At 73.4% G+C, this 113,895-nt stretch carries 100 protein-coding genes and 2 pseudogenes (1 of these 102 only partly in view); 47 read left to right on the top strand and 55 right to left on the bottom strand.

Going from position 1 to position 113,895, the window contains the following annotated elements:
- Positions 1-184 carry the final stretch of an aconitate hydratase gene (locus tag ADL08_RS11625; RefSeq protein WP_053642018.1) on the top strand. The gene continues 2,612 nt to the left of window position 1, outside the view, so the window shows 184 of its 2,796 coding nt (coding positions 2,613-2,796); its start codon lies beyond the left edge, outside the window; it ends in the stop codon at positions 182-184.
- 86 nt (positions 185-270) lie between these two features.
- Here the strand turns inward: ADL08_RS11625 and ADL08_RS11620 are convergent, their stop codons facing one another.
- Complete coding sequence (locus ADL08_RS11620) at positions 271-1,182, bottom strand: FG-GAP repeat domain-containing protein (protein WP_053642017.1); 912 nt, start codon at positions 1,180-1,182, stop codon at positions 271-273.
- Positions 1,183-1,725: 543 nt separating this feature from the next.
- Here ADL08_RS11620 and ngcE point away from each other — a divergent pair.
- The 10 genes from ngcE (at position 1,726) to ADL08_RS11570 (ending at position 15,416) form a co-directional block, all read left to right on the top strand.
- Complete coding sequence (ngcE, locus tag ADL08_RS11615) at positions 1,726-3,168, top strand: N-acetylglucosamine/diacetylchitobiose ABC transporter substrate-binding protein (protein WP_053642016.1); 1,443 nt, start codon at positions 1,726-1,728, stop codon at positions 3,166-3,168.
- A gap of 106 nt (positions 3,169-3,274) precedes the next feature.
- Positions 3,275-4,204 carry a carbohydrate ABC transporter permease gene (locus ADL08_RS11610; RefSeq protein WP_053642015.1) on the top strand — a complete coding sequence of 310 codons (930 nt, stop codon included), beginning with the start codon at positions 3,275-3,277 and terminating at the stop codon, positions 4,202-4,204.
- A gap of 65 nt (positions 4,205-4,269) precedes the next feature.
- Complete coding sequence (locus tag ADL08_RS11605) at positions 4,270-5,142, top strand: carbohydrate ABC transporter permease (protein WP_234352106.1); 873 nt, start codon at positions 4,270-4,272, stop codon at positions 5,140-5,142.
- A 224-nt stretch (positions 5,143-5,366) separates the two neighbouring features.
- Positions 5,367-6,578: an ROK family transcriptional regulator gene (locus ADL08_RS11600; RefSeq protein WP_053642013.1), complete on the top strand. Its 1,212-nt coding sequence runs from the start codon at positions 5,367-5,369 to the stop codon at positions 6,576-6,578.
- 122 nt (positions 6,579-6,700) lie between these two features.
- Complete coding sequence (locus tag ADL08_RS11595; protein WP_053642012.1) at positions 6,701-7,765, top strand: sugar ABC transporter substrate-binding protein; 1,065 nt, start codon at positions 6,701-6,703, stop codon at positions 7,763-7,765.
- 322 nt (positions 7,766-8,087) lie between these two features.
- Entirely contained in the window at positions 8,088-8,867 is a 780-nt protein-coding gene (locus ADL08_RS11590; RefSeq protein ID WP_053642011.1) for an ATP-binding cassette domain-containing protein, read from the top strand.
- Complete coding sequence (locus ADL08_RS11585; RefSeq protein WP_078968616.1) at positions 8,864-10,195, top strand: ABC transporter permease subunit; 1,332 nt, start codon at positions 8,864-8,866, stop codon at positions 10,193-10,195. The genes ADL08_RS11590 and ADL08_RS11585 overlap by 4 nt, the downstream gene beginning before the upstream one ends.
- Positions 10,196-10,615: 420 nt before the next feature.
- Entirely contained in the window at positions 10,616-12,538 is a 1,923-nt protein-coding gene (dxs, locus tag ADL08_RS11580) for a 1-deoxy-D-xylulose-5-phosphate synthase (RefSeq protein ID WP_053642010.1), read from the top strand.
- 200 nt (positions 12,539-12,738) lie between these two features.
- Positions 12,739-14,217 carry an amino acid permease gene (locus tag ADL08_RS11575; RefSeq protein ID WP_053642009.1) on the top strand — a complete coding sequence of 493 codons (1,479 nt, stop codon included), beginning with the start codon at positions 12,739-12,741 and terminating at the stop codon, positions 14,215-14,217.
- 110 nt (positions 14,218-14,327) lie between these two features.
- Complete coding sequence (locus tag ADL08_RS11570; RefSeq protein ID WP_053642008.1) at positions 14,328-15,416, top strand: hypothetical protein; 1,089 nt, start codon at positions 14,328-14,330, stop codon at positions 15,414-15,416.
- A gap of 83 nt (positions 15,417-15,499) precedes the next feature.
- Here ADL08_RS11570 and ADL08_RS11565 read toward each other — a convergent pair whose 3' ends face one another.
- The 5 genes from ADL08_RS11565 to ADL08_RS11545 all read right to left on the bottom strand — a co-directional run bounded on the left by ADL08_RS11565 (position 15,500) and on the right by ADL08_RS11545 (position 22,146).
- On the bottom strand, positions 15,500-17,629 hold the full coding sequence (locus ADL08_RS11565) for a 3-hydroxyacyl-CoA dehydrogenase NAD-binding domain-containing protein (protein ID WP_053642007.1): 2,130 nt from the start codon (positions 17,627-17,629) through the stop codon (positions 15,500-15,502).
- On the bottom strand, positions 17,626-18,840 hold the full coding sequence (locus ADL08_RS11560) for a thiolase family protein (RefSeq protein WP_053642006.1): 1,215 nt from the start codon (positions 18,838-18,840) through the stop codon (positions 17,626-17,628). The genes ADL08_RS11565 and ADL08_RS11560 overlap by 4 nt, the downstream gene beginning before the upstream one ends.
- 268 nt (positions 18,841-19,108) lie before the next feature.
- On the bottom strand, positions 19,109-20,392 hold the full coding sequence (locus tag ADL08_RS11555; protein WP_053642005.1) for an HRDC domain-containing protein: 1,284 nt from the start codon (positions 20,390-20,392) through the stop codon (positions 19,109-19,111).
- An 82-nt stretch (positions 20,393-20,474) separates the two neighbouring features.
- The gene (locus ADL08_RS11550; RefSeq protein WP_015037008.1) at positions 20,475-21,140 is read right to left on the bottom strand and encodes a response regulator transcription factor; all 666 of its coding nucleotides are present in this window, start codon (positions 21,138-21,140) and stop codon (positions 20,475-20,477) included.
- A gap of 313 nt (positions 21,141-21,453) precedes the next feature.
- Complete coding sequence (locus ADL08_RS11545) at positions 21,454-22,146, bottom strand: DUF3000 domain-containing protein (RefSeq protein WP_053642004.1); 693 nt, start codon at positions 22,144-22,146, stop codon at positions 21,454-21,456.
- A 91-nt stretch (positions 22,147-22,237) separates the two neighbouring features.
- Here ADL08_RS11545 and hemE point away from each other — a divergent pair, with 91 nt between their 5' ends.
- Entirely contained in the window at positions 22,238-23,314 is a 1,077-nt protein-coding gene (gene hemE / locus ADL08_RS11540) for a uroporphyrinogen decarboxylase (RefSeq protein ID WP_053642003.1), read from the top strand.
- A gap of 70 nt (positions 23,315-23,384) precedes the next feature.
- Here hemE and ADL08_RS11535 read toward each other — a convergent pair whose 3' ends face one another.
- Both ADL08_RS11535 and ADL08_RS11530 read right to left on the bottom strand, forming a co-directional pair.
- On the bottom strand, positions 23,385-24,758 hold the full coding sequence (locus ADL08_RS11535; RefSeq protein ID WP_053642002.1) for an FAD-dependent oxidoreductase: 1,374 nt from the start codon (positions 24,756-24,758) through the stop codon (positions 23,385-23,387).
- A 24-nt stretch (positions 24,759-24,782) separates the two neighbouring features.
- Entirely contained in the window at positions 24,783-25,790 is a 1,008-nt protein-coding gene (locus ADL08_RS11530) for a DUF4349 domain-containing protein (RefSeq protein WP_053642001.1), read from the bottom strand.
- Positions 25,791-25,928: 138 nt separating this feature from the next.
- Here ADL08_RS11530 and hemG point away from each other — a divergent pair, with 138 nt between their 5' ends.
- Positions 25,929-27,380 carry a protoporphyrinogen oxidase gene (gene hemG, locus ADL08_RS11525; protein WP_053642000.1) on the top strand — a complete coding sequence of 484 codons (1,452 nt, stop codon included), beginning with the start codon at positions 25,929-25,931 and terminating at the stop codon, positions 27,378-27,380.
- Positions 27,381-27,397: 17 nt separating this feature from the next.
- Positions 27,398-28,111, top strand: a complete 714-nt coding sequence (gene hemQ, locus ADL08_RS11520) for a hydrogen peroxide-dependent heme synthase (RefSeq protein ID WP_053641999.1) — start codon at positions 27,398-27,400, stop codon at positions 28,109-28,111.
- 236 nt (positions 28,112-28,347) lie between these two features.
- Here hemQ and ADL08_RS11515 read toward each other — a convergent pair whose 3' ends face one another.
- The 3 genes from ADL08_RS11515 to ADL08_RS11505 form a co-directional block, all read right to left on the bottom strand.
- Positions 28,348-29,412: a TIGR04222 domain-containing membrane protein gene (locus ADL08_RS11515; protein WP_053641998.1), complete on the bottom strand. Its 1,065-nt coding sequence runs from the start codon at positions 29,410-29,412 to the stop codon at positions 28,348-28,350.
- 2 nt (positions 29,413-29,414) lie between these two features.
- Entirely contained in the window at positions 29,415-30,815 is a 1,401-nt protein-coding gene (locus tag ADL08_RS11510) for a DUF692 domain-containing protein (protein WP_053641997.1), read from the bottom strand.
- A gap of 114 nt (positions 30,816-30,929) precedes the next feature.
- Entirely contained in the window at positions 30,930-31,613 is a 684-nt protein-coding gene (locus tag ADL08_RS11505) for a peptidyl-tRNA hydrolase (RefSeq protein WP_053641996.1), read from the bottom strand.
- A gap of 153 nt (positions 31,614-31,766) precedes the next feature.
- On the opposite strand from ADL08_RS11505, the gene ADL08_RS11500 reads away from it, so the two are divergent.
- Genes ADL08_RS11500 through ADL08_RS11490 form a run of 3 tightly spaced genes read left to right on the top strand, consistent with a single transcriptional unit; the run spans position 31,767 to position 33,506 of the window.
- On the top strand, positions 31,767-32,624 hold the full coding sequence (locus tag ADL08_RS11500) for an ABC transporter ATP-binding protein (protein ID WP_053641995.1): 858 nt from the start codon (positions 31,767-31,769) through the stop codon (positions 32,622-32,624).
- Positions 32,621-33,271: a hypothetical protein gene (locus ADL08_RS11495; protein WP_053641994.1), complete on the top strand. Its 651-nt coding sequence runs from the start codon at positions 32,621-32,623 to the stop codon at positions 33,269-33,271. Before ADL08_RS11500 ends, ADL08_RS11495 begins: the two co-directional genes overlap by 4 nt.
- A gap of 55 nt (positions 33,272-33,326) precedes the next feature.
- Complete coding sequence (locus ADL08_RS11490) at positions 33,327-33,506, top strand: hypothetical protein (protein ID WP_053642030.1); 180 nt, start codon at positions 33,327-33,329, stop codon at positions 33,504-33,506.
- A 6-nt stretch (positions 33,507-33,512) separates the two neighbouring features.
- On the opposite strand, the gene ADL08_RS11485 is transcribed toward ADL08_RS11490, so the two are convergent.
- Positions 33,513-34,379 (bottom strand): polysaccharide deacetylase family protein, encoded by an 867-nt coding sequence (locus tag ADL08_RS11485; protein ID WP_053641993.1) that lies wholly within the window; start codon positions 34,377-34,379, stop codon positions 33,513-33,515.
- Between the two features lie 47 nt (positions 34,380-34,426).
- Positions 34,427-34,624 carry a hypothetical protein gene (locus ADL08_RS11480; protein ID WP_053641992.1) on the bottom strand — a complete coding sequence of 66 codons (198 nt, stop codon included), beginning with the start codon at positions 34,622-34,624 and terminating at the stop codon, positions 34,427-34,429.
- A gap of 2 nt (positions 34,625-34,626) precedes the next feature.
- Here ADL08_RS11480 and ADL08_RS11475 point away from each other — a divergent pair, with 2 nt between their 5' ends.
- Positions 34,627-34,857 carry a hypothetical protein gene (locus ADL08_RS11475; RefSeq protein ID WP_053641991.1) on the top strand — a complete coding sequence of 77 codons (231 nt, stop codon included), beginning with the start codon at positions 34,627-34,629 and terminating at the stop codon, positions 34,855-34,857.
- Here the strand turns inward: ADL08_RS11475 and ADL08_RS11470 are convergent.
- The 4 genes from ADL08_RS11470 to zapE all read right to left on the bottom strand — a co-directional run bounded on the left by ADL08_RS11470 (position 34,843) and on the right by zapE (position 38,903).
- On the bottom strand, positions 34,843-35,724 hold the full coding sequence (locus tag ADL08_RS11470) for a polyphosphate kinase 2 family protein (RefSeq protein ID WP_053641990.1): 882 nt from the start codon (positions 35,722-35,724) through the stop codon (positions 34,843-34,845). The two genes, ADL08_RS11475 and ADL08_RS11470, sit on opposite strands and share 15 nt — an antisense overlap.
- An 80-nt stretch (positions 35,725-35,804) precedes the next feature.
- Positions 35,805-37,181 (bottom strand): alkaline phosphatase PhoX, encoded by a 1,377-nt coding sequence (locus ADL08_RS11465; RefSeq protein ID WP_053641989.1) that lies wholly within the window; start codon positions 37,179-37,181, stop codon positions 35,805-35,807.
- Between the two features lie 172 nt (positions 37,182-37,353).
- Positions 37,354-37,779 (bottom strand): OsmC family protein, encoded by a 426-nt coding sequence (locus ADL08_RS11460; RefSeq protein ID WP_053641988.1) that lies wholly within the window; start codon positions 37,777-37,779, stop codon positions 37,354-37,356.
- Positions 37,780-37,817: 38 nt separating this feature from the next.
- Positions 37,818-38,903, bottom strand: coding sequence for a cell division protein ZapE (gene zapE / locus ADL08_RS11455; RefSeq protein ID WP_053641987.1), 1,086 nt, complete (start codon positions 38,901-38,903; stop codon positions 37,818-37,820).
- 63 nt (positions 38,904-38,966) lie between these two features.
- Between zapE and ADL08_RS11450 the strand changes: the two genes are divergently transcribed.
- From ADL08_RS11450 to msrB, 4 genes are all read left to right on the top strand, one after another.
- Positions 38,967-39,890 carry a pyrimidine reductase family protein gene (locus tag ADL08_RS11450; protein WP_234352101.1) on the top strand — a complete coding sequence of 308 codons (924 nt, stop codon included), beginning with the start codon at positions 38,967-38,969 and terminating at the stop codon, positions 39,888-39,890.
- 105 nt (positions 39,891-39,995) lie between these two features.
- The gene (locus ADL08_RS11445; RefSeq protein ID WP_053641986.1) at positions 39,996-40,466 is read left to right on the top strand and encodes a hypothetical protein; all 471 of its coding nucleotides are present in this window, start codon (positions 39,996-39,998) and stop codon (positions 40,464-40,466) included.
- Between the two features lie 163 nt (positions 40,467-40,629).
- On the top strand, positions 40,630-42,021 hold the full coding sequence (gene murC / locus ADL08_RS11440; RefSeq protein ID WP_053641985.1) for a UDP-N-acetylmuramate--L-alanine ligase: 1,392 nt from the start codon (positions 40,630-40,632) through the stop codon (positions 42,019-42,021).
- A gap of 23 nt (positions 42,022-42,044) precedes the next feature.
- The gene (gene msrB, locus ADL08_RS11435; protein ID WP_053641984.1) at positions 42,045-42,452 is read left to right on the top strand and encodes a peptide-methionine (R)-S-oxide reductase MsrB; all 408 of its coding nucleotides are present in this window, start codon (positions 42,045-42,047) and stop codon (positions 42,450-42,452) included.
- A 59-nt stretch (positions 42,453-42,511) separates the two neighbouring features.
- Here the strand turns inward: msrB and ADL08_RS11430 are convergent, their stop codons facing one another.
- A complete protein-coding gene (locus ADL08_RS11430) occupies positions 42,512-42,874 on the bottom strand; it encodes a winged helix-turn-helix transcriptional regulator (protein ID WP_053641983.1) in 363 nt (120 codons plus the stop codon).
- Between the two features lie 137 nt (positions 42,875-43,011).
- On the opposite strand from ADL08_RS11430, the gene ADL08_RS11425 reads away from it, so the two are divergent.
- The 3 genes from ADL08_RS11425 to ADL08_RS11415 all read left to right on the top strand — a co-directional run bounded on the left by ADL08_RS11425 (position 43,012) and on the right by ADL08_RS11415 (position 45,828).
- Entirely contained in the window at positions 43,012-43,917 is a 906-nt protein-coding gene (locus ADL08_RS11425; protein ID WP_053641982.1) for an NAD(P)-dependent oxidoreductase, read from the top strand.
- Between the two features lie 256 nt (positions 43,918-44,173).
- Positions 44,174-45,115 (top strand): endonuclease/exonuclease/phosphatase family protein, encoded by a 942-nt coding sequence (locus tag ADL08_RS11420; RefSeq protein ID WP_053641981.1) that lies wholly within the window; start codon positions 44,174-44,176, stop codon positions 45,113-45,115.
- Between the two features lie 56 nt (positions 45,116-45,171).
- The gene (locus ADL08_RS11415) at positions 45,172-45,828 is read left to right on the top strand and encodes a DUF5701 family protein (RefSeq protein WP_053641980.1); all 657 of its coding nucleotides are present in this window, start codon (positions 45,172-45,174) and stop codon (positions 45,826-45,828) included.
- Between the two features lie 56 nt (positions 45,829-45,884).
- Here ADL08_RS11415 and ADL08_RS11410 read toward each other — a convergent pair whose 3' ends face one another.
- The 15 genes from ADL08_RS11410 to ADL08_RS11340 form a co-directional block, all read right to left on the bottom strand.
- On the bottom strand, positions 45,885-47,579 hold the full coding sequence (locus ADL08_RS11410; protein ID WP_053641979.1) for an alpha-amylase family protein: 1,695 nt from the start codon (positions 47,577-47,579) through the stop codon (positions 45,885-45,887).
- On the bottom strand, positions 47,576-48,574 hold the full coding sequence (locus tag ADL08_RS11405; RefSeq protein WP_053641978.1) for a TIGR03885 family FMN-dependent LLM class oxidoreductase: 999 nt from the start codon (positions 48,572-48,574) through the stop codon (positions 47,576-47,578). Before ADL08_RS11405 ends, ADL08_RS11410 begins: the two co-directional genes overlap by 4 nt.
- Positions 48,575-48,583: 9 nt before the next feature.
- Positions 48,584-50,344, bottom strand: coding sequence for a glycoside hydrolase family 13 protein (locus tag ADL08_RS11400; RefSeq protein ID WP_053641977.1), 1,761 nt, complete (start codon positions 50,342-50,344; stop codon positions 48,584-48,586).
- Between the two features lie 158 nt (positions 50,345-50,502).
- Positions 50,503-51,066 (bottom strand): hypothetical protein, encoded by a 564-nt coding sequence (locus tag ADL08_RS11395; RefSeq protein ID WP_053641976.1) that lies wholly within the window; start codon positions 51,064-51,066, stop codon positions 50,503-50,505.
- Positions 51,067-51,243: 177 nt separating this feature from the next.
- A complete protein-coding gene (locus tag ADL08_RS11390) occupies positions 51,244-52,302 on the bottom strand; it encodes a zinc finger Ran-binding domain-containing protein (RefSeq protein ID WP_053641975.1) in 1,059 nt (352 codons plus the stop codon).
- A 13-nt stretch (positions 52,303-52,315) separates the two neighbouring features.
- Positions 52,316-52,897, bottom strand: a complete 582-nt coding sequence (locus tag ADL08_RS11385; protein ID WP_053641974.1) for a hypothetical protein — start codon at positions 52,895-52,897, stop codon at positions 52,316-52,318.
- On the bottom strand, positions 52,894-53,604 hold the full coding sequence (locus ADL08_RS11380) for a vWA domain-containing protein (RefSeq protein WP_053641973.1): 711 nt from the start codon (positions 53,602-53,604) through the stop codon (positions 52,894-52,896). The genes ADL08_RS11385 and ADL08_RS11380 overlap by 4 nt, the downstream gene beginning before the upstream one ends.
- A 15-nt stretch (positions 53,605-53,619) precedes the next feature.
- Positions 53,620-54,822, bottom strand: coding sequence for a protein kinase domain-containing protein (locus tag ADL08_RS11375; RefSeq protein WP_053641972.1), 1,203 nt, complete (start codon positions 54,820-54,822; stop codon positions 53,620-53,622).
- Positions 54,819-55,958, bottom strand: a complete 1,140-nt coding sequence (locus ADL08_RS11370) for a serine/threonine protein phosphatase (RefSeq protein WP_234352100.1) — start codon at positions 55,956-55,958, stop codon at positions 54,819-54,821. The genes ADL08_RS11375 and ADL08_RS11370 overlap by 4 nt, the downstream gene beginning before the upstream one ends.
- A gap of 101 nt (positions 55,959-56,059) precedes the next feature.
- A complete protein-coding gene (locus ADL08_RS11365) occupies positions 56,060-57,346 on the bottom strand; it encodes a hypothetical protein (protein ID WP_053641971.1) in 1,287 nt (428 codons plus the stop codon).
- A gap of 110 nt (positions 57,347-57,456) precedes the next feature.
- Positions 57,457-59,721, bottom strand: coding sequence for a hypothetical protein (locus tag ADL08_RS11360; RefSeq protein ID WP_053641970.1), 2,265 nt, complete (start codon positions 59,719-59,721; stop codon positions 57,457-57,459).
- Between the two features lie 141 nt (positions 59,722-59,862).
- Positions 59,863-60,261 carry a hypothetical protein gene (locus ADL08_RS11355; protein ID WP_053641969.1) on the bottom strand — a complete coding sequence of 133 codons (399 nt, stop codon included), beginning with the start codon at positions 60,259-60,261 and terminating at the stop codon, positions 59,863-59,865.
- A 161-nt stretch (positions 60,262-60,422) separates the two neighbouring features.
- Positions 60,423-61,208 (bottom strand): SDR family NAD(P)-dependent oxidoreductase, encoded by a 786-nt coding sequence (locus ADL08_RS11350; RefSeq protein ID WP_053641968.1) that lies wholly within the window; start codon positions 61,206-61,208, stop codon positions 60,423-60,425.
- A gap of 11 nt (positions 61,209-61,219) precedes the next feature.
- Positions 61,220-61,459, bottom strand: a complete 240-nt coding sequence (locus ADL08_RS11345) for a DUF397 domain-containing protein (RefSeq protein ID WP_053641967.1) — start codon at positions 61,457-61,459, stop codon at positions 61,220-61,222.
- Positions 61,456-62,301, bottom strand: coding sequence for a helix-turn-helix domain-containing protein (locus tag ADL08_RS11340; protein ID WP_078968114.1), 846 nt, complete (start codon positions 62,299-62,301; stop codon positions 61,456-61,458). The genes ADL08_RS11345 and ADL08_RS11340 overlap by 4 nt, the downstream gene beginning before the upstream one ends.
- 150 nt (positions 62,302-62,451) lie before the next feature.
- Between ADL08_RS11340 and ADL08_RS11335 the strand changes: the two genes are divergently transcribed.
- A complete protein-coding gene (locus tag ADL08_RS11335; protein WP_053641965.1) occupies positions 62,452-62,919 on the top strand; it encodes an ATP-binding protein in 468 nt (155 codons plus the stop codon).
- Here ADL08_RS11335 and fusA read toward each other — a convergent pair.
- From fusA to ADL08_RS11315, 4 genes are all read right to left on the bottom strand, one after another.
- Positions 62,879-64,885, bottom strand: a complete 2,007-nt coding sequence (gene fusA, locus ADL08_RS11330) for an elongation factor G (RefSeq protein WP_053641964.1) — start codon at positions 64,883-64,885, stop codon at positions 62,879-62,881. The two genes, ADL08_RS11335 and fusA, sit on opposite strands and share 41 nt — an antisense overlap.
- Before the next feature lie 421 nt (positions 64,886-65,306).
- Positions 65,307-65,648, bottom strand: a complete 342-nt coding sequence (locus ADL08_RS11325; RefSeq protein WP_053642027.1) for a VOC family protein — start codon at positions 65,646-65,648, stop codon at positions 65,307-65,309.
- 36 nt (positions 65,649-65,684) lie between these two features.
- Positions 65,685-67,064, bottom strand: coding sequence for a PQQ-binding-like beta-propeller repeat protein (locus ADL08_RS11320; RefSeq protein ID WP_078968107.1), 1,380 nt, complete (start codon positions 67,062-67,064; stop codon positions 65,685-65,687).
- A 152-nt stretch (positions 67,065-67,216) separates the two neighbouring features.
- On the bottom strand, positions 67,217-67,657 hold the full coding sequence (locus ADL08_RS11315; RefSeq protein ID WP_053641962.1) for a VOC family protein: 441 nt from the start codon (positions 67,655-67,657) through the stop codon (positions 67,217-67,219).
- A gap of 59 nt (positions 67,658-67,716) precedes the next feature.
- Between ADL08_RS11315 and ADL08_RS11310 the strand changes: the two genes are divergently transcribed.
- From ADL08_RS11310 to ADL08_RS11280, 7 genes are all read left to right on the top strand, one after another.
- Complete coding sequence (locus tag ADL08_RS11310; RefSeq protein WP_053641961.1) at positions 67,717-68,361, top strand: nucleoside/nucleotide kinase family protein; 645 nt, start codon at positions 67,717-67,719, stop codon at positions 68,359-68,361.
- Between the two features lie 139 nt (positions 68,362-68,500).
- Complete coding sequence (locus ADL08_RS11305) at positions 68,501-71,458, top strand: sigma-70 family RNA polymerase sigma factor (protein ID WP_053641960.1); 2,958 nt, start codon at positions 68,501-68,503, stop codon at positions 71,456-71,458.
- 256 nt (positions 71,459-71,714) lie between these two features.
- On the top strand, positions 71,715-72,944 hold the full coding sequence (locus ADL08_RS11300; RefSeq protein WP_053641959.1) for a hypothetical protein: 1,230 nt from the start codon (positions 71,715-71,717) through the stop codon (positions 72,942-72,944).
- Entirely contained in the window at positions 72,928-73,698 is a 771-nt protein-coding gene (locus ADL08_RS11295) for a hypothetical protein (protein WP_053641958.1), read from the top strand. The genes ADL08_RS11300 and ADL08_RS11295 overlap by 17 nt, the downstream gene beginning before the upstream one ends.
- 183 nt (positions 73,699-73,881) lie before the next feature.
- Positions 73,882-74,406 (top strand): tetratricopeptide repeat protein, encoded by a 525-nt coding sequence (locus ADL08_RS11290; protein ID WP_053641957.1) that lies wholly within the window; start codon positions 73,882-73,884, stop codon positions 74,404-74,406.
- 110 nt (positions 74,407-74,516) lie between these two features.
- Positions 74,517-75,476: a hypothetical protein gene (locus ADL08_RS11285; protein WP_053641956.1), complete on the top strand. Its 960-nt coding sequence runs from the start codon at positions 74,517-74,519 to the stop codon at positions 75,474-75,476.
- A 74-nt stretch (positions 75,477-75,550) separates the two neighbouring features.
- Positions 75,551-76,711 carry an aminopeptidase P family protein gene (locus tag ADL08_RS11280; protein WP_053641955.1) on the top strand — a complete coding sequence of 387 codons (1,161 nt, stop codon included), beginning with the start codon at positions 75,551-75,553 and terminating at the stop codon, positions 76,709-76,711.
- A gap of 17 nt (positions 76,712-76,728) precedes the next feature.
- Here the strand turns inward: ADL08_RS11280 and treZ are convergent, their stop codons facing one another.
- Entirely contained in the window at positions 76,729-78,480 is a 1,752-nt protein-coding gene (gene treZ, locus ADL08_RS11275; RefSeq protein ID WP_053642026.1) for a malto-oligosyltrehalose trehalohydrolase, read from the bottom strand.
- 72 nt (positions 78,481-78,552) lie between these two features.
- Positions 78,553-79,512 carry a GNAT family N-acetyltransferase gene (locus ADL08_RS11270; protein ID WP_053641954.1) on the bottom strand — a complete coding sequence of 320 codons (960 nt, stop codon included), beginning with the start codon at positions 79,510-79,512 and terminating at the stop codon, positions 78,553-78,555.
- Positions 79,513-79,727: 215 nt separating this feature from the next.
- Between ADL08_RS11270 and ADL08_RS11265 the strand changes: the two genes are divergently transcribed.
- The 3 genes from ADL08_RS11265 (at position 79,728) to ADL08_RS11255 (ending at position 82,298) form a co-directional block, all read left to right on the top strand.
- A complete protein-coding gene (locus ADL08_RS11265) occupies positions 79,728-80,276 on the top strand; it encodes a DUF1707 and FHA domain-containing protein (protein ID WP_053641953.1) in 549 nt (182 codons plus the stop codon).
- Positions 80,277-80,651: 375 nt separating this feature from the next.
- A complete protein-coding gene (locus ADL08_RS11260; RefSeq protein WP_078968109.1) occupies positions 80,652-81,719 on the top strand; it encodes a cytochrome P450 in 1,068 nt (355 codons plus the stop codon).
- 84 nt (positions 81,720-81,803) lie between these two features.
- Positions 81,804-82,298 (top strand): hypothetical protein, encoded by a 495-nt coding sequence (locus ADL08_RS11255; RefSeq protein WP_053641952.1) that lies wholly within the window; start codon positions 81,804-81,806, stop codon positions 82,296-82,298.
- A 36-nt stretch (positions 82,299-82,334) separates the two neighbouring features.
- On the opposite strand, the gene treY is transcribed toward ADL08_RS11255, so the two are convergent.
- Both treY and glgX read right to left on the bottom strand, forming a co-directional pair.
- Positions 82,335-84,707, bottom strand: coding sequence for a malto-oligosyltrehalose synthase (gene treY / locus ADL08_RS11250; RefSeq protein WP_053641951.1), 2,373 nt, complete (start codon positions 84,705-84,707; stop codon positions 82,335-82,337).
- A 141-nt stretch (positions 84,708-84,848) separates the two neighbouring features.
- Positions 84,849-86,972 carry a glycogen debranching protein GlgX gene (glgX, locus tag ADL08_RS11245; protein WP_053641950.1) on the bottom strand — a complete coding sequence of 708 codons (2,124 nt, stop codon included), beginning with the start codon at positions 86,970-86,972 and terminating at the stop codon, positions 84,849-84,851.
- A gap of 588 nt (positions 86,973-87,560) precedes the next feature.
- On the opposite strand from glgX, the gene ADL08_RS11240 reads away from it, so the two are divergent.
- Together ADL08_RS11240 and ADL08_RS11235 are read left to right on the top strand one after the other, a co-directional pair.
- A complete protein-coding gene (locus tag ADL08_RS11240; RefSeq protein ID WP_053641949.1) occupies positions 87,561-88,757 on the top strand; it encodes an SAV2148 family HEPN domain-containing protein in 1,197 nt (398 codons plus the stop codon).
- A gap of 86 nt (positions 88,758-88,843) precedes the next feature.
- Entirely contained in the window at positions 88,844-89,569 is a 726-nt protein-coding gene (locus ADL08_RS11235) for a 3'-5' exonuclease (protein ID WP_053641948.1), read from the top strand.
- A gap of 483 nt (positions 89,570-90,052) precedes the next feature.
- Here ADL08_RS11235 and ADL08_RS38980 read toward each other — a convergent pair.
- Together ADL08_RS38980 and ADL08_RS11225 are read right to left on the bottom strand one after the other, a co-directional pair.
- A pseudogene (locus ADL08_RS38980) lies at positions 90,053-90,307 on the bottom strand (alpha/beta fold hydrolase); the annotation flags it as partial.
- Positions 90,308-90,569: 262 nt separating this feature from the next.
- On the bottom strand, positions 90,570-91,427 hold the full coding sequence (locus ADL08_RS11225; protein ID WP_053641947.1) for an aminoglycoside phosphotransferase family protein: 858 nt from the start codon (positions 91,425-91,427) through the stop codon (positions 90,570-90,572).
- Positions 91,428-91,768: 341 nt separating this feature from the next.
- Here ADL08_RS11225 and ADL08_RS11220 point away from each other — a divergent pair, with 341 nt between their 5' ends.
- The 4 genes from ADL08_RS11220 to ADL08_RS11205 all read left to right on the top strand — a co-directional run bounded on the left by ADL08_RS11220 (position 91,769) and on the right by ADL08_RS11205 (position 95,580).
- Positions 91,769-92,713 carry a carbohydrate ABC transporter permease gene (locus tag ADL08_RS11220; protein ID WP_420709592.1) on the top strand — a complete coding sequence of 315 codons (945 nt, stop codon included), beginning with the start codon at positions 91,769-91,771 and terminating at the stop codon, positions 92,711-92,713.
- Positions 92,710-93,552 carry a carbohydrate ABC transporter permease gene (locus tag ADL08_RS11215; RefSeq protein ID WP_053641945.1) on the top strand — a complete coding sequence of 281 codons (843 nt, stop codon included), beginning with the start codon at positions 92,710-92,712 and terminating at the stop codon, positions 93,550-93,552. Before ADL08_RS11220 ends, ADL08_RS11215 begins: the two co-directional genes overlap by 4 nt.
- A complete protein-coding gene (locus tag ADL08_RS11210) occupies positions 93,549-94,841 on the top strand; it encodes an ABC transporter substrate-binding protein (RefSeq protein WP_053641944.1) in 1,293 nt (430 codons plus the stop codon). The genes ADL08_RS11215 and ADL08_RS11210 overlap by 4 nt, the downstream gene beginning before the upstream one ends.
- Before the next feature lie 184 nt (positions 94,842-95,025).
- Positions 95,026-95,580, top strand: a complete 555-nt coding sequence (locus tag ADL08_RS11205; protein WP_053641943.1) for a DUF1697 domain-containing protein — start codon at positions 95,026-95,028, stop codon at positions 95,578-95,580.
- A gap of 61 nt (positions 95,581-95,641) precedes the next feature.
- Here the strand turns inward: ADL08_RS11205 and ADL08_RS11200 are convergent, their stop codons facing one another.
- Positions 95,642-97,270: an FAD-binding oxidoreductase gene (locus ADL08_RS11200; protein ID WP_053641942.1), complete on the bottom strand. Its 1,629-nt coding sequence runs from the start codon at positions 97,268-97,270 to the stop codon at positions 95,642-95,644.
- A 260-nt stretch (positions 97,271-97,530) separates the two neighbouring features.
- Here ADL08_RS11200 and ADL08_RS39170 point away from each other — a divergent pair, with 260 nt between their 5' ends.
- Positions 97,531-98,043, top strand: a complete 513-nt coding sequence (locus ADL08_RS39170; RefSeq protein WP_078970564.1) for a transposase — start codon at positions 97,531-97,533, stop codon at positions 98,041-98,043.
- A gap of 15 nt (positions 98,044-98,058) precedes the next feature.
- Here the strand turns inward: ADL08_RS39170 and ADL08_RS11190 are convergent, their stop codons facing one another.
- Complete coding sequence (locus ADL08_RS11190; RefSeq protein WP_053642024.1) at positions 98,059-98,766, bottom strand: methyltransferase domain-containing protein; 708 nt, start codon at positions 98,764-98,766, stop codon at positions 98,059-98,061.
- 218 nt (positions 98,767-98,984) lie between these two features.
- On the opposite strand from ADL08_RS11190, the gene ADL08_RS11185 reads away from it, so the two are divergent.
- Genes ADL08_RS11185 through ADL08_RS11170 form a run of 4 tightly spaced genes read left to right on the top strand, consistent with a single transcriptional unit; the run spans position 98,985 to position 103,760 of the window.
- Positions 98,985-100,163, top strand: a complete 1,179-nt coding sequence (locus ADL08_RS11185) for a polyprenyl synthetase family protein (RefSeq protein ID WP_234352099.1) — start codon at positions 98,985-98,987, stop codon at positions 100,161-100,163.
- Positions 100,160-101,716: a phytoene desaturase family protein gene (gene crtI / locus ADL08_RS11180; protein ID WP_053641940.1), complete on the top strand. Its 1,557-nt coding sequence runs from the start codon at positions 100,160-100,162 to the stop codon at positions 101,714-101,716. The genes ADL08_RS11185 and crtI overlap by 4 nt, the downstream gene beginning before the upstream one ends.
- Positions 101,713-102,768, top strand: coding sequence for a phytoene/squalene synthase family protein (locus ADL08_RS11175; protein WP_078968112.1), 1,056 nt, complete (start codon positions 101,713-101,715; stop codon positions 102,766-102,768). Before crtI ends, ADL08_RS11175 begins: the two co-directional genes overlap by 4 nt.
- Positions 102,769-102,773: 5 nt before the next feature.
- Positions 102,774-103,760: a DUF5914 domain-containing protein gene (locus tag ADL08_RS11170; RefSeq protein ID WP_053642023.1), complete on the top strand. Its 987-nt coding sequence runs from the start codon at positions 102,774-102,776 to the stop codon at positions 103,758-103,760.
- A 14-nt stretch (positions 103,761-103,774) separates the two neighbouring features.
- On the opposite strand, the gene ADL08_RS11165 is transcribed toward ADL08_RS11170, so the two are convergent.
- The 10 genes and pseudogenes from ADL08_RS11165 to ADL08_RS36555 all read right to left on the bottom strand — a co-directional run.
- Positions 103,775-105,352 carry an FAD-dependent oxidoreductase gene (locus ADL08_RS11165; protein ID WP_053641939.1) on the bottom strand — a complete coding sequence of 526 codons (1,578 nt, stop codon included), beginning with the start codon at positions 105,350-105,352 and terminating at the stop codon, positions 103,775-103,777.
- Positions 105,339-106,553, bottom strand: coding sequence for a lycopene cyclase family protein (locus ADL08_RS11160; protein WP_053641938.1), 1,215 nt, complete (start codon positions 106,551-106,553; stop codon positions 105,339-105,341). Before ADL08_RS11160 ends, ADL08_RS11165 begins: the two co-directional genes overlap by 14 nt.
- A 222-nt stretch (positions 106,554-106,775) precedes the next feature.
- A complete protein-coding gene (locus ADL08_RS11155; RefSeq protein WP_053641937.1) occupies positions 106,776-107,543 on the bottom strand; it encodes a hypothetical protein in 768 nt (255 codons plus the stop codon).
- A gap of 410 nt (positions 107,544-107,953) precedes the next feature.
- Positions 107,954-108,433, bottom strand: a complete 480-nt coding sequence (locus ADL08_RS11150) for a hypothetical protein (protein ID WP_053641936.1) — start codon at positions 108,431-108,433, stop codon at positions 107,954-107,956.
- 202 nt (positions 108,434-108,635) lie between these two features.
- On the bottom strand, positions 108,636-109,391 hold the full coding sequence (locus ADL08_RS11145) for a sirohydrochlorin chelatase (RefSeq protein WP_053641935.1): 756 nt from the start codon (positions 109,389-109,391) through the stop codon (positions 108,636-108,638).
- 8 nt (positions 109,392-109,399) lie between these two features.
- Positions 109,400-110,293 (bottom strand): ABC transporter permease, encoded by an 894-nt coding sequence (locus ADL08_RS11140; RefSeq protein WP_053641934.1) that lies wholly within the window; start codon positions 110,291-110,293, stop codon positions 109,400-109,402.
- Positions 110,280-111,074, bottom strand: a complete 795-nt coding sequence (locus tag ADL08_RS11135; protein ID WP_053641933.1) for an ABC transporter ATP-binding protein — start codon at positions 111,072-111,074, stop codon at positions 110,280-110,282. Before ADL08_RS11135 ends, ADL08_RS11140 begins: the two co-directional genes overlap by 14 nt.
- 58 nt (positions 111,075-111,132) lie before the next feature.
- Complete coding sequence (locus tag ADL08_RS11130; RefSeq protein WP_053641932.1) at positions 111,133-112,242, bottom strand: aliphatic sulfonate ABC transporter substrate-binding protein; 1,110 nt, start codon at positions 112,240-112,242, stop codon at positions 111,133-111,135.
- A 209-nt stretch (positions 112,243-112,451) separates the two neighbouring features.
- Positions 112,452-113,795 carry a sulfate adenylyltransferase subunit 1 gene (locus ADL08_RS11125; RefSeq protein ID WP_053641931.1) on the bottom strand — a complete coding sequence of 448 codons (1,344 nt, stop codon included), beginning with the start codon at positions 113,793-113,795 and terminating at the stop codon, positions 112,452-112,454.
- Positions 113,795-113,895 (bottom strand): annotated as a pseudogene (locus tag ADL08_RS36555) (sulfate adenylyltransferase small subunit); the annotation flags it as partial. The pseudogene ADL08_RS36555 and the gene ADL08_RS11125, both read right to left, overlap by 1 nt.

The raw sequence follows: 113,895 nt of genomic DNA, 5'->3' as shown, positions 1-113,895 counted from the left end.
GACCTTCTCCTTCACCGGCATCGAGGAGCTCAACGACGGCACCACGCCGCGCACGGTGAAGGTCACCACCGACACCGGCGTCGAGTTCGACGCGGTCGTCCGCATCGACACCCCCGGCGAGGCGGACTACTACCGCAACGGCGGCATCATGCAGTACGTGCTCCGCAACCTGATCCGTGGCTGACGCCTGATCCGGTAGCGCACGAAGCGGGCCCCGCTCCTCGGAAGAGGAGCGGGGCCCTTTCGTGTCGCCGTTCACCGGCGGGACGATCAGAACAGCTCGCGGAAGCTGTTCCAGCCGTTGGTGCCGATCTGCACACGGCCGCTGTACGGGGCCGAGGCCTTGCCGGTGCCCTTGTACAGCCACAGGGCGCCGGACTTGTCGCGGGCGACGAGGTCCGCGACGCCGTCGAAGGTGAGGTCGCCCGTGGACACGAGGGCGTTGTAGGCGTTCCAGCCGCTGCCGATGCGGGTGCGGGAGGTGAAGGGCACCTTGTAGTTGCCGGTGCCCTTGTACAGCCACAGGGCGCCGGACTTGTCGCGGGCGACGAGGTCGGCCTTGCCGTCGCGCGTCAGGTCGCCCTTGCCGGCGATCTGGGTGTAGGCGTTCCAGCCGCTGCCGACCCGGTAGCGCGGGGCCAGGTTGCCGTTGCCGTAGCCCAGGTAGTGCCACAGCACGCCGGAGCCGTCGCGGGCGATCAGGTCGTCGGACGTGGCGCCGCCGGTGTTGCCGGCGGAGATGATCTCGTTGTAGACCTGCCAGCCGCCGCCGAGGTCGCGCGGCGCGCCCACGTCGGTGTAGTGCAGGCGCCCGCTGCGGACGGCGTAGAAGCCGTTGGAGCCGCCGTTGCCGTCCAGGTCGACCTGGGTGAAGTGCTTGTGGGAGGTCCAGCCGGTGCCGGAGTTGTCCGCGAGGCGCTGAAGGGTGCCCCCGCCGACCGGCTTGTAGCCCCAGATGGTGCCCGCGCTGTTGACGCCGTAGAGGTAGTTCCGCGGCGTCGGGACGGCGGCGGCGGCCGCGAAGGCGGTCGCGTTCGAGGCCTGCTCGGCGCCGGGGGTGAAGGACGGCGGCGCGTCGGCCGCGACGGCGGCGGTGGTGGTGCCGACGAGGGCGGCCGTGATCGCGGCGACGGTGATGCGGGACAGGGTGCCCGTGCGGTTCAGGCCGGAAGTCTTGGCCACGTAGTGCTCCAGATCCGTAAGGAGTGAGGAAGGCGCCGCCGCGTCCGTCGTGCGGACGCGCCGCGGCGAGACCCCCATGATTGCGGATCGTTCTCATCGGATCTTCATCGGACCGGGGGTCTGTGACACAACTGTTTCGGTCCGTACACAACCGTTTCGGTCCGGCGGTACGCCCCCTTTGCGCCCGGCGGGTCCGGACCGCGCCGCCGGGGCCGTGCCGCGGCCCCCGTACGGGTAGTTCCGGACCCCTGTCAAGGGTGTCGGCGGACGGATGGTTGGACGAAACGCCGCAGATCCAGCGTGCTTATCCCGCAGGTCTCAACTCGGGAAAGATGGTTGCCGAAACCTGCTTTCGATCTTGCTCAGGCGAAGGGAAGTGGACTATACCTGTCGCGTCCAGCCCGTCGTGTCCATCGACGACGGCCCGACGCGTGCACGACCCGGCTGCAAATGACCGCGGTGGCGGGGCCCTTCGCCTGAGGCGAGTTGAGAACGGGCGACCGGTACACCGCCTGAGTCCTGAATGAAGGCGAGGACTTGAGCATGGGATCCACCTCCGCACAGACCAACGGGGGCCTCGGCCGTCGCGATCTGATCAAGCGTTCCGCCGCTATCGGTCTGATCTCCGTACCGACCATGGGGTTCCTGTCCGCCTGTGCGAGCAGTGACAGCGGTGGCAACGGAAAGGTCGAGAAGGGGACGAAGTCCGACAAGAACCCGCTCGGGGTGAACGAGTCGGCACCGCTCGACTTCGTCCTCTTCGACGGCGGATTCGGACAGCAGTACGCCAAGGACGCGATCAAGGTCTACGAGACCAATTACCCGAAGGCCAGCGTCAAGTTCACCCCGACCCAGAAGATCACCACCACGCTGCAGCCGCGCTTCAACGGCGGCACCCCGCCGGACCTCATCGACAACTCCGGCGCCGAGCAGATGGACATGGGCGTCCTGGTCGGCCAGAAGCAGCTCGCCGACCTCACCCCGCTGCTCGACGCGCCGTCCGTCGACGACCCGAGCAAGAAGGTCCGCGACACCCTGCGCCCCGGCATCGTCGAGATGGGCCAGTTCGACGGCGAGCAGTGTTGGATCCTCAACTACGCCTACACCGTCTACGGCGTCTGGTACTCGCAGAAGCTCCTCGACTCGCTCGACGCGAAGTACCCGGAGACCTGGGACGAGATGCTGGCCGTCTGCGAGAAGGCCAAGAAGAAGGGCATCGCCGCCTGGACGTACGCGGGCAAGCACCCGTACTACGTCCCCTTCTCGCTCTACCCGATGATCGGCAAGGTCGGCGGCCGCGAGGTCCTGGACGCCATCGACAACCTGGAGCCCAAGGCCTGGGAGCACCCGGCCGTCAAGGCGTCCTTCGAGGCGTACTACGAGCTGGTCCAGAAGGGTTACATCCTCAAGGGCACGCCCGGCCTCGACCACATCCAGTCGCAGACCGCCTGGACCGAGGGCAAGGCGCTGTTCATCCCGAACGGCTCCTGGGTCGAGAACGAGGCCGCGAAGACCATGCCGGCCGACTTCGCGCTGGCCGTCTCCGGCCCGACCGGCCTCGACTCCTCCGACAAGATGCCGTTCGGCACCATCTGGGCCGCCGGCGGCGAGCCCTTCGTCGTCCCGGCCAAGGCGAAGAACGCCGAGGGCGGCATGGAGCAGCTGCGCATCATGCTCAGCGAGGCCTCCTCCAAGAACTTCACGCAGTCCGTGAAGTCCCTGACCGCCCTCAACGGCGGCACCGACGGCATCGAGCTCTCCCCGGGCCTGAAGTCCGGCGTCGCCGCCCTGGAGAAGGCCGGCCAGAACGTCGTCAACCCGCGCCTCCAGGACTGGTACGTCGCCCTCCAGAAGGAGAAGATCGGTGTCGCCGGCATCGGCGAGATGATGGCCGGCCGCGCCACCCCGGCCGAGACGATCAAGAAGATCCAGAAGTACGCCGACGAGGCGGCCCAGGACTCCTCGATCAAGCACTACAAGCACTGATGAGCAGTGCCGGGGCCCCTTCCCGCCGACCGGGAGCGGGCCCCGGCCCCTTGGCGCGCGGCACGAGCGGCGTGCCCGGCGCGGGAAAGATCGGGGTCGGTAGGAAATGCAACACGGCAAGTACCGTTTCATCGTGGGGTTCCTGGCGGCCCCCCTCGCGCTCTACGCGCTGTTCGTCATCTGGCCGTTCATCCAGTCCATCTACTACTCCTTCACGGACTGGACCGGACTGAGCCCCGAATTCGGAATGATCGGATTCGGCAACTACAGCAGGATGCTGGACGACGAGATCTTCTGGAAATCGCTCCAGCACAGTCTGACCTTCGCGGTGGTGCTGCCGCTGGTGACCGTCGGCCTCGCGCTCTTCTTCGCCTTCATGCTCAATGTCGGCGGTCGGCGCCGCAAGGGCGCGGCCATCGCCGGTGTGCGCGGGTCGTCCTTCTACAAGATCGTGTATTTCTTCCCGCAGGTGCTGTCGATCGCGATCGTCGCGCTGCTCTTCCAGTTCGCGTACAACCCGAACAGCGGAGCCATCAACTCCGTGTTGAAGGGCGTCGGTCTCGGCAGCGTCCAGCCGGACTGGCTCGGAGACCCGGACCTCGCCCTCATCTGCGTGATGATCGTCCTCGTCTGGTCCACCGTCGGATTCTTCGTCGTCCTCTTCTCGGCCGGCATGGCGTCCATTCCGAAGGACTTCTACGAGGCGGCCCTCCTCGACGGCGCGAACCGCTTCACCACCTTCTTCCGGATCACCCTGCCGCTGCTCTGGGACACCGTGCAGTCCGGGTGGATCTACATGGGCATCCTCGCCCTCGGCGCCGAGTCCTTCGCCGTCGTCCAGATCATGACCGTCGGTCCCAGCGGCGGCGGGCCCGACTACTCGACCATCGTCCTGCCGCTGTACGTGTACCAGAAGGCGTTCCGGGACGGTCAGGCCGCCTACGCCACGACCATCGGTGTCGCCCTGCTCCTCGTGACGCTGGCCTTCGCGGCCGTCGTGATGAAGCTGGGCCGGCGCGAGCGGCTGGAGTTCTGATGAAGATCACCGACACGACCCCCGCCGGAGTGGAGAACCCCGGCCCCCCGTCGGGCCCGGACCCCATGGTCACCAAGACGACCGCCCCCGCGCCCCGCAAGGAGCCGAAGGGCGAGGGCTCCACCCTCAACGTCTTCTCCCATGGCATCCTGATCCTCTGGGCGGTCATGGTCGTCATGCCGCTGCTCTGGGCGGTCATGACCTCCTTCAAGACCGACCGGGCGATCTTCACCTCCCCGTGGGCGCTGCCCGACAGGCTGCACTTCGAGAACTGGTCGCGCGCCTGGACCGAGGCGCACATGAGCGACTACTTCCTGAACACCATCCTGGTGGTCGGCGGCTCGCTGTTCGGCACGCTCCTCCTCGGCTCGATGGCGGCCTACGTCCTGGCCCGCTTCGAGTTCCCGGGCAACCGCTTCCTCTACTTCCTCTTCATCGGGGGGATGAGCTTCCCGATCATCCTGGCGCTCGTGCCGCTGTTCTACGTGATGCAGAACATGGCCCTGCTCAACACGCTGCACGGCCTGATCCTCGTGTACATCGCGTACTCGCTGCCGTTCACCGTCTTCTTCCTCACGGCCTTCTTCCGCACCCTGCCGACCTCGGTGGCGGAGGCGGCCTGCGTGGACGGCGCCTCGCACACCCGGACCTTCTTCCAGGTGATGCTGCCGATGGCCAAGCCGGGCCTCATCAGCGTCGGCATCTTCAACTTCCTCGGGCAGTGGAACCAGTACCTGCTGCCGACCGTGCTCAACACCGAGCCGGAGCGGAAGGTGCTCTCCCAGGGGCTCGTCCAGCTCGCGGTCAGCCAGGGCTACAAGGGCGACTGGTCCGGTCTCTTCGCCGGCCTGGTGATGGCCATGCTCCCGGTCCTCGCCGCGTACGTCGTCTTCCAGCGGCAGGTGGTGGCCGGTCTGACCGCCGGCGCCGTGAAGTGATCCCCGGGGCCGCCCCGGCCCCGCCACCACTCCCGAAGGGCCCCCGGCGCACCGCGCGCCGGGGGCCCTTCCGGCGGTACGGGGCCGGGGGCGAACGGCCCGGGAAGCCGGCGCGACGACCGTGTGACCCTCACCTCCGTCACTCAAGGTCTTGACGGGGACCAAGCCGAAAGCGTCCCCTTAGAGTTCACATGTTGGAGAAAACGGTGGGAGTGAGTGAGTCGATGGAGACTCCGGGTTCGCAGACTTCTCTGCACAGGGCCAACCTCGAACGGGTCGTCCGGGCGGTGCGCATGGCCGGCTCGCTCACCCAGGCGGAGATCGCCCGGGCGACGGGCCTCTCCGCCGCCACGGTCTCCAACATCGTGCGGGAGCTGAAAGAGGGCGGCACCGTCGAGGTCACGCCCACCTCGGCCGGGGGGCGCCGGGCCCGCAGCGTCTCGCTCTCCGGCGACGCCGGCATCGTGATCGGGGTCGACTTCGGCCACACCCACCTCCGGGTCGCCGTCGGCAACCTCGCCCACCAGGTGCTCGCCGAGGAGGCCGAGCCGCTCGACGTCGACGCCTCCGCCGCCGAGGGCTTCGACCGGGCGGAACAGCTGGTCAAGCGGCTCGTCCTGACCACCGGGATCGGCCCCGACAAGGTGATCGGCGTCGGCCTCGGCGTGCCGGGCCCGATCGACGTCTCCTCCGGCACCCTCGGCTCGACGTCGATCCTGCCGGGGTGGAGCGGCATCAACCCCGCCGAGGAGCTCTCGGGCCGCCTCGGGGTGCCCGTGCACGTCGACAACGACGCCAACCTCGGCGCGCTCGGCGAGCTGGTCTGGGGCGGTGGCCGGGGCGTCAAGGACCTGGCGTACATCAAGGTGGCCAGCGGCGTCGGCGCCGGCCTGGTCATAGACGGACGGGTCTACCGGGGCCCCGGCGGCACCGCGGGGGAGATCGGGCACATCACCCTGGACGAGTCGGGGCCGGTCTGCCGCTGCGGCAACCGGGGCTGCCTGGAGACCTTCACCGCCGCCCGCTACGTCCTGCCGCTGCTCCAGCCGAGCCACGGGCCCGACCTGACCATGGAGCGGGTCGTCCAGCTGGCCCGCGAGGGCGATCCCGGCTGCCGCCGGGTGATCGCGGACGTCGGGCGGTACATCGGCAGCGGCATCGCCAACCTCTGCAACCTCCTCAACCCCAGCCGGGTGGTGCTCGGCGGCGACCTCGCGGAGGCCGGCGAGCTGGTCCTGGCGCCCATCAGGGACTCCGTCTCGCGGTACGCGATCCCCAGTGCCGCCCGGCAGCTCTCGCTGGCCCAGGGGGCCCTCGGAGGGCGCGCCGAGGTGCTGGGCGCGCTCGCCCTCGTGCTGAGTGAAATGGGCGATTCGACCCTGTTGGAGAGTGCGCTGCCCGCCGCCGCTCCGGCCTCACGGCTTGCCTTCACTTAGATAACGAACACCACCGTTGTCATCTCGTTAAGAATTTACTTCTTGACGTCAACGTTGTGGCCGAGTTGACTTCGTGCCACCTCGGCCGCAACGTCGCGGCCTCGTCAGGGAGGCAACCCCAAATGAACGCAGTGACGCGTCGCGCCGTCATAGCCACGGCCGCGGTGTCGATGGCCCTCTCGCTCGCGGCCTGTGGCCAGGCCGGCGGCGACGACAGCGGCGACAAGGGCAGCTCGACCAAGATCGGTCTGCTCCTGCCCGAGAACAAGACCTCGCGCTACGAGGCCCTGGACAAGCCTCAGTTCGAGAAGGCCGTCAAGGCCGCGTGCGGCGACTGCGAGGTCGTCTACAACAACGCCGTCTCCGACGTCGTCAAGCAGAAGCAGCAGTTCGACCAGTTCATCGCCGACGGCATCAAGGTCATCGCCCTCGACCCGGTCGACGCCACCAAGGCCGAGAGCTGGGTCAAGGACGCCAAGGCCAAGGGCGTCAAGGTCGTCGCGTACGACCGCGCCGTCAAGGGCGCCGACGCCTACGTCAGCCACGACAACAACAAGGTCGGCGAGCTCCAGGGCCAGGCCCTCCTCGCCGCGCTCGGCGACAAGGCCGCCGCCGCCAACGTCGTGATGATCAACGGCGACGAGAAGGACCCGAACGCCGCCCTGTTCAAGAAGGGCGCCCACACCGCGCTCGACGGCAAGGTCGGCAAGATCGCCTACGAGGCCTCCGGCGAGTGGGACCCGAAGATCGCCGGCGAGAAGATGTCCGCCGCGATCTCCTCGGTCGGCAAGGACAAGATCGGCGCCGTCTACTCCGCCAACGACGGCATGGCGGGCGGCATCGTCACCTCCCTGGAGAACGCCGGCATCAAGGGCATCCCGGTGGGCGGCCAGGACGCCGAGGTCGCGGGCATCCAGCGCATCATCGCCGGCACCCAGACCTTCACCATCTACAAGTCGCCGCTCCAGCTGGCCCCCGAGGCCGCCAAGTTCGCGGTGAACCTGCTCCAGGGCAAGGACCTCGGCGCCCAGGGCGAGACCGACGGCGTCCCGTCCACGCTCTTCCCGCCGGTCGTGGTCGACAAGACCAACATCCAGACCACGGTCGTCAAGGACGGCATCTACAAGGCCGCCGACCTCTGCACCGCGGACCTCGCCGCCAAGTGCACCGAGCTGGGCGTCAAGTAACACCCGGCACGACCCCGCCGGGCCCCCAGGGGCCCGGCGCCACGGATTCCGGCCCGGCCGCGCGCGGCACCCCGGCCGTCCCCCGACCGGGACGGCGCCCGCCGCGCGGCCGCCGGCCGTCCGCGTACAGAGGGTGAAGACCCCGTACGGCGACCGGCGACGGTCCCGGATCCGTTCCCCCAAGCCCGTCCGGTCCCCGGCCGACCCAGACCCCGCTGTCGGCCCGGGGGCCGGACGAAGCCCACCCCCCCCAGAACTTTGTTGGCGCTGCACCGGCGGCGCGACGTGCCGCCGTCCGCGGGCGGCGAAGGAGTTGGTTCACGTGTCCCAGACGCCCGTGCTGGCGTTGCGCGGGATCTTCAAGCGATTCGGAGCGGTCCAGGTCCTCTCCGGTGTCGATCTCGAAGTCCACGCAGGTGAGGTCGTCGCGCTCGTCGGCGACAACGGAGCGGGAAAGTCCACGCTGGTCAAGACGATCGCCGGCGTGCACCCGATCGACGAGGGCGTCATCGAGTGGGAGGGCGAGCAGGTCGAGATCTCCCGGCCGCAGGACTCCCAGAACCTCGGCGTCGCGACCGTCTACCAGGACCTCGCGCTCTGCGACAACCTCGACGTCGTCGCCAACCTGTTCCTCGGCCGCGAGATCAAGAAGGGCGGCGTCCTCGACGAGGTCGCCATGGAGAAGCGCGCGAAGGACCTGCTCTCCACCCTCTCCATCCGCATCCCCAGCGTCCGCATCCCCGTCGCCGCCCTCTCCGGCGGCCAGCGGCAGGTCGTGGCCATCGCCCGCGCCCTGGTCGGCGACCCGAAGATCGTGATCCTCGACGAGCCGACCGCCGCCCTCGGCGTCGAGCAGACCGCCCAGGTCCTCGACCTGGTCGAGCGGCTGCGCGAGCAGGGCCTCGGCGTCATCCTCATCAGCCACAACATGGCCGACGTCAAGGCCGTCGCGGACACCGTGGCCGTCCTGCGCCTGGGCCGCAACAACGGCACCTTCCCGGTCGCCACCACCACGCACGAAGAGATCATCGCCGCGATCACCGGAGCCACGGACAACGCCGTGACCCGCCGCCAGGCCCGCAACGCGGAGGTAGCGAAGTGAGCAACACCCCTCCCGCCGCGAGCGAAGAGGCCGCGGTGCCCGAGCCCCGCACCCCGGACGCCTCCGCCGCCGAGCAGGCCCCGGTGACCGAGGCCCCGGCCGCCGCCGCGGTCCCCGCCGTCGACCCCCGCCTCCTCGTGCGCGAGCAGGGCTTCAAGGGCTACGTCGACGAGTTCAAGCGCAAGATCCGCTCCGGCGAGATCGGCTCGCTGCCCGTCGTCGTCGGCCTCATCGTCATCGGCATCGTCTTCCAGGCCCTCACCGGCAACTTCATCACCTCGTACAACCTCGACCAGATCACGCTGTACGCGGTCGGCCCCGGCATCATGGCCGTCGGCATCGTCTTCGTGCTGCTGCTCGGCGAGATCGACCTCGCCGTCGGCTCCGTGGCCGGTCTGGCCGGCTCCGTCTGGGGCGTCCTCGGCACCGACATGCCCGACGGCCTGGCCATCCTCCTCGGCATCCTGTCCGGCACCCTGATCGGCGCCTTCCACGGCATCGTGTTCGCCAAGATCGGCGTGCCCGCCTTCGTCGTCACCCTCGCCGGCTTCCTCGGCTGGGCCGGCCTCCAGACCTGGGTGATGGGCGAGCGCTCCACGATCTCCACCCCCATCGGCAGCTTCGTCAACGACCTCACGAAGTACTACTTCTCCGACGTCGCCGCCGCCTACGGCCTCGCCGCCGTCGTGATCGCCGCCTTCTACCTGGCCCAGTTCCGCGACGCGCACCGCCGCAGGGCCGCCGACCTGCCGCACCGCCCGCAGAGCGAGATCATCCTGCGCACCGCCGTCCTCGCGGTCCTGGTCCTCGTCGCCGCGTACGGCTTCAACCAGGAGCAGGGCCTGCCCCTCTCCCTGGTGATCTTCCTGGTGATCCTGCTCGTCACCGACTTCGTGCTGCGCCGCACCACCTACGGCCGCCAGGTCTTCGCGGTCGGCGGCGGCATCGAGGCCGCCCGCCGCGCCGGCATCAACGTCTCCTGGATCCGGATCTCGGTCTTCATGATCTCCGGCACCACGGGCGCGATCGGCGGCCTGTTCCTCGCCTCCGCGACCGGCGGCGCCGACCGCTCCCTCGGCGGCGGCAACCAGCTCATGATGTGCATCGCCGCGGCGGTCATCGGCGGCACGTCGCTGTTCGGCGGACGCGGCAAGGTCTGGTCGGCGCTCCTGGGCATCCTGGTCATCCAGTCCATCGTCCAGGGCCTCAACCAGATGAACCTGTCCTCCAACGCGATCCAGTACATGATCACCGGAGCGGTCCTGCTCATCGCCGTGATCATCGACTCCGTCTCCCGCAAGACCCAGAAGACGGCCGGACGCGCCTAGGGCGTGTGTCGAAAGTCCCGTCTGCCCGGCGGCGCCCGGCACGCACGCTCGCCGACAACCAGTATCGGGGCGACCCTCCGCCTTGCGATCGCACGCACCGGACACCGCCGGGCCTGCCCTTCGGGCAGACGACGCCACTTTCGACACACGCCCCAGCGCCCGGAAAAACGGCGGGGCGCGCCCGGAAAGCCCCCGCCACGCGCGCGTAACGCTCGCCACACCTGCCCGGCGCCGTGAAACCGGCGCCGGGCACCGGTGCGTCCGGACCAGTGCACACGCGCGTACGGAGCCGTACGGATCACCGGCCCGTAGGCCGTCGGAGTGACGCCTCATCCCCCGGCCCGATGCCCACGATCCAAGACGGAACATTAGACTCGACAAATCGGCAAGCTCGACCAGCTCAAACGCAAGGAGGAACGGGTGGCTCTGCTGACCCGTATCAGGGGACCGCGAGACCTGGACCGGCTCTCCCCGGAACAGCTGGACCAGCTGGCCGACGAGATCCGGACGTTCCTCGTGGACGCCGTCTCCAAGACCGGCGGGCACCTGGGGCCCAACCTGGGCGTGGTCGAGCTGACCATCGCCCTGCACCGGGTGTTCGACTCCCCGAAGGACAAGGTCCTCTGGGACACCGGCCACCAGAGCTACGTCCACAAGCTGCTCACCGGCCGCCAGGACTTCTCGAGGCTCAAGATGAAGGGCGGCCTCTCCGGCTACCCCTCGCAGGCCGAGTCCGAGCACGACGTCATCGAGAACTCGCACGCCTCCACGGTCCTCGGCTGGGCCGACGGCCTGGCCAAGGCGAACGAGGTCCTGAAGAAGGACGACCACGTCGTGGCCGTCATCGGCGACGGCGCCCTCACCGGCGGCATGGCCTGGGAGGCGCTGAACAACATCGCCGCCGCCAAGGACCGCCCGCTCGTCATCGTCGTCAACGACAACGAGCGCTCCTACGCGCCCACCATCGGCGGCCTCGCCACCCACCTGGCGACCCTGCGCACCACCGACGGCTACGAGCGCTTCCTCGCCCGCGGCAAGGACATCCTGGAGCGCACCCCCGTCGTCGGGAAGCCGCTCTACGAGACCCTGCACGGCGCCAAGAAGGGCCTCAAGGACTTCATCGCCCCCCAGGGCATGTTCGAGGACCTCGGCCTCAAGTACGTAGGCCCCATCGACGGCCACGACATCGAGGCCCTGGAGTCCGCCCTGACGCGCGCCAAGCGCTTCGGCGGCCCCGTCATCGTCCACTGCCTCACCGAGAAGGGCCGCGGCTACCAGCCCGCCCTCCAGGACGAGGCGGACCGCTTCCACGCCGTCGGCAGGATCCACCCCGACACCGGCCTCCCGATCGCCACCTCCGGCGCCGACTGGACCGGCGTCTTCGCCGACGAGATGGTCGCCCTCGGCAAGGAGCGCGCGGACGTCGTCGCCATCACCGCGGCCATGCTCCAGCCCGTCGGCCTCGACAAGTTCGCCAAGGCCTTCCCCGACCGGGTCTTCGACGTCGGCATCGCCGAGCAGCACGGCGCGGTCTCCGCGGCCGGCCTCGCCACCGGCGGCCTCCACCCGGTCTTCGCGGTGTACGCCACCTTCCTCAACCGCGCCTTCGACCAGGTCCTGATGGACGTGGCCCTGCACAAGTGCGGCGTCACCTTCGTCCTCGACCGGGCCGGCGTCACCGGCACCGACGGCGCCTCCCACAACGGCATGTGGGACATGTCGATCCTCCAGGTCGTGCCCGGCCTGCGGCTCGCCGCCCCGCGCGACGCCGACCAGGTCCGCGCCCAACTGCGCGAGGCCGTCGAGGTCACCGACGCCCCCACCGTGGTCCGCTTCTCCAAGGGCGCGGTCGGCCCCGCCGTCCCCGCCCTGCGCCGCGTCGGCGGCATGGACGTGCTCCGCGAGCCCGGTGCGGACAGGCCGGACGTCCTCCTGGTCTCCGTGGGCGCCCTGGCGCCCATGTGCCTGGAGATCGCGGACCTCCTCGACCGGCAGGGCATCTCCACCACCGTCGTCGACCCCCGCTGGGTCAAGCCCGTCGACGAGGCCCTCGCCCCGCTCGCCGAGCGCCACCGGGTCGTCGTCACCGTCGAGGACAACAGCCGTGTCGGCGGCGTCGGCTCGGCCGTCGCCCAGGCGCTCCGCGACGCCGGCGTGGACGTGCCGCTGCGCGACTTCGGCATCCCGCCGCGCTTCCTCGACCACGCCTCCCGCGCCGAGGTCCTCGCCGAGATCGGCCTGACCGCCCCGGACATCGCCCGGCAGGTCACCGGCCTCGTCTCCCGTCTGGATGGCAGGTACGAGGAGAGCGACGCCAAGACGGCGGAACCCGCCCGCGACTGACCCCGCGCCACCCCCGCACCACCCTTTGGGCCGGTCGGTTCACCCTCCCGGGTGCCGACCGGCCCGTTCGCGTGCATTCTGGCTCTGTTCGGGCAGACGTCATCACAGCCTCCGATCCGCGGAGGCACCGAGACCGACGTCGGGCGGAGCGCGGAGGTACCACGGTGAGTACGGACCAACAGCCACGGGCGAACTCCGGGATGTTCCGGACCAAATCGGTCGAGCAGTCGATCCGGGACACGGAGGAGCCGGAGCACGCCCTCAAGAAGTCCCTGTCCGCCTGGGACCTGACGGTCTTCGGCGTCGGCGTCATCATCGGCACCGGCATCTTCGTCCTCACCGGCAAGGTCGCCAAGGAGAACGCCGGCCCGGCGACGGCCCTCGCCTTCGTCGCCGCCGGCATCGTCTGCGCCCTCGCCGCCCTCTGCTACGCCGAGTTCGCCTCCACGGTGCCGGTGGCCGGATCGGCGTACACCTTCGCGTACGCCTCCATCGGCGAACTGCCCGCCTGGATCATCGGCTGGGACCTCGTCCTGGAGTTCGCCCTCGGTACGGCGGTGGTGGCCGTCGGCTGGTCCGGCTACGTCCGCTCGCTCATGGACAACATCGGCTGGCACCTACCGGCCGCGCTGGAGGGCCCGGACGTCGCGGGCGGGACCTTCGACATCCTGGCGTTCATCCTCGTCCTGGTCCTCACCGTGGTCCTCGTCCTCGGCATGAAGCTCTCCGCCCGGATCACCGCGATCGTCGTGGCGATCAAGGTGACCGTGGTGATGATCGTGATCGTCGCCGGCCTGTTCTTCATCGTCGGCGACAACTACAAGCCCTTCATCCCGCCCGCCGTCACCCCGGAGGGCGGCGGCTCCAACTGGGACTCCCCGCTGGTCCAGCTGCTCTTCGGGTACGAGCCGACGAACTTCGGCGTCATGGGCATCTTCACCGCCGCCTCCGTCGTCTTCTTCGCCTTCATCGGCTTCGACGTGGTGGCCACCGCCGCCGAGGAGACCAAGCTGCCGCAGCGGGACATGCCCCGCGGCATCCTCGGCTCGCTCCTCATCTGCACCGTGCTCTACGTGGCCGTCGCCCTCGTCGTCACCGGCATGCAGCACTACACGGAGCTGTCCGTGAGCGCCCCGCTCGCCGACGCCTTCAAAGCCGCCGGCCACCCCTTCTACGCGGGCGTGATCAGCTTCGGCGCCGCCGTCGGCCTCACCACGGTCTGTCTGATCCTGCTGCTCGGCCAGACCCGCGTCTTCTTCGCGATGAGCCGCGACGGCCTGCTGCCGCGCTTCTTCTCCGTCACCCACCCCCGGTTCCGGACCCCGTACCGGCCGACCGTCCTGCTCGGTGTGATCATCGCCATCGTCGCCGGCTTCACCAGCATCAACGAGCTGGCGACCCTGGTGAACATCGGCACCCTCTTCGCCTTCGTGGTCGTCGCGGTCGGCGTCATGGTGCTCCGCCGCAGCCGCCCCGACCTGCCGCGCGCCTTCCGCACCCCCTGGGTGCCGGTGCTGCCGATCCTCTCCATCGCGGCCTCGTTCTGGCTGATGCTCAACCTGCCGGGCGAGACCTGGTTCCGCTTCGCCGTCTGGATGGCGATCGGCATCGTCGTGTACTTCCTGTACGGGCGGAGTCACAGCCGGTTGGGCCGGGCGGGCGGGGAAGCCCGGTACTGAGGGGCCCCGGGGAGCGGGGCGGCGGGCGGCGGGAAGAGCAGTTCGAAGGGGCCGCTACAGTCGGCTCGTACCCGACCCGCACCCCCGATGACCGGAGCGCTGCACCCCTCATGGCGAATCGATCCGAGGCCCCCGCCGCCCAGCCCCACGGCTCCTCCACCGACCCCCGCCTGCGGGGATCCTGGCTGGCCCGTGGGAAGGAGGGCAGATTCAGCGTCTACCTGCCCCGGGACGGCGAAGTGGTGCGCTGGACCGAGGACGCCGGCGGCTGGAGCGGGCCCGTGTCGCTCGGCGGCGGCGGTGCGCTGCTGCCCAGCCTCTCGGCGGGCCAGGGCGCCGACGGGTACGTCCACCTCGTGGGCCTGCGGCCCGTGCCGGGCGGCGGGGCGGACCACGTCGAGCTGGTGCACACCACCCAGTACCAGACGGGCCGCCCGGCCCTGGAGTGGCGCTCGATCACCCACCCCAACGGCGCCTCCTACCGGTGGACCGGCACCCCCTCCGTGACCGTGGACGGCATCGGGCGCGCGTACGTCTTCTGCCGCAACGGCGGCGGCGGCATCAGCGTGCGGGCCCAGAAGGACGCGGGCGGCTGGCACCCGTGGTGGGACCTCGTCGGTTCCAGGACCGACCCCCTGCCGGTGGCCGTCACCAACGGCGCGGGCTTCGTCGAGCTGTACACCTCGCACGCCACGGGACTCCTGCGCTACGTCCAGCGCGAGTCGGGGGCGAAGCCGATCCGCGAGGAGATCCTGCCCGCCGCGGTCACCATGGGCACCCTGGCGGCCGTGAAGGGCCCCTCCGGGCACGCCACGGCCTTCTACGTGGACCAGGAGGGGAAGGTGTGCGCCTGGTCGCCCGAGCGGTCCCTGAAGCCCACGCCCCTCACCGACGCGGTCGGCACCGGCCCGCTGTCCGCCACCCGCTGCCTCGTCGACGGCTTCGACTGCACCGTCCTGGCCCAGCGGACCGGGGACGGCCGGCTCGCCCTCGCCGCCTACCCGAGCGAGCAGGAGGAGTCGGGCGCCCGCTGGTCGGAGACGGGGGAGCGGCACGGCGTACTGACCACCACCCTCACCCGCGACCTCGACGGACACCTGGTCGCGATGGCGCTGGCCGACGGGACCTCGCTGCTCACCACCCGTCAGCGGCCCGCGGCGGACGGCTTCGTGCTGGAGAACTGGCGCCCGGTGCGCTGACCTCAGGCGGAGCGCGTACGGGAAAGCGAACGGCCCCGGCACCTTGGGAAGGTGCCGGGGCCGTCCGTACGGACCCTGGGGCGTTACGCCGGGACGCTCGCCACGCCCTGCGCCAGGAAACGCCTGCCGGTGACGCGCTCGGAGACGCCCTCGCGGTCCAGGTACGGCGTGATGCCGCCCAGGTGGAAGGGCCAGCCCGCGCCCGTGATCAGGCAGAGGTCGATGTCCTGCGCCTCGGCGACGACACCCTCCTCCAGCATCAGGCCGATCTCCTGCGCCACCGCGTCCAGGACGCGGTCGCGGACCTGCTCCTCGGTCAGGACGGTGTCGCCCTGCTTGAGGAGGGCGGCGACCTCCGGGTCGAGCTCCGGCTTCCCGGAGTCGTACACGTAGAAGCCGCGCTTGCCGGCCTCGACGACCGCCTTCAGGTTGGGGGAGACCGTGAAGCGGTCCGGGAAGGACCGGTTCAGCGTCTCGGAGACGTGCAGGCCGATCGCCGGGCCGACCAGCTCCAGGAGGACCAGCGGCGACATCGGCAGGCCGAGCGGCTCGATGGCCTTCTCCGCCGTCTCGACGGGGGTGCCCTCGTCGATGACGTTCTGGATCTCGCCCATGAAGCGGGTCAGGATGCGGTTCACGACGAACGCCGGGGCGTCCTTGGTGAGGACCGCGGTCTTCTTCAGCTTCTTCGCCACGCCGAAGGCGGTGGCGAGGGAGGCGTCGTCCGTCTGCTCGCCGCGCACGATCTCCAGGAGCGGGAGGATCGCGACCGGGTTGAAGAAGTGGAAGCCGACCACGCGCTCGGGGTGCTTGAGCTTGGAGGCCATCTCCGAGACGGACAGCGAGGAGGTGTTGGTGGCGAGGATCGCGTGCGCCGGGGCGACCGCCTCGACCTCCGCGAACACCTTCTGCTTGACGGACATCTCCTCGAACACGGCCTCGATGACGAAGTCCGCGTCCGCGAAGCCCTCGGCCTTGTCCAGGACGCCGGAGACCAGGCCCTTGAGGCGGTTGGCCTTGTCCTGGTTGATGCGGCCCTTGCCGAGCAGCTTCTCGATCTCGGCGCGGACGTAGCCGACGCCCTTGTCGACGCGCTCCTGGTCGATGTCGGTCAGGACGACCGGCACCTCCAGACGGCGCAGGAAGAGCAGGGCGAGCTGGGAGGCCATCAGACCGGCGCCGACGACGCCGACCTTGGTGACCGGGCGGGCCAGCGACTTGTCCGGGGCGCCGGCGGGGCGCTTGCCGCGCTTCTGCACCAGGTTGAAGGCGTAGATGCCCGAGCGCAGCTCGCCGCCCATGATCAGGTCCGCGAGGGCCTGGTCCTCGGCGTCGAAGCCCTTCTGCAGGTCCCCGTCCTTGGCGGCCTCGATGATGTCGAGGGCGCGGTAGGCGGCCGGGGCGGCGCCGTGCACCTTGGAGTCGGCGACGAAGCGGCCCTTGGCGACGGCCTGGTCCCAGGCCTCGCCGCGGTCGATCTCGGGGCGCTCGACGGTCGTGGTGCCGTTCAGGACGGAGGCCGTCCAGATCAGCGACTGCTCCAGGAAGTCCGCGCCCTCGAACAGGGCGTCGGCGATGCCGAGCTCGAAGACCTGCTTGCCCTTGAGCTGGCGGTTCTGGTTCAGCGAGTTCTCGATGATGACCGAGACGGCCTTCTCGGCGCCGATCAGGTTCGGCAGGATGGCGCAGCCGCCCCAGCCGGGCACCAGGCCGAGGAAGACCTCGGGCAGCGAGAAGGCCGGCAGGGCCTTCGACACGGTGCGGTAGGTGCAGTGCAGACCGACCTCGACGCCGCCGCCCATGGCCGCGCCGTTGTAGTACGCGAAGGTCGGCACGGCGAGGGAGGACAGACGCTTGAAGACGTCGTGGCCGCCCTTGCCGATGGCGAGCGCCTCGTCGTGCTTCTTCAGCAGCTCGACGCCCTTGAGGTCGGCGCCGACGGCGAAGATGAACGGCTTGCCGGTGATGCCGACGCCGGTGATCTCACCGTTCGCGGCCTCGGCCTCGACCTGGTCGATCGCCGTGTTCAGGTTGGCGAGCGACTGCGGGCCGAAGGTGGTCGGCTTGGTGTGGTCGAAGCCGTTGTCCAGCGTGATCAGGGCGAACCGGCCCGCACCCGCGGGCAGTTCGAAGTGCCGTACGTGGGCGCTGGTGACGACCTCGTCCGGGAAGAGCTCGGCGGCGCCCTTCAGAAGCTCGGCGGTGGTGCTCACTTGCCCTCCCAGTGGGGGTTTTCCCAGATGACCGTCGCGCCCATGCCGAAGCCGACGCACATGGTGTTGAGGCCGTAGCGGACCTGCGGGTTCTCCTCGAACTGGCGGGCCAGCTGCGTCATCAGACGGACGCCGGAGGAGGCCAGCGGGTGGCCGTAGGCGATGGCGCCGCCGTACTGGTTGACGCGGGCGTCGTCGTCGGCGATGCCGTAGTGCTCCAGGAACGCGAGGACCTGGACCGCGAAGGCCTCGTTGATCTCGAAGAGGCCGATGTCCTCGATGGACAGGCCGGCCTGGGCGAGGGCCTTCTCGGTGGCCGGGATCGGGCCGTAGCCCATGACCTCGGGCTCGACGCCGGCGAAGGAGTACGAGACCAGGCGCATCTTGACCGGGAGGTCGTTCTCCCGGGCGAAGTCCTCGGAGGCGATGATCGAGGCGGTGGCGCCGTCGTTCAGGCCGGCCGCGTTGCCCGCGGTGACGTTGCCGTGGACGCGGAACGGCGTCTTCAGGTTCGCCAGCGACTCCAGGGTGGTGCCCGGGCGCATCGGCTCGTCGGCGGTGACCAGGCCCCAGCCCGTCTCGCCGCCCTCGGGGGAGGTGCGGCGGACCGAGATCGGCACCAGGTCCGGCTGGATCTTGCCGTCGGCGTACGCCTTGGCGGCCTTCTCCTGCGAGCGCACGGCGTACTCGTCGGCGCGCCGCTTGGTGATGCTCGGGTAGCGGTCGTGCAGGTTCTCGGCGGTCATGCCCATGAAGAGGGCGGCCTCGTCGACCAGCTTCTCCGACACGAAGCGCGGGTTCGGGTCGACGCCCTCGCCCATGGGGTGGCGGCCCATGTGCTCGACGCCACCGGCGATGACGGCGTCGTAGGCGCCGAAGGCGATCGAACCGGCGGTCGTGGTGACGGCGGTCAGCGCGCCGGCGCACATGCGGTCGATGGAGTAGCCCGGCACCGACTGCGGCAGGCCGGCGAGGATGCCCGCCGTACGGCCGAGGGTCAGACCCTGGTCGCCGATCTGCGTGGTCGCGGCGATGGCGACCTCGTCGATCTTCGCGGGGTCGAGGCCGGGGTTGCGGCGCAGCAGCTCCCGGATGGCCTTGACGACGAGGTCGTCGGCGCGGGTCTCGTGGTAGATGCCCTTCGGGCCCGCCTTGCCGAACGGGGTGCGGACGCCGTCGACGAAGACGACGTCCCTGACGGTACGAGGCACGATGGCTCTCCTCCAGGGTGCGGGATGGCACTGCTGCGGCGCACGCCTAAGCGTGCGCTTGCTCCCCCATGCTACTTGCGGGTAACCATGCTGCCCACCCCCCGGGGGCCAAGCGGCGAAGGTCACACCGGGAACTCTGCCGGAGATGGCCGAAAACGGCGGAACCCCCGTCACCCTTCCGGGTGCGGGGGCTCCGCGGGCGGGGGTCGCGCGTCTGCCACCCGTCGCCGCGAGCGGGACCGTACGACCGGTCTCGCCGCGAACGGGATCACGCGGTCGCCGTCAGCGCCTTCTCCAGGAGCGGGGTCACGAGCTCCACCTGCCAGGGGCGCGCGCCGTGACCCGCCAGGGCGGCGGCGACGTGCCCGGCGTCGGCCGGGGACGGCGGCTCCCAGCAGACCCGGCGCACGGTGTCCGGGGTGATCAGGTTCTCCTGCGGCAGGTTCAGCTCCTCCGCGAGCGCCGAGACCGCCGCGCGCGCCGCCGACAGGCGGGCCGCCGCGACCGGGTCCTTGTCGGCCCAGGCGCGCGGCGGGGGCGGCCCCGCCGGCTGCTGGCCCGGCTGGGGCAGCTCGCCCTCCGGCAGCGCCCTGGCCCGGTCCACCGCCGCCTGCCACTGCTCCAGCTGGCGCCGGCCCATCCGGTGGCCGAAGCCGGTCAGCGCGGTCAGCGCGGCCAGGTTCGCCGGCACCGCGAGCGCCGCCTCGACGATCGCCGCGTCGCTCAGCACCTTGCCGGGGGAGACGTCGCGCCGCTGGGCCACCCGGTCGCGGGCCGTCCACAGCTCCCGTACGACCGCCATCTGCCGACGGCGGCGCACCTTGTGCATGCCGGAGGTCCGCCGCCACGGGTCCTTGCGCGGCGGGGCGGGCGGGGCGGCGGCGATCGCGTCGAACTCCTGGTGCGCCCACTCCAGCTTCCCCTGCCGGTCGAGCTCCTCCTCCAGGGCGTCCCGCAGGTCGACGAGGAGCTCCACGTCGAGCGCCGCGTAGCGCAGCCAGGGCTCGGGGAGCGGCCGGGTCGACCAGTCCACGGCGGAGTGGCCCTTCTCCAGGGCGTAGCCGAGGACGGACTCGACCATCGCGCCGAGGCCGACGCGCGGGAAGCCCGCGAGCCGCCCGGCCAGCTCGGTGTCGAAGAGCGAGGTCGGCAGCATGCCTATGTCACGCAGACAGGGCAGGTCCTGGGTGGCGGCGTGCAGGATCCACTCGGCCCCGGCGAGCGCCTCGCCGAGCCCCGAGAGGTCGGGGCAGCCCACGGGGTCGATCAGGGCGGTGCCCGCGCCCTCGCGGCGGAGCTGGACGAGGTAGGCGCGCTGGCCGTAGCGGTAGCCGGAGGCGCGCTCGGCGTCCACGGCCACGGGGCCGGTTCCGGCGGCGAAGGCGGCGATCACCCGGGCGAGGGCGTCCTCGGTCTCGACGACGGGCGGAACCCCCTCGCGGGGGGCCAGCAACGGGATCGGAAGCCCATTCGCAGGGACGTCGTCGTCCGGGGGGCCGCCCCCGGTGGTGCGCAGTGCGGTGTCTGCCGCGGTCTCTTGGGCGTCGGTCACCCGTCAAGGGTATCGGTGAACGGCGGGCACCTGTCGACGGAACGTTCCGTCGACAGGTGCCCGCCGGTTGTCCAGGCGTCCGTCAGTGGATGATCCCCGTCCGCAGGGCCACCGCGACCATGCCGGCGCGGTCGCCGGTGCCCAGCTTGCGGGCGATGCGGGCGAGGTGGCTCTTCACGGTCAGGGCGGACAGGCCCATGGAGACGCCGATCGCCTTGTTCGACTGGCCCTCCGCGACGAGCCGCAGCACCTCGACCTCACGGCCGGAGAGCTCGCGGTAGCCGCCCGGGTGGCTCGGGGCACCCGGGGGGCGGCGGTGGCCCAGACGGGCCGCCGCGGCGCCGATGGGGGCGGCGCCGGGGCGGGTGGGGTGACCGATGTTGGTCCGGGTGCCGGTGACGACGTAGCCCTTCACGCCGCCCGCGAGGGCGTTGCGCACGGCGCCGATGTCGTCGGCGGCCGAGAGGGCGAGGCCGTTGGGCCAGCCCGCGGCGCGGGTCTCGGACAGCAGGGTCAGGCCGCTGCCGTCGGGCAGGTGGACGTCGGCAACGCAGATGTCGCGCGGGTTGCCGACGCGGGGGCGGGCCTCCGCGATGGACGACGCCTCGATCACGTCACGTACTCCGAGGGCCCACAGGTGGCGGGTCACGGTGGAACGGACGCGCGGGTCGGCCACGACGACCATGGCCGTCGGCTTGTTCGGGCGGTAGGCGACCAGGCTTGCGGGCTGCTCGAGGAGAACGGACACCAGGCCTCCTGGGGGGGAAGGTGGGGGACGGAGCCGGCTCGGGGAAGAAGCCGGGAGGGCGAACCCGTGCAGTGAATGGGGTCACTGACTCCTTCGGCAGCATGGCCGCCCGCCTTTAGGGAAAGATCACGATTTGGTGAGTAACAATTAGGGCAATTCGGACGCTTGATCGATCATCCTACGAGCGGACCCCGCTCCTTCACCCTCCCGGGGGAGCCCCGGAGCGCCTTCCGAACGCCTTGTGCGACACGCCGGAGCACCCGGAGGACCCGGAGGACTCGGAGTGCCCGGAGTGCCCCGGACCCCCGGGGACTCAGGCCTGCTGCGGTCCCCGTCGCTGGGGCAGCGGGACGATCCCCGCGCCCGTGGCCGTGCCCGCCCCCGGCTCGACCGGCGCCGGCGGGAGCCCCGCGATCTGGCAGAGCAGGTCGCACCAGGCCGCCAGGTGCGCCCCCGTGTCCGGCACCCCGCCCAGGCCCTCGCGCGGCGTCCAGGACGCCCGGATCTCGATCTGGGTCGCCGGCCGCCGGTCCGCGAGCCCGCCGAAGTAGTGCGAGCCCGCCATCGTGACGGTCCCGCTCGCCTCCCCGTACGCGAGCCCCCGCGCCTCCAGGGCCCCGGTCAGCCAGGACCAGCACACCTCGGGCAGCAGCGGGTCCGCCGCCATCTCCGGCTCCAGCTCCGCCCGGACCAGCGTCACCAGGCGGAACGTTCCCTTCCAGGCCTCGTGCCCGTCCGGATCGTGCAGCAGGACGAGCCGCCCGTCCGCCAGGTCGTCCTCGCCGTCGACGACGGCCGCCTCCACCGCGTACGCGTACGGCGCCAGCCGCTGCGGCGGCCTGGTCGGGTCCACCTCGATCTCGGACCGCAGCCGCGCCGAGCGCAAGGCCTCCACCGCCCGCCGGAAAGCCGGTGGCACCGGGTTCGTCTCCGTACTGCCCGCCGTTTCGTCCGTCCCTCGATCGCCGTCGGAATGATCGGAAAAGTGTCCCTGAGCCGCAGCCATGCGGGGAAGAGTAGGCGGAACGGGGCCTCCGTGCAGGGAGGGACACCCGGCCCGGACGAGCGGCTTCCCGCCACATGCGAAGATTCTGGGCGTGAGTGCCAACGACAGCCCGCAGGGCCAGCAGACGAAGCAGCAGTCGCGGACGTACGACTCCGCGTTCCTCAAGGCGTGCCGGCGCGAGCCGGTGCCGCACACCCCCGTCTGGTTCATGCGGCAGGCCGGGCGCTCCCTCCCCGAGTACCTGAAGGTCCGCGAGGGCATCCCCATGCTGGAGTCGTGCATGCGGCCCGAGCTGGTCACCGAGATCACGCTCCAGCCGGTGCGGCGCCACGAGGTCGACGCCGCCATCTACTTCAGCGACATCGTCGTCCCCCTCAAGGCCATCGGCATCGACCTCGACATCAAGCCCGGCGTCGGCCCGGTCGTCGCCGAGCCGATCCGCACCCGCGCCGACCTGGCCCGGCTGCGCGACCTGACCCCCGAGGACGTCCACTACGTCACCGAGGCCATCGGGATGCTCACCGGCGAGCTGGGCGACACCCCGCTCATCGGTTTCGCCGGCGCGCCCTTCACCCTCGCGAGCTACCTCGTCGAGGGCGGTCCGTCGCGCAACCACGAGCACACCAAGGCGCTCATGTACGGCGACCCGCGGCTCTGGGCCGACCTCCTCGACCGCCTCGCCGAGATCACCTCGGCCTTCCTCAAGGTCCAGATCGAGGCCGGCGCCTCCGCCGTGCAGCTCTTCGACTCCTGGGTCGGCGCCCTCGCACCGGCCGACTACCGCCGCTCCGTGATGCCCGCCTCCGTGAAGGTGTTCGACGCGGTCGCCGGCTACGGCGTGCCGCGCATCCACTTCGGCGTCGGCACGGGCGAGCTGCTCGGCCTCATGGGCGAGGCGGGCGCGGACGTCGTCGGCGTCGACTGGCGCGTCCCGCTCGACGAGGCCGTCCGCCGCGTCGGCCCCGGCAAGGCGCTCCAGGGCAACCTCGACCCCGCCGTCCTCTTCTCCTCCCGCGAGGCCGTCGAGGCCAAGACGGACGAGGTCCTGGCCGCCGCGAAGGGCCTGGAGGGTCACGTCTTCAACCTGGGCCACGGCGTCCTGCCGACCACCGACCCGGACGCGCTGACCCGCCTCGTGGAGTACGTGCACACCCACACGGCCGTCTGACCGGCGGGAAGCACTCACGCGACGGCGACGGCCGCCGGGGCCTCCCCGGCGGCCGTCGCCCTTCCCGGCCTCAGCCCGCCGCGCGGACCGCCGCCGTCGCCTTGCGGGCCGCGACGAGCACCGGGTCCCACACCGGCGAGAACGGCGGCGCGTAGCCCAGGTCCAGGGCCGTCATCGCCTCCACCGTCATCTTCGCCGTGAGCGCCACCGCCGCCACGTCCACCCGCTTCGCCGCGCCCTCCCGGCCCACGATCTGCGTCCCCAGCAGCCGCCCGGTCCGCCGCTCGGCCAGCATCTTCACCGTCATCGGCGCGGCCCCCGGGTAGTAGCCCGCCCGGCTGGTCGACTCGACCGTCACCGTCACGAACCGCAGCCCCGCCTCCAGGGCCTCCTTCTCCCGCAGGCCGGTCCGCGCGATCTCCAGGTCGCACACCTTCGACACCGCCGTGCCCACCATGCCCGGGAAGGTCGCGTAGTCGCCGCCGACGTTCGACCCGATGACCTGGCCCTGCTTGTTCGCGTGCGTCCCGAGGGCCACGTGCCGCGTCCGGCCCGAGACCAGGTCCAGGACCTCGACGCAGTCGCCGCCCGCCCAGACGTTCTCGTGCCCCCGGACCCGCATCCCCAGATCGGTGAGCAGCCCGCCGTACGCCCCGAGGGGGAGCCCCGCCTCCCGTGCGAGCGAGGTCTCCGGCTCCACGCCGGTGCCCAGGACCACCACGTCCGCCGGGTACTCCTCCTCGTCCGTCGCCACCGCCCGGACCCGGCCGTCGGGCCCGGTCAGCACCTTCGTGACCGCCGCCGAGTTGACCGTCCTGATCCCGAGCCCGTCCATCGCCTCGTGCACGAGCCGGCCCATGTCCGGGTCCAGGGTCGCCATCGGCCGCTCGCTCCGGTTGAGGACGGTCACCTCGTAGCCCCGGTTGAGGAGCGCCTCGGCCATCTCCACCCCGATGTACCCGGCGCCGACCACCACCGCCCGCCGCCCCTCCGCACCGGAAAGGGCGTCGATCAGGGCCTGGCCGTCCTCCAGGTTCTGCACGCCGTGCACCCCGGGCGCGTCGATCCCCGGCACCGGCGGGCGCAGCGGCCGCGCCCCCGTCGCGATCACCAGCTTGTCGAAGCCGGTCCACTCCTCCGTACCGGACTCCAGGTCCCGGGAGCGGACCCGCTGCCGCTCGACGTCGATCTCCGTCACCTCGGTCCGCGTCCGCAGGCCGATGTCACGGGCCCGGTGCTCCTCGGGGGACCGGGCGATCAGCTCGTCGCGCGAGCCGACGTCCCCGCCGACCCAGTACGGGATGCCGCAGGCCGAGTACGAGGAGAAGTGCCCCCGCTCGAAGGCGACGATCTCCAGCTCCCCCGGGGACCTGAGCCTGCGTGCCTGCGACGCGGCGGACATGCCCGCCGCGTCGCCACCGATGACCACCAGTCGTTCGCTCATGGGGACGACGCTACTTCCCGGACGCTACTCCCCGGGAGCCGCCGGGGACTTCGGGACCTCCGCCGCCCCGGGAGCCTTCGGGCCCACGGGCGCCCCGGCCGCGTTCCGCTCGGCCGCCGGCCCCTCGGGGCGCGGCCCCGGCACCGGCGCGGGACGGCGGGCGGCGAGACGGGGGCGGACCAGCCGGCGCCACAGGACGAGGACGACCAGACCGGCCGCGAGCCACGGGGCCAGCGCGGCGAGCACGATCAGGATCCAGGCCGCCACGCCGACCAGGGCGTTCCAGCCGCCGCCCAGGGCGTCCAGGAAACCGGGACGGCCCTCCTCCCTCGCCTCGGCCTTCGGCTCCTCCTTCCGCTTCTCGGTGAGCTGGAGGGTGATCGTCGCCAGCGAGGTCCGGTCCTTCAGGGAGGACTGCCGGGCGAGCAGCGCCTCCAGGTCCGCCTGACGCCGGCTCAGCTCGGCCTCCAGGGTCACCACGTCGGACAGCTTGTCCGCCCGGTCCATCAGCTCCCGCACCCGCGCCACGCTCGCCCGCTGGGTGGCGATCCGGCTCTGCACGTCCACCACCTGGTCGGTGACGTCCTCGGCGCCGGCCTTGCGGTTCAGCAGCCTTCCGGTGCCCGCCAGTTCGGCGAGGACGGAGTCGTACTTCTCCTGCGGCACCCGCAGCACGATCCGCGAGGCGAGGTACGCGTCGTCGATCCGCTCCGTCGACTCGTTCTCGACCCGCCCGCCCGCGTCCACCGCCGTCGTACGGGCCGTGGCCAGGGCCTTCGCCGCGTCCGCGACCTCCACGGACAGCGAGGCGGTACGGATGACGTGCTGCGGGGCCGGCGCCTTCACCGGGGCCCGCACGGCCCCCGACGAGCCGTCGGCGGCGCCTCCGGCCCTGCTCGGCCCCTGCTCGGCGGGCTGCGCCGCCCGCGCGTCCGCCGCCTTGTCGCCCGCGTCCGACCCGCCCGCGCCGCAGCCCGTCAGGACCAGTGACGCCGTCAGCAGGACGGCGGCCGTCGTACTCGTTCTCCGCATGGGAACCCCCCGGGGTGATGACGATCGATGCCCCTTTGACGTACGACCCCGTGGCACGGGTTGCCGTCCCGGGGTAGCGATGCGGTCACGGTCCGGCCTCGGAACGGGAGCGGGCGGGCGATTTGAGAGAGTGGTCCCATGAACGCGGACACCACGGCACCTCACGTCGTCGTCGCCGGAGGCGGGATCACCGGCCTCGCGGCCGCCCACCGGCTGGCCCTCGCCGGCCACCGGGTGACCCTCCTCGAAGCGGACGCCCGGCTCGGCGGAAAGCTCCTCGCCGGGGAGATCGCGGGAGCGCCCGTGGACCTCGGCGCCGAGTCGCTGCTCGCCCGCCGCCCCGAGGCGATCGCCCTCGCCCGCGCGGTCGGCCTCGGCGACCGGCTCCGGGCGCCCGCCACCACCACCGCGTCCGTCTGGTCCCGGGGCGAGCTGGTGCCCATGCCGAAGGGGCACGTCATGGGCGTCCCCGGCGACGCCCGCGCCGTCGAGGGCCTCCTCTCCGAGGAGGGCGTGCGCCGGATCGCCGCCGACCTCGACCTGCCGCCCACCGAGATCGGCGACGACATCGCCATCGGCGCGTACGTCGCCGCCCGCATGGGCCACGAGGTCGTCGACCGCCTCGTCGAACCCCTCCTCGGCGGGGTGTACGCCGGGGACGCCCACCGCATCTCCATGAAGGCCGCCGTCCCCGCCCTCTTCGAGGCCGCCCGCGAGCACCCCACGCTCACCGCCGCCGTCCGCGCCGTCCAGCGGGCCGGCGCCGCCGTCCCGGCCGACGCGGCGGGCGCCGCCACCGGCCTCGGCGGCTCCGTCTTCGCCGGCGTCGAGGGCGGTGTCGGCACCCTGCCCGGCGCGGTCGCCGACGCGGTCCGCGCCGCCGGCGGCGAGATCGTCCCGAACGCCCCCGTGACGGCGCTGCGCCGCACCGGGGCCACCGGCTGGCAGGTCGTGAGCGGCGACCGGGTCCTGACCGCCGACGCCGTCGTCCTCGCCACCCCCGCCGGTCCCGCCGCCGCGCTCCTCGCGGAGCACGCGCCCGCCGCCGCCCGCGAGCTCGGCGCGATCGAGTACGCCTCCATGGCCCTGGTCACCCTCGCCTTCCGCCGCTCGGAGATGCCGGACCTGACCGGCTCCGGCTTCCTCGTGCCGCCCGTCGACGGCCACACGATCAAGGCCTCCACCTTCTCCGCGCAGAAGTGGCGGTGGGTCGCCGACGCCGCCCCCGACCTGTTCGTGCTGCGCACCTCCGTCGGCCGCCACGGCGAGGAGGAGCAGGTCCACCGCGAGGACGCCGACCTCGTCGACGCCTCCCTCAAGGACCTCGCCGCCGCCACCGGCCTCGGCGCCCGCCCCGTCGCCACCACGGTCACCCGCTGGCCCGGCGGCCTGCCCCAGTACCCGATCGGCCACCTCGCCCGCGTCGCCCGGGTCCGCGAGGCCGTCGCGGGCCTGCCCGGACTGCGGATCGCGGGCGCCGCGTACGACGGCGTCGGCGTCCCCGCCTGCGTCGCCTCGGCGCACCGCGCGGCCGACGAGATCATCGCCACGTCGCAAACGGCGGCCCCCGGTGCGGGGCACTCCTCGTGACGGGCGAGAATGGGCGTATGAGTGCGCCCGAAAAGATCCCGAACGCCGGTAAGAAGGCGAAGGACCTCAACGAGGTCATCCGCTACACCCTGTGGTCCGTCTTCAAGCTGCGCGACGTCCTGCCCGAGGACCGGAGCGGCTACGCCGACGAGGTCCAGGAGCTGTTCGACCAGCTCGCGGCCAAGGACATCACCGTCCGGGGCACGTACGACCTCTCCGGTCTGCGCGCCGACGCCGACGTGATGATCTGGTGGCACGCCGAGACGAGCGACGAGCTCCAGGAGGCGTACAACCTCTTCCGCCGCACCCGTCTGGGCCGCGCCCTGGAGCCGGTCTGGTCGAACATGGCGCTGCACCGCCCGGCCGAGTTCAACAAGTCGCACATCCCGGCCTTCCTGGCCGACGAGAACCCGCGCGACTACGTCTCGGTCTACCCCTTCGTCCGCTCCTACGACTGGTACCTGCTGCCGGACGAGGACCGTCGCCGGATGCTCGCGGACCACGGCAGGATGGCCCGCGGCTACCCCGACGTCCGCGCCAACACGGTCGCCTCCTTCTCGCTCGGCGACTACGAGTGGCTCCTCGCCTTCGAGGCCGACGAGCTGCACCGCATCGTGGACCTCATGCGCCACCTGCGCGCCTCCGAGGCGCGGATGCACGTCCGCGAGGAGGTCCCGTTCTACACCGGCCGCCGCAAGGACGTCGCCGACCTGGTGGCGGGCCTGGCCTGACGGCCGTACGAAGACCTGGTGGGGGCTGGTCTTGCGGCTCTCGGAATACGTTTTGGCGTCCCGGCCCCCTGCCGGGCCCGCTTTTTTCCGCCCCGAAAGATAAGACGGCCGGGACAACCCCCCCGCCCGCCGCTCCAGCGACACCGGGTCCGGCTCCTGGTGCGGCGCGCGTCACGCGCGCCGCACCGGCGTCATTTCCGGGACCTCCACGGTCCCTTCCCGGGTGGTACGGGCGGTCAGCTGCTGGAGCTGGAGCTGGAACACGAGCTGGAACTGGAGCTCGAACACGAGCTTGAGCTGGAGCTGGAACACGAGCTGGAGCTCGACCCCGAGCACGAGCTGCCGCCCCCGCCGCAACCGCCGCCGGAGCCCCCTCCCGAGCACGAGCCGGAGGAGCACGAGCCCGACGAGCAGGAACTCCCGCCGCCCCCGCCGCCCCCTCCGCCGCAGGATCCGGAGTCCGCGCACCACACGGTGACCACGCCGAGCGCGTCCGCGCCCGAGGAGGAGTGGTGGTGCCCCGCCCCCGCCCCCGCGCGCCCGCCGCGTCCGGACCCGCGCGGCCCGTTGACGCGGGCGGCCGCGAGGAGCTGCTCCCGGAGCACCGGGTCCGGCAGCGCCCGCAGTCCGTGCACGGCCACGAGGTCGCCCGCGTCCGCCAGGTGCCCCCGCTCGCGCCCGTACGCGGCGACCGCGCGCCGTCCGGCCGGGGTGATCCGCCCGGCGGCGACCGACGCGCAGACGAGGGCCGTGATCCCGACGACGAACAGCGCCGGCACCACCTTGACGACGAACGGCACCGACATCCCCTCGCTCGCGGTGAAGTCGACGATCGTGAGGAAGACGGAGACCGGGAACAGGAGGAACGCCGTGCCGCCGACCGCGGCGCACCACCGGGTCGTGGCGCGCCGCGTCGCCGGGTCCACGAGGAGGCCGCGCTCCGCGAGCCCGTCGCCGATCTCCTGCACCGCCGGGTGCCGCATCACGGCGAGCCGCAGGTGGTGCAGGGCCCCGTGCGGGGCGGCGGCGTGCTCCTGGAGCACCGCCCGCTCCACCAGGTCGCGCGCGGTGGGGCGGACGACGGCCACGATGCCGGGCCCGCCGACCGCGATCCGGCCGTCCGCCCGGAGGGCGGCGAGGGCGCTGTCGACGACCCTGGCGGGGCCGCCGTTGAGGAAGGCGGCCTCGTACCGGTCGTGGACCGGCCCGCCGGAGCCGCCGCGGGCCCGGACGACCCGGGTGACGAGCACGGCGACGGCGACGGCGCCCGCGAGGTAGTAGAGGGGGAGCAGGACGTCCATGGTCATCTCCGTACGAGTGCGTGGCGGGCGGCGCGGACGAGCCGTGCGGCGGGGCCCGGCGGGCGGTGGCCGGAGCGGTCCTGCCACCACCGGGTGAGCCGGCGGTGCGCGGCCGGGTCCTCCGGGCGCCCGGCGATCAGCAGGTGCTCGGCGAAGTCGAGCGCGTCCCGGCGGTAACCGCCCTTCATGGGGCGGGACCTGGCGTACGCGAGGAACGCGGGCCGGAACTCCCGGCCGAGGATCCCGGGCAGCTCCGGCGCGACCTTGGCGACGACCCCGGCCCGCTTGGCCGCGAGCGCCCGGCTCTGCACCCCGAGCCGCCTGCTGTCGAACCCCTCGGGCACGGGTGTCCCGGCGACGAGCGCCGAGAGCAGCGAGGCCTGCGCGAGCCCGAGCCGCTGCCGCGCGCCCTCGTCCTGTACGGACACGGGTACGGGCACGGGCGCGACGGCCTCCGGCGCCGCCGGGGGAGCGTCCGGGACGGGGCCGGGCATCGGCCCGCCGGAGACGCGGGCCCCGGCGCCGATGAGCAGCGCCCGCTCCGCGGGACGCCTCCCCGCGCCCGCGCCGCGGCGGGCGGACGCCCCGGTCACCGTCGCCCGGATCACGGTCAGCTCCTCCGCCAGCTCCTCCGCCGGGGGGAAGTCGTCGTCCCGCTCCAGGAGCACCCCGGGCGGGGAGACCCGGGACGCGAGGTCGGCGAGGACGTCGAGGACCGGGCGCGGCACCGGGTGGGCGTGGGTGTCGTGCCAGACGCCGTCCCGCTCGACGCCGCCCGCCACGTGCACGTACGCGATGGCCTCGACGGGCAGTTCGGACAGGGCCCGCGCCGGGTCCTCGCCCCGGTTGACGTGGTTGGTGTGCAGGTTGGCGACGTCGATGAGGAGCCGCACCCCCGTGCGCTCCACCAGCTCCGCGAGGAACCGCCCCTCCGTCATCTCCTCGCCCGGCCAGGAGATCAGGGCGGCGATGTTCTCCAGGGCGAGCGGCACGGGCAGCGCGTCCTGCGCGATGCGCACGTTCTCGCAGAGCACGTCGAGGGCGTCCCGGGTGCGGGGCACGGGAAGCAGATGGCCCGCTTCCAGCGCCGGGGACGCCGTCAGCGTCCCGCCGGCCCGTACGAACGCGATGTGCTCCGTGACCAGCGGCGCCCCCAGCGCCACCGCCTTCTCGCCGAGCGCCGCGAGGCGCCCCGGGTCCGGCCGGTCCGCGCCGCCGAGCCCGAGCGAGACCCCGTGCGGCACGACGGTGACGCCGCGCCGCCGCAGCCGGGTCAGGGAGTCGGGCAGATGGTCCGCGCAGATGTTCTCCGCGACGACCTCCACCCAGTCGACTCCGGCCAGTCCCTCCACCGCCTCCGCGATCTCGGGACGCCAGCCGATGCCGATGCCGAGTTCCGTCATGGTCCCCCTCCTTCGGTCCTCAGTTCCCCTGTGATGGCCCACGCGGGAACGTTCGAACCCCGGGAGGGGGACGTTCAGAGCTTCATTTGAGGTTTCGGGGCTCCGGTGGTGGTCTCAGCCGGTGCGGGGGAACGCCGACACGACCGTGGCCGAGCCCGGGGCGATCTCGGTGAAGCCCGCGTCGCGGACGACCGGGAGGCCGCTCGTGGTGAGGGCGGGCCAGTCGGCGGCCGGGGCGGTGCGCACGGCGAGCGGGAAGCCCGCCTCCCGCCAGGCCTTGCGTCCGGTGTCCGGCATGGCCCACCAGAGCAGTTGGGCGCCGTGTCCCGCCTGGGCCATCGACTTGCCGGCCGACATGTCCAGGTCGGGGTTGAACCACAGCACCGCCGCCCCCTCCGGCACGGGGCCGGGGGCGGCCGGGTCGTCGAGGTCGGTGCCCGAGACCTGGAGGCGGGCCAGGTCCTTGGGCCAGCCGTCGAGCGGGACCGGCGGGAAGACCCGCACCTCCGCCTCCGCGCCGGTGACCGTGAGGCCGGGGAGCGCGCACGCCCGCCGCCACTCGGCGCCGCGCGCCCGGCGCACCACCTTCCGGATCCGGGCGTCCTGCCAGTCGTCCATGGCCCGCGCCCACTCGCCCTCGCCGGTGGAGCGCTCGTCGGTCAGGATCTCCAGGACGGCCCGCGCCGCGGTCTCCAGGGCGTCGGTACGGGCCGGGGGCGCGTCACGCTCGATCCGTACCACCAGGGGGAGGACGAACTGGGGCTTCTCGTCGCGGACATCGGTCTCATCGCTGCTCACCCGGCAAGTCTGCCACCGCCGCCACGGGCGACGTGACGAGGGATTCTTGTGGGAATCGCCGCTTCCGCGCCAGGATGCCGCCATGACGAGCGATCTCTCCACCGGGGCGCGCCCCGGCTCCCCGGGAACGGTCTCGCGGAAGGGCGCGGCCGGTTGAGGCTGGAGAGGGTCGGGCGCCGGCACGGTCCGCGGGGGCCGTGGGCGCTGCGCGGGGTCGACCTCGATCTGCCCGCCGCCGCCCTCGTCCGGGTCACCGGCACCAACGGCACCGGCAAGTCCACCCTGCTCCGGCTGCTCGCCGGCGTCGACGCGCCCACCGAGGGGCGGGTCACCGGACGGCCCGCCCGCACCGCGTACGTCCCCGAGCGCTTCCCCGTCGCACTGCCGTTCACGGCCCTCGGCTACCTGGTCCGCCTCGGCCGCGTCCAGGGCCTCGGCCGGGCGGCCGCCCGGGCCCGGGCGGGGGAGTGGCTGGAGCGCTTCGGGGCCGGCGGGCACGCCCGTACCGGACTCGCGGAGCTCTCCAAGGGCACGAGCCAGAAGGTCGCCGTCGCCCAGGCGCTGCTCGCCGACCCGGCCCTCCTCGTCCTCGACGAGGCCTGGACCGGGCTCGACGCCGGAGCCCGCGCCGAACTCGACGCCGCCGTCCGCGAACGCCTCGCGGCGGGCGCGACGGTCGTCTTCGTCGACCACGACCCGCGCCGGCTGCGGGGCGAGGCGGGCGTGGTGTACGCGGTGGAGGCGGGCCGGGTACGGCCGGGACGGGAGCCCGTGGAGGCCTTCGGGGACCCGGAGGACCTCGTGCGGATCACCGTCTCCGGCGGGCGCGCGCTCCCCGGGCGGCTGCCGGGGGAACCGGCCGTCGCGCCCGGCCCCGACGGCACCACCGTCCTCACCGTGGGCGCGGCGCACTCCGACGCCCTGCTCGGGGCGCTCCTCGCGGCCTCCTGGCACGTCCACCGGCTCGGTGCGGCGAAGACCGGCGTCCCCGAGGGAGGCGTACGGGCATGACGGCGCTGCTGCGCTACCAGTCGGGTCTCCTCCTCCGCTCCCAGCGGTGGCTCGCGCCGCTCCTCCTGTACGCGGTCTTCATCGGCGCCGGAGTCCAGGCGGCCGAGCCCGTGCTCGACGCGCTCGGGTTCACCGCGGCCGCCCTGCTGCCGGTGACGGCCTGGACGGTGCGGATCTGCCTCACCCAGGAGCCGCCCGCCGCGCGGAACGTGGTCGCGGCCGCCGCCGGCCGGAACCGCGCGCACCTCGCGGCGCTCCTCGCCGGGACCGCCTGGCCGGTCCTGCCCGGCACGGTCGCCGTCCTGCTCGTGACGCTCGTCAGCGACCGGCGGGGGACCGCCGCCCCCGTCGCGGCCGTCACCGGGCTCCTCGCGGCGCTGGCCTGCGCCCTCACGGGCGCCGCCGTGGGCGCGCTGGCCTCCCGCCCCTTCCTGCGGGCCTCCGGCTGGTCCCTCTCGGCGCTCGTCCTCGGCTCCCTGCTCGCCTTCGTGGTCACCGGCTCCCCGGCGAAGCACGCCATGACGGCCCTGACCACCGGGGCCCGCACGGCGACCGCCGACCCGCCCTGGCTCGCCTGCGCGGGCGCCCTGCTCCTCGCGGCGACGGCGGCGGCCCTCTCCTGCCGTGCCACGGCCCGCCTGGAGTGAGCGGGCCGGGAGTACGCTCGGAGGCGTGACCGAGTCCACGCCCGTCTCCGCGCCCGTGTCCGCGTCGTACTGCGCCCCCGAACCGGGTCCGAGGCCCGAGCCGGCGGCCGAGGGCCCCTTCGCCGCCTGCGTGCTGTGCCAGGAGCCGACCGAGTATCCGGAGTCGGCCAAGGGCGTCACGCTCTGCCCGGTATGCGAGTGGCAGGAGGCCCAGCGCACGGCCTGCTCGGGCTGAGGCCCCTCAGCCGCGCATCAGGTCGGACACCTTCACGAAGCGGTAGCCGCGGGCCCGCAGCTCCGGGACGATCCGGCGGATCGCCCGCTCGGTGACGGGCGCGGCGCTGCGCGTGCAGTGCATGACCACGAGCGAACCGGGCTTCACCCCGTCGATGACCTGCTCGGCGACGGCGTCCGCGTCCTCGGCGAAGGCGTCCCCGCTGACCACGTCCCACTGGACCGCCGTCACCCCGGCGGGGCCGAGGGCGCGCAGGGCCGCGTCGTCGTAGCAGCCGCCGGGGAAGCGGAAGTACGGGACGACGTTGAGGGCCCCGGCGTCCCGGAAGGCGTCGAAGGCGCGCCGCACGTCCGCCGCCATGTCGGGCCCGGGGACGGTGGGCAGGCCGTAGCAGGGGTCCGCGAAGGCGTAGTGGCTGTACGAGTGGTTGGCGATCTCGAAGCGCGGGTCGCCGCCGATGGACCTGGCCTGGTCCGGGTACTCCTCCGCCCAGCGGCCCGTCATGAAGACGGTCGCGTCCACCTTCAGCCGGCGCAGGGTCGCGATGAGCTCCGGGTTGTCGAAGCGCTCGCCGCGCGCGGCCCTGGGCCCCTGGTCGGCCGTCATGTCGGCGTCGAAGGTGAGCGCCACGACCTTCTCGGCGCTCTTCGGGGAGGTCGCGGCCCGGCGCGTGTAGACGGGGGTGAGCCCGCCCGGCCCGGGCGCCATGGTGGGCGCGGCGGCGGGTTCGGCGCCCGGCTTGGGGCGGGCGGCGGTGCTCGTGGTCGCGCTGGGCGAGGGGGTGCCGGCCGGTGCCTTGGTGCTCGCGGCCTTCGGGGCGGCCCCCTCGCCGCAGCCGACGAGGGCGGCGCCCAGCAGACCGAGCACCACCACTTTTCGTACATAGATGTTCACAACCGGAAGTTATCCGATCAGATGACTTATCGCTCGCGACTCGACAGCGGCAGCACCCGGGTCCACGTGCTGAGCTGACGCACCATCGCCTGGGCGTGCGCGGCCCGCCCTCGGCGGAAGGGGAGGACGAGCAGGGCGGGCAGGAAGGCGAGCGTCACCAGGAGGAGGGGGACGGTGGCGACGAGGACGATCAGGGCGCGCTGGGCCCAGCGGAGGGTACGCACGGGTGCTTTTTCGACTCGACGACGTCCAGATCGGCCTCCTGCTCGATCTGGTGGCACGGCTGAAGGACACGTCGATCACGACGGCCTTCGCCGCCCGGCCGGCCCACGCCGATGGGTCCGCTCTCCTCGACCACCTGTTCACCAGGTTCGAGGAGCAGGAGAACCTCGACCTCCAGGCGTCCTTCAAACTGCGGCGCGCCCTCGCCGACTGGCGCCGCTCAAGAAGCCAGTAGCCGCTTCCGGCTCTCCGCCACGTCGAAGTCCCCCGGCGGGTACTTCGGGTCCAGCGCCTCCAGGTGTTCGAGGAGGAGCTTGCTGATCGCCCAGTTCCGGTACCACTTGCGGTCCGCCGGGACGACGTACCACGGCGCCGCGTCCGTGCCGCAGCGCTCCAGGGCCAGTTCGTAGGCCTTCCGGTAGGCCGGCCACAGGGCGCGTTCCTCGATGTCGCCGGTGTTGAACTTCCAGTGCTTGTCGGGGTCGTCGAGGCGTTCGAGGAGCCGGTCGCGCTGCTCCTCGTACGAGAGGTGGAGGAAGACCTTCACCACCGTCACCCCGTCGTCCGCGAGCGCCTTCTCGAAGTGGTTGATCTGCCGGTAGCGGCGCTTGATCTCGGAGCGGGAGACCAGCTCGTGGACGCGCGGCACGAGGACGTCCTCGTAGTGCGAGCGGTCGAAGATGCCGATCTCGCCCGGCAGGGGGAGCGCCTTCTCGATCCGCCAGAGGAAGGGGTGCTCCTTCTCCTCCGGCGTCGGGGCCTTGAAGGCGCGCACCCGGCAGCCCGACGGGCTGAGGAAGCCGATCACGTGCTTGACCGTGCCGCCCTTGCCGCTGGTGTCCATGCCCTGGAGGACCAGGAGCACCCGGCGGCGGTCCCCGGCGGTGCTCGACGCGTACAGCCGCTCCTGGAGCTCGGCCAGGCGCGGCCCCAGGGCGGCGGTGGCGGTCACCCCGGCCGCCTTGCCGGAGGGGCCCGCCGGGATGCCGCGGGCGTCGTAGGAGGCGAGGTCGACCGGCTCGCCGACGGGGACGCGCAGGACGTCCCGCAGGTCCGGTTCCGGCGCCTCCCGGCGCTTCTTTCCCTCGTTCTTCTTCGACATCTCGCGCTCCTTCCGCAGTCCCGCCCTCCTGCCCCCGATCCTCCACCGCAACCGGGCCGCCCGCGACCTCCGGGTGCGGGTCAGCGGCGCCAGGGGCCCGTCACCGCGAACGTCGTCCCCGGGGTGTAGCAGTTGACGTACATCGTGCTCCGGTCGGGCGAGAAGGTGACCCCCGCGAACTCGCCCCACTCGGGCTCCTCCGGGGTGCCGATGTTCTGCCGCCCCCGCGCGACCGGGTAGACCTCGCCCCGCTCGCTCACCCCGAAGACGTGCTGCGCGCCCCCGCCGTCCTCGCTGACCATCAGCCCCCCGGTCGGCGCCAGACAGATGTTGTCCGGCGACTCGCCCGGCAGCCGGATGTCGGTGCTCGGGCCGAAGACCACGACGAGGGTGAGCCGGCGCCGGTGCGGCTCGTACTTCCACACCTGGCCGAAGTGGGTGGCGGCCGAGCCGTCCCCGGTCCGCGCGAACGACGACACGAAGTAGACGGCCCGCCCGCCCCAGTAGCAGCCCTCCAGCTTCTGCGCGTGGGTGATGCCCCCGGGCCCGAAGTCCTGGAACCTGATGGGCGTTCCGGCCGCGAGCGGATCCGGTACGGGGACCCACTCGACGCCCTCGAAGCGGGCGCCGGTCTCCTGGATCAGGGAGAGGTCGGGGACGTCCGGGACCCGCATCGCCTCCAGGGCGCCGCCCGCGCGCAGCGAGCCCGTACCGCCGAGCGGCTTGCGGGGGAGGAAGCGGTAGAAGAGCCCGAAGGGCCGGTCGAAGGCGTCCTCCGTCTCGTACACGATCCCGCTGCGCGGGTCGACGGCCACCGCCTCGTGCTGGAAGCGGCCCATGGCGGTGAGCGGGACGGCTCCGGTGCGGCGCGGGTCGGCGCCGTCGACCTCGAAGACGAAGCCGTGGTCCTTGGCGTAGCCGTTCGTGCCGGCCTTGTCCTCGGTCTCCTCGCAGGTCAGCCAGGTGTTCCAGGGCGTGGGACCGCCCGCGCAGTTGACGGCCGTGCCCGCGACGGCGACCCGCTCGCCGAGGACGTCGTTCCGGCCGTCGAGTTCGAGGGCCGTGCAGCCGCCCCTGGCCGCCGGGTCGTACGTGAGGCCGGGGACGGTCGGGACGCCGATCTTCCCGGTGGCCCTGTTCTCGTGGTTGCGGACCAGGTGCACCCGGCCCCGGTGGCCGGGGAAGGCGCCCATGCCGTCGTGGTTGCTCGGGACGGGGCCCTCGCCGGAGCGCAGGGGGTCGCCCTGCCGGGAGAGGACCTTGTAGCGGAAGCCGGCCGGCAGGTCGAGGAGACCGCCGGGATCGGGTACGAGGGGGCCGTAGCCGCCCCGGAACGGAGGGCCGCCGGGGGCGGCCGAGGCGCTTCCGGCGAAGAGTTCGGAGAGGGCGCCGGTGAAGGCGATCCCGGCGACGGACGCGCCGGTGCGGGACAGGATCTGACGTCGTGTTGCGGACATGAGGCAACGAACTCCCTGTTGGCGGACAGGTGGTGACGTTCCGTGCACGTCGGGTGCTGCCTGTGTGACGTGCGACCCGCACGTGTGTATCACGCACTCCCGTGGCGCGTGAACCATGCGGGCCGCGACTGTCCTGCGTGGCGCGGGTCCTGACCCCGGGTCAGGAGGGGGATCAGCCCAGCTCGGCGGTGAGCGTGATGTCCGTCCCCGACAGCGCCTGGCTGACCGGGCAGTTCTTCTTCGCGTCCTCCGCGGCCGCCTGGAACTCCTCCCCGCTCAGACCGGGGACCTCGCCGCGCACGGTCAGGTGGATGCCGGTGATGCCCTCGCCCGGCTGGAAGGTGACGTCGGCCTTGGTCTCCAGGCGGGTGGGCGGGGTGCCCGCGCCGGCCAGGCCGTGGGAGAGGGCCATCGAGAAGCAGGAGGAGTGCGCGGCGGCGATCAGCTCCTCCGGGCTGGTCTTCCCGTTCGGCTCCTCCGACCGGGCGGGCCAGGAGACGTCGTACGAACCGATGCCGGAGGAGTCGAGGGAGACGACGCCGGAGCCCTTGAGGAGGTCGCCCTGCCAGACGGTGTGGGCGTGACGCACGGTGGCCATGGTGGATCCCTTTCGATCGATCGGGTACGGCCCCCAAGCTACTGCGCGACGAGCCCCTTCGCGTCGCGGGCGAGCGCGGTGAGCCGCGAGATCGCCCGGAAGTACTTCTTGCGGTACCCGCCGTTCAGCATCTCCTCGCTGAACAGGCGGTCGAAGGGCAGGCCGGAGGCGAGGACCGGTATCTCGCGGTCGTAGAGCCGGTCGGCCAGCACGACCAGCCGCAGCGCGGTCGACTGGTCGGGCACGGGCCGCACGTCGGTGAAGCAGACGGCGGTGAGGTCGTCGGTCAGGGCGCCGTAGCGGCTCGGGTGGACCCTGGCCAGGTGTTCGAGCAGGTGCGGGAAGTCGTCCAGGGAGGCGCCCGGCGTGGCGTACGCGGTCGCCGTGACGGTCTGGTCGGAGTGGGGCGCGGGGGCTTCGGGCAGGCCCCGGTGGCGGTAGTCCTCGCCGTCGATCCGCAGCGGCCGGAAGTGGGCGGAGAGGCCCTGGATCTCGCGGAGGAAGTCGGCGGCGGCGAAGCGGCCCTCGCCGAGCTTGCCGGGGAGCGTGTTGGAGGTGGCGGCGAGCGCCACGCCCGACTCGACGAGCTTGCCGAGCAGGCTGGAGACGAGGACGGTGTCGCCCGGGTCGTCCAGCTCGAACTCGTCGATGCAGAGGAGCCGGTGCCCGCCCAGGGTCCTCACCGTCTGCTGGAAGCCGAGCGCGCCGACCAGGTTGGTCAGCTCCACGAAGGTGCCGAACGCCTTCAGGGCGGGCTCGGCGGGGGTCGCGTGCCAGAGGGAGGCGAGCAGGTGGGTCTTGCCGACGCCGTACCCGCCGTCCAGGTAGACCCCGCGCGGCCCGGTGGGGGCGGCGGGCTTCTTCGCGAACCAGCGGCGCTTCCCGGCGCCGGAGGCGTGCGCCCCGCCCAGGCCCCCGGCGAAGGCGCTCAGGACCTCGACGGCCCGCGTCTGGCTGGGCTGGTTCGGGTCCGGGATGTACGTGTCGAAGCGCACGGAGTCGAAGCGCGGCGGCGGCACCATCTCCGCGACGAGGCGCTCGGCGGGTACGTGGGGCTCTCGGGAGCAGAGCGAGAGCGGGGCCGCCGCGGAGGGGACGGCTTCGGTGAGGGCACGGGTCGACACAGTTCCCCACTGTAAGCGCCATGTCAGACTGCCTGGATGCGACGCCTGTTTCCTGTGACGGACATGACAGCCGGGGCGGCCGTGCCGACCGCATCCGCCGGACCGACCGGACCGGCCGCGCCCGCCGGACCGACCGCGCCCGCCGGACCGGCCGCGCCCGCCGGACCGGCCGCATCCGCCGTGCCGGCCGCGCCCGCCGTGCCGACCGCGCCCGCCGGACCGGCCGCGCCCGCCGGACCGGCCCACGGGGCCGGGGCCGGGGCGGCGGACGGGGACTGGTCCCTCGACGCGCTCGCCGACGCCTACGCCTATCCGGAGGGCGCCGGGTCCTGGCTGCGGGCCAACATGGTCTCCTCGCTCGACGGCGCCGGCCAGCACGAGGGCCGCTCCCAGCCGCTCTCCTCCGAGACCGACATGAGGATCTTCGGCACCCTGCGCGGGCTCGCCGACGTGATCGTGGTGGGTGCGGAAACGGTACGCCTGGAGGGGTACCGCCCCGCCCGGGCGCGGGAGGCCTTCGCGGCCCGCCGCGCCGCCGCCGGGCAGGGTCCGGCCCCGGTGATCGCCGTGGTCAGCGCCTCGCTCGACCTGGACTTCTCGCTTCCGCTCTTCACGGAGCCGCTGGTGCCGACCCTGGTCCTCACCGGGACCGGGGCGCCCCCCGAGCGGGTCGCGGCGGCCCGGAAGGCGGGGGCGGAGGTGCTGTTCGCGGGCGACGGGCCCCGGGTGGACCCCGCCCGCGCCCTGGCGGCGCTCACGGAGCGCGGCCTGCGGCGCCAGCTGACCGAGGGCGGGCCCCGGCTGCTCGGCCAGTTCGTGGCGGCGGAGGTCCTCGACGAGCTGTGCCTGACGATCTCGCCCACGATGACGGCGGGCCACGCCCAGCGGATCGCCGGAGGCCCCCCGGTGGCCGTCCCGACACGCTTCCAGGTGGCTTCCGTCCTGGAGCGGGACGGCTTCCTCTTCACCCGCTACCTTCGGATCTGACAATCGCGGAATTCATCGTTCCGCTTACCGTCCGCCGGGCACACTTACTGTCGCAGACCCCGTGCGAACACGGGGAAGGATGGTTTCCGCAGAAGGGCTCCCGAAGTGTTCACAAGCGTTCTGATGATCGAGAAGCCCCTGACGTCCGTCGACGTGGAATTCGTCACCACGCTGCACGGCGACGAGGACGTGTCCTTCATCGTTCTGATGCAGCCGCGCGGTGACCAGGCCGACGTCCTGCTGCGCGCCATCGACGACGTGGCCATGGGCGAACTGAAGGAGGCGGCCCGCGAGGGCGAGGAACCGGAGGGCAGGGAGGCCAGGCCCCCCGCCGAGCAGGCCCTGGAGCACTCGCTCCGGGCGCTGAGGGACGCCGGCTGCGATGCGGTCGGCCAGGTCGTCGAGGACCACCCGCTCGACCGGATGAAGGCGGTCGTCGACGAGGCGGAGGCGGACGAGGTGATCGTCCTCACCGCACCGCACTACGTGGAGGAGTTCTTCCACCGCGACTGGGCCTCCCGGGCCCGCCACAAGGTCGGCGTCCCGGTGCTCAAGCTCTTCGCGCACAGCGAGTGACCGAGCGGTGACGGACCGGCCCGCGTCCCGTGCGGGGGGCGCGGGCCGGGCCGTGCCCCGCCGGGCGCGCGCACCACGAGCGACTAGGCTGGTGGCGCCCCCACACTCAACCGTGGGGACCTATTTTCAGGCACTGACGAAGCAGACCCGGGGAGAGATCCACATGGCACCCGCCATTCCCGCCGCCATGGAACGGCCGCACTTCATCGGCATCGGCGGTGCCGGAATGTCGGGCATCGCCAAGATCCTCGCCCAGCGCGGCGCCAAGGTCGCCGGCAGCGACGCCAAGGAGTCCGCGACCGCCGAGGCCCTGCGCGCCCTCGGCGTCACCGTGCACATCGGCCACGCCGCCGAGCACCTCGCGGACGACGCCTCCGCCGTCGTCGTCTCCAGCGCCATCCGCGCCGACAACCCCGAGCTGGCCCGCGCCGCCGAGCTGGGCATCCCGGTCGTGCACCGCTCCGACGCGCTCGCCTCCCTCATGGACGGCCTGCGCGCGATCGCGGTCGCCGGTACGCACGGCAAGACCACGACCACCTCCATGCTGGCCGTCGCCCTCACCCACCTCGGCCTCGACCCCTCGTACGCCATCGGCGGCGACCTGGCGGGTCCCGGCACCAACGCGCTGCACGGCGACGGCGAGGTCTTCGTCGCCGAGGCCGACGAGAGCGACCGCAGCTTCCAGAAGTACGACCCCGAGGTCGCGATCGTCCTCAACGTCGAGCTGGACCACCACGCGAACTACGCCTCCCTGGACGAGATCTACGAGTCCTTCGAGGCCTTCACCGCCAAGATCCGCCCCGGCGGCACCCTCGTCGTCGGCGAGCACGCCGGCGCCCGCGAGCTGGCCCGCCGGGTCGCGGACCGCGAGGGCCTGCGGATCGTCACGGTCGGCGAGTCCGAGGACTCCGACGCCCGCATCCTGAAGATCGTCCCAAACGGCATGAAGAGCGAGGTGACCGTCGCCCTCGACGGCACCGAGCACACCTTCACCGTCTCGGTCCCCGGCCGCCACTACGCCCACAACGCCGCCGCCGCGCTCGCCGCCGGCGCCCGCGTGGGCATCGACCCGGCCGAGCTGGCCCGGGCCCTCACCGCCTACACCGGCGTCGGCCGCCGCCTCCAGCTCAAGGGCGAGGCGAAGGGCGTCCAGGTCATCGACTCGTACGCGCACCACCCCACCGAGATGACCGCCGACCTGGAGGCCATGCGGGGCGCCGCCGGGGACTCCCGCCTCCTCGTCGTCTTCCAGCCGCACCTCTTCTCCCGCACCCAGGAGCTGGGCGAGGAGATGGGCGACGCGCTGGCCCTCGCGGACGCCTCCGTCGTCCTCGACATCTACCCGGCCCGCGAGGACCCGATCCCGGGCGTCACCAGCGAGCTGATCGTCGAGGCCGCCCGGAAGGCCGGCGCCGACGTGACGCCCGTCCACAACAAGGGCGCGGTGCCCGAGATCATCGAGGGAATGGCCGGACCCGGCGATCTCGTTCTCACCATGGGGGCGGGCGACGTCACGGACCTCGGCCCGCGCATCCTGGACCACCTGTCGAAGTAGTGCGGAGCAGAGGGAGCGAGCCCATGGCGTACGACGTCGAGAAGCCGGACGAGCAGTGGCGTGCGGAGCTGACCCCGGCGGAGTACCAGGTGCTGCGCCAGGCGGGCACCGAGCCCGCCTTCCGGGGCGAGTACACCGACACCACCACCCGGGGCGTCTACTCCTGCCGGGCGTGCGGCGCGGAGCTGTTCACCTCGAACGAGAAGTTCTCGTCGCACTGCGGCTGGCCGTCCTTCTACGACCCGAAGGACTCCGACGCGGTCGAACTGATCCAGGACCGCTCCCACGGCATGGTCCGCACGGAGGTCCGCTGCTCCCGCTGCGGCTCCCACCTGGGCCACGTCTTCGAGGGCGAGGGCTACCCGACCCCGACGGACCAGCGGTACTGCATCAACTCGATCTCGCTGCGGCTGGAGCCGCGGGAGGGCTGAGCCGGGAGGGCGGAGGGGCGGGACGGCGTGACCGTCCCGCCCCTTCGTCGCGTTGCCGGCTACCCGGCGTCGACGCTGATCTTCTCGGCGCCGATCCGCCGCATCCGTTCGGCGCCCCAGTCCCCCAGGGAGTCCAGGGCGGCGTTGAGCGAGACGCCGTGCTCCGTCAGGGAGTACTCCACCCTCGGCGGCACCTCGGGATACACCTCGCGGTGCACGAGCCCGTCCTCCTCCATCTCCCGCAGGTGCTGGACCAGCATCTTCTCGCTGACGCCCGGCAGGCCGCGCCGGAGCTCGGCGAACCTGCGGGTCCCGTGGGCGTGCAGCTCCCAGAGGATCGGCGCCTTCCACTTGCCGGTGAGCACGTCCATCGCCGCGTTGACCCCGCAGAAATAGGGACCGCGCCGTGCCGATGTCGTCATCCGCCCTCCCCCGCACCGTACTTACCCGGAAGTGAGTACCCCACTAATTAGTCCGTACTGGTCAACCCTACCGGGGGCGGAGAGGATCGGAACCGAGCGGAGCACACGAGCGACGGACACGAGGGGAAGCCCCGAGGATGACGACCGACGGCAACGGCGACCACGACGGCGACGAGAACGGAAGCGTCCGGGTGAGCGTGCTCGGCCTGGGGGCGATGGGCGGCGCCCTCGCGGACGCCCTGGTGAGGGCCGGTCACCCGACGACGGTGTGGAACCGGTCGCCGGGGAAGGCGGACGACCTCGTCGCCCGGGGCGCGCGGGCCGCCGCCACGGCCGCGGACGCGGTCCGGGCCGGACGGTTGGTGGTCGTCTGCCTCTTCGACCACGCGTCGGTCCACGAGGTGCTCGACCCGCTCTCCCGGGAGCTGGCCGGACGGACCCTCGTCAACGTGACCACCACCTCGCCCGAGCAGTCGCGAGAGCTGGCCGCCTGGGCCGGCCGGGCCGGGATCGCGTACCTGGACGGCGGCATCATGGCCGTACCGCAGATGATCGGCGGACCCGGCTCCTCGGTCCTCTACAGCGGGTCGGCCGACGTCTTCCACCGGTACGAGCCGCTGCTCGGCCTGTGGGGGACCAGCACCTACTTCGGCGAGGACGCCGGCCTCGCGTCCCTGTACGACCTCGCCCTGCTCGCGGGCATGTACGTCATGTTCGCCGGGTTCATGCACGGCGCCGCCATGGTCGCGCCGGCCGGCGTGACGGCGGGTGAGTTCGCCGCCATGGCCGCGCCCTGGCTGACCGCGATGACCGGTTCCTTCCAGGAGTTCGCCGAGGTGATCGACGGCGGGGACTACACCGTGGAGGGACAGCAGAGCCTGGAGTTCTCCGACCTCGGCGACATCCTGGCCGCCGGCTCCGCACAGGGCGTCGGCACCGACGCGGTCGCCATGGTGCAGAAGCTGATCCGACGTCAGATCGACGCGGGACACGGGGCGGAGGGCTTCGCCCGCATCTTCGAGAGCATCAGGCGACCCGCCTGACGCCGGTGGCGGGCGGGCTCCCGTCGAGGACGTGACATATCCCGGGCCCGGTGATCGTTCCGGCCGTATGATCGAACGCGATCACCCGGGTCACGGGGAGGCGAGGACCGCACCGGCGTCGAGCTCGACGCCGCGCGGCCGGCCCCCGGGCGCGGGGGAGGACGCCGGAGACCCGGGCACGACCACGCCCCGTCCTCCCCGGCGTCGTCGACACGTACGGCCGGCCGAGGAGCCGGCCGAAGGGGGAAGAGGGAACATGCGCAGATTCGCGGCGGCCGCGGCCGGCGTCGCACTGATGGTCCTCGGCATCGGGCCCGGCGGCAGCGTGGCCGCCACGCCGCCGCCACCGGCAGGCACGAACCTCCAGGTCCTCAGCTGGAACATGTGCGACGTCGTCCGCTGGGGCGGCTGTACGGAGCGCCGGACGGCCGAGAAGGTCGCCCTGCTCAAGCGGCAGGTCACGGAGAAGTACGTGCAGGCCATGCTGCTCCAGGAGGTCTGCCAGAGCACGCTGAAGGAGCTGGGCAGACAGCTCGGCCCGGCCTGGAGCGTCCACTTCACCCCGTACCACTGGTCGCAGAAGGGCACCCTGACGGTCAGTCCGTGCGCGACCAAACCGGGCACCAGCGAGCCCGCGGACCCCGACGACGACGTCGGCACCGCCATCGTGGTCAAGGCGGGGCTGGAGGACCCGGCCCTGTACCCCACGATCCGGCCGAGCACCCAGCTGGTCCCGCCGTTCCAGTGCGCCACCGCCGCCTACTTCGGGGTCCGGCTCTGCAACGCCCACCTCCCGCGCAGCCAGTCCGACGACGACTTCCCCGGCCTCGACTACCGCGACGACCACCTGCTCGCCGTGAAGGACGTCGTCGAGGACCACCCGCAGGTCGTCTTCGGCGGCGACTTCAACACCCAGCCGCCCGACGCCGGCGCCTCCTCCGCCAAGGTCTGGAAGCCCGCCGAGCTGTACTCCACCGGCACCGGCCAGCCGGGGTACGCCGAATGCGACCAGGCCGGCCTGCCGGGCACCACCAGGCCCCGGACCGGGCGCCCGACGCACAGCAGCGACGTCAAGATCGACTACCTGTTCGGCAGCCTTCCCGGCCGCTGGTGCGACGTGGAGCCCGACGCCCCGGCCGGCGCGGCCAACCTCTCCGACCACCGGTACCTGATCTACAGCGTGGTCGTGGCGCCCTAGCCCCGCCTCCGTTCCGTCCCGTCCTGTTCCCGGCCCGACCACGAAACGGATCCGACGTGCCCGACACCACCCCGCTCCCGCCCCCGCTCCCGGCCCTCGCCGCCCAGGCGGACCGGCTGATCGACCTGGGTGTACCCGCACTCGCCGGACTGACCGCCGACGAGGTGCGGTCCTTCGCCGCGGAAGCGGGCGGCGGGGCCGGGGGCGCCCTGCTCGCCGTCCACCCCGCCGCCCTCCCCGCCTCCGCGCTCGCCCCGCTGCTGCGCCACGCCGAGCGGCCCGGCTTCGTCGTCACCGACATGCCCGACGTCGACCTCTTCGCCCCGACGGACGTCGAGCTGCCCGACGGCCCGCTCTACCTCGTCGACGGCGTCGACCGCGGCGACCGCATGTCCAACTGGAGCCCCGACGAGGCCCTTCCCGCCCTCGCCGCCGAGGGCCGCACGCCCCTGCTGCTCACCGAGGGCATGCACTGGGTGCTCCAGACGCCGGACGTCCTCGTCCGCAACCACTGCTTCATGACCATCGGCTCCCGGCTGCGCAAGGCCGACGGCTCCTGGGACGCCCGCACCCCGGCGATCTGGATCAGCAACGGCACCGGCCGCGACGGCCGCGAGCGGCGCGACGCCCCCAAGATCGGCTGGTGCTGGTGGAACAACCGCCACACCTGGCTCGGTTTCGGCTCCACCACCGGCCGCCGGCCCACCGCCTGAACCGTACGACCGGGCCGCGCCCCGCGCGGAGGCGGAAGAGGCCTCCGGCGGCCCGGTCAGACGACGGTCGTGCGTTCCGGGTCGTCCAGCGGGGTGTCCACCCGCAGCCAGCGGTAGCCGTACGGTGCCAGGGCGACGCCGACGCGGCCGCCGGCCGACGCCTCGACGGTGTCGCCGGTGAACACGTCGGTGAGCGTGCGGCCGTCCTCCAGGCCGGGCACGGTCGTGGTCGCGCGGGTCTGCCGGGCCGAGAGGTTGTGCAGGACCAGCACCGCCCCTTCGGGGAGCGAGCTGAGGTGGACCAGGACGCCGGGGTCGTCCACGTCGAGCACCTCCGTGCGGCCCCAGGCGAGTTCGGGGGCCTCGCGGTACCGCTCGACCAGCGTCCGCACGCGCGTGAGGAGCGAGCCGGGGTCGTGCGCCTGGTCGCGCACGTTCACCCGGCCCGGCCCGTAGGCGCCCTCGGCCATCGGATTGGGGAGGTCGCCGTCCCGCGCGGTGGAGAACCCGGCGCCCTCGCCCGCCGTCCACTGCATGGGGGTGCGGACGGCCTGCCGGCCCTCCGCGGCGAGGTTCTCGCCCATCCCTATCTCCTCGCCGTAGAAGAGCACGGGCGTCCCGGGCAGACTGAACAGCAGGCTGTAGGCCAGCTCCACGCGGCGGCGGTCGCCGCCGACCATGGGCGGCAGCCTGCGCCGCAGACCCCGGCCGTACAGCTGCATGTCCTCGTCCGGGCCGAAGGCCGCGAACACCTCGGCGCGCTCGTCGTCGTCGAGCTTGTCGAGCGTCAGCTCGTCGTGGTTGCGGACGAAGGTCGCCCAGTGCCCGTCGCGCGGGGCCTCCGGGCGCTCGCGCAGCGCGGCGGCCAGCGGTCCCGCCTCCCCCCGGGCGAAGGACAGGTACATCTTCTGCATGCCGATGAAGTCGAAGCACATGGTCAGCTCGTCGCCCCGCTCGGACTCCGGGTCCCCGAAGAACCGCAGGGTGTCGGGGTAGGGGAGGTTGACCTCGCCGAGGAGGACCGCCTCGCCGTTGCGGCGGCCGAGGAAGGCCCGCAGGTCGGCCAGGTACTCGTGCGGGTCGGGCAGTCGGCCGGCGTCCTCCTGGCCGTCGGTCTCCAGCAGGAAGGGGACCGCGTCGACGCGGAATCCGGACAGCCCGAGCTGCGTCCAGAAGCCCATGATGCGGGCTATCTCGTCGCGCACGGCGGGGTTGGCCACGTTGAGGTCGGGCTGCTGCTTGTAGAAGCGGTGCAGGTAGTACTGCCCGGTCTTCTCGTCGTACTCCCAGGGGCTCGTCTCGGCGTCGGGGAAGACGACGTCGTCGGGCCCGTCCTCGGGCGGCTCGTCGCACCAGACGTACCAGTCGCGGCGGGCGGCCGTGCGGCTGGAGCGGGCCTCCAGGAACCACGGGTGCTGGTCGGAGGTGTGGTTGACGACCAGGTCGGCGATGACCCGGATGCCCCGGTCGCGGGCGGTCCGCACGAACTCCGTGAAGTCCCCGAGGGTGCCCAGCCGGGGGTCGACGGCGTAGAAGTCGGTGATGTCGTAGCCGTCGTCGCGCTCCCGGGTCGGATAGAACGGCATCAGCCAGACGCAGGTGACGCCGAGGCGGACGAGGTGGTCGATCCGCTGGGTCAGGCCCGCGAAGTCGCCGGTCCCGTCCCCGTCGCCGTCCTGGTACGTCTCGACGTCCAGGCAGTACACGACGGCGTTCTTCCACCACAGGTCGGAGGTCCTGGTCAGTCTCATCGGGCGTCCTCCACGACCGCGGGCCCCGCCGGGGCGGCGTCGAGCCGGGGCAGCACCTTGTCGCCGAACGCGTCGAGGAACGCGGTCTGTTCGCGGCCCACGTGGTGCAGCATGACCGTGTCGAAGCCGAGGTCGGCGTACTCCTGGAGCCAGGCCGCGTGCTGTCCGAGGTCCGCCGAGACGTTGACCGCCTCCGCGACCCGCTCCGGCGTGACGTGCTCGCTGACGCCGTCGAACAGCTCGGCCGTGTCCAGGTCCCAGCTCACCGGCGGCCCGTGCACGTTGGTGCGCCACTGGTCGTGCGCGACGGCGAGGGCGGTGTCCGGATCGGGGTCCCAGCTGAGGTGGACCTGGAGGCGCAGTTCGCCGGCGCCGCCGGCGGAGCGGTAGGCGTCCACGATCCGGCGCAGCCGCTCGTGCGGGGCGTTGACGGTGATGAGCCCGTCGGCCCACTCGGCGCACCAGGCCGCGGTGGCCTCGCTGCACGCGGCGCCGATCAGCGGCGGCACGGTCTCGGGCCGGGTCCACAGCCGGGCCCGGTCCACGGTGACCAGGCCGTCGTGGCTCACCTCCTCGCCGCGCAGCAGGGCCCGGATGACGTCGACGCACTCGCGCAGCCGCGCGTTGCGCACGTCCTTGCGCGGCCAGCGGTCGCCGGTGATGTGCTCGTTGGACGCCTCGCCGCTGCCCAGGGCCGCCCAGAAGCGGCCCGGGTACATGGCGGAGAGGGTGCCGATGGCCTGGGCGACGATCGCGGGGTGGTAGCGCTGCCCGGGTGCGTTGACGACGCCGAAGGGGATGCGGTCGGTGGCCTGGAGGGCGGCGCCGAGCCAGGACCAGGCGAAGCCCGACTCGCCCTGCCGGACGCTCCAGGGCGAGAAGTGGTCCGAGCACATGGCGGCGCCGAAGCCGGCCTCCTCCGCGCGGACGGCCGCGGCCAGGAGGTCGGCCGGGGGCACCTGTTCGTGCGAGGCGTGGAATCCGTAGACGGTCATGGGCCGCGCCTACCCGGGCAGGCGCGGATCATCGGCGCCGCGGCCCGCACCGGTCGCGCCGCCTGTGCCCCGTACGACCCGTCGGTGCACCCTCGCCTCCCAGGGCGCGAGGACCGTGCGTCCGTCCCGCGGCGGGGCGGACGGCCCGTTGCCCAGGACGAGTTCGGCGTCCTCCCAGCCGCCGGGGAGGTCCACGGCCACGGTGTCGCCCGTGAAGTTGCCGACCACGAGCAGCGTCGTTCCCCCGTGGCGGCGGGTGAAGGCGTACACGCGCTCGTCCTCGGGCAGCAGCATGGTGAAGTCGCCGTGCACGACGGCCGGTTCGCCGTGGCGCAGGGCGATCAGCCGCCGGTAGTGGTGGTAGACGGAATCCGGATCCGCGTACGCGGCGGCCGCGTTGACCTCGGTGTGGTCCGGATTGACGGGCAGCCAGGGCGTGCCCGTGGTGAAGCCGGCCTGCGGGGAGGCGTCCCACTGCATGGGCGTGCGGGCGTTGTCCCGGCCCATCGCGCGCAGTCCGGGCAGCACCTCCTCGGGCTTCGCCCCCGCGCGCAGCGCCTGCGCGTAGTGGTTCAGGGACTCGATGTCCCGGAAGTCCTCGATGGTGCGCAGGGGCGCGTTGGCCATGCCCAGCTCCTCCCCCTGGTAGACGTAGGGAGTGCCCCGGTGCAGGTGCAGCACCGTGGCGAGCATCGTCGCGGACCGGGTGCGGTGGCGGGGGCCGTCGTCGCCGAACCGGGAGACGACGCGGGGCTGGTCGTGGTTGTTCCAGTACAGGCTGTTCCACCCGACGTCCGCGAGGCCGGTCTGCCAGCGGCCCAGGGACGCCTTCAGGTCGGTCAGCCGCAGCGGTCGCGGGTCGAACTTGTGGGCGCCGTGGTCGAGTCCGACGTGCTCGAACTGGAACACCATGTCGAGTTCGGCGCGGCGCGGGTCGGTGAACAGCCGGGCCTGCTCGACGGTCACGCCGGGCATCTCCCCGACGGTCAGCAGCCGGCCGGGGTACCGGGCCATCACCTCCCGGTGCATCTCCCGGAGGTACTCGTGGATGCGCGGGCCGCAGACGTAGGAGGGCGACCCGTCGCCGTACGGGCCGTCGCCGCGCAGTTCCCCGTCGGGCAGCGCCGGGTCCTTGGAGACGAGGTTGACGACGTCCATCCGGAAGCCGTCCACGCCCCGCTCCAGCCACCACCGCATCATCGCGTGCACGGCCCCGCGCACCTCGGGGTTCTCCCAGTTGAGGTCGGGCTGCTTCGGCGAGAACAGATGGAGGTAGTACGCGTCGCTCGCGGGGTCGCGCGTCCAGGCCGGGCCCGAGAAGAACGAGCCCCAGTTGTTGGGCTCGCCGCCGTCGCGCGGCGGGCGCCACCAGTACCAGTCGCGCTTGGGGCTCCCGGGGTCGCGCGACTCCTGGAACCAGGGGTGCTCGTCGGAGGTGTGGTTGACGACCAGGTCCATGATCAGTTTCATGCCGCGCTCGTGCACCGCCGCCAGCAGGCGGTCGAAGGCCGCCAGGTCGCCGAAGACGGGGTCGACGTCCTGGTAGTCGCTGATGTCGTAGCCGTTGTCGTCCTGCGGCGACGGATAGACGGGCGAGAGCCACACCACGTCCACGCCGAGGTCCGCGAGGTGGTCCAGACGGCCGGTGACGCCGTCCAGGTCGCCGATGCCGTCGCCGTCGGAGTCGGCGAAGCTGCGGGGGTAGATCTGGTAGACGACCGCGGACTTCCACCACGCGTCGGTCTGCTCTGTCACGCTGCCGGGCGTCATCGACGGTCTCCTCCGGGGATCGGGGGCACGGGCCGTAGGTTCCCTTTCCCGCATACGGCGTCCGAACCGGCCTGCCCCGGTGTCCGCCCCGCCGAGGGCCGCCCCGGCCCGGTCCCCGCCCCGCCGGGGGCCGCCCCGGCCCCCCGGTCTCCGCCCCGCTACGGGCGCTCCCCGGGTGCCGCGCCCGCCCCGCCCTGCGCGCAGTGCGGGCAGCGCTCGCGGCCGTCCCACGCGGACCAGCCGAAGTCGGACGGGGCGAGCGCGGGGCCCTCCAGCTCGGCGCGGACGGCCTCGCGGTAGGCCCACACGGCGTCCAGATAGGGGTGGTAGACCTCGTGGAACGCGGAGGTCGAGACGCCGGCGCCCGCGGCTACCGCCCTCCGGAGGGCGCGGAGCCGCTCGAACATGGTCTGGCCCGTGCCCGCGATCCGGGCGCTGGCGTCGAGGAAGAGCCGCTCGCGCACCTCGTAGACCCGGGCGTCCGTCAGCGCCGAGCGGCTCGCCTCCTCCAGGCCGCCCGCCCCGGCGCCGTCCTGCGCGAGCCGGCGCAGCTCGGTGTGGGCCGCGCCCGCCGCCGCGATGAACTCCGTGTAGACGTCCCGGCGGCGCTCCTGGAGGCCCCGGCGGTGTTCCTGACGGGTGCGCAGCCGGTCGGCGAGGACCGTACCCGCGATCGCGATCAGACCACCGCCCAGCGTGGCGGCCAGCGTTCCCCACTCCATGCCGCGTCCCCCCGTCGGCGATCCGGAAGGGCGCCCCCGCGCCGTCCCGTGCTGCTCCGTCCCTTTCCGCAGATCATGCCCGACGGGCGGGGCCCGCCGCGCGGGGCCGGGGCGTGCGAGGTCCCGGGACGGGGGCAGCCCCCGACGACCGCCCGTTCCGGCGGGCCGGAGAGGGGCTCAGCTCGGAGAGGGTTCCGGGGTGAGCACCTCCCGGCCGATCCGGGAGCCCGACTTGTAGATGCTGACGGTGTCGCCGCTGATGACGTAGCGGTACGGGCGGTTGTTCGCCTCGTAGCCGTCGTCCGTCTTCTTCGCGGGCATCGCGATGCCCGTCTCGCGCCCGTCCCTGAACTCGCCGTAGTAGTAGATCTTTCCGGTCTTCGTGCGGCAGAGGGTGATCCGGTGCTCGTCCGTGCGGAACGCGTCGACCAGCGTGGCGCCCCCGCCGCCCGGCAGCGCGGACGCGATCCGGGACGGGCACGCGGCGCCGGTCCCGCCCGGCTTCGCCGACGGCTTCGCGTCGTCCGGACCGGCGGAGTCCAGGGCTCCGGTGACGAGGCTCTGCACGCCCCCCAGCAGCATGAGCCCGACCACCACGCCGAGGCAGCCGAACAGGCAGCCCCGTGACTTCTTCGCCGGCTTCGGGTACGGCCCCGGGGGGCGGGCGGGCGGGGCGTACCCGGGAGGAGTGCGACCGGGCGGGATGTACGGAGGCGGTGTCGTCGTGCGCGGCGGCGCCGGGGTGTATCCGGTGCCGCCCGTCGGCGGGTAGAAGACGCCCGTCGGCCGACCGCCCGCCCCGCCGCCGGTGCCGGTCCGCGGCGTGGCCGTCTTCCGGGGGGCCGCCTTCTTCGCGGGCCCCGGCCCCGACGCCGTCCCGGACGACGCCGCCTTCGGCGGTGCGGCCTTCGCGGTGGCCGTCTTCTTCGCGGCGTCGGGCTTGGGCCTCGCCGGTCCGGTCGTCGTCTTCTTCGGCGCCGGGCCGCCGCTCGTCTTCCAGCTCTTGCCGCAGCCGACGCAGCTGAGGTTCCGCGCGCCGTTGGTGGCCCGGCACACGGTGCACTGCCAGTCGCCGGTCGGACGCGCGGGTGACGGGCGTTTGGCCGCGGGACGCGACGGGGCGGCGGGCCGCGGCATCGGAGCCCGTCGGGTCGACCCGCAGATGACGCAGGCCGTGGCCTCCGGTCCGTTGTTGATGTCGCAGTCCGCGCACTTCCAGTTGGCCGAGCCCGCCACCTCTGCCGCCCTCCTAGCGGTCGCTGTTGGCCGGGCGTGTCATCACGTCCCGGAAGAGTTCTTCCGATCTCGGTCCGGCGGGGCTGACGATCCAGCCGGGCGCGTCGGGAACCCGCGCCAGTTCGGCTTCGCCCGTGACCGCCCCGGCTCCCGCCTCTCCCTCGGACCCCGGCTCCGGTTCCGGCTCCGTGCCCGTGCCCGCGTCCGTGGTCGTGGCCGGTGCCTCCTCGGTTCCGAACGGGATCCCGGGTCCGGCTTCCGCCGCGGGTTCGGGTCCCGCTCCGGCCCCGTCCTCCGTCCCGGCCCGGTCCGGCACCGAGTACTCCCTCCAGAGCAGGTCCACGAAGCGCTGGGCCGGATCCACCATGCCGGGCGGCACGTCGACGCGGACCACGACGGACTCGGCCCCCGCCGCGGTGCCGGGGAACCGGAACCGGAAGACGAGCCGGTGGCGCCCGCCCGCCTCTCCCGGAGGGTGGATCAGGGCCGAGACGCAGTTCGTCGCCCCGGCCTCCAGGTACCCGCCGCCGGCCCAGCTGAAGACCAGCCCCTCACTTCCCAGGAAGAGGCGGAAGCCGTCCCACTCCAGACTCACAGGCTGTTCGCGATCGTCTCGATGATCTCGTCCATCTCGAACTCCTCCAGCCCCTCGCCCGCCTTGGAGGCGAAGTGGAGGGTGAGGTCCCACTCCTCGGCGATCGGGTCGGACCAGGGGGCCTCCTCCGGAGCGAAGAGCACGAGCCGCTTGGCGGACTGCTCCATCACCGAGGTCTGGCTGCGGGCGTAGCCCCACTGCTCGAAGAGGTCGTCCATGCTGCGGGGGATGTGCGCCGGGTACGTGGACGCGTCCGCCCCGACCGTCCCGAGGGCGTGCGCGGGCGCGTCCGTGAACATCACGATGACGTGGCGCCTGCGGTCGAGCCCGGTCTCCCAGGGGGAGTTGATCGCGAGCGCCAGCGCCTCCAGACCGGACTCCGGGATGTCACCGCCGCCACCCGCGTCGATCCCGCTGACGAACCGCTCGAACTCCTCGGCCTGCGCGGGGAGGTGGAGGAAGTCGGTCTCCTCGATGGCGTCCGAGGGGTCGTCGCCGAAGTCGCGGAAGGCGATGACCTTCAGCCGCAGCTGGCTGATGGACTTGCCCTTCTTGGCCATCACGTCGTCGAGCCGCTGGTGGAACTGGAGGGCGCTCGACTTCACCGTGTCGAGGACGGGGTGCATGCTGCCGGTGGCGTCGATGCACAGGGCGATGTCGACGGCGTACTGCAGATTGCCCTGGTACTGCCCGCGGGCGTCGTTCATGGGTGTTTCTCCTTGTCAGGGGGTACGGCGGTCGCCGCGGCGACCGCCGAGGTTGATGCGGACGCGGGACGTGCCCGGTGCCGGTCCGGGCGCCGGTGCCGGTTCCCCGGAGGCCGGGGCCGCCGGGGAGGGCGGCGCGGGCGCGGGGCCGGCCGGGGTGGCCGCGGGGCGCGCGTCGGTCTCCCCGCGGCGTCCGAAGGTGGACCGGATGCGGCTCGTGCGGCGTTCCTCGGGCTTCTCCGAGGAGACGGGAGGAGGGGCGGACGGGGAGGGCGGCGCGGACGCGGCCGGCTTGGCGCCCGGGGCCGTCGTGCCCGGCCTGCGGTGCTGGAGCGCGCACATCCCGGGATCGACGAGCGCCTCCAGGAAGTCGGAGACCGTCGGACGGGCGCGCGGGTCGGCGGAGGTCATCCGGCGCAGCAGGCCGAGCAGTTCGTCGGAGAGGCGGGTGTCGAGCCGGAGCTCCTCCCCGGCGTTCACGGCGTCCGCCGGAGAGCCGAACCGCGCGTCGTAAGAGGGCAGTTCACCCGTCACGTACAGATGGGTCATGAGCCCGAGCGCGAAGACGTCGACGGCGCAGGTGAGGTCCTCCGGACCGGCCGCCCCGTCCCCCCGGAGGTAGCGCCGCCACTCCGGGGCGCCGTACACGGAGTCGCCCGAGATGTCCTCGGGGTTCGGGGGGTTCCCGGAGTCGTAGGAGTCGTCGAAGTCGATCAGCTTCGCCGAGTGGAAGGCGGCGTCCTCGCGCTTCTGGATCAGCACGTTCAGCGGCTTGAGGTCCCCGTGCACGGTGCCGGTGTCGTGGAGCTGTTTGAGGCTCGACCCGAGCGTCTTGAGCAGGACCGTCTTCTGGCGCGGTTCGAGGCTCTGGGGCCGGTCCAGGCTGGAGGTGTCGATCCGCTCCGTGACCTTGTAGTAGGTGCTGCCCTCGTGGAAGAAGTCGGTGGCGAGGACGAGGCTGCCGCCGCCGAGTGCGTCCGGGCGCAGCCGCTTCATGATCCTGCGGTGCCGCTGCTCGAACTCCCGGGCGACCTCGCGGCGGATGCGCACGCTCTTCGAGTCGGCGGCGTCGTCGCGCGGGCGCTTGGGTTCGAGGAACCGCTTGATGAAGTACTGTCCCCCGTCCTTCTCCGCGAAGGCCCAGATGCACTTGCCGCCGTTGGCGTTGGTGGGATCGGTGACGATGCGGTAGCCCGCGATCGTGTCGCCCTTCTTCATCGGTACTCCTCGGCCGCGGGCGGCAGGTAGGTCTCGTATCCGGCCCGGTAGGTCTGCCAGCTCTGGTCCTGCCAGGCACGGACGCGGGCGTGGGTCTCGCGTTCGCCCTCCGGGCCTCCCGGCCCCTCGCCCCCGGGGCGGGGGGCGCGGTCGAGGATCCTCGGACGGCCCCGCGCGTACCGGTCGGCGAGGTCGGCGAAGCGCGGCTCGTAGAGGCTCCGTACGTGCGCGAAGTCCTGGTGGCCGAGGGCCAGCAGGGCGAGCGAGGCGTCGTCCCCGGTGTACTCCTGCACCCTGCGGCGCAGCAGATCGGCCCACTCGTACTCGTTGCCGGCCTCGCGCAGGGTGCTCAGGAGCAGGTACTCGAAGTCCGCGGGGGTGTGCACGTAGCCGAAGTAGCCGTCCGTGGCCGCCACCAGGACGCAGGGCAGGGCGAACGAGGCGATGTGCTGGCTGTCGACCGTGAACTCCCGGTCCGCGCAGACCACGTTGGTCATGGGCGGGTCGGTGCGGAGCAGTTCGAGGGCGTCGCTCTCCCTGGTGTGGTCCCGGGTGAGGACGTGCAGTCCGCTCGTGGGGGAGAGCACGTACGCACGGGAGTCGCCGGCCCACAGCGGGCGCAGTTCGACCGTGTCGTTCTCCTCGCGGAAGCGGTAGTGCACGCCCGCGAGGGTGGTGGGCAGCCGGCGGCGCATGGTGCCGCCGATCTTGCTGCGCCGCTGGGGCGACTTGGCCAGGAACCAGGTCAGGTACTCGTGCAGGCTCTCCGGAGTGGCGTCCTCGCCCCCCAGGGCCACCTCGTGGAACCAGCAGTCGGTGGCCAGGCGCGCGACCCGGGCCCCGACCCAGGCCCCGGTGTGCCAGACGCCGTCCGGCCCCTGCCAGGTGGGGGTGGCGCCCGCGCCGCCCGAGCCGTCGAACACGGCGATCATGCCCTGGTGGGTCCCCAGGTGGTGGACGACGAACGGCTCGGCGTCCTCGCCCAGGCCGGACACCTGCTCGGTCCACACCGAGAGCGCCTGGAGGCCCACGAGCTTCTTCGGCGGCGTCCAGACCGCCTGGCGCGGCAGCGTCCGGCCCGCCGGTCCCTTCGAAGCCGCGGGGCCCGGCCCGATGGCCGGCCCGCTCTCCGGCACGGGCGCGGGGGGCGGTCCCGGGGGCGCCGGCGGAGGCGGCCGGTGACCGGGGGGATGCGGGGGCGGGGCGGAGTGCCTCGCCCTGTGTTCCTGGTCTGTCATCAGCGCTCCCTGTCGGGTCCGGGTCGGTGGGTGTCCCGCTTGGTGGTGCCCCGCACCCTGCTCACCCGGGGCCCCGGCCGGTCCGCGGACGGTGTACCGGACGGCCCGTCGGGCCTCGTGGAAGCGGCTCCCGGCTCCGCCGGCCCCGGCCCGGGACGCGTGCCCGTACCGGCGTCCGGCAGGGGCTCGTCCTCGGGCGGCCCGGAACGTCCGGCGGCGCGCGGAGCCGGTCCGCGACGCCCGCCGTCGTGCTCGTCGCGCCCGCCGTCACGTCCCGGCCGGCGCTCGGAGCCGTACGCCCCGGGCCCCCGCCCGCCGGAACGGGGCCGGTCCGTGCCCCCGGAGGTCTCGCCGCGCAGCGGTTCGCGCAGCGGTTCGTCGTCCGGCGCCGGACCGAGGGCCGGGGGAGGGTCCGTGGCGCGGGCGAGCGAGCCGCGCAGGCGCCCGCGCCGGGCCGCGCCGTCGAAGAGCCCGTCGCCCCCGCGCAGGACCTCCTCCAGGACGGCGCGCTCCAGCTCGGCCTGCTCGAAGGGCTCGCGGTCCGCGTCGCCGCGTTCCAGGACCAGGCGCATGATCTCGCGCCGGACCGCGTTCTTCTCGGCCTCGTTCTTCTCGATCCAGGTGAGCGCGGCCCGGGGCCCCTCCTTCTCCATGATCTCGGCGATCAGGCCGTCGACGCCCTCCTCGCGGATCATGGCGAGGTGGCGCTCGCGCCGCATGCCGGAGAGCCGGGTCTCCCGTACGACGTCGCGGAACTCGCGCCCGCTGCCGACGATCTCGTCCTCGTCGACGAGGAGTTCCACCTGGATGTTCCGCAGACGGATCGCGTCGTCGCCGGTGAACCCGGCCACCGTCGTGTTCAGCGCCCGTTCCGCCCCGTGGAACTCGGCGATGTCGTAGTCCCGGGCCACTTCGCGCAGCGTCTTGCGCAGGTAGCCGAAGAGCGCCCCGCTCATGTCCCGGATCCCGCGCGCCACGACCTGGGCCGGGTCGGCGACCCGGCACACCAGGTCGACCCGGCTGCGGAAGGAGAACGTGGGGTCGCGGCTGAGCAGCGGTATGTCGAGGACGAGCCGGTGTTCGGTCATGTCGACGGTGAACACCCCGGTGTACGCGCCGAAGCGCGGGGACGGGATCTCCTCCCCGCTCCGGACGGTGAGGGACGGGCCGCCGTCCCGGACCAGGACGAGCGCGCGGCCCGGCTCGGGCGGCCGCACCGGTCTGGTCAGCCGCCACCTGGGAAGCGTCTCGCTGGACAGCACCGGGTCGTAGGTCTGTTGTTCCACGGGCTCCTCCTCCTTTCTCGGATGCCTCGAATGCCTCGGACACCTCGGTCGTTCCCGAGGTCCGGATCCCTCCGGCGTCCCGGTCGCGTACGGGGCCGTACGGACGCGGATCAGGTCGTACGGGTCGTACGGGTCGTACGGGTGGTCAGGTGCCGGTGCAGCCGGGCCGCGTTGCGGGACGGCCGTTCGCGGTCGTGCGCCCACTTGTCCAGCCACCACACCAGCCGCTCGTGGTGCGAGCCCGGCCTGCGGGCGACGTCCCGGAGCAGGCCGCCGAGGGCGTCGAGCGTGCCGGGACCGCCCCGGTCGGCGTACACGTCGATCCAGTCGCGCAGCGCGAGGAGGGCGGTGTCCTGCATCGGGCGGCGGGCGAGGGACCGCGCCCACAGCTCCCCGACGGCCTCGCGGTGCGCGGGCAGCCCGCTGAGCAGCAGCGGCACCCCCGGGACGCCGTCCGCCGGGCCGCCGGCCGTCTTCTCGTACGGCCGGGAGGCCGCGAAGAGGAAGGCGGAGAGGGACTTCACGACCATGGGGGAGAGGTCCTGCGGCTCGGACCACTTCAGGTAGGCGTCGAGGAGCGGACCGGCCTGCCCCTGGTGGAGGAGGTGGACGCCGCCCCAGGCCACGGAGGGCAGGGTGCCCCAGTCGTCGTCCCGGTCCAGGGCGTCGCGCAGCACGGCCACGGCCCGCTCGGGGGCCGCGCGCCCGAGGAGCCCGCCCGCCGTGTTCGCGGCGGTCCCCGCCAGGCGACGCTGCCGCACGGAGCTTCCGCCGCGCGCCCAGCCGTGCAGCACCTCCCACACGGCCTCGGCCGAGTCGGCGCGGCTGCCCGCCACGCCGAGCGCGGTCGCGGCGGCCTGGCGCAGCGGCCAGGACTCCCCGGCGGCCCAGGTGGTGAGGAAGCGGTGCACCGCGTAGTGGTGGTCGACCCAGACGAGGACCCCGGCGGCGACGGCGGCCCGGGCGCGCACCTCCAGGTCGCCGTGGTCGAGGAGCCGGCGCAGCCAGGCGAGCAGCGGCTCGCGCCAGCCGTCGAGGCCGGTCCAGGCGTAGACGAGGACGACCTGCCCGAGCATCGCGTTGCGGAAGCGGACCCGGGGCTGCCCGAGGCCGTCGGCGTCGAGCCGGATCCACTGCTGTTCGTCGCCGAGCCGGTCCCTGAACCGTACGTCGGGCGGGGCGGGTTCGGGCGTCGTGAGGGAGGCCCGGAGCTTGACGGCGGCCTCGGCGACGGTGAGGTACCCGCTGTCCTCCAGGACGGCGGCGGCGAGCGCGAACGCCACCGTCTCCGGGTTCCGGTGCCGGTCGAACCAGGTCCGCACCTGCTCGCTGGGGTCGCGCAGCGCGGCCGCGGCGGCCGCCACGTCCCGGCCCGCGGCGATGTCGGCGGCCAGCCGGGCCGCGTGCCGGGCGGCGGGCATCTCCCGCAGGGCGGCGACGACCCCGCCGGCGGTGAGCCGGGCACGGAGTTCGGCGCGGTCCTCCCGGCTGCCGCCGTGGCCGAGCACCCGCCGTTCGAGGACGGTCAGGGGATCGACGGGCGTCAGGGCGTGCGCGGCGACCGTCTCGCCGCCGTCGCCCCGCACGGCGACGGCGAGGTCCTGGCCGCCGGTGAGGACGAGGTGGCAGCCCCGGTCGCGCAGGGCGGCGACGACGGCGTGCAGCAGCCGGGGGAGCGTCTCGAAGCCCCGCGCCCCGGTGGGCCCGTCCTCGACGAAGGCCAGGTAGCCGCTGTTCCCGACGGGCGGTTCCCAGCCGGGCGTGAGGACCGCGGCGGGGTCGAGGAGCCGGTGGCAGATCCCGCCGCCCTCGGCGCCGCCCATCGCCAGGGCCTCGGCGAGCAGATTGACCCCGGTGGCCTCGCGCCCGCTGCCGGAGGGCCCGGTCAGGACGAGGAGGTGCCGTTCACGGAGCAGGCCGAGCGCGGAGCCGTACCCGTCGGGCGGCACGAACAGCTCGGTGTGGTCAGTCAGTTCGGCGGCGGTGAGCGGCAGCACGGAGCCGCCGCCCCCACGGGAGGGACGGCCGGATCCACCGCTGTGGAATCCGCCGCCGAAGCTGACGGTGTCGTTGAAGAGCGCGAGCGTGCCGATCCGGGTGCCGGACGCGTCGGCGTTGAGGCGCTGCGCGATGAGGTCGGCGATGGCGCCGGCCTTCAGCGCCTCGGACCGCTCGGCGTCCTCGGCCGCGGTGCCCTCCTGGAGGGAACGCAGCGCGTCGGACTCGCTGACGGGTCCGTCCTGCTCCACCCCGGCCGGCCGCTCGCCCTCCGGCGCGCCCTTCGGGGCGTCGGAGGGGGCGGGCGGGGCGGTGGCTGGATCAGGGCGTCCGCTCGTGCCGCCGGACGGCGGCTCCGTGGTGGCTTCCTCGCTCATGGCACACGGTCTTCCGGGGTGGGGCGACGAAGGGCGGCGCGACGGCGGCCCTCCTCCGTACAAGGCGGCAAAGGGGCGGGGGACGGGTCACGAACGGACCCCGCCCGGAGGGGAAGGGGTCATCGACGCGAAGGGGCGCCGTTACGAGACGTTCCAGTCGCCCTTGATCTCGACCTTCTCGTTGAAGACCTGGGCGTTCTTGATCAGGGCCGCGCTGACCTGCGGACCCCCGCGGCCACCGGCCGCGACGGCCTCGTCGACCAGCTGCCGGACGTCGCTCTCGAACTGCCGGTCCCGCAGCATGTGCGCCGCGAGCATCCGCTCCAGGTCCTGCTGCCGGTTCTCGTCGTCCGGCGCGTCGGCCACGCGCTCCAGCGCGGTCTCGGCGTCCGCGTCCCCGCGGAACCGCTCCCTGATACGGGCGACGAGCCGGGCCCCGCCGGTCCAGCCGCTGCGTCCGGCCTCCTGCCCGGTGGCCTCCAGGGCGCCCTTGACCACGAGCGCGACGCCCGCGGCCGCGATGGCCGTCAGTGGATCCATGTGCTCCCCCGATTGTTCTCCGCACACAAGTGAAGCCATTCAAGTGGTCACAGCGCGTGATGCCAGCGGTTCGGCGAACAATGACCGAAAACCATCAGCCCGTTGCGACGGCCCGTGTCCTGTGGCTTGTTCCGTACGGTGACGGATCCGGGGGAGCGGTGTCAGTGGACGGACAGGCCGCCGTCCACGAAGAGGGAGTGGCCCGTGACGTACGCGGAGGCGGCGCTCGCCAGGAAGACGGCCGCGCCCGCGAAGTCCTCCGCGAGCCCGTTGCGCCCGGTCATCGTGCGGGCGGCGAGCGCGGCGACCTTCTCGGGGTCGGACGAGAGCCGCTCGTTGAGCGGGGTCATCACGAAACCGGGCACCAGCGTGTTGGCCGTGACCCCGTACGGGGACCACGCCTCCGCCTGCGAACGGGCCAGCGACTCCAGACCGCCCTTGGACACCCCGTACGCCCCGCTCTGCACGAACGCGCGGTGCGCCTGCTGCGAGGTCACGTGGATGATCCGCCCGAAGCCGCGCTCGGCCATCCCCGGCCCGAACCGCTGACCGAGCAGGAAGGGCGCCTCCAGGTTCACGGTCATCGTCGTGTCCCAGACGTCCTCGCCCAGCTCGCCCAGCGGGGGCCGCAGGTTGACGCCGGCCGAGTTCACCAGGATGTCCGGCTCGCCGAACACGGCCGCCGCCTCCTCGGCCCCGGTCCTGATCCCCTCCCGGGTGCTCAGGTCCGCGCTCACCCAGGCCGCCCGGCAGCCCTCGGCCGTCAGCTCGTCCACGGTCGCGACGAGTTCGGCCTCCTTGCGGGCGAGCACCACGACCTTCGCCCCGGCGCGGGCCAGCGCCCCGGCGACGGCCCGGCCGATACCGGAACTGCCTCCCGTGACGAGGGCGGTGCGCCCGTCGAGCGAGAAGAGGCCGGAGAGGTAGTCGGCCGGGTTCGTGCTCATGGTGACGCCCTTCAGCTCAGCCGGGTCAGGAACGCGGTCCAGGCGGCGGGGGAGAGGGCGAGCTGCGGACCCGTGACGTTCTTGGAGTCGCGGACGTGGACGGTGGAGGGGCAGGAGGCGACCTCGACGCAGTCGTCACCGCTGCCGCCGCTGTAGCTGGACTTGTGCCAGGACAGGGCGACTTCTACGCAGTCATCGCCGCTGCCGCTGCTGTAGCTGCTCTTGAACCAGGCCAGGTCAGTGGTGCTCATAGTGCTCCTCGGATCTCCTGCAACAGGCTCACGGAGTCCTCTGCGGAGAGAGCCTGTGCCCGCATCCTGGCATACCGCTTCTGGAGGATGCTGACCACTTTGGTGTCCGAGATGAGCTGGCCGCTTTCCTGGCCCTCGCAGTAGGCGTACCACTTATTCTCCGGGGTCTCCAGGAGCCGCATGGGCCCGTCGAGGCCCGCGTGGTGTCCGCGCGTCTGCGGCATGATCTGGATGTCAATGTTGCGCCGGGCGCAGATGTCGAGGATGTGGCCGATCTGCTCCTGCATGGCCTCCGGGCCGCCCGTCTGACGGCGGAGTACGTGCTCCTCGACGATGAAGCTGTAGATGGTGTGGGGGCGGTCGGTGAGCAGCTTCTTCCGTTCGACGCGAGCGGCGAGCTTTGCCTCGATCTCGTCGTCGCCCAGCGCGGGGAGCTGCCTTTCGAAGAGTGTCTTCGCGTACGCGGGCGTCTGGAGCAGCCCCGGCACCAGCCGGTTCTCGTACGTGTAGAGCGTCACCGCCTTGAGTTCCAGCTTCGCCCACTGGCGGAACCACTTCGCGAGGCCCGGCTTGCGCGTCAGGTGTTTCGCCGTGCCCCGGATCACCCCGAACGCGTCGAGCACCTGCTCCGACTGCTCCACGAAGTCGTCGGACGGGAAGCGCCGGCCCTGCTCGATGGAGGCCACCGTCGGCACGGAGTACCCGACGCGCGGCGCGAAGGCCTCCTGCGTCAGCCTGGCCCGCTTGCGGAAGGCCTTGACCACCTCCCCGAAGGCCTTCAGGCTGTCCGTCGCCTCCGGTTCGCTCCCGCTCTGTCCCTCGTCCGGCACCGCGTCCGTCACTCCGGCCACCTCCCGCACCCGTGCGCTCGTCTGAACGGCTCCATCGTCACGGATGGTGATCGGTACGGTCCAGAGTGTGAACCCGTACGCTGTCGCAGCGTACGGGTTTCTGAGCTGGCAACCCGCCCCGCACGACGCCACATTGGCCCCATGACCTCCCCCGTGACCCGCGAAGGGCCCGTCACCGTACGTGTGTTCGCGCAGCGCTTCAGCTCCACCCCGCGCGGTGCCCGGCTCGCCCGCCGGCTCGCCGTGCTCCAGCTCCACCGCTGGGACGTGCCGTACGACTCCGAGACCTCCGAGACGGCCGCGCTGCTCGTCTCCGAACTCGCGGCCAACGCCGTCACGCACGGCAGGGTGCCCGGGCGCGACTGCGAGCTGACGCTCTCGTACACGCCCGGGCTGCTGCTCCGGATCGACGTCTCCGACACCCGGGACGAGCGGCGCCCGGTACCCGCCGCGCCGGGGCCCCTCGACGAGGGCGGGCGCGGCCTGCTCCTCGTGGAGGCGCTGGCCGCGCGGTGGGCCGTGCTCGACCGCGTACCGGTCGGGAAGACCGTACGGGCCGAGCTCGACCTCAGCCCCGGGCCGGCTCGTACCCGGCCGGGCGGGTGGTGAAGGTGCCCCGGCCCTGGGTGCGGCCCCGCAGGCGGGACGCGTAGCCGAACAGTTCGGCCAGCGGCACCGTCGCCGCCACCACCGCCGTACCGCCCCGGGTCGTCTGGTCGGTGACCCGGCCCCGGCGGGCCGCGAGGTCGCCGAGGACGGCGCCGACGGACTCGGCGGGGACGGTGACGGTCACGTCGGCCACCGGCTCCAGGAGGGTCATCGCGCTCGCGCGGAGCGCCTCGCGCAGCGCGAAGCGGCCCGCCGTGCGGAACGCCATCTCCGAGGAGTCCTTCGGATGCGTGGCGCCGTCCGTCAGCGTGACCCGGACGCCCGTCACCGGATGGCCGCCGAGGGGACCCTCCAGGAGGGCGTCCCGGCAGCCGGCCTCGACCGCGCGGACGTACTCCTGCGGCACGCGACCGCCCGTGACGGTGGAGCGGAACGCGAACTCCTCGTCCCCCTCCAGGGGTTCGACGTCGAGGACGACGTGGGCGAACTGGCCCGCGCCGCCGTCCTGTTTGACGTGGCGGTACAGCAGGCCGGTGACGCCCTTCGCCACCGTCTCCCGGTACGCCACCTGCGGGCGCCCGACCGCGACCTCCAGGCCCCGGTCGCGGCGCAGCTTCTCCACCGCGACCTCCAGGTGCAGTTCGCCCAGGCCGGACAGGACGGTCTGGCCCGTCTCCGGGTCGGACCGCACGACGAGCGAGGGGTCCTCCTCCGACAGGCGGGCGAGGGCCGTCGCCAGGCGTCCGGTGTCCGTGGCGCGGCGTGCCTCGACGGCCACCGAGACCACCGGCTCTGCGGTCGTCGGCGGTTCGAGGACCACCGGCGCGGCCGGGTCGCACAGCGTGGCCCCGGCGCGGACGGACTTCGGCCCGACGACGGCGACGATGTCACCGGCGCGCGCCGAACCGACCTCCGTCGCCCGGTCCGCCTGCACGCGCAGGATGCGGGCGATCCGCTCGGTGCGTCCGCCGACGGTGTCCAGCACGGTGTCCCCCTTCCCGATCGTGCCCGCGTAGACGCGGACGTACGTCATGCGGCCGGTGGCCGTGGCGTTCACCTTGAAGGCGAGCGCGGTGAACGGCGCCTCCGGGTCCGCCGGGACCTCGCCGCGCACGGGCGGCATGTCCGACGGGGCCGGGAGGTACGCGACGACGGCGTCCAGCAGGGGCTCGATCCCCCGGTTGCGGTAGGCCGAGCCGCACAGCACGACCACGGCCTCCCCGGCGAGGGTGAGGTCGCGCAGCGCACCCCGCAGCGCCCCCTCGGCCAGCTCCTCGCGGGCGAGGAACTCCTCGAAGGCGCCCGGGTGCAGCTCCGCCACGGCCTCCTCCAGGCGGCGCCGACGGTGCCGGGCCTCGTCGAGGAGGTCGTCGGGGACGGGCAGCTCGGCGTACGTGTCGGCGCCGTCGGCCCACACGTACGCCCGCATCCGGAGCAGGTCCACGACGCCGGTGAAGCCGTCCTCGCGCCCCACGGGGAGCTGCACGGGGAGCGGGACCGTGCCGAGCCGGTCGCGGATGGACTCCACGGCGGCGTCGAGGTCCGCGCCCGCCCGGTCCAGCTTGTTGACGAAGGCCAGGCGCGGGACGCCGTGCCGGTCGGCCTGCCGCCACACCGTCTCGCTCTGCGGCTCGACGCCCGCGACGGCGTCGAAGACGGCGACGGCGCCGTCGAGGACGCGCAGCGAGCGCTCGACCTCGTCGGAGAAGTCGACGTGGCCGGGCGTGTCGATCAGGTTGATCCGGTGGCCGGCCCAGTCACAGCTGACGGCCGCCGCGAAGATCGTGATGCCCCGGTCGCGCTCCTGCGGGTCGAAGTCGGTGACGGTGGTGCCGTCGTGGACCTCGCCCCGCTTGTGGACGGCGCCGGTCAGGTACAGGACCCGCTCGGTGACGGTGGTCTTCCCGGCGTCGACGTGGGCCAGGATGCCGAGGTTGCGGACGGCGGTGATCTCGGGGGTGCGCACGGTCTCGTGCCTTTCGCTGCTGCGGTGGTGGAACGGGCAGCGCGATTCCCGGACGACGGACGCCTATCGGGTTCGGGAGGCGTACGGGGTCGTCACGGGCGGCGATGGCGGGCGCGCAGCCGCCACCGCTCGGCCGAGGAGGCGAGGATCACGTCGTACCGGGCACGGGAGGAGGACACGGCGACGGCGGTGTGGCTGCGCACGGTCTTCTCCCCTCGGACGGACGTCTGACGGCGTCACCGAACGGCGCGCCGGGATGTGAGTGTAGGGACCCGAACGCGCCGTGCGACAGCGGTTTTACGCGGGCCGGGCCCCGGTCCCGTGGCCGGGACCACGGGAGCGGTCGAGTTCCGCCGCCGGTCGTCGGGGGCACCGGGCCCGGACGTGCCGGGGGGGGAAGGGCTACGGCCGCGTCACGCGGTCACGGGCCGACGTACTCGTAGACGCCGCCGTGGGGGTGCCGCAGCACCGCGCGACGGCCGTTCGGGGTGGGCTGAACGGGCATCACGACTTCGGCTCCTTCCGCCTCCGCCCCTTCGACGGCGGCGTCCAGGTCGGCGACGGCGAGGGTCGCCGCCACGCCCGCGACGCGCCGCACCGCCTCATCGGGCCCGGCGAACAGGAGGAACGGCCCGACGCTCGCCAGGTCGACCCCGGCGAAGCCGAATCGCGACGCGGTGCTTCCGGTCAACTCCTCGTAGAACGGCACAGCCGCGTCCAGATCCTCGACACGCTGACGCACGACCACTGAATCGATAGCCATGGCCGACATCATCACATCCTCGTACGCGCCTGCGAATCACCAGCGTTCGTACACGACGAACGGCCGGCCCGGCCCTTTGGTGTCGTAGCGGGACACGATCAGCAGGCCGTCGCGGTCGAAGAGGCCGCCCAGCCAGCCGGCCTCGTGGTCGACGTCGACGGAGAAGGTGCGGTCGTCCAGCTCCTCGCCGGTGGCACCGTCCAGGACGTACAGCCTTTCGGTGAAACTGCCCCGGTCCTGCTGCAGGAAGGTGACCTTGCCGTCGTGGACGGAGAGCGCCACGGTGTCACCCCGGCCGGAGTCCGCCTGCCAGGCGAGGCGTCCGGTCGCGAGGTCGACGGCGACGACCCGGGAGCTGGTGGAGGACTTGCGGAACTCGGCCACCGCGTAGAGCCGTTCGCCGTCGACGGCGACCTTGGAGGGCTTGTCGGCGACGATCTTCCCGTGCTCGCCGGAGCTCTCGATCCGGGACGTGCGCCGACCGTCCGCGCCGAAGGCGAAGAAGGCGTCGACGCCGGTCCCGCCGTAATACGCGGGACGCACGGACACCACCAGCGGGTCGACGGACAGGAGCGCCGTCCGGACCGAGGACGGGGCGACCGGGCGGCGCGCGTCCAGCGGCTCGTTGTGGAGCAGCGCGCCGGTCGCCGGGTCGAGGACGGCGGCCGTCAGCTCCGTACGGCCCCCCTTCCCGCAGCCGAGGACCGCGACGACCCTGCGCTTCGCGGCCCCGACGTCGAACGGCAGGCAGTCCTCCGGAACGGTGGCCGTCCAACGGCGCTCGCCGGTCCGCAGGTCGACGGCGCGGATCGCCCTCCGGCCGTCGGCGACCGCCTCGCCGTTCTCGTCCGTCCACGTGTCGAGGACGACGGCGAGTCCGCCGCCCGCGGCCACCGCGCCGCTCACGGGACCGCCGGCGGAGGCCTTGGCGGAGGCCTTGCGGGAGCCGCTCCACAGCTCCTTTCCGGTCCTCAGGTCGAGCGCGGTGACGTCGGCGCAGCCCTCGGACCGGGTGGCGGTGACGTTCTCCCCGTGGACCAGGAGCAGCACCGAGTCGTCGGGGGCGGACGTGGAGCAGATCTCGGACCGGCCCGGCGGCACGTACTCCCAGTGCCGCTTCCCGGTCCGCAGGCCGTAGCCGGTGACCGCGTCGAAGCGACTGCGCACCAGGACGTCGCCGACCGGCCAGCTGCCGTTGCCGTGCTCGACGGCCGCCGGGTCGGCCGGCGTCTCCCAGACGGTGTCCATCGAGTCGCCGGGCATGTGCCCGGTGATCATCAGGATGCCGGAGACGAGGCCGCCGACCAGCGCGAGCACGGCCACGACCACGACCGCCAGGCAGCCGGGCCGCCGGGCCCGGCCGGGTCGGGCGACCGGCCCCCGCACGCTTCCCGCCCGCACATCCGTCGTTCCCATCCCCGGCCCCCTCGTCTTCCCCGGTCGCCCGGGCCCCGTGGAGCCCCCCTGGCTCCGACGGCGGTCAGGGTAGACGATCAACGCGTTCCGGCGTCACGTGCGTTCGTACGCCGGTTCCGGGGTGACGAGTGGAGCCGTCGGAGACGCGGTCCCTAGGCGGGGCTCGGTACGGGGTCGGGCGCGTCCGCCGGCTGGAGGAGGTCCCAGCGGTTGCCGTACAGGTCCTCGAAGACGGCGACGGAGCCGTACGGCTCGTGACGCGGCTCCTCCAGGAACGTCACGCCCGCCGCCGTCATCCGGGCGTGGTCGCGGGCGAAGTCCTCGGTGTGGAGGAAGAAGCCGACCCGGCCGCCGGTCTGGTTGCCGACCGAGGCCCGCTCGGCCTCGTTCTTGGCGCGGGCGAGGAGCAGCCCCGCGTTCCCGAGGCCGCCGACCCCGACCCCGGCCGCGCCGCGCGGCCGGACGACGACCCAGCGGCTGCCGCCGCCCCGGTCGGTGTCCTCGACGAGGTCGAACCCGAGGGCGTCGGTGTAGAAGGCGATGGCCTCGTCGTAGTCACGGACGACGAGGGTGACGAGTGCGATGGACGGCATGGAACCAAAAGTAGTACGTATCGGTCTACCCGCGTCAACCGGCACGCCCACCGTGAAGAATGCCCGACATGGACACGCAACAATTCGAGGGCCTCGCGGCCCGCGCGAGGGCCCTCGCGGAGACGGGGGAGCGCCGGATCCTGGGCCTCGCGGGGCCGCCCGGCGCCGGGAAGTCCACGCTCGCCGCCCGGCTCGTCGACCGCCTCGACGGGCTCGCCGTCCTCGTCCCCATGGACGGCTTCCACCTCGCGCGGGCCGAGCTGGAGCGCCTGGGCAGGGCGGACCGGAAGGGCGCCCCGGACACCTTCGACGCCGCCGGGTACACCGCGCTCCTCACCCGGCTCCGCGCCCCCGAGCCCGGCACCACCGTCTACGCCCCCGCCTTCGACCGCTCCCTGGAGGAGCCGGTCGCGGGAGCGGTCCCCGTGGACCCCGCCGTCCCGCTCGTCGTCACCGAGGGCAACTACCTCCTGCACGACGAGGGCGCCTGGGCCGGCGTCCTGCCCCTCCTGGACGAGGCCTGGTACCTCGACCTGCCCGACCGCCACCGCGTCCCCCGCCTGATCGAGCGCCACGTCCGCTTCGGCAAGGACCGGGCCCGCGCCGAACACTGGGTCCGCACCTCCGACGAGCCCAACGCCCGCCTGATCGCCCGGGGGCGGGACCGCGCCCACCTCGTCGTCGGGGACGAGCTCCAGGACTGACCCCACCCGAGGGGCGGGCCTCCCGAGGAGCGGGCCTCCCGGGGGCGGAAAGTGTTATGCCCGGGGCGCCCGCTCGTCTCCTGCTGCGACAACCGCCCACCAGAGCAGTCGCACCTGCTCTTGTCCGAGGATGTATCGCATGCGACACAACGGGTCCGACAGGACCGACGCGTTTCCGGACCGCCGCACGGTGGAGGCAGCCCGCGACGGGGACGCCGGGGCCGTCGAACGGCTCACCGCGGGCGCCCTGCCGCTGGTCTACAACGTGGTCGGACGGGCGGCGGAGACCGACCTCGATGTCGACGACATCGTGCAGGACACCATGGTCGCGGTGATCCGCGCACTGCCGGACCTGCGGGACGCGGCGAAGTTCCGCTCGTGGCTGGTGGCCATCGCGGTCCGCCAGCTCACCGACGCCCGGCGCCGGGCGCGGTCCGGCCGGCTGACGACACTGGAGCACGCCGACGAACGGCACGCGCCGGAGCCCGACTTCGCGACCCTCTTCCTGCTGCGGCAGTCGCTCTCCGTCGAGCAGCGGCAGGTCGCCGCGGCCACCGCGTGGCTCGACCCGTCCCACCGCGACCTGCTGTCACTGTGGTGGCTGGAGGCGTGCGGACGGCTGTCCCGGAAGGACATCGCGGCGGCCATGAACCTTCCGGTGACCCACCTGGCGGTCCAGGTCCAGCGGATGAAGACCCAGCTGGACGTGGCGCGGACCGTCGTCCGGGCGCTGTCCCAAACCCCGCGCTGCCCGGAGCTGACCGAACTCGCCGGCCCGGACGACCCGACTCCCAGCCCCCTGCTGCGCAAGCGGATCGCCCGGCACCTCCGCTCCTGCGAGCCGTGCGGTCGTCCCGTCGGCCGACTGGTCCCGCCCGAGCGGCTGCTCGCGGGCCTGCCCCTGCTCGTACCGGGCCGCACGGGAGACCCCGGAGCGGCCGGGGCGACGGGGTGGGCCGGACCGGCGGAGCAGCCGGTGCTCGGTGAGGCGGGAAGTCCGGCGGACGCCGTCGCCGGGCCGGGTCCGGGCGCGGACGGCCCGTTCGAGGCCGGTGTCACCGGTGCCGGGGGCCACTCCCCGTTCGAGGCCGGTGTCACCGATGCCGGGGGCCACTCCCCGTTCGAGGCCGCCGTCGCCGGGGGCCGGCCCCGTCCGGCCGCAACCGTCCGGCACACCGCCCACCGGCCGGCGCCCCGCGGCCACGGCCGCCGCGCGACCGGCCGCCCGCGCGGCGACCACGGTGTGCTCGGCGGACTCCCCGCCAAGGCGACGGGCGCGACCCTCGCCACCGGGGTGGCCGCGCTCGTCGTGGCGGGCCTCGTCATGGTCCCGTCGGGGGCGGAGCCGTCCGCCGACGCGCGGAGTACGGCCTCCCGGACGAGTCCGTCGGCGATGACGATGGCGATGACGGAGACTCCCGCCTCCACCGCGCCCCGGAGCGCGACCCCGCGCGGACCCGAGCCGGCCGCCCCCGCGGAGAGCCGCACCCCCGCCCCGTCCCCCGTCGCCGCGCGCGTTCTGCGCACGTCCCTGCCCGCGAAGACCCTCGACCCCACCTACTTCGTGAGCCCCGGCGGCAGCGACTCCAACCCCGGCACGTCGGCCGGATCGCCCTTCCGCACCCTCCAGAAGGCCGCGGACCTCGTCGCCCCCGGCGACGTCGTCGCCGTCATGAACGGCACGTACACCGAGCCCCGCAAGGGCTCCAACGTGCTGACCGTCAAACGCTCGGGGCGTCCGGGAGCTCCCATCACCTTCACGGCGTATCCCGGCCACCGGCCGGTCCTGAACCCGAAGACGGCCTGGAACGGCATCAGCGTCTACGGCGCGTCCCACATCGTCATCGAGAACCTGGAGGTCAAGGGCAACAACGCCGCCCTGTCCCTGGCCGACGCCGAACGCTCGTCGAGCAAGACCGACCCCACGTACAACACCAACTGCATATCGGTGGAGAAGAACCGGGAGTCCGGCGCGTTCCCCCACCACGTCACCATCAGCGGCAACCTGGTGCACGACTGCGCGGGCGGCGGGATCTCCGCGATCGAGGCCGACCACGTCGACATCACCGGCAACCACGTCCACTCCAACGCCTGGTTCACCGTCTACGGCACCAGCGGCATCTCCGTCCTCACCCCCCGCGGCACCGGCGGCGGCGACCCCCGGACGTACGGGATCCGCATCACCGGCAACCGCGTCCACGACAACGAGACCAAGGTCAAGTGGGAGGGCTGCCGCTGCTATTCCGACGGCAACGGCATCATCGTCGACACGACGAAGGGCGACCCCGGGCGCGGGAGGCCGGCCTACGACGGACGCGTCCTGGTCGCCAACAACATCAGTTACGACAACGGCGGTTCGGGCATCCACGCCTACAAGAGCCGGCACGTCGACATCGTCCACAACACGGCCTACCTCAACGGCCGCAGCACGCGCATCACAAAGCCCTACGCCAACATCTTCGCCCACGACAGCACCGACGTGCGGCTCCTCAACAACATCGCCTACGGCCGCCCGGGCCAGTCCACCAACAGCAAGTCCCGCAACGTGGACGTCACGTACGACTACAACGTCTACTTCGGCGGCAGGGCACCCGAGGTCAGGGGCCCGCACGACATCGTCGCCGACCCGGAGTTCACCGCCCCCGGCAAGAGCCCGAACGCGGACTTCCGGCTCACGAAGGGCTCACCCGCCATCGGCTCCGCCACCCCGTTCCCGGCCGTGACCACCGACCTCACCGGGGCGACCCGCGGGGGCGGCGCACCGGACCGGGGCGCGTACGGCTTCGGAGCCGCCGCGGGAGCCGTCACGGGTGGCGGCGACTCGTCGGCGCCGGGGCGGGAGGGCCCGGACGCGGGTGCCGGCGAACCGTCCGGTGACACCGGCGCGGGCCCCTCGGCCGGTACGGACGCGGCCGACGGCGCGGGCGCGGAGGCCGGCGCGGCCGGTGACGACGGCTCCGGCCTCACGGCCCACGGCGGGAGCGAACGGCTGGCGCAGACCGGCGGGTCCGACCCGTTGCCGCCGCTGGGCATCGCCGCGGGCGTCCTGGCCGTCGGAGCCGGCCTGCTCGTGCTCGCCCGGCGCAGGCGTTCCTGACACGGCCGAGCCGTCCCCGGTGCCGCCGGGGACGGCTCCCTCCGCGCAGGAGCCGAAACCCGGCGGGGCCCGCGAAGCGGAGCGCCCACGCCGGAGGAAGCCCGTTGCCCGCCGTCGAGCCCCCGTGAGAGCATCGGGACCAACGGTCCGTCTCCTCTCGCTCACGCTTCGCCGCGCGAACGGGAGAGTGCGGGCCGTCGCCATGTCCACGGTTTCGAGCGATCCATCGACGTCCGCGAACGGCAGGTACCGTCCGATGCACACGACAGAGCCGGCGGAAGCACGCATCGAGGACGCGGACAACGTCCTGGTCGCGCCTTCGGCGTTGCGGGACGACGCCGTGGCCGGGGAGTTCTTCGGGGCCACGATCACACCCGAGGACCTCGTCTCCGGTGCGCCCGACCTCGCGGGGAAGACCGTCTACCTGTGCGGCGACACGTCCGGGATCAGCGACCGCCATCTGCGCGCGGCCGCCCGGGTGTTCGTCGTACGGGAGCTGTCGCACGGTCACCGCGAGGGCGTCGACGCGCCCTGGACCCCCGTCGGCCTCGGCCGGGTCCCCCTCCGCGTCCACGGCGTCGGCGTGTACTACCGCCGCTTCTTCGCGCTCGACGCCGACCACTTCGGAAAGATCCGTACGGAGCACGCGTTCCAGTCCCTGACGGAGTCCACCAAGCCCGGCACGGCCCACCGCAGCGGCATCTACCTGACGCCCGTCACGCGCGACGGCGACGCACTGCACTTCCGTCTGCTCCGGTGCTCCACGAACTTCTCGGGGCCGACCGAGGACTTCCGCCCGACCGACACGGACATCGTCGAGGCGCTGAACCGCGAGGCCGCCACCGTCTTCCGGGACCAGGCGCCGCTCAACCACGTCCTCGCCCAGATCTACCACAACACCCTCGCCACGGACGGGCGCAAGCAGTCCAAGGCCAGGATCTCGTCCCACGCCGACAAGACCAAGGACATGCCCGCCAACGGCGTCATGGCCTTCTGCACCTTCTACGACGGGCTCGACGGGCTGGAGCCCCTGGCCGAAGACGCCTTCGACCGCGGACTGAAGGGCGTCAGCGGGCTGACCAGGCTCCACTTCCGCCTCAAGGAGCCGACCGGGGGACACGACGGGGCCGCGCTCCCGAAGCAGTTCGGCATCACGCTCCATCCCGGCTCCGTGTTCTTCATGCCGCTGTCCACCAACCGCCTCTACACCCACGAGATCCGGCCCTCGGCGCTGGACGCCGAGTCGCTCCCGACCCGCCTGGGATACGTGGTGCGCTGTTCGAGCGCCGAAGCCGTCCACAAGGACGGCCACACGTTCCTCAAGAAGGCCGGAGGCCCGGTGAGGATGGAGCCGCCCACGGAGGACGGCATGGACGAGCTGCGCAGGCTGTACGCCGAGGAGAACAGGACCTCGTCCTTCATCGACTACGGCGACGCGTTCCTCTTCAGCATGAACACGGGGGACTACCTTGCCCCCCGCGCCTAGCATCGCGGACGGGATCCTCTCCTACGCCCTGCCGGTCGAGGGGGACCTCTTCGCGGAGCTGTCCGCGTCGACGCGTCTGGAGGACGTGGGAAAGGGCCGGCGGGGCGCCGTGATCGCCGAGGTGGACGAGGCGGGCGCCGTGCCCCTCGTACGCACCACCACGCGCTACGGCAGCCCGGCGCAGCGTTTCCGGGCGGTGCACGAGCGGCTGGCGCGGCGGGTCCAAGAACGTGCGGCGCTTCCGGCCGGCTTCAACAACGCCCTCGTCGAGAGCTACACGAACGCCTACAGGACCATGGGCGCCCATTCCGACCAGGCCCTCGACCTGGCCGACGGGTCGTTCATCGCCGTCTTCTCCTGCTACCGGGATCCCGGAGCGGGCCCGTCGCGGAAGCTGATCTTCGAAACGAAGGAGCCCGGCGGCGAGAAGTTCGAGATCCCCCTCGCCCACCACGGTGTCGTCGCGTTCTCCGTCGACACGAATCGCCGCCTCAGGCACAGGATCGTGTGGGACGCGCCCGACCGGGCGGCGGACAACCCGTGGCTGGGCGTGACGTTCCGGACGTCGAAGACCCTCGTCCGGTTCCGCGACGGCCACCCGTACCTCCCGCGGGGCGACCGCCTCGTGCCGGCCGACGACGAGCAGAGGAGCGAGTTCTACCGGCTGCGCCGCCGTGAGAACGCCGAGGCGGACTTCGGTTACCCCCCGCTGGGCTACACCGTCAGCGAGAGCGACCTGATGCCGCCCGTCTGAGCTCCGAGGACCGGGGAGCCGGCCGGGAAAGCAGGCCGGGGAGCGGGCCGGGCCGTGTACGGGGTCCGCGTCCCCGTACCGGCGCGACCGGCTCGCCGTCCGTACCGAAGCCGGGGTGGCCGCGACCTTCGCGTGCTCCGGGCCGCCCTCGTCCGGAGCACCCGCGTCCTCTAGGGTGCCGCCATGACCGACGACCAGGACTGGGAGCTCAGGATCGCCGCGCTCTGGGAGCGCGTCGACGCCCACGAGCCCGCCGACTTCCGCGCCCGCGTGGCCGAACTGGCCGCCGAGCGGCCCGCCGACGACCCCGCCGCCCTCTTCGAGCGGGGCGCCGCCCACGACTCCACCGGCCTGCCGGAGGAGGCCGTCGCGTACTACCGGCGCGCCCTCGGCCTCGGCCTCACCGGACTGCGCCGCCGCCGCGCCGTGGTCCAGCTCGCCAGCAGCCTGCGCAACCTCGGCCGCCCCGACCTCGCCGTCGAACTCCTCACCGCCGAGCGGGACGTCCCCGCCGACCGGCTCGACGCCGACGAGCGGGCCCTCTCCGGCGCCGTCGACGCCTTCCTCGCCCTCGCCCTGGCCGACACCGGCCGCGACCGCGAGGCCGCCTCCCTCGCCCTGGGCGCCCTCGCGCCCCTGCTGCCCCGCTACAACCGCTCCCTCGCCCACTACGCCCGCGCCCTCCTCACCGCCCCCGACGGCTCCTGAGCCGCGGCGCGGCGAACCCGCCCGGACCGTGGCCGAGTTGACGCGACCGCAAGAGCGCCGACATCCGCAGTCGCTACCCTGGGCCCAACGGCGACGGAAGGCGGGCGGGCGTGGGCTGGCTGCGGCGGGGACCCAGGCGGGACGGCGACGACGCACCGAGGGACCCCGGGTTCACGTACTTCTCCCGGAACGAGGCCGCGCTCTTCCGCGGCCGGGTCCGGGAGACCTTCGCCGAACTCGGTCTGGAGGTCACCGTCTACGCGGACCACGTCGTCGACGACCGGGGCCGCCGCTTCGGCCTCACCAACCTCGCCGCCGTCTGCCACCAGGACCGGCGCGGCCCCCGCGTCTGGCCCGGCCTGATCAGCCGGCACATCGAGCTCGTCGTCCGGGCCATGGACGGCCCCTCCGCGCTCGACACCCTGCCGCCCGAGCAGATCCGCTCCCAGCTCTACCCCCGGGTCGTCAGCGGCGACGGCCTCGACGCCGGTTCGTTCGCGTACGCCAGGAGCGTCGCCCCCGGCCTGTACGAGATCCTCGCCCTGGACCTGCCCGAGAGCGTCATGATGCTCACCGACGACGCCCTCGCCCGGCTCGGGAGCCACGCGCAGCTGCGCGACCGGGCCCTGCGCAACCTGCGCGGGCTTCCCGTCGAGGGGCACGAGACCGTCCGCGACGCCGACGGCATGTGCTTCGAGGTCGTCCTCGGGGACTCCTTCTACACCGCGAGCCGCGTCCTCGACCTCGACGGGGTCGTCCGCCGCGTCACCGGCCTCCCGCTCGGCGAGCACGGCGCCCTCGTCGCCCTGCCCTTCCGGCACCAGCTCGCCTTCCACCCCATCCGGGACACCTCCATCATCCCCGCGCTCGGCGCGATGGCCTCCTTCGCCGCCACCGGCTACGAGGACACCCCGGGCGCCATCAGCCCGTACGTCTTCTGGTGGCGCGCCGGCACCCTCACCCAGCTCAGCGAGCACGACGAGGAGCGCGGCGACCTGCGGATCGTCGTCGGCGACGACTTCCAGGAGCTCCTGGAACGGCTCATCGCCCAGGGGCCCGACCGCCGCTGAGCGGTCGCGGCCCGACCCCCCGCCCGGCAGGATGCTGTACGTCCGGGACGCAGCGGTCCGAGAAGGAGCCCCCCATGCCGAGCACCCCCGACGGCGCCCCCGCCTCCGCCACCGAAGAGCCGGTGCCCTTCACCGCCGACGACTACCGGGCCCGGATGACCCGCGCCGCCGAGTCCGCCGCCGACGCCGGGCTCGCGGGCCTGCTCGTCGCCCCCGGCCCCGACCTGGTCTACCTCACCGGCTACCGGCCCACCGCGATCACCGAGCGCCTCACCGTCCTCGTCCTCGCCGCCGGACGGGAACCGGTCCTCGTCGTCCCCACCCTGGAGGCCCCCGACGCCGAGCGGTCCGCCGGGGCCGCCGCGCTCACCCTGCGCGACTGGACCGACGGCAAGGACCCGTACGCCGTCACCGCGCCGCTCCTCGGCGCCGGTGGGCGCTTCGGCATCAGCGACAACGCCTGGGCCATGCACCTCCTCGGCCTCCAGCAGACCCTGCCGGGCACCTCGTACGTCTCGCTCACCGAGGCCCTGCCGATGCTCCGGGGCGTCAAGGACGCCCACGAACTGGCCCGGATCGCGGCCGCCGGGGCCGCCGCCGACCGGGCGTACGGCGAGATCCTCGGGGTCCGCTTCGCGGGCCGGAAGGAGACCGACGTCGCCGCCGACCTCGCCGCGCTGCTGCTGCGTTTCGGCCACTCCCAGGTCGACTTCACGGTCGTCGGCTCGGGACCCAACGGCGCCAACCCGCACCACGAGGCCGGTGACCGGGTCATCGGGCGCGGCGACATGGTCGTCCTCGACTTCGGCGGCCTCAAGCACGGCTACGGCTCCGACACCACCCGCACCGTCCACGTCGGGGAGCCCACGGACGAGGAGCGGCGCGTCCACGACCTCGTACGGGAGGCCCAGCAGGCCGGTTTCGAGGCCGTGCGGCCCGGGGCGGCCTGCCAGGACGTCGACCGGGCGGCCCGCAAGGTCATCACGGACGCCGGCTACGGCGAGTACTTCATCCACCGCACCGGCCACGGCATCGGCGTCACCACCCACGAGCCCCCGTACATGATCGAGGGCGAGGAGCTGCCGGTCGTGCCCGGCATGTGCTTCTCCATCGAGCCCGGGGTCTACCTGCCGGGCCGCTTCGGCGTCCGCATCGAGGACATCGTCACGGCCACGGAGGACGGCGGGGCGCGCCGCTTCAACCACACCCCGCACGAGATGGCGATCGTCGAGTAGGACCCGTCCGGGACCCGTCAGCCGTCCGCCAGGACCACCGCCGACTCGCCGGGCACCCGCAGGACCCCGTCCGCGGCCGGCGGGTCGACCGGCTCCCAGGACGCCAGGACCCGGTCCCGGCCGTTGGAGCCGAGCGGGATCACCGCCGGCTCCTTGCCCAGGTTCACCGCCACCCGCAGGTCCCCGCGCCGGAAGACCAGCCAGCGGTCCTCCTCGTCGTACGCGACCTTCACGCCCCCCAGGTCCGGATCCGTCAGGTCCGGCAGGGTGCGGCGCAGCGCGATCAGCTCCCGGTGCCAGGCGAGCAGCCGCTTGTGCGGGTCCTCCTCGCGCTCGGTCCGGTCCAGGACCGAGCGGTCCCGGGTGGCCCGGTCCTGCGGGTCGGGCACCTCGTCCTCGTCCCAGCCGTGCTCGGCGAACTCCCGCCGCCTGCCCCGCCGCACGGCCTCCGCGAGCTCCGGATCGGTGTGGTCGGTGAAGTACTGCCAGGGCGTCCGCGCCCCCCACTCCTCGCCCATGAACAGCATCGGCACCGAGGGCCCGGTCAGGACCAGGGCCGCCGCGCAGGCGAGCAGCCCGGGGGAGGCCGAGGCCGACAGGCGGTCCCCGAGGGCCCGGTTGCCGATCTGGTCGTGCGTCTGCGCGTACCCGAGGAAGCGGTGGGCGGGGGTCCGCTCCCGGTCCACCGGCCGCCCGTGGTGGCGGCCCCGGAAGCCGGAGTACGTGCCGTCGTGGAAGAAGACGTGCGTGAGCGTCTTGGCGAGCGCCGCCATCGGGGCCCGCGCGAAGTCGGCGTAGTAGCCCTGGGCCTCGCCGGTCAGGGCGGTGTGCAGGGCGTGGTGGAAGTCGTCGTTCCACTGGGCGTGGAGCCCGACGCCGCCCAGCGCGCGCGGGGTCGTCGTGCGCGGGTCGCCCAGGTCGGACTCGGCGATCAGGAAGTGCTGGCGGCCCTGCTCCCGCGCCAGCTCGTCCACGGCCGCTGACAGCTCCTCCAGGAACGTCAGCGCCCGGGTGTCCGCGAGCGCGTGCACCGCGTCCAGCCGCAGCCCGTCGATCCGGTAGTCCCGCAGCCAGGCCAGCGCGCTCCCCAGGAAGTACGCCCGCACCTCGTCCGAACCGGCCGCGTCCAGGTTCACCGCCGAGCCCCACGGCGTGTGGTGGGTGTCCGTGAAGTACGGCCCGAAGGCGGGCAGGTGGTTGCCGGAGGGGCCCAGGTGGTTGTGGACCACGTCGAGGACCACGCCCGTCCCGAGCCCGTGGGCCGTGTCCACGAACCGCTTCAGCGCCTCGGGGCCGCCGTACGGCTCGTGCACCGCCCACGGCGCCACCCCGTCGTACCCCCAGCCCCAGGTCCCGGGGAACGGGCACAGCGGCATCAGCTCCACATGGGTGACGCCGAGGCCCGCGAGTTCCCCGAGGCGTTCGGCCGCCGCGTCGAGCGTGCCCTCGGGGGTGAAGGTGCCGACGTGCAGCTCGTAGAGGACGGCGCCGCGCAGCCGCAGCTTCGGGGACGCGTTCCGCCAGGCGTACGCGGACTGGTCGACGACCGCGCTCCGCCCGTCGGGCCCGTCGGGCAGCCGCCGGGAGCAGGGGTCGGGCAGCACGGGGCCGTCGTCCACGGCGAAGCCGTACCGGTCGCCGTCCCCGGCGGGCACCACGCCCGTCCACCAGCCGTCCCGCTCGGCGTCCCTCTCCAGGGGGTGGCCGGTGCCGTTCAGCTCCAGCGTCACCCGGTCACGGGCGTTCGGCGCCCACACCTCGAAGAGCACGGGAATCCCCTCGTCGTCGGAACCGGTCGGCCGTGCCGTGGGCACGGCCGGCCACCGCGACCATCCTGGCAGTCAGGACCCCGACGTGCCCGGCGCGTCCCACACGTGGTTGATCGCGCGCTCGAACGTGTCGTAGCCCGTACGGGCGAACGCGGCCGCCATCGGCACGTTCCCCAGGTCCGTGGCCGCCCGGATCCGGGGCACGCCGGCGGCGGCCAGGATCCGGGTCCCCTCCGCCAGGACGTCGTCGACGTATCCGTGCCCCCGGTGGGCGGGCAGCACACCGATGTACGCGATCGTGTGGTGGTAGTTGTTCCGGGCGGGCACGACGAAGCCGACCGGCTCGCCGGTCCCCGGCAGCACCGCCACCCGCCACCACTCACGGGGCGAGGAGTAGTGCGCGAACTCCTCGTCGTAGTGCCGCTCCGCCACCTCCCGCGCCGGGAGCCCGGACGCCAGGTCGGCCCGCCCGTGCGCGTCGAGGGTGCCGTCGAGCACCGGGACCATCAGGGAGACCAGGTCCTCGCGGTCCCGCACCGGACGGAACTCCAGACGCCCCGTCGGCTCCGGCACGGGGGCGCCGGGCCGCCACTCCAGGCGCAGCCGCTCCACGAGGGGGCGGGCGCCCGAGCGCTCCAGGACGGCGAAGAGCGACTCCAGGTACGACCGGACCTCCGGGTCCTCGCGCCAGTCGCCGGGGATGAACCGCCCGTACTCGGGGCGTGGGGCGCCCGCCGGGACGACCGCCGCCGTCGCCGTCTCCAGGAGCCGCAGCCCGACGTCGGCGCGGTCCTCCTCGGACAGTTCCGGATCCAGGTCGAAGAAGTCGAGCGCCTGAGGTCCGGCACCCGCCTCGTGGGTCCACCAGGCGATCCGGCCGAGGAGCCGGTCGCCGTCCAGGGCCACCCACAGCCACTCCGGGAGACGGCGGCCGGTGGCGAGGTCGTCGGCCAGTTCGTGGTCGAGCGAGTACGAGAGGCGCAGGAAGAGGTCCAGCTCCTCCGGTCCGGCGAGCGGGCGTATGACGGTCACGTGTGTTGTCCCCCTGGGGAGTTCGGTGGTGCGGCCGGCCGACCGTAGCAGTGATCTTGGAAGGGGGGTACGGAGTTTTCGCCGGGTCGCCGGGTCGCCGGGGCCGGCCGGGGTCCCGGGCCGGCCGGGCCCGGTGGTGGCCTTCGTGGAGCCCCGGCCCCGGTTCCGGGGGCCCTTCTGGACACTTCGGGCCCGTCGGGCCGACAATCTCGGGTGTGACGACCCCTTTCGAGCTTCCGGCGAACTCCCCTCGGCTGACCGACGCCGAGCGGGACCGCGCGCTGGTGCTGCTCCGTGAGGGCGCCGCCCAGGGCCGCCTCTCGCACGACACCTTCGTCTTCCGGATGGAGCGCGCGCTCCAGGCCCGCCGGCCGGACGAACTCGACCTGCTCGTCGCCGATCTGAGGAGCGAGGGGACCTGGACCCGGCGCGTGGTGGGCGCGGTGGAGCGGATGTCCGCGTTCACGGCGAGGCTCGGACGCGCCTGGCACGCGGAGCGGCTGCCGAAGCTGCTGCTTCCGCACCCCGGCCCGCACCCGCTGCGGATAGGCCGCGATCCGGTCAACGGACTGCGGCTCAGCCACGAGACCGCCTCCCGGCTGCACGCCGAGCTCTCGCTCCAGGGCGGGATGTGGGTGCTGCGCGACCTCGGCTCGACGAACGGCACCACCGTCAACGGGCGCCGGGTCACCGGCGCGGTGGTGGTGCGTCCCGGGGACGTGGTCGGCTTCGGCCAGATGGCGTTCCGCCTCTCCCACGCCTGAGCACTCCGCTCCCTTTCCCCGCCCCGGTCGAGACCCCGGAAGGTTCACCCGTTCGGCGGTGCATGGTGGGCGGTGAGGAGCCCCGGATGGTGGGCTGGAGCGGACGCGGGCCACGTTCTCCGGCCGCGGCACCCACCGCCGACCGCAGGGGGCGTGATGACCGCCGAACCGACCCGAGGCATACGCGACGACCGGCCGGAAGACCGCGACGACCGACCGGCAGACCGGAGTGTCCGCGACGACCGACCGGCAGACCGGAGTGTCCGCGACGACCGGCCGGCAGACCGGAGTGTCCGCGACGGCCGGCCGGTAGACCGGGGCGTCCGCGACGACCGGCCGGAAGGGCCCGGCGGGGCCTGGACCCGGCTGCCGGCCATGAACCCGGCCACCCCCTCGGCCGCCGCCCCCGCGGAGCCGGATCCGGGCCGCGCCACCTCCCCCGCACGGACCGGCCGGGGTGCCGGGCCCCTCCCCGGCCGGGTGCGCACCGCGCCCGCCCCGGCCACCGGCGGGTCCGGCGGCACCGGCGGGCGGACCGTCGCGCCGAGCCCCCTCGACCCCGGCGCCTCGCAGGACCCGCACGGCATCCACCGCAGGCTCCGCGAGGAGTTCCCGCTGACCTACGACCCGCTGCTGCGGGCCTGGGTCCTCAGCCGGTACGCGGACGTGGCCACGGCCCTCACCGACGGCCGCTTCACCCACGGGCACCGGCCCGGCGACCCGCCGTGCGTCCGCGCCCACGTCGACGTCGACACGGCCGCGCTGCGGGCCGTCACGGAACGCACCGCGTACGTCCTGGCCCGCCGGATCGCCGAGCGCCCGCAGGCCGACCTGGTCGCCGACTTCTGCCACTGGCTGCCCGCCGGAATCGTCGCCGCCGCCGTCGGCGTCCCCTACCGGGACATGATGCGCCTCGTACGGGGCCGGGCGGCCGGGGCCCTCGCCGGGGAGTGCGGCACCCAGATCGCCGTACGGGAGAAGGCGCTCGCCTCCTTCCTCGGCAACGTCCTGTCCGACCCCGACCAGGTCGCCGCCCTCCGCGACGCGCCCGCCGCGCTCGTGGCCCGCGCCTGGACCGAGTCGCTGCGCCGCGACCCGCCCGTGCAGATCGCGGTGCGCCGCACCGCCGCCGAGGTCCCGGTGAGCGGCGGCCTCATTCCGGCGGGCGCGTCCGTCGCGCTGCTCGTCGGCTCGGCCGGACGGGACCCGGAGCGCTTCCGGGAGCCCGACCGCTTCGACCCGCTCCGCGACGACCCGGGCCAGCTCACCTACGGTCCCGGCTTCTGCCCGGCCGTCCTCCTGGCCGGCATCGAGGCCGAGTACGCCCTGCGGGCCCTCTTCGCGGAGATGCCCCGGCTGCGCCTCGCCGACGGCTTCCGGCCCACTCCCGCGGGGCTCATCACCCGTGCCCCGCGCACGCTGATCGTCCGTCCCGGAGGCTGAAACCGGCGCTCCCCGTCGCTGCTAGGGTGTCGTGCGCTCGTCAAACGAGCCGTATTGAATACCACTTTCAACGGGGTCTGAAACATGAAGATGCGTCATGTCCGCGCACTCGCCGTCTTCGGCATCGCACTCGTCGCCCTGACCGGCGCCCGCGGTTCGGGCGGTGGCGGCTGCGACAGCCACAGCGGCTCCGGGTCCAGCTCCAGCAGCTCCGGCGGCAGCGGCTCCCACCACGACGACGACGACAACGACGGCACCTCCGGCGGTTCCGTGTCCGGCGGCTCCAGCGGCGCGAACAAGGCCCTGCGCGACGTCACCATCGACACGTGCGCCTACGACGCGGCGACCAAGAACCTCACCGCGCGCATCACCATCAAGAACGACGGCGCGCTCGACTACGACTACGACGTCACGCTGAGGTTCGAGGGCACCTCCGCGGTCGCGGCGACCGCGACCACGACCGACGTCGCGGTCGCGGCGGGCGCCTCCGAGAGCGTCGACGTGACCACCGCGTACCCCGGCACCGGCGACGGCTCCGAGTACACCAAGTGCGAGGTCACGCGGGCCAGCCGCTCCTGACCCGCGAAGGGGGGCGCGGTCCGCGCCCCCCTTCCGTCATCCCGCCTCGTCCGGGATCCGGGCGAGCAGCGCCACCGGCCGCTCCTCGAAGAGCTCCGCCAGCTTCAGCTCCGTCGCCGGACCGCCGGTGAACTCCCGCACCCCGCCCAGGGCGTCGGCCCAGCGGCCCTCCGGCAGGACCAGCTCCGTGTCCTGCCAGCCGCCCGCCTCCGCGAGCCGCAGCGGAAGCCGGGTCACGGCCGTCACCACCGAACCCGCGCGGGCGAACGCCAGGCAGTGGTCGGCGGCCGGCCCCTCCGCCGTCAGCGGCGCGTACGCACCGCCCGGCCCGAAGGCCTCCGGACGCTCGCGCCGCAGCCGCAGCGCCGCCCGGACCAGGGCCGTCCGGTCGTCGTCCGGGCCGGCCGCGAACGGCGCCCGGTTGTCCGGGTCGACGAGCGCCCGGTACTCCCGCTCCGTGTTCTGGTACAGCTCCGGCACCCCCGGCATCGTCAGCTGGGCGAGCAGTGCGCCGAGCGCGTGCGCCCGGATGTGCGGCTCCAGGGCGAAGGCCGCCTCCGAGGCCGTCCGGAGCGGGACCCGGCCGGGCCCGGCCGCCGCGAACTCGGCCACCGCCCGCTCGTACTCCTCGTCCGGCTCGGTCCAGCTGGTCCGCAGCCCGGCCTCCCGCACGGACTTCAGGAGCGCGGGCACCAGCCGGTCCGCGTCCGGCGTGCCCAGGCCGAAGGCCGTCTGCCACGCCGTCCACGCCAGGTGCTGGTCGGGCGCGGGCACCCCCGCGACCTCCCCGAGCAGCTCCGCCCACACCTCGGGGCACTGGGCGAGGACCGCGATCGCGGCCCGCACGTCCGCGCTCCGCTTGGTGTCGTGGGTGGACAGGACCGTGCCCGTGGCCGGCCAGTCCCGGGCGATCCGCAGGCAGTACGCGTGGAACTCCTCCACCGGCACCGCCGGGCGCCCCGCGTCGCCGCCCACCTCGTTCGCCGAGAGCAGCGGCGTGTACCGGTAGAAGGCCGTGTCCTCCACCGACTTGGCCCGCAGCGCCGAGGAGGTCTGCGCGAACCGGGCCCGGAACGCCCGGTGTTCCGGCCCGTCGCCCCGCAGCCCGAGCGCGAGCTCCCGCACGAGGTCGACCGCCGTCGCCTCCTCCTCCACCGCGAACGCGGCCTTCGCGCCGCGCGCCGCCTCCGGGGTGATCACCTCCTCGCCGCCGGTCCGGTAGGTCCGGTAGACCGGGACCCGGACGAGCAGCTCCCGGACCGCGGTGCGCAGCGCCCAGGGCGCGTGGTCCCGCAGGGCGGGGTCGGCGGCGCAGATCCGCTCCGCGATCCGGGTGAGCGCGGCCGTCTCGGCGGCCAGGTCGTGCCCGACCACCTCGTACGCGGCGCGCCGCTCGGTCGCCTCCCAGCGGCCGCCCCGGTCGGCGGCCTTGCCGACGAACCCCCGGTACAGCTCGGCGAGCGTGTCGGCGCCCACCGGGTCGGTGAACACCCCGTCGAGCCGCCGCAGCGCGTCGTACCCCGTGGTGCCCGCGACCGGCCAGGCGTCCGGCAGCGTCTCCGCACCGGTGAGGATCTTCTCCACCACCGTCCAGCAGCGCCCGCCGGTCGCCTCCGCCAGGTCCTCCAGATAGCCCTGCGGGTCGGCGAGGCCGTCCGGGTGGTCGATGCGCAGCCCCTCGACCACCCCGTCCGCGACCAGCTCCACGATCTTCGCGTGGGTCGCCCCGAAGACCCCGGGCTCCTCCACCCGCACCCCGATGAGGTCGGAGACGGTGAAGAAGCGCCGGTAGTTCAGCTCGGTGCGGGCGAGGCGCCACCAGGCGAGCCGGTACCACTGGGCGTCGAGCAGCTCGTCCAGCGGCAGCCCCTCCGTGCCGGGGCGCAGCGGGAACTCCTGCCCGTCCAGGCGCAGCACCCCGCCGGAGACCCGCAGCCGGTCCCGTACCTCCGGGAGCCGGGCGGGCAGCACCGGGAGCAGCAGCCTGCCGTCCCCGGCCCGCCAGTCCACGTCGAACCAGCGGGCGTACGGCGAGTCGGGGCCGTCGCGGAGGACGGCGCGCAGCGCGTGGTTGTGGACGGGGGAGGCCGCCATGTGGTTGGGCACCAGGTCCACGACCAGGCCGAGCCCGTGCGCCCGCGCGGTCGCGGCCAGGGCCCGCAGCCCCTCCTCGCCGCCCAGCTCGGCCCGTACGGATCGGTGGTCGGTGACGTCGTAGCCGTGGGTCGAGCCGGGCACCGCCTCCAGGACGGGGGAGAGGTGCAGATGGGAGACCCCGAGACCGGCCAGGTGCGGCACGGCCCGCTCGGCGGCCGCGAACGGGAAGTCCGGCTGGAGCTGGAGCCGGTAGGTGGCGGTCGGCAGGGCGGCGGGGCGCGGGAGCGGGGAGGGGGCCGGAAAGGAGGTCATGCGAACGTACGTACCCCGATGGAGGGGTTCTGTGTCATCGCCCGCGCGTCCTCCCGGGCCCACCGCACCGGATTCCCCCGAAAGGATGACGCCGAACGGCCCCGCCGGTCTCCCGGCGGGGCCGCGGCCCGGAGGCGGGGATCAGGCCGGCCGGCGCAGCACGGTCAGGCTGAGCGGCGCGAGCCTCACCCGCTCGCCGCCCGCCAGCTCCGGCCCCTCGTGCGGCGGCATGCCCTGCGGGTCGGAGGTGTCCACGACCATGCGCCAGTAGTGGCCGTGGCTGTCCGGCACCGAGAACTCCAGCTCCTTCGACGAGGCGTTGAACATCAGCAGGAAGGAGTCGTCGGCGATCCGCTCGCCCTGTGTGCCCGGCTCCGAGATCGCGTTCCCGTTGAGGAAGACGGTCAGCGCCTGCGCGTGCGCCGCCTGCCAGTCCCGGGACGTCATCTCCTCGCCCTCGGGCGTGAACCAGGCGATGTCGGTCAGCTCGTCGTGGGTGCCCTCGACCGGCCGCCCGTGGAAGAAGCGGCGCCGCCGGAAGACGGGGTGCTCGCGGCGCAGCCGCACCATCGCCCGGGTGAAGCGCAGCAGCGTGGCCTCCGCCTCGCTGTTCTCCTTGGGCCATCGGACCCAGGACACCTCGTTGTCCTGGCAGTACGCGTTGTTGTTGCCGCCCTGCGTCCGCCCGAACTCGTCGCCGTGGCTGAGCATCGGCACGCCCTGCGACAGCATCAGGGTGGCGAGGAAGTTGCGCATCTGGCGGGCGCGCAGCTCCGCGATCCCGACGTCCCCGGTCTCGCCCTCCGCGCCGCAGTTCCACGAGCGGTTGTGGCTCTCGCCGTCCCGGTTGTCCTCGCCGTTCGCCTCGTTGTGCTTCTCGTTGTACGAGACGAGGTCGCGCAGCGTGAAGCCGTCGTGGCAGGTCACGAAGTTGACCGAGGCGAGCGGGCGCCGGCCGTCGTCCTGGTACAGGTCGGAGGAGCCGGTCAGCCGGGAGGCGAACTCCGCGAGCGTGCGCGGCTCGCCCCGCCACAGGTCCCGCACGCAGTCCCGGTACTTTCCGTTCCACTCGGTCCACAGCGGCGGGAAGTTCCCCACCTGGTAGCCGCCCTCGCCCACGTCCCACGGCTCGGCGATCAGCTTCACCTGGCTCACCACCGGGTCCTGCTGCACCAGGTCGAAGAAGGACGAGAGCCGGTCCACCTCGTGGAACTGGCGGGCCAGGGTGGCCGCCAGGTCGAAGCGGAAGCCGTCCACGTGCATCTCGGTCACCCAGTACCGCAGACTGTCCATGATCATCTGGAGCACGTGCGGGGACCGCATGAGCAGCGAGTTCCCGGTGCCGGTCGTGTCGAAGTAGTGCGCGGGCGCTTCGTCCACGAGCCGGTAGTACGAGGGGTTGTCCAGGCCCTTGAAGGAGAGCGTCGGGCCCAGGTGGTTGCCCTCGGCGGTGTGGTTGTAGACCACGTCGAGGATGACCTCGATGCCCGCCTGGTGCAGCGCCCGGACCGCCGACTTGAACTCCAGGACCTGCTGGCCCCGGTCGCCCCAGGACGCGTACGCGTTGTGCGGGGCGAAGAAGCCGATCGTGTTGTAGCCCCAGTAGTTCGAGAGCCCCGCGTCCGCGAGCCGGTGGTCGTTCACGAACTGGTGGACGGGCATCAGTTCGAGCGCCGTCACGCCCAGTTCCTTCAGGTGCCCGATCACCGACGGGTGCGCCAGACCCGCGTACGTCCCCCGCAGCTCCTCGGGGAGGTCCGGGTGCAGCATCGTCAGGCCCTTCACGTGGGCCTCGTAGATCACCGTGTGGTGGTACTCGGTGCGCGGGCGCCGGTCGTCGCCCCAGTCGAAGTACGGATTGACCACGACCGACGCCATCGTGTGCGGGCCCGAGTCGAGGTCGTTGCGCGCGTCCGGCTTCCCGAACGGGTAGCCGTACACCGCCTCGCTCCACTTGACCTGTCCCGACATCGCGCGCGCGTACGGGTCGAGCAGCAGCTTCGCCGGGTTGCAGCGCAGCCCCTGCTCCGGGGCGTACGGGCCGTGCACCCGGAACCCGTACCGCTGTCCGGGCATCACGCCCGGCAGATAGGCGTGCCGCACGAACGCGTCGCTCTCGCGCAGCTCCACCGCCGTCTCCGAGCCGTCGTCGTGGAGCAGACACAGCTCGATCCTGTGGGCGGCCTCCGAGAAGACCGCGAAGTTGGTTCCCGCACCGTCATAGGTGGCGCCCAAGGGGTACGCCTGTCCCGGCCAGACCTGCATGGATACGACTATTCCTCTTCTGTCCGGGTCTTTCTGGATGGTCTTCGGCCAGATCCTGCCCGAAAGAGGGGCGAGCGCCTAGGACTTCGCCCGGCCCTGCGGGTGACCGCCGACCGGGAGGGGGACGGGGGAGGAAATGTGTACGAAATGACATCCCGCCACTCGGGGGAACGGGCAACTCGGGAGACACCGGACGGACCGCCTCCGGGGTCAACATCGGGTTCCGCCGCGTCGCCCGGAAGCGGGGGCCCGCGGCCGGCGCCGGGCCACCGGCCGGACCCCGCCGGCACCCGGGGGCGCAACCGCTATGAATCCGCTCACTCCACCCGATCTCGACCCCGGGAACAGGCGCTTCCGACTTGCCAGTTGAGGAAGGAGCCTGACGATCCTGCTGCACCGCCTCCCGCTCGCGGAGTACCCTTCCTTGATCGTTGTCGGAGTGGTCGGAGCGAGCGTCCAGGAGCAGAAGGCGGTGCGCGGGTGAGCTCGGGAGGTCTGGAGCTGCCCCCAGGGGACGCGGGCCGGGACGGGGGCCCCGCGGGCCCCGCCGGGGCGCCGCCCGGAGCGGCCGCAGCGCCGGGGACCGGCGTGCCGCCGGGCGCCGGTGCGCCCCCCGGCACGGTCGCCGTCGCCCGGCCGGTCGAGATAGGGGCCGAGCTCGACTGGGACGCCGAGGCCTGGAGCGAGGTCCGCACCCGGGCCCAGCGCGCCGGCCGCGCCTACATTTGGCTGAATCTCGTCGAACAGCGCCTGCGGGCCGTCGTCGCCGCCGTCCTGCGGCCCGTGTACGAACCGGTCCACGGCGAGGAGTGGGTGGTCGCCGCCGCCGGACCGGCCGGCCAGGAGTGGGTGCAGCGCGCGGTCGCCGTGCGCGAGGTCTCGCGCCGCAAGGGCTACCTCCTCGACCCGGCCGACGACAACGTCCTGAGCTTCCTCACGCTCCCGCAACTGCGCGAGCTGATGGTGCAGCACTGGCCCTGCTTCGAGCCCTACTTCGACGACCGGCGCGAGGTCGAGCTCGCCCTCGACGAGCTGGAGGTCACGCGCAACGTCGTCTCCCGCAACCGGGCCCTCTCGCTGACCGTCCTCGCCCAGTCCGAGCGGGCCTCCGCCCGCATCCTGGAGATCCTCGGCAGCGGGGCCGGGGTCCCGTCCGCCGACCGGCTGCCCGTGGACGCCGTCGAGGACCTCGTCGGCGACCGGTACGCGGACGTGGTGCAGGTCCACCCCGACCGGGTCCGGCTCCAGCGGCAGCTGCCCGCCGAGGACCTCTTCGGCGGGGCCCGCCGCCTCGACGCCACCGGCATAGGCCTCAATCTGCTCGTGCAGAACTTCTCCGGGCGCCGCATGGTGCGCCTCGCCGAGTCCGGCTGCCGGACCCGGCTCCTCTTCCTCAACCCCGCGAGCAGCGCCGTCAAGCGCCGCGAGCGGGAACTCGGCCTGAAGAAGGGCGAACTGAGCCGCTCGGTCGAGATGAACATCCTGCACATGCGCCGGGTCCGCTCCAAGCTCCGCGACCCCGGCGCCTTCCAGATCCACGTCTTCGACGAGACCCCCCGCTTCACCGCCTACCTGGTGGACGGCGACGGCCCCGACGGGGTCGGCGTCGTGCAGTCCTACCTGCGCCGGGCCCGGGGCATGGAGGCGCCCGTCCTGGTGCTGCGCGGCGGCGGCCGGAACGTGGTCCGCCACGACCAGCACGCCCGTGACGGGGATCACGGGCTGTTCGAGACGTACCGTGAGGAGTTCGAATCGGTCTGGCTCGACTCCCGGCCCGTCTCCTGACCCCGGCGAGGGGCGCCCGGGGCGGTTGTCAGTGTCGCGTGCAAGGCTTGTCGGTACCACGGGGGAGATCACGTAAGGAGGACCCGATGGCTTGGCACGGCGAGACGCTGGTCGGCTTCGATCTGGAGACGACCGGCACCGATCCGCTGGAGGCCCGCATCGTGACGGCCTCGATCGTGGAGGTCGACGGCGGGGGACACGTCGCACGGCGGCGGGACTGGCTCGCCGACCCGGGAGTCGACATCCCGCACCAGGCCGCCGCGATCCACGGCATCACCACCGAGCGCGCGACGGCCGAGGGCCGGCCGGTGCGGGAGGTGGCCGACGAGATCGCGAAGGTCCTCGCGGAGTACTGGGAGGACGGCGTCCCGGTCGTGGCGTACAACGCCTCGTTCGACCTCACCCTCCTCGCCGCCGAGCTGCGCCGCCACGGACTGACCCCGATGGAGGAACGGCTCGGCGGGACCGGGATCGGCCCGGTCGTCGACCCGTACACCATCGACCGCGCCGTCGACCGCTACCGGCGCGGCAAGCGGACCCTGGAGGCGGTCTGCGGGGAGTACGGCGTCGTCCTCGAATCCGCCCACGAGGCCGCGGCCGACGCGCTCGCCGCCGTCCGCGTCGCCGTCGCGATAGCCGAGCGGCACCGCCGGGTGGCCGACCTCGACCCGGCCGAGCTCCACGCGCGCCAGATCGACTGGTACCGCACCTGGGCCGAGGACTTCCAGGCCTTCCTGCGCCGCAAGGGCGACGCCGAGGCGGTCGTCGAGACCTCGTGGCCCCTGCGCGACGCGGTCGTGCCGACGCGCTAGGAGCCGTCGGGCGGCCTCGTTCTCCTTGGGGAAGGAGAGCAGCAGCTCGTTCACCCTCTCCGGACGGTCGAGCTTGAGCCAGTGGCCCGCCTCCTCGACCCACTCGTAGCGCCAGGTCCCGGCGACGTGCTCGCCCGTACGGGACATCGAGCGCTCGGTCAGGAAGCGGTCGCCCGTCGACCAGAGGCCGAGCACCGGAACGGCCTCCGGCAGCGGCGGAGCCGACCTGTCCGCGCCGAACAGGACCTCCGGCGGCAGCCCCGCCCGGTAGACGTTCAGCGCGGCCGTCAGCGCGCCCGGCGCCCGCAGCGGCTCGATCACGGACTCCGCGTCCGGGTGCTCGGCCAGCATCTCGCGCAGCTGGGCGAAGTCGTCGCGCGCGAGCCAGTCCTCGGCCACTCCGGCGAGCTGGAACAGCAGCATGGACCAGGAGCGCTGCCGCTGCTCCCGGCCCGCCTCCAGGTTCGCCGTCAGGTGCCCCACCGTCAGCAGGCTCAGGCTCAGGCTCCGCACCCGGTCCGTCACCGCGTGGGCGAGGCCCTGGGCCACGCCCGAGCCCCAGCCGTGGCCCACCAGGTGGAACCGGTCGACGTCCAGCCGGGCGAGGAGTTCGAGCAGGTCGCCGGCGTGCTTCGCCGGGTGGTACGCCTCCGGGCCGCCCTCGGGCCGGTCCGACGCGCCGAAGCCCCGCAGGGTGGGCACCACGCACCGGAAGCCCGCCGAGGCCAGGGCCGTCACCTGGTGGCGTCACAGGTGACGGCTGTCGGGAAAGCCGTGCACGAGGAGGACGGCCGGCCCCTCCCCGCTCACTTCGACGTCCAGCGTGACGTCCGACAGCTCCACCCGCATCGCGCCTCTCCGTTCCAGGCGTCCGGTTCGACGGGGCCATGACGGCGGGACGGACGGGGCGTCAGGCGGGCCGGGGGACGGGGTGAGCCGGGAGACGGGGCGACCGGGCGGCGAGGCGGGCCGGGTGCCGGGGCCGGCACCGGAGCGGGCGTCAGAACGGGTACCAGCGCACCTCCGGGTCGCCGTCCCGCAGCGAGGCCACCCGCCGCTCGAACTCGGCCAGGGCCTTCGGGTTCGTGGGCGCGTGCTGCGCCACCCACGCGCAGCTCGCGGTCTCCCGCGCCCCGCGCAGCACCGCGCACCCCTCCCACTCCCGGACGTCCCAGCCGTACGCCCCGGTGAAGGCGTCGTACGCGGCCGGGTCGAGGCCGTACCGGTCCCGGGAGAGGGCCAGGACGACGAGGTCGTGCTCGCGCAGGTCCGAGGAGAAGGTCTCCAGGTCGACCAGGACCGGACCGTCCGGGCCGACGTGGACGTTCCGGGGCAGGGCGTCCCCGTGGATCGGGCCCGGCGCCAGGCGCGGGGTCAGGGCGGCCGCCGCCGGGGCGAAGGAGTCGCGCCGCTCGCGCAGGAAGGCCGCGTCCGCCGGGTCGATCGCGTCCCCCGCGAGCCGCAGCCACCGCTCGACCCCGCCGAGCAGCTCGCGGCGGGGGAGCACGAAGCCCTCCGGCTCCGGCAGCGCGTGGACCCGCCGCAGCAGCGGGGCGAGGTCCCGGGGCTCGGGCGGCCGGACCGCCCCGGGCAGCCGGTGCCAGAGGGTGACCGGGTGGCCCGCCACGAGCCGGGGCCTCTCCTCCGCCGCCCGCACGGCCGGGACCCCGGCCTGCGCGAGCCAGGCGGCGAGCGCCAGCTCCCGCTCCGCCCGCCCGAGCAGCTCGGCGTCCCGGCCGACCTTCACCACCAGGTCGCCCGCGGCGAAGACCGCGTTCTCCCCGAGCGCGAGGAGCTCGGCCTCCCCGGCCGGCAGCCCCGCCCCGTCCAGGACCTCCCGTGCCCGCGCCTCGTCCATCGACCTCTCCCTCACCTGTGCGTTCGCGTCGAAGTCTCGCATCCGACCGGCCCGCCCCGCAGATCGGCCCGGCGGCCCCCACGGGCCCGTCGGGGTCGTGGCGGGGTGCGCTCGGGGTCCCCTCCGGGTTCCCTCGGGGTTCGCCCGGCAACGGCAGCGGGCAGGGGTAGACGGACGGACCGGAGCGACAGGACCGAGTGCTCCGACAGGAACGGGCGATCCGGTGGGAACGGGTGAGCCGACAGGACCGAGCGAGCCGGCAAGACCTAGCGATCCGGCGGGACCGAGCGATCCGGCAGGAACGGACGATCCGGCGGGAACAGGCGGAAGGGGGAGGGGCCATGGGATCGATGACCACGACGAAGCGGCCGGACGGAGCGCGCACACCGCGCATCGCCCCGGGGGCACGGCCGCGCGGCCCCGACTTCGGCGCCTGGTTCCTGGTGCTCCCGGCACTCCTGCCGATCCTCGTCCTCAGCGTCGGCCCGCTCCTCTACGGCGTCGCCCTCGCCTTCACCGACGCCCAGTCCGGCCGCACGCAGCCCACCCGCTGGGTCGGCGCCCTCAACTTCCAGGACCTGCTGCACGACGGCCTCTTCTGGGAGTCCTTCCGCATCGGCCTGCTCTGGGCCGTCGGGGTCACCGTCCCCCAATTCCTGCTCGCCCTCGGCCTCGCCCTCCTCCTCGACCAGAAGCTCCGGTTCCGCTGGCTCGCCCGGGCGCTCGCCATCGTCCCCTGGGCCATGCCCGAGGTCGTCGTCGGCATCATGTGGCGGCTCGTCTACAACCCCGACGCGGGCATCCTCAACGAGACCCTGCGGGACCTCGGGCTCGGCCAGGGCCACGACTGGCTCTCCGGACTCGCCACCGCCCTCCCCGCCGTCGTCGTCGTGGGCGTCTGGGCCGGCATGCCGCAGACCACCGTCGCCCTGCTCGCCGGACTCCAGAACACCCCGCGCGAACTCCACGAGGCCGCCGCCCTCGACGGCGCCGGCGCCTGGCGCCGCTTCCGCACCGTCACCTGGCCCGCGCTGCGACCGGTGGCCCTCGCCGTCACCGCCCTCAACCTCATCTGGAACTTCAACTCCTTCGCCCTGGTGTACGTGCTCACCAGCGGCGGACCGGGCGGCCGGACCCGGCTCCCCATGCTCTTCGCCTACGAGGAGGCCTTCCGCTACGGCCAGTTCGGCTACGCCGCCGCGATGGGCTGCGTGATGGTCGCCGCCGTCTCCGTGCTCATCGCCCTCTCCCTCGTGCGCCGACTGAAAGGGGACCAGGACCGATGAGCGCCTTCCGGACCGGCAGGGCGGCCAGAACGGGCCAGTACCTGGCCCTCCTCGGGTACCTGGCCTTCCTCGCCCTCCCCTTCCTCTGGCTGGTCTCCACCGCCTTCAAGCCCGCGCCCGAACTGGCCTCGCTCCACCCGACCTGGATCCCTCAGGACCCCACCCTCGACAACTTCCGGCAGGCCTTCGACGAGCAGCCGCTGCTCGGGGCCGCCGCGAACAGCCTGGTCGCCGCGGTCTCCGCCGCCCTGATCGCGGTGGCCCTCGCGACCCCGCTCGCCTACGTGACGGCCCGCCACCGGGGAAGGCTCTCCACCGCCGCCACCGGCTGGGTGGTCATCAGCCAGGCCTTCCCCTTCGTCCTCGTGATCATCCCGCTCTTCCTGATCCTCAAGAACCTGCACCTGATCAACAGCGTGTTCGGGCTCGTCCTGGTCTACGTGGTCTGGTCGCTGCCCTTCGCCCTCTGGATGCTGATCGGATACGTCCGGGCCGTCCCGGCCGAACTGGAGGAGGCCGCGGCCGTCGACGGCGCCGGCCGGCTCCGCACCCTCGTCTCGGTCACCGCCCCGCTGCTCGCCCCCGGCATCGTCGCCACCGCCCTCTTCGCCTTCGTCACCGCCTGGAACGAGTTCTTCTTCGCGCTCGTCCTGCTCAAGACCCCCGAGAAGCAGACCCTGCCGGTCGTCCTCACCCACTTCCTCGGCGCCGAGGGCGTCGCCGACCTGGGCCCCCTCGCCGCCGCGGCCTTCCTCGCGACCCTGCCGTCCCTCGTCGTCTTCGCCGTCCTCCAGAAACGGATCACCGGCGGGATGCTGGCCGGGGCGGTGAAGTCATGAGGCGCCTCACCGTGTTCCTCGCCGTCCTCGTCCTGCTCCTGACCGGCTGCGCCGCCGGGCACGAGGGCCCCGACGACGGAGTCGTACGGCTCCGCTTCCAGTCCCTGGCCTGGCAGAAGGAGTCCGTCGACGCCAACCGGCGACTGGTGGACGAGTGGAACGCCACCCACCCCGGCGTCCGGGTCGAGTACGTGCAGGGCAGCTGGGACTCCGTCCACGACCAGCTCCTCACCTCCTTCGAGGGCGGCGAGGCGCCCGACATCGTCCACGACGCCTCCGACGACCTCGCCGACTTCGCCCACGGCGGCCACCTCGCCGACCTGCGCCCGCTGCTGTCCGCGCGGCTGCGCGCCGACATACCCGCCCGGAGCTGGGAGACCACCACCTTCGGCGAGGGGGTCTACGGCGTGCCGTTCCTCCAGGAGCCCCGGGTGATCCTCGCCAACCGGAAGATCCTGGAGTCCTCCGGCGTCCGGATCCCCACCCCGCGGAGCCCCTGGACCTGGAGCGAGTTCCGGCAGGTCGCCCGGGACCTCACCCGGAGCATGGGACCCGGCCGGTACGCCGTCGCCTGGCCGCTCAAGGAGCCGGTCTCCGTCAGCCTCAACCTGGGCCTGTCGGCGGGCGGACGGCTCTTCCACCGGGGCGCGGACGGCCGGGTGACCGTCGGCTTCACCGAGGCCGACGCCGTCGTCCCCGGCACCGTCCGCGCCCAGGTCGTCGACGACCGCACCGCCCCGCGCACCACGCTCGGCAGCGGCGGCTCGGACACCCTGCCCGGCTTCTTCGCCGGCAAGTACGCCATGGTCCCGCTCGGCTTCGCCTACCGGCAGCAGATCGTCCAGCAGGCCCCCGAGGGCTTCGAGTGGACCGTGCTGCCCGCCCCCGCCGGGAGCGCCGGGCTCGCCCAGGGCGTCTCCCCGCAGACCCTGTCCATCGCCGAGGACAGCCCGCACAAGAAGGAGGCGGCGGCCTTCCTCGACTTCTTCCTGCGCCCGGAGAACATGGTGCGGCTCGCGCGCGGCGACTGGATGCTGCCCGTCGGCACGACGGCGCTCGCGGACCCCTCACTGCGCACGGACCGGGACGGCTGGGCGACCGGCGCCGCCGTGGCCGAGCGGTTGCTGCCCGCGCCCGCGCAGTCCGTGCGGGGGTATCCGGAGTGGAAGGACAAGGTGGCGACCCCGGCCTTCCAGGAGTACTACAGCGGCGCCATCGACACCGCCGAGCTGCGCAGACGCCTGGTCGAGGACGGCAACCGGGTGCTCGCCCGCTATCAGCGGAAATGAACGGTTCGCGAGCGGCCCGTCATTACGAAACCTTGTTGAAAAAGTCACAGTAGGGTGACGGGCCTTCTCCCGCCCCCTTCCATCGGACAGGGTTCGAAGCGGCCACCGTGCCGCCCCCCACGAGGCGCGGTGGCCTCCCCGTGCCGGGACGTCACCGCCCCGGGCGGAGCCGTAGGTTGGGGCCATGACGCAGACATACGCGGCGCTGCTCCGGGGCATCAACGTGAGCGGGCACCGGAAGGTCCCCATGGCGGAACTCCGTTCGCTCCTCGAAGGCCTCGGCCACGGGGACGTCCGCACCCACCTCCAGAGCGGGAACGCCGTCTTCACCACCGCCGCCGGCACCCCGGAGGCCGAGCTCACGGCCGCGATCGAGGACGCGATCGAGGACCGGTTCGGGTTCCGCGTGGACTGCCTCGTCCGCGACGGCGCCTATCTCGCCGCCGTCGCCGACGCCTGCCCGTTCCCCACGGCCGGGGTCGAGGGCAAGCAGCTGCACGCCCTCTACTTCTCGGGCCCGCCCGACGCCGGGCGCTTCGCCGCGATCGACCAGGAGGCCTACCGCCCGGAGGCCTTCGCGCTCGGCGACCGCGTCCTCTACCTCTACGTCCCCGAGGGCCTCGGCAGGTCCAAGCTGGGCGACGCCGTCTCCCGGCCGTCCCTCTCCGAGGGGCTCGTGGTCACCGCCCGCAACTGGAACACGGTCCTCAAGCTGGTGGAGATGACCCGGGAGGGCTGACGGTCCCGGCCCGGCCGCCGGGCCGGGCGGCCCGTCGTCGGCGGTGCCGTGCGTCCGGGGCTCATCCGGGCAGGGCGGTCCCGGGGCGCAGGGGGTCGACGAGCACTCCCGGGTTCAGGATCCCGGCCGGGTCCAGGACCGCCTTGCCGGCCCGCAGGGCGGCGGCGAACAGCTCGGGGCGCTGCCGGTCGTACCAGGGCCGGTGGTCGCGGCCCACCGCGTGGTGGTGGGTGATGGTGGCGCCGCCGGTGACGAGCGCCTCGGAGACCGCCCGCTTGATCTCGTCCCACTGCTCCACGGTGCTGCCCCACCGGCCCGCGGCGTAGATCCCGAAGTACGGCGCGGGACCGTCGGGATAGACATGGGTGAAGCGGCAGGTCACCACGCCTTCCGCACCGACCTGGCGCATCGCGTCCCGGGCCGCGGCGTCGACGGACGCGCGCAGGGCGTCGAAGCGGTCCCAGGTGCACGCCGTCTCGAACGTCTCCACGATCATGCCCTGGGCGGCGAGGGCGTCCCGTCGGTAGGGCATGCGCAGGAAGGAGTCGCGCCAGGTGTCGGCCGCTCCGGTGCGGGCGGACCGGTCGGCGGCGTCGGTGCGGCGCGCCGGCTCGGACAGGGTGCCGCCGTGGTCCCGGCACAGTTCCAGCGCGCGGTCCATCCACGCGTCCACCGGATGGTCGGCGGACTCGAAGCCGAGCACCAGGACGGCGGTGGGGGAGCCGGCGTTGACGAAGGCCTCGACGGGGTCCAGGAGGCGGCAGTTGGCCGGGTCGAGCCCGGACTGGGACAGGGCGCGCACCGCCCGCACGCCCGCGTCGTGGTCCGCGAACCCCACCGTGGCGCCCGCGCGCCACCGGGGCCGGTCCTGGAGGCGGACCCAGGCCTGCGTGATGACGCCGAGCGACCCCTCCGAGCCGAGGAACATCCGGTCGGGGGACGGCCCGGCGCCCGAGGCCGGGAGCCGGCGGGACTCCACGACGCCGCTGGGGGTGACGACCCGCAGCGATTCGGCGAGGTCGTCGATGCGGGTGAGGCGCGTCGCGAAATGGCCCCCCGCCCGGGTGGCCAGCCAGCCGCCGAGGGTGGAGAACTCGAAGGACTGGGGGAAGAACCGGAGCGTGTACCCCTCCGGGCGCAACTGCTCCTCCAGGTGCGGGCCGAAGACCCCGGCCTGGACGAGCGCGGCCCGGCTGGTGCGGTCGACCTCCAGGACCCGGTCCATCGCGCCCAGGTCCAGGCTGACCGCACCGGCGTACCCGTCGCCCACCCGGGGCTCGACGCCGCCCACCACGGACGAGCCGCCGCCGAAGGGGACGACGGCGACGCCCGCGTCGCCGCACCACTCCAGTACGTCGACGACCTGCTCCTCCGAGGTCGGGCGCACCACGAGGTCGGGCACGTGGGGCAGCCGCCCGAGCAGCGCCCGCACCACGTCGCGGAACGCCTGCCCGTGGCTGTGCGCGAGCCGGTCGCGCACGTCCTCGGAGACGATCGGCACCAGGGAAGGCGGCGCCTGGATCCTGCTCCGGCCGACGCCGAACGACCCGACCGGGGGAGCCTCGTGCACGGTCAGGTCGGCTCCCGGCAGCAACGCGGCGGTGCGCCGGGTGAGTTCCTCACGCTCCCGGCCCGTCACCGCGTCCTCGACGTTCCCCCATCCCCACCACGAACGCCTCGTGCCCCTCATGACCGCACCGCCGATCCGGACGCCGGGTAAGTTACCTGCCGGTCACATTCGCACGGGGCGGGCCCGCGGACAAGACCGCCGTCGGTGCCGGGTGGCGGGGCCCCGCACGCGAGGGCATTCGTCCCCCGGGGAATTCCGGGGGCGTGTCGCCCGGAAAGCGCTTCGAGCTCGTAACACGATCTTGCTGAAGAGTCCTGGTCGACCATGACCGGTGTGACGATTCGGCCGTTCGGGATGGTGTGACTACTCGGCCGTGGATCGTGGACGATGACTTGTGGGCTCTGATCGAGCCGCTGTTGCCGCCCTGGCCTGAGCGGTCGCCGGGGCCGCGGCCGGTGCCGGACCGGCTGTGCTTCCAGGGCATCCTGTACGTGCTGCACAACGACATCACCTGGCAACTGCTGCCTGTGGAGCTCGGGTTCGGCTCAGGGCAGACCTGCTGGCGGCGACTGGACCGCTGGCAGAAGGCCGGCGTCTTCGAGCAGCTGCACCGGATCCTGCTTGCCGAGCTGAAGGCGGCCGGCGAACTGGACTGGTCCCGAGTGTGCGTCGACGGCTCCCACGGACGCACCGACCAACTTGCCAGCCGCAGACGACGCCGGGAACGACCCTGCGGGTTCGACCAGGCCGCCTACCGGCGCCGCAACGTCGTCGAACGCCGCTTCCACCGCCTCAAGCAATGGCGCGGCATCGCCACCCGCTACGACAAACACCCCGGTCGCCACCTCGCCGCCATCACCCTCGCCGGCACACTCGTCTGGCTCGACCCTTGATAGACAAGACACCCCCTAAGACCTGACCCCGGCGAACGTGTGCGTGATCCCCGTCTGCCAGCCCGGCTGCGGGAGCGCCCGCACGTCCGTGAAGCCCGCGCGGCGCAGCCGGTCGGCGAAGGCGGGCGCGGTGTCGAAGGCGAGGACACTGCGCCACAGGTGGCGGTAGAGCGCCTCGTCCCCGTGGCGGCGGCCCCACGGCAGGACGACCGCGCCCATCATCGCCGACCACATCGCCCGGTGGACGGCCCGCCCGCCGAGGGCGTACTCGTGGACGACCAGGCGCCCGCCCGGCCGCAGGACCTCCCGCACCCGGGCGAGGGCCCCGTCGGGATCCGCGACGTTGCGGAAGAGGTAGGCGGCGAAGACCGCGTCGTACGGGCCGCGCAGTCCGGCCTCCGCCATGCCCTCCACGGGCGCGTGCACGAAGGAGACACCGGGGGGCCACGGCTTGTCCCGCGCCCGGTCGAGCATCCCGGCGGACGCGTCGACCCCGGTGACGGACGCCCCGGGCGCGGCCCGCAGCAGGGCCCGCGTCGACGCCCCCGTACCGCAGCCGAGGTCGAGCACCGACCACCCCCGTCCCCCGTCGGGCAGGGCGAGGCGGCGGGCCGAGCGGAGCAGGTGCCGGTGGTAGCCGGGGCTCGCGGAGGTCATCCGGTCGTAGGTCCGCGAGGCGCGGTCGAAGGCGTGGGCGAGGTCGGCGTCTCGCAACAAGGTCATGGCCTGCTCCTCCGTCATGGGTTCGCGCACCTGTTCGTCGGGGCTCCCGCACCGGGCCCGATCGTAGCGTCGCCCGACCCGGGGCGGGCGCGGGCGGCGGCGGGCGGTCATTGGGCCGGGCGGCCCAAGGAACGGTGCATCCGATGCCCCCGGCGGTACTGAATGACCCGTGATGACGAAGAGATGCCGCCCGGCGAGCGAGGGGTGAACCGATGCGCGTGCGCGATCCGCTTCAGGTAGACGAGGGGGTGCCGGCCGCCGTCGAGGAGTGCCTCGCCGCCGTCCTCCGGCGGCGCACGGCGGACGCGGCGGACGCCGATCCGGACTTCGCGTCCGACATCGCCGACCGGGTCGCCGCCTTCGCCCTGGGCGGCGGCAGGCGGCTGCGCGCCGAGTTCCTGTGGTGGGCGCTGCGGGGCAGCGGCGGCGGGGCGCGCGAGACGCCGGCGGCCCTGGGGGTCGCGGCGGCCCTCGAACTGATCCAGACGTGCGCCCTGATCCACGACGACGTGATGGACGGCTCGCCCCTGCGCAGGGGACGCCCCTCCGTGCACGTGCAGCTGGACGCGCGGTTCGGCACGGGGGAGCGGACGCTGCCCTGCGGCACGTTCGGCGGCGCCGCCGCCGTCCTCGCCGGCGACCTGGCCCTCGCCTGGGCCGACGACGCCTTCGCCGAATCCGTGGCGGGGCTGCCGTCGGCGCCCCGGGCCGCCGGGGTCTGGCGGGTGATGCGCACGGAGATGGTCGCGGGCCAGTACCTCGACCTGCGCGGCCAGGTCACGGGCGACGGCTCGGCCGAACGGGCGGCGCGCACGGCCGTCCTGAAGACGGCCCTCTACTCGATGGGGCACCCCCTGGCCCTGGGCGCGACCCTCGCGGGAGCGCCCGACGGCACCGTCCGCGCGCTCCGCGAGGCGGGGCGGGCCGCCGGGCTCGCCTTCCAGCTCCACGACGACGTGCGGGGAGCCTTCGGCGACCCGGCGGCCACCGGGAAGCCGGTCGGCGAGGACATCCGGGAGGGGAAGGCGACCTACCTCCTGGCCGTCGCCGGGGAGCGGTGCGCCGAGCTCGGGGACCGGGCGGGGCTCGCACTCCTGGAGCGGATCACCGGCGGAGCCCGTACGACCGAGGAGGACGTGGACCGCGCGCTCGACCTGCTCGTCGCCTGCGGGGCCCGGGACAGGGTCGCCCGGCGGGTCGAGGAGCTGTGCGCCCGGGGCGCGGAGACGGTGGCGCGCGCCGGGCTCGCGCGGGAGGCCGCGGACCGGATCGCGGAGCTCTTCGGGGCGGCCTGCGGACTGGAACCCGGGCGCGCCACCGCGCCGGCGCCGGAACCACCCCCGTCCGCGCCGTCCGTCCCGCCGACCCTGCCGGTCCTCATCGGGGAGGCCCGGTGAGGGCGATCGCGGGACCGACGGACCACGTCGTCGTGGTGGGCGCGGGGCTCTCCGGCCTCGCCGCCGCCCTCCACCTGCTCGGCGCCGGACGCCGGGTGACCGTCGTCGAGCGCGACCCGCTCCCGGGCGGCCGCGCCGGCCGCCTGGACCTCGGCGGCTACCGGACGGACACCGGGCCGACCGTCCTCACCATGCCCGACATCCTCGACGAGGCCTTCCACGCGGTGGGGGAATCCCTGCGCGAACGGGTCGACCTCGTCCCCCTCCACCCGGCCTACCGGGCGCTGTTCGCCGACGGCACCCGCCTCGACGTGCACACCGACCCCGAGGCCATGGAGGCGGAGGTAGCCGCCTTCGCGGGACCCCGCGAGGCCCAGGGGTACCGGGGACTGCGCCGCTGGCTGGAGGAGCTGTACGGGCTCCAGATGCGCCGCTTCATCGACGCCAACTTCGACTCGCCCCTCCAGCTCCTCCGCCCCGACCTCGCCCGGCTCGCCGCCCTCGGCGGCTTCGGCCGGCTCGACCGGGCCGTGGCCCGCTTCCTGTCGGACGAGCGGCTGCGGCGCGTCTTCTCCTTCCAGGCCCTGTACGCGGGCGTGGCGCCCTCCAAGGCCCTCGCCGCCTACGCGGTGATCGCCTACATGGACACGGTCGCCGGGGTGTACTTCCCGCGCGGCGGGATGCACGCCGTACCGGCGGCCATGGCGGACGCGGTGGTACGGGCCGGCGGCACCGTCCGGTACGACGAGCCGGTCACCGCGCTCGAACGCCGGGGCGACCGCGTCACCGCCGTCCTCACCGAACACGGCCGGATCCCCTGCGACGCGGTCGTCCTCACCCCCGACCTGCCCGTCGCCTACGGCCTCCTCGGGCACGAGCCCCGCCGCCCCGTCCGGCTGCGGCACTCCCCGAGCGCGGTCGTCGTCCACGCGGGAACGGACCGCACCTGGCCCGAACTCGCCCACCACACGCTCTCCTTCGGAAACGCGTGGGAGGGCACGTTCCACGAGCTGATCGACCGGGGACGCCTGATGAGCGACCCCTCGCTGCTCATCACCCGGCCCACGGCCACCGATCCCTCCCTCGCCCCGCCCGGCCGCCACCTGCACTACGTCCTCGCCCCCTGCCCGAACACCGGCGTCGGACCGGACGCCGCCCACTGGGGCGAACTCGGACCGCGCTACCGCGACGCGCTCGTCCGCGAACTGGAACGCCGGGGCCTGCACGGGTTCGGCGAATCGATCGAGGAGGAGACCCTGGTGACCCCGGCGGACTGGACGGCACGGGGGCACGCCGCGGGCACCCCCTTCTCCGCCGCCCACACCTTCGCCCAGACCGGCCCCTTCCGGCCCCGGAACCTGGTGCGGGGCACGGCCAACGCCGTCCTCGCCGGCTGCGGCACCACACCCGGCGTGGGCGTCCCCACGGTGCTGATCTCCGGCAAGCTCGCCGCCGCGCGCATCACCGGCGGCCCCACCCGCCCCGGACGGCGTCCCGCGCCGCCCGGGACGGACCGCACCCGGGTGCCCGGAGCGAGCGGGGCGACGCGATGACGGCCCGGGAGCTGGACGCGGCCGGCATCACCGACCCGCGCCTGCGGGCCGCGTACACCGCCTGCCGGCGCCTGAACGCCCGCCACGGCAGGACGTACTTCCTGGCCACCCGCCTCCTGCCCGTCGACCGGCGCTCGGCCGTCCACGCCCTGTACGGCTTCGCGCGGCGCGCCGACGACATCGTCGACGACCTGGGCACCGACGCCACGACGGAGGAGCGCTCCGCCGCCCTGGACGTCCTGGAGAGCCAGTGGAAGCACGCCGTCCAGGGCGGGGAGGTCCGCGAACCGGTGGTGATGGCGGCGGCCGACGCCCGGGCCCGCCACCACATCCCCGAGCGCCACTTCACCGACTTCCTGACGTCGATGCGCAGCGACCTGACGGTCGAGCGGTACGCGACGTACGCCGACCTCCACACCTACATGCACGGCTCGGCGGCCGTCATCGGACTCCAGATGGTCCCCGTCCTCGGCACCGTCGTCCCCCGCGCGGAGGCCGAGCCGTACGCGGCGGCGCTCGGCCGGGCCTTCCAGCTCACCAACTTCCTCCGGGACGTGGGCGAGGACCTCGACCGGGGGCGCGTCTACCTGCCCCTGGACCTCCTCGCCGCCTACGGGGTCGACCCCGACCTGCTGAGGTGGAGCAGGCTGACCGGCTGCCGGGACGCCCGGATCACCGCCGCGCTGCGGGCCGCCGCCGCCCTGACCCGGGGCGTCTACCGCGAGGCGGAGCCCGGCATCGCCCGGCTCGCCCCCGTGTCGGCGCCCTGCGTGCGGGCCGCCTTCGTGCTGTACCGGGACATCCTGACGGCCATCGAGCGGGACGGGTACGCGGCGGTGCACCGCCGGGCGGTCGTCGGCCGTCGCCGCAGGGCGGCCGTGGCGGCGCGCGGCCTGGTGGGCGCGCTCGCCGCCCGCACCCTGCCGGACCGGTCCCGCACCCCCTCCGCCGCCGTCCCGGCCGCGCCCCGCACGGACGTCCGCAGGACGTGGGCGAGGAGCGGGGCCGAACTCGACCGCACGACCCGTACGACAGGAGGCGGCGAGCGGTGAGCGCGATGCGAAGGCCGCAGATCCCGCTGCGGCTGCGGCGCGACCCCGTCCCCTGGGACCGGCAGCGGCCGACGTGGCGGGAGGCCAAACCGGCTCTGATCGCCGAGGCGCTGGACCGGGCGAAGGCCCGTCCCTCCGGCAACTGGTTCGTCGTCGGCGCCAGTCGCGACCTCGGGGACGGCCGCCCGCTCGGGCGGACCGTGGCGGGCACCGAGGTGGTCCTGTGGCGCGACGGAGAGGGGACGCCCCACGCGGGCCCGGGGACCTGCCCGCACTTGGGGGCGCCGCTGAAGGACAGCGTCGTGCGGTGCGGGACGCTGATCTGCCACTGGCACGGACTCGCCCTGGACGGCGGCCCCTTCGCGGGCTGGGAGCCGTGGCCCGTCCACGACGACGGGACGCTGCTCTGGGTCAGGCTCGACCGGGCGGGCGGCGAGGCCCCCACGGAGCGGCCCTTCGTGCCCGAGCGCCCGCGGGCGGCCGCGGCGGTCGGCGCCGTCTACACGGGCGTGGGCACGTGCGAGCCGGAGGACGTCGTCGCCAACCGGCTCGACCCCTGGCACGGCGCCTGGCTCCACCCGTACTCCTTCGTCGACCTGGAGGTGCTGCGGACCCCGACGGAGGAGGACGACGAACTGGAGGTGGAGGTGTCGTTCAAGGTGGCCGGACGGGTCGTGGTGCCCGTCCGGGCCGTGTTCACCGCGCCGGACCCCAGGACGGTCGTCATGCGGATCACGGCGGGCGAGGGCACGGGATCGGTGGTCGAGACGCACGCGACGCCCCTGACGCCGGCGGGGGCACGACGTCCCCGCACCGCCGTCGTGGAGGCCGTCGTCGCCGGTTCGGACCGGCGGGGGTTCGCCGTGGCCCGCCTGGCGGCCCCGCTCCTGCGCCCGGCGATGCGGGCAGCGGCGGGCCGCCTGTGGCGCGACGACCTGGCGTACGCCGAGCGGCGCTGGTCCCTGCGGGCACGGGGGCTGTTCCCGGGCTGACGCGCGACGCCGGTTCAGTACTCCCCGTACGCGCGGGCCACCGCCCTCAGGACCGCCGACCGGCCCCGCCGGGGCACCGTCCACAGCGTCTGGCCCCGCAGGCCCCAGCGCCACAGGTGCGCGTTGGCCGCGAGGAAGCCCGTGGTGGCGGCCCGTTCCATCAGCGCCACCGGAAGGCCGGTGCGGACCAGGTCGCCGGCGACGGTGACGGTGGGGTCGGAGGTGTCGACCGCCGGCCGGTCCGCGTGGCCGCCCACGGCGAAGAGCGGGCAGTCCTGCCGCCACTCGTCGCGCCGGTCGACGATCCGCGCGGCCGCCGTCTCCGGGTACACCCGGTGGAGCCGCTCGACCAGCTCCCGCCCGACCGGAGCCGGGCCCGCGGCCGCGTCCGCCGCGTAGGCGTGGAGTTCGACCACGGAGCCGCCGGTCTTCCCGGCCCAGCGGGTGGCCTCGCCCTCCCAGCGGTCGAGGACGCTGATGTTGTCCAGGGGGCCGTGGCCGCCGGTCCCGAGGAAGCCGGGCCGGTCCGGGGCGACGGGACGGTCCAGCCAGAGCCGGGTGACCAGGAACGGCGGGGCCGTGCGCAGGGCGGCGACCCGGGCGCGCCAGGCCTCGTCGCACAGCGTGGGCGAGGCCGCCGCGACGGCCCGGAGCCCGGCGGTGTCCAGCGCCAGGACCAGCGCGTCGACGCGCTCCGCACCGTCCGGGCCGTGGACCAGGTGGCCCCCGCCCGGCGCGGACTCGACGCGGTCGACGGGGGCGCCGGCGCGGATGTCCACGCCGTGGCCTTCGAGGTAGCGGGCGAGGGGCTCCCACAGGGCCTGCGGATAGGGCTCGTCGGGCACGTCGAAGAGCAGCCCCTCGGAGGAGCCCAGGAAGTAGATGTGGAACATCAGGGCGAGTTCGGCCGCCGACAGCTCCCCGGGATCGGCGAAGAAGCTGCGGGAGAAGACCTCGAACGCGAGGTGCCGGGCCTTCTCCGGGAAACGGATCCGGTCGAGCAGCTCCCGGGCGCTGACGTCGTCGTACCGCTCGTGGACGCCGGGGAGGCGCACGTCGAGGAGGGGCAGCGCCGCCCGGGGGTTCATCCGGGCCAGGTCCCGCGCCCCGAAGGAGGGGCTGAGCGCGGCGAAGCCCAGGGCGCTCCACGGCGGCGTACGGGGGACGCGCGCGAAGCTGTCGTACAGGCCCGAGCCGTGCAGCAGGGGGTAGTCGGGCAGCGGCCGCAGCCGCTCCAGGCCCGGATCGACCCGCCGCAGCAGGCCGCGCAGGTTGTAGTACTGGCGGAAGAAGGCGTGGAAGCCGCGGCTCATCGTCGCCGAGGAGCCGTCCGCGAGCTCCACGGGCCATCCGGCGAGCCGCCCGCCGAGCGACGCCTCGCGCTCGTACAGGGTGACGCGGACCCCGCGTTCCGCGAGGACGGTCGCGGCGGCGATGCCCGCGATCCCGCCCCCGACGACGGCGCAGCGCGGCCCGTCCCGGTCCGCCCGGTCCCGTCCGGGGTGGGCGGGCAGGACGACCGCCCGGCGGTCGCGGCCGCGGCGCGGTGCCGGGGCCCGCTCCGGGGCCGAGGGGTGTTCACGGCCGGTCATCGGGGGCCTCCTGATGCGGTCCCGGCCGGGGGCGCCGGGGGAGTAGGGGGACTTCGGCCGCCGTGCGGAGCATGGCGGGGACGGGCGTGCGCAGCCCGATGGAGAACTCCTCGGCCGGGCCGGTGGCGCCGTCGAGGAAGCGGAGCAGGCGCTCGCAGGGGACGTGTGCGAAGAGCCGGGTGAAGAAGGCCGGGCCGTCGATCCGTCCCGTGTCGAGGCCGCGCAGCAGGACGGAGTCCATCGCGAGCGCCCGGGAGGAGTACGCGGGCGGGGGCAGCGGGCGCCGGCCCCGGTGCAGGGCGTCCGCGACGGCCCGGGCCTGCCGCTGGATCGCCGCGAAGGCGTAGCCGGTGGAGGGCCGGACGGCCCCGCCGGCCGCCCCGACCCGGAAGACGTGCCGGCCCGCCCTGCGGGGGTGGCGGCCGTCGCTCATCGGGATGGCCCCCTGCTCGGTGGCGAGCACCCGGAGGGGGCCGAGCCGCAGGACGTCCCCGGTGTACCGGGCCAGGGCCCGTTCGTAGGCGGCGGTCGTCAGCGGGGCCCGGCCGAACTCGGTGTACTCGACGAGCGCCTCGCGCGGGCCGGTGGGAAGGACGTAGCCGAAGGAGAGGCCGTGCGCCGGCTGGGGCGTGCGGAAGTCCATCAGCTCGACCACGTCCGGCGCGAACACCGGGCGTTCGGTCCGCACGAACCAGCCCCGGAAGTGCTGGAGCAGGGCGGTGCGGGCGGGCGGCGCGGCGGCGGGCGGCCGGGAGTCGAAGACCCAGCGGGCCGGGAGCCGTGAGACGGTCCCGTCCGCCGCGCGACAGCTCACGACGGCGCCGTCCGGCCCGTCCGCCACCTCCTCCACGACGGCCTCGACCCGGCGCAGCGCGGAGAGCCGCGGCCGCAGGCCCCGCTCGAAGTCCCCGGAGCGCAGCATCTTGTACCGCAGCCCGCCGAGGGAACGCACGGGACCGGACCCGTCGGCCCCCCGCACCCGGAGCCCGCCCCAGCTCGCGGTCAGGAACGGGTCGTACGGGCCGGGGCCCGTCTCCCAGAAGCACCAGGTGCGCTCGGGGGGCCGCAGCGGCCCCGGCGGCGCCTCCACGAGGGTGACGCGGGGGGCGGGGACCCCGTCCGGGGGAGCGAGCAGCCGCCACGCGAGGGAGAGCCCGGCCGCGCCGCCCCCGACGACGACCACCTCGGTGCCGGTGTCCATGGACGCCCCTCACCCCTCTCACATCACCTCGGAAGCGGTCCCGGTGGGTCTACCCGGGAACGGGGGCGATGCGTGGCCCCGTGCTGCATTCGGCCCATCGGGGGGCGGCGGATGCGGCGGGAAAGACGTTTCGCGCGGCCGGCGGGTCGGGGCGACCGCGCTCCGGGTGGGGCCGGGCAGCCGGGAACGCGGCCGGCGGAACGTCCGCCCGTGCCCCGGTTGTCAGCGGGAGGAGCCCGAAGGCCCGATCGCGCAGCCGGAGTCGGCGGAGACGACCCGGTGCCGGGACACCGTGCCGTCCGCGGCGAGCGCGTAGACGTTCCCGTCCGGCAGGACGCGCAGTCCCACGGCGTCGATCTCCGAACGCGTGGGTCCGCCCGTGGGCGGCATGGCCGCGATCCTTCCTTCGGAGAGGAACACCCCGCAGTCGTCGGCCGCGCCGAGGCCGCCGCCGCTCGACGTGCCCGCCCGGGCCGTGCGGTCTCCGTCGTTCTCCGTCACCTGGACGGACTGGGAGTCCTGTTCGCTCTGGCCCACCGCGTAGGTGCCGACGACCGTCGCGCCTCGTGAGGTGGCGCATTCGCTGGAGAAGTCCCCGAGGCCGCGGACCCTGCGGCCGGTGCGGAGGGTGAGGAGGGCGGGCTTGTCGCCCACGGTGGCCGCCCTGTCGGCCGCCGGGTCGAGACAGCCGATCGAGCCGGGGAGACGGTCGGCGACCAGCCGCGGACGACCGGCCTTCCGGCCGGGCACGTCGAAGAGGTAGGCGGACCATCGGGGCGCGGACTCGTCGCCCGTGGCCACCGACACCGCGAGGGACCGTCCGTCCGCAGACTGCGTCCCCATCGAGTCCAGGAGCTCCCCGGACAGGGGAAGGGACTGCTTCCGGCCACCGTCGGACCAGGTGACGGAAGGGCCGTCGGTGGCGACCCAGTCCTCGGGACCGGAACTCCAGTGAACGTCCAGGCGGCCCGTTCCGAATTCTTTCGACACGGTTTTTCCGTCGGACTTCCATATTGCCAGTGATTTCTCCTGCCCCGGATTCTCGGAGACGGCGGCAGTGATGACGGCGTCCGGGCACCGGGTGAGGCAATGGATGTCGGAAGGGTAATTTCCGGAATGGCTCCAGGCGCGTGTGCCGTCAGAGCGGAATCCGGCGATTACTTCTTCCCGGGTGTCGAACGTGATGTATCCGGTGGTGTCGCCCTCGACGAGGAGGTACCGCTTCTCCGCCGTCCCCCCGGCGGCGGGGGCGGGTCCGTCACTCGTCGAGCACCCGGCCAGGACCGGGACGATCAGCAGAACGGCGCTCGCCAGGCGTGTGCGCATCCTCATTGCTCTCCTCCGCGGGGCGCGGACGGGCCGGACCGGCCGTCCGCGCCCGTCTGTCGGCCGGCACGGGCTCAGAAGGCGAACGACTTGCCCTTGCACTCGATGGGCCAGCTGTTCATGTTGTACCAGCCGTGGCTGACGAGCCGGGTGCTGCCCTTCTTGGTGACCGGCTCGCGGCCGGCGCTCCAGTAGACGCCCCAGCTGTTGTTGTTCCAGGCCACCTCGTTCTTCTTCACCTCGAGGTGGCCCCGCCGGGTGGTGCCGTCCAGGAGGTAGGTGACGTGGCTCAGGTCGCGGCGGCTCTTGTTGATGCCGTGGCTGGTCGGGAAGTTCTGACGCTGCTTGTGCTTCCACGTGGTCGAGGTCTTCGCCACGTAGTAGTTGACGGTGCGGACGTTGCCGTCGGCCGAGGGCCCCAGGGCCGCGGAGCAGTTCACCGTGATGGTCCTGTCGGCCGCCACGGCCTGCGGTGCGGAAAGCGTTCCGACCGCCAGTGCGGCGACGACGACGGGGGTCGAGAAAATGCTGACCCGAAGAAGTGCGATGCTCATTTCTTTCCCCTCTTGTTCGGTCGTGAATATCTTCCGCTTGCGGCGAGCGGGCGAACAAGGGACTTGAGGAACATCTGAGGTGCCTGAGGCGGCGAAAATCGAACCGTTCCATATGGTGGGAAAAAGGATTGCCCAATTCCGCTTTCGCGCCGGAATTACCCCCTCATCGATATTCCGTTCACGAATACCGGACAGGAGGGGATCAGGCGGTGCGGGCGACCGGCCGACGGGCGGCGTGGGCCCCGTCGTACCGCGCCAGGAGCAACCGGGCCAGTTCGGGGGAGGGGCCCAGGACGTCCGCCAGGACGTCCGCCTCCGCCGCGCCCGCGGCGATCCGGTCCGGGAGGCGGCCCGGCGCGATCACGTACGGGGCGACGGCCACCCGCCGGACGCCCGGCTCGGCGCGCAGCGCCCGTACGGCGTCCTCCGTACGGGGGACGCCCCCGGCGGTCACAGCGGAGGCGAACGCGGGCCGCACGGAGCACCAACCGGTGCGCCGCAGCTCCCGCGCCGTTTCTGCGATCACCGCGATCGCCTCCGGGTCGGTGGAGCCCGCCGAGGCCAGGACGACCCCGGTCGCGCTCTTGTCGCCGGGCGCGAGCCCGGCCTCGTACAGCCGCCGTTCCGCCGCCGCGACGAGCAGCGGCGACGGGCCCAGGACCTCCGCCTGCCGGATCCGCAGCGAGGCGGGGGCCTGCCGCAGGACGGCCGGCACGTCCGCCTTCGCGTGGAAGGCCCGGGTCAGGAGCAGCGGCAGCGCCACCACGTCCCGGATCCCCTCGGCGGCGAGCCGGTCGAGGACCCCCGTCACCGACGGCAGGTTGAAGTCCAGGAACGCCGTCTCCACGCGCAGTCCCGGCCGCAGCGCACCGGCCCGGCGTACCAGCGCCTGGACGGTGGCGGCGTGCCGCGGGTCGCGGCTGCCGTGGGCGATCACGAGGAGGACGGGGTGGTTCACGGTGGCACTCAGTTCTTCGTCAGCAGGCCGCGCCGGCGCAGCACCGCACGCTCCAAGGGGCTGAAGATCAGCAGGTCGATGGCGATGCCGACGATCAGGATGAGGATGATCGCCAGGAAGATGCCCGCCATGTCGATGTTGTTGCGGCCGTACTCAAGGAGTTGGCCGAGACCGAGGCCCAGGTCGGGCGAGGAGGCGATGATCTCCGCGGCCATCAGCGAACGCCACGAGAACGCCCAGCCCTGCTTCAGCCCCGCCAGATAGCCCGGCAGCGCGGCCGGCATCACGATGTGCCAGGCACCCTTGAACCCCGTGGCGCCGAGCGTCTGGCCCGCCCGGAGGAAGAGCGGCGGAACCTGGTCGACGCCGGCGACGAGGCCGTTGGCGATCGAGGGGACGGCGCCGAGCAGGATCACCGCGTACATCATGCTGTCGTTGAGGCCGAGCCACAGAACCGCGGGCGCCACCCACGCCACCGAGGGCAGCGACTGGAGTCCCGCGAGGATCGGGCCGATGGCCGCCCGCACGAACCTCACGCGGGAGACGAGCAGCCCCAGCGGGGTGCCGATGGCGAGCGCCAGGAGGAACCCGAGCAGGGCCCGGGACACACTGGTCCACAGCACGCTCAGGAGCGTGCCCGCCCGCCACATCTCGGTCAGGCTGTCCCAGACGGCGGCGGGCGCGGGCAGCTTGAACTCGTCGGTGACCTTCGCCCAGTAGAGGAGCTGCCACGTCACCAGGACGAGCGCGACGGCGACGATCGGCGGGAGCACCTTCTTGACCAGGACCTCACGGACCGGCGTCCGCCGGATCTGCACGCTGTCGAGGGCGTCCAGACCGGCTTCGAGGCCGGCGAGGTCGTCGGTCTTCCGTGTCTTCGGGGTGGTCTCAGTGCTGGCCATGACGGCGGATCTCCCCACGCAGGTGCTCGGTGATCTCGAGGGACAGTTCCGCGACGTCGGCGTCCTCGATGCGGCGTGGCTGAGGGATGTCGATGGTCCACTCGTGGGCGATCCGGCCGGGCCGGGACGAAAGGAGGACGACGCGCTCGGCCAGCCGCACGGCCTCGCGCACGTTGTGGGTGACGAAGAGCACCGACAGCTTCGTCTCGCGCCAGATCCGGGTCAGCTCGTCGTGCAGCACGTCCCGGGTGATCGCGTCGAGCGCGGCGAAGGGCTCGTCCATCAGGAGCAGATCGCTGTCCTGGGCCAGCGCGCGGGCCAGCGCGACCCGCTGGCGCATGCCGCCGGACAGCTCGTGGACCCGCTTGTCGTACGAGCCGCCGAGCCGGACGAGTTCGAGCAGCCGCTCGGTCTCGCCGCGCCGCTCGGCCTTGGGAACCCCGCGCAGCCGCAGGGCGAGTTCGATGTTCTTGCCCGCGGTCAGCCACGGGAAGAGGGCGTGCTCCTGGAACATCAGGGCCGGCCGGCCGCCGGGGGTCTCGATGGACCCCGCGGACGGCCGGTCGAGTCCGGCGACCAGGTTGAGCAGCGTGGACTTGCCGCAGCCCGAGGCGCCCAGGAGGGTGACGAACTCGCCCGGGGCGACATCGAGAGTGATGTCGTCGAGGACGAGCTGTCCGCCGGCGGGTCCGCCGAAGGACTTGGATACGTGCTCGATACGGGCGGCATGGGTCACCGCCGTGTGGTCCTCGGTCTTGGCGAGCGTCGTGGACGTGGCCATGGTCGTCACCTCCTGGTGAAGCTGAACTCGGGCTGCTGCACGATTGTCCGGCGCCGGGTTACTTGACGCCGAGACCGGCGTCGGAGACCTCGGACTGGCCCTCGGCCTTCAGGACCTTGTTGAGCGCCTTCAGGTCGTAGATGCCGGACAGCTCGGGCTTCTTCAGGAGTCCGGCCTTCACCGCGTGGTCCGCCTGGGACTGGAGCGTGGCCGCCAGCGGGTCGTTGGTGAACTGGATGGACGGCCACGCGGCGTCGATCACCTTGTCGCTCAGCGCCTTGCCCGACAGCGCCTTCAGCTTGGAGTTGGCCGACTCCTTCGCCTTGTCCTGGTTGGCGTTGATCCACGCGTTCGTCTTCACCGTGCCGCGCAGGAACGCCTCGACGACGTCCGGGTGCTCCTTGAGGAACTTCTGCGACACGATGACGTTCGTGATGACGAACTTCTTGTCCGGCCACAGGTCGGACTCGTCGAGCAGCACCTTCGCCCCGTCGCCGACCAGCTTCGACGCGGTCGGCTCGGGCACCCAGGCGCCGTCGATGGCGCCGGAGGCGTAGGCGTTCGGGGTGACCTTGTTGTCCGTGCGGACCACGGAGACGTCGCCCTTGCCGCTCTGGGCGTCGACCTTCCAGCCCTTCTCGGAGATCCAGTTGAGGAAGGCCACGTCCTGCGTGTTGCCGAGCTGCGGCGTGGCGATCTTCTTGCCCTTGAGGTCGTCCAGGGTCTTGATCTTCGCGGGGTTCACGACGAGCTTCACGCCACCGGAGGCGGAGCCGCCGACGATGCGCAGGTTGGTGCCCTTGGTCTTGACGTAGCCGTTGATGGACGGCGAGGGACCGATGAAGCCGATGTCGATCGAGCCCGCGTTCAGGGCCTCGATCTCGGACGGGCCCGCGTTGAAGGTGGTGGACACCAGCTTGGTGCCGCCCAGTTCCTTCTGGAGGAGGCCCTCCTGCTCACCGACGAGCGCGGTGGCGTGGGTGAGGTTGGGGAAGTACCCGAGCCGTACGGTGTCGGCGGAGAGCTTCTCGCCCTCGGCGGCGACCTTCTTCTCGTCGGTCTTCGCGTCGGAGCCGTAGCCGCAGGAGGCGAGTGCCCCGATCAGCAGGGGCAGGGTGGCGGCGGCGGCCAGGGCGCGGCGCGTGGTGGTACGGGTGGTGGAAGGCACGGGAGGTGTTCCCCTCGATTCAGCGTCTTCGAAGTCTGTGTCTGTGTCTGTCACGTACGGGGTGGAGCGGGTGGAGCCGTGTCGCACCGCTCGCGCGGCGCACCGAGGTCAGCACACACATCGTGCGACACCTCCCCGGCCCGCGCCGAGGGCACCGGAACCGACCCGGCCGCCCTCCTTCGCAAAGGTGGCGTAGACGTCCTGGATCATCAGAAGTCCCATCCTTCCTCGTCTTCGACGGTCACGACGGCCTTGGCGGTGGCGAAGGACTCGCCCGCCATGCCGGCCGCGAGCGTGGTGCCGTCCGCCGGGTCGATCAGCAGGAACGAACCGGTGCGGCGGGAGTCCGCGTACGCGTCGAGCGCGAGCGGCTCGGCGGTGCGGACCACGACCCGGCCGATGTCGTTGGCGACCAGCTGCCCGGGGTCCGGGTGCTGGGAGAGGTCGTCCAGGGTCAGCCGCGAGGGGATGTCCTTGACGATCGCCTTGACCGTACGGGTGGTGTGCTTGAGCAGGACCCGCTGGCCGACCGCGAGCGGCTGGTCCGCCACGTGGCAGACCGTCGCCTCGACGTCCTGGCTGGTGGCCGGGGCGTCACCGCTCGGGGCGAGCAGGTCGCCGCGCGAGACGTCGATGTCGTCCGCGAGCCGGATCGTCACCGACTGCGGCGCCCACGCGATGTCGACGGACTCGCCGAGCGCGTCGATCGCCGCGATCGTGGAGGTCTTCCCGGACGGCAGTACGGTGACCGCCTCGCCGACCCGGAAGGCACCGGCGGCGATCTGGCCGGCGTAGCCCCGGTAGTCGGGGTGCTCGGCGGTCTGCGGCCGGATCACGTACTGCACGGGGAACCGGGCGTGGCAGGCCGTCAGGTCGTGGCTGACCGGGACGGTCTCCAGGTGCTCCAGGACCGTCGGACCGCCGTACCAGTCCATGTTCGCCGACGGCTCCACGACGTTGTCGCCGGTGAGCGCCGAGATCGGGATCGCGGTGATCTCCGGGACGCCCAGCTCGGAGGCGTACGTGGTGAACTCCTCGGCTATGGCGGCGAAGACGGGCTCGGCGTAGTCGACCAGGTCCATCTTGTTGACGGCGAGGACCACGTGCGGGACGCGGAGCAGGGCGGCGACGGCGGCGTGCCGGCGGGTCTGCTCCACGACGCCGTTGCGGGCGTCGACCAGGACCACGGCCAGCTCGGCGGTGGAGGCGCCGGTGACCATGTTCCGGGTGTACTGCACGTGCCCGGGGGTGTCGGCGAGGATGAACCGGCGGCGGGCGGTGGCGAAGTAGCGGTAGGCCACGTCGATGGTGATGCCCTGCTCCCGCTCGGCCCGCAGGCCGTCGGTGAGCAGCGCCAGGTCCGGCGCCTCCTGGCCACGGGAGCGCGAGGCGTGCTCCACGGCTTCCAGCTGGTCGGCGAGGACCGACTTGGAGTCGTGCAACAGCCGTCCCACCAGGGTGGACTTGCCGTCGTCGACGGAACCGGCGGTCGCGAAGCGCAGCAGGGTGGTGGCCGTCGTCAGGTCGGCCGGCTGCTCGGTGGACGTGCTCATTAGAAGTACCCTTCGCGCTTGCGGTCTTCCATCGCGGCTTCGGAGAGTTTGTCGTCGGCCCGGGTGGCGCCCCGTTCGGTGAGCCGGGAGGCGGCGATCT

Source organism: Streptomyces sp. NRRL F-6492 (assembly GCF_001280125.1).
GTDB lineage: Bacteria > Actinomycetota > Actinomycetes > Streptomycetales > Streptomycetaceae > Streptomyces.
This window is presented reverse-complemented; position numbering and strand designations above follow the sequence as displayed.

Excerpts from the sequence above, each read along its gene's own strand:
- ADL08_RS11400 (WP_053641977.1), bottom strand. The coding sequence starts at position 50,344 with ATGACGCCCGGCAGCGTGACAGAGCAGACCGACGCGTGGTGGAAGTCC.
- ADL08_RS11175 (WP_078968112.1), top strand. The coding sequence starts at position 101,713 with ATGACGGCCCGGGAGCTGGACGCGGCCGGCATCACCGACCCGCGCCTG.
- ADL08_RS11460 (WP_053641988.1), bottom strand. The coding sequence starts at position 37,779 with ATGGCCACCGTGCGTCACGCCCACACCGTCTGGCAGGGCGACCTCCTC.
- ADL08_RS11290 (WP_053641957.1), top strand. The coding sequence starts at position 73,882 with ATGACCGACGACCAGGACTGGGAGCTCAGGATCGCCGCGCTCTGGGAG.
- ADL08_RS11205 (WP_053641943.1), top strand. The coding sequence starts at position 95,026 with ATGACGCAGACATACGCGGCGCTGCTCCGGGGCATCAACGTGAGCGGG.
- ADL08_RS11280 (WP_053641955.1), top strand. The coding sequence starts at position 75,551 with ATGCCGAGCACCCCCGACGGCGCCCCCGCCTCCGCCACCGAAGAGCCG.
- ADL08_RS11495 (WP_053641994.1), top strand. The coding sequence starts at position 32,621 with ATGACGGCGCTGCTGCGCTACCAGTCGGGTCTCCTCCTCCGCTCCCAG.
- ADL08_RS11220 (WP_420709592.1), top strand. The coding sequence starts at position 91,769 with ATGGGATCGATGACCACGACGAAGCGGCCGGACGGAGCGCGCACACCG.
- ADL08_RS11310 (WP_053641961.1), top strand. The coding sequence starts at position 67,717 with ATGCCCGACATGGACACGCAACAATTCGAGGGCCTCGCGGCCCGCGCG.
- ADL08_RS11150 (WP_053641936.1), bottom strand. The coding sequence starts at position 108,433 with ATGAGCATCGCACTTCTTCGGGTCAGCATTTTCTCGACCCCCGTCGTC.
- ADL08_RS11140 (WP_053641934.1), bottom strand. The coding sequence starts at position 110,293 with ATGGCCAGCACTGAGACCACCCCGAAGACACGGAAGACCGACGACCTC.
- ADL08_RS11355 (WP_053641969.1), bottom strand. The coding sequence starts at position 60,261 with ATGGATCCACTGACGGCCATCGCGGCCGCGGGCGTCGCGCTCGTGGTC.
- ADL08_RS11430 (WP_053641983.1), bottom strand. The coding sequence starts at position 42,874 with ATGACGACATCGGCACGGCGCGGTCCCTATTTCTGCGGGGTCAACGCG.
- ADL08_RS11395 (WP_053641976.1), bottom strand. The coding sequence starts at position 51,066 with ATGGAGTGGGGAACGCTGGCCGCCACGCTGGGCGGTGGTCTGATCGCG.
- ADL08_RS11425 (WP_053641982.1), top strand. The coding sequence starts at position 43,012 with ATGACGACCGACGGCAACGGCGACCACGACGGCGACGAGAACGGAAGC.
- ADL08_RS11465 (WP_053641989.1), bottom strand. The coding sequence starts at position 37,181 with ATGTCCGCAACACGACGTCAGATCCTGTCCCGCACCGGCGCGTCCGTC.
- ADL08_RS11125 (WP_053641931.1), bottom strand. The coding sequence starts at position 113,795 with ATGAGCACGTCCACCGAGCAGCCGGCCGACCTGACGACGGCCACCACC.
- ADL08_RS11210 (WP_053641944.1), top strand. The coding sequence starts at position 93,549 with ATGAGGCGCCTCACCGTGTTCCTCGCCGTCCTCGTCCTGCTCCTGACC.
- ADL08_RS11335 (WP_053641965.1), top strand. The coding sequence starts at position 62,452 with ATGACCTCCCCCGTGACCCGCGAAGGGCCCGTCACCGTACGTGTGTTC.
- ADL08_RS11515 (WP_053641998.1), bottom strand. The coding sequence starts at position 29,412 with ATGGACGTCCTGCTCCCCCTCTACTACCTCGCGGGCGCCGTCGCCGTC.
- msrB (WP_053641984.1), top strand. The coding sequence starts at position 42,045 with ATGGCGTACGACGTCGAGAAGCCGGACGAGCAGTGGCGTGCGGAGCTG.
- ADL08_RS11200 (WP_053641942.1), bottom strand. The coding sequence starts at position 97,270 with ATGAGGGGCACGAGGCGTTCGTGGTGGGGATGGGGGAACGTCGAGGAC.
- ADL08_RS11235 (WP_053641948.1), top strand. The coding sequence starts at position 88,844 with ATGGCTTGGCACGGCGAGACGCTGGTCGGCTTCGATCTGGAGACGACC.
- ADL08_RS11170 (WP_053642023.1), top strand. The coding sequence starts at position 102,774 with ATGCGAAGGCCGCAGATCCCGCTGCGGCTGCGGCGCGACCCCGTCCCC.
- ADL08_RS11470 (WP_053641990.1), bottom strand. The coding sequence starts at position 35,724 with ATGTCGAAGAAGAACGAGGGAAAGAAGCGCCGGGAGGCGCCGGAACCG.
- ADL08_RS11380 (WP_053641973.1), bottom strand. The coding sequence starts at position 53,604 with ATGAACGACGCCCGCGGGCAGTACCAGGGCAATCTGCAGTACGCCGTC.
- ADL08_RS11405 (WP_053641978.1), bottom strand. The coding sequence starts at position 48,574 with ATGACCGTCTACGGATTCCACGCCTCGCACGAACAGGTGCCCCCGGCC.
- ADL08_RS11325 (WP_053642027.1), bottom strand. The coding sequence starts at position 65,648 with ATGGCTATCGATTCAGTGGTCGTGCGTCAGCGTGTCGAGGATCTGGAC.
- ADL08_RS11345 (WP_053641967.1), bottom strand. The coding sequence starts at position 61,459 with ATGAGCACCACTGACCTGGCCTGGTTCAAGAGCAGCTACAGCAGCGGC.
- ADL08_RS11450 (WP_234352101.1), top strand. The coding sequence starts at position 38,967 with ATGACAGCCGGGGCGGCCGTGCCGACCGCATCCGCCGGACCGACCGGA.
- ADL08_RS11360 (WP_053641970.1), bottom strand. The coding sequence starts at position 59,721 with ATGAGCGAGGAAGCCACCACGGAGCCGCCGTCCGGCGGCACGAGCGGA.
- ADL08_RS11215 (WP_053641945.1), top strand. The coding sequence starts at position 92,710 with ATGAGCGCCTTCCGGACCGGCAGGGCGGCCAGAACGGGCCAGTACCTG.
- ADL08_RS11255 (WP_053641952.1), top strand. The coding sequence starts at position 81,804 with ATGAAGATGCGTCATGTCCGCGCACTCGCCGTCTTCGGCATCGCACTC.
- ADL08_RS11305 (WP_053641960.1), top strand. The coding sequence starts at position 68,501 with ATGCGACACAACGGGTCCGACAGGACCGACGCGTTTCCGGACCGCCGC.
- ADL08_RS11420 (WP_053641981.1), top strand. The coding sequence starts at position 44,174 with ATGCGCAGATTCGCGGCGGCCGCGGCCGGCGTCGCACTGATGGTCCTC.
- ADL08_RS11530 (WP_053642001.1), bottom strand. The coding sequence starts at position 25,790 with ATGCGGAGAACGAGTACGACGGCCGCCGTCCTGCTGACGGCGTCACTG.
- treY (WP_053641951.1), bottom strand. The coding sequence starts at position 84,707 with ATGACCTCCTTTCCGGCCCCCTCCCCGCTCCCGCGCCCCGCCGCCCTG.
- ADL08_RS11135 (WP_053641933.1), bottom strand. The coding sequence starts at position 111,074 with ATGGCCACGTCCACGACGCTCGCCAAGACCGAGGACCACACGGCGGTG.
- ADL08_RS11260 (WP_078968109.1), top strand. The coding sequence starts at position 80,652 with ATGAACCCGGCCACCCCCTCGGCCGCCGCCCCCGCGGAGCCGGATCCG.
- murC (WP_053641985.1), top strand. The coding sequence starts at position 40,630 with ATGGCACCCGCCATTCCCGCCGCCATGGAACGGCCGCACTTCATCGGC.
- ADL08_RS11160 (WP_053641938.1), bottom strand. The coding sequence starts at position 106,553 with ATGGACACCGGCACCGAGGTGGTCGTCGTCGGGGGCGGCGCGGCCGGG.
- ADL08_RS11410 (WP_053641979.1), bottom strand. The coding sequence starts at position 47,579 with ATGAGACTGACCAGGACCTCCGACCTGTGGTGGAAGAACGCCGTCGTG.
- ADL08_RS11595 (WP_053642012.1), top strand. The coding sequence starts at position 6,701 with ATGAACGCAGTGACGCGTCGCGCCGTCATAGCCACGGCCGCGGTGTCG.
- ADL08_RS11545 (WP_053642004.1), bottom strand. The coding sequence starts at position 22,146 with ATGGCTGCGGCTCAGGGACACTTTTCCGATCATTCCGACGGCGATCGA.
- ngcE (WP_053642016.1), top strand. The coding sequence starts at position 1,726 with ATGGGATCCACCTCCGCACAGACCAACGGGGGCCTCGGCCGTCGCGAT.
- ADL08_RS11535 (WP_053642002.1), bottom strand. The coding sequence starts at position 24,758 with ATGAGCGAACGACTGGTGGTCATCGGTGGCGACGCGGCGGGCATGTCC.
- ADL08_RS11320 (WP_078968107.1), bottom strand. The coding sequence starts at position 67,064 with ATGGGAACGACGGATGTGCGGGCGGGAAGCGTGCGGGGGCCGGTCGCC.
- ADL08_RS11600 (WP_053642013.1), top strand. The coding sequence starts at position 5,367 with ATGGAGACTCCGGGTTCGCAGACTTCTCTGCACAGGGCCAACCTCGAA.
- ADL08_RS11610 (WP_053642015.1), top strand. The coding sequence starts at position 3,275 with ATGCAACACGGCAAGTACCGTTTCATCGTGGGGTTCCTGGCGGCCCCC.
- glgX (WP_053641950.1), bottom strand. The coding sequence starts at position 86,972 with ATGCAGGTCTGGCCGGGACAGGCGTACCCCTTGGGCGCCACCTATGAC.
- ADL08_RS11510 (WP_053641997.1), bottom strand. The coding sequence starts at position 30,815 with ATGACGGAACTCGGCATCGGCATCGGCTGGCGTCCCGAGATCGCGGAG.
- ADL08_RS11165 (WP_053641939.1), bottom strand. The coding sequence starts at position 105,352 with ATGACCGGCCGTGAACACCCCTCGGCCCCGGAGCGGGCCCCGGCACCG.
- ADL08_RS11570 (WP_053642008.1), top strand. The coding sequence starts at position 14,328 with ATGGCGAATCGATCCGAGGCCCCCGCCGCCCAGCCCCACGGCTCCTCC.
- ADL08_RS11315 (WP_053641962.1), bottom strand. The coding sequence starts at position 67,657 with ATGCCGTCCATCGCACTCGTCACCCTCGTCGTCCGTGACTACGACGAG.
- ADL08_RS11300 (WP_053641959.1), top strand. The coding sequence starts at position 71,715 with ATGCACACGACAGAGCCGGCGGAAGCACGCATCGAGGACGCGGACAAC.
- ADL08_RS11605 (WP_234352106.1), top strand. The coding sequence starts at position 4,270 with ATGGTCACCAAGACGACCGCCCCCGCGCCCCGCAAGGAGCCGAAGGGC.
- hemG (WP_053642000.1), top strand. The coding sequence starts at position 25,929 with ATGAACGCGGACACCACGGCACCTCACGTCGTCGTCGCCGGAGGCGGG.
- ADL08_RS11350 (WP_053641968.1), bottom strand. The coding sequence starts at position 61,208 with ATGAGCACGAACCCGGCCGACTACCTCTCCGGCCTCTTCTCGCTCGAC.
- ADL08_RS11575 (WP_053642009.1), top strand. The coding sequence starts at position 12,739 with ATGTTCCGGACCAAATCGGTCGAGCAGTCGATCCGGGACACGGAGGAG.
- ADL08_RS11225 (WP_053641947.1), bottom strand. The coding sequence starts at position 91,427 with ATGGACGAGGCGCGGGCACGGGAGGTCCTGGACGGGGCGGGGCTGCCG.
- ADL08_RS11375 (WP_053641972.1), bottom strand. The coding sequence starts at position 54,822 with ATGAAGAAGGGCGACACGATCGCGGGCTACCGCATCGTCACCGATCCC.
- hemQ (WP_053641999.1), top strand. The coding sequence starts at position 27,398 with ATGAGTGCGCCCGAAAAGATCCCGAACGCCGGTAAGAAGGCGAAGGAC.
- ADL08_RS11190 (WP_053642024.1), bottom strand. The coding sequence starts at position 98,766 with ATGACCTTGTTGCGAGACGCCGACCTCGCCCACGCCTTCGACCGCGCC.